This window comes from Lacicoccus alkaliphilus DSM 16010 (genome assembly GCF_900142805.1).
In the GTDB taxonomy this organism is placed as follows: Bacteria; Bacillota; Bacilli; order Staphylococcales; family Salinicoccaceae; genus Lacicoccus; species Lacicoccus alkaliphilus.
Genome location: NZ_FRCF01000002.1, coordinates 459,890 through 573,325, shown reverse-complemented (window position 1 = coordinate 573,325; position 113,436 = coordinate 459,890). Strand labels below are relative to the sequence as shown.

At 46.9% G+C, this 113,436-nt stretch carries 129 protein-coding genes, 1 other RNA gene, 1 riboswitch and 1 other annotated feature (2 of these 132 only partly in view); of the genes, 107 read left to right on the top strand and 23 right to left on the bottom strand.

Annotation, left to right across the window (positions count from 1 at the left end; all coding sequences use genetic code 11):
* A protein-coding gene (locus BUA12_RS03130) for a protein adenylyltransferase SelO (RefSeq protein ID WP_072708195.1) crosses the window boundary here: on the top strand, positions 1-519 show its final stretch. Its footprint begins 924 nt before the window's first position; the window shows 519 of its 1,443 coding nt (coding positions 925-1,443); the start codon falls outside the window, past its left edge; the stop codon is at positions 517-519.
* Positions 520-554: 35 nt separating this feature from the next.
* Here BUA12_RS03130 and BUA12_RS03125 read toward each other — a convergent pair whose 3' ends face one another.
* Positions 555-1,430 carry a ketopantoate reductase C-terminal domain-containing protein gene (locus BUA12_RS03125; protein ID WP_072708194.1) on the bottom strand — a complete coding sequence of 292 codons (876 nt, stop codon included), beginning with the start codon at positions 1,428-1,430 and terminating at the stop codon, positions 555-557.
* 75 nt (positions 1,431-1,505) lie between these two features.
* Here BUA12_RS03125 and panB point away from each other — a divergent pair, with 75 nt between their 5' ends.
* The 3 genes from panB to BUA12_RS03110 all read left to right on the top strand — a co-directional run bounded on the left by panB (position 1,506) and on the right by BUA12_RS03110 (position 4,224).
* Positions 1,506-2,324, top strand: a complete 819-nt coding sequence (panB, locus tag BUA12_RS03120; RefSeq protein ID WP_072708192.1) for a 3-methyl-2-oxobutanoate hydroxymethyltransferase — start codon at positions 1,506-1,508, stop codon at positions 2,322-2,324.
* Positions 2,308-3,150 carry a pantoate--beta-alanine ligase gene (panC, locus tag BUA12_RS03115; protein ID WP_072708190.1) on the top strand — a complete coding sequence of 281 codons (843 nt, stop codon included), beginning with the start codon at positions 2,308-2,310 and terminating at the stop codon, positions 3,148-3,150. Before panB ends, panC begins: the two co-directional genes overlap by 17 nt.
* Positions 3,151-3,228: 78 nt before the next feature.
* On the top strand, positions 3,229-4,224 hold the full coding sequence (locus BUA12_RS03110; protein ID WP_072708189.1) for a CAP domain-containing protein: 996 nt from the start codon (positions 3,229-3,231) through the stop codon (positions 4,222-4,224).
* A 41-nt stretch (positions 4,225-4,265) separates the two neighbouring features.
* Here BUA12_RS03110 and lexA read toward each other — a convergent pair whose 3' ends face one another.
* The gene (lexA, locus tag BUA12_RS03105) at positions 4,266-4,880 is read right to left on the bottom strand and encodes a transcriptional repressor LexA (RefSeq protein WP_072708187.1); all 615 of its coding nucleotides are present in this window, start codon (positions 4,878-4,880) and stop codon (positions 4,266-4,268) included.
* A gap of 142 nt (positions 4,881-5,022) precedes the next feature.
* Between lexA and BUA12_RS03100 the strand changes: the two genes are divergently transcribed.
* The 9 genes from BUA12_RS03100 to BUA12_RS03060 all read left to right on the top strand — a co-directional run bounded on the left by BUA12_RS03100 (position 5,023) and on the right by BUA12_RS03060 (position 14,841).
* Entirely contained in the window at positions 5,023-5,277 is a 255-nt protein-coding gene (locus BUA12_RS03100; RefSeq protein WP_072708185.1) for a hypothetical protein, read from the top strand.
* Between the two features lie 69 nt (positions 5,278-5,346).
* The gene (locus tag BUA12_RS03095; RefSeq protein WP_072708183.1) at positions 5,347-5,583 is read left to right on the top strand and encodes a DUF896 domain-containing protein; all 237 of its coding nucleotides are present in this window, start codon (positions 5,347-5,349) and stop codon (positions 5,581-5,583) included.
* 15 nt (positions 5,584-5,598) lie between these two features.
* Complete coding sequence (gene tkt, locus BUA12_RS03090) at positions 5,599-7,584, top strand: transketolase (RefSeq protein ID WP_072708181.1); 1,986 nt, start codon at positions 5,599-5,601, stop codon at positions 7,582-7,584.
* A 73-nt stretch (positions 7,585-7,657) separates the two neighbouring features.
* The gene (locus tag BUA12_RS03085; protein ID WP_072708179.1) at positions 7,658-7,903 is read left to right on the top strand and encodes a YneF family protein; all 246 of its coding nucleotides are present in this window, start codon (positions 7,658-7,660) and stop codon (positions 7,901-7,903) included.
* 174 nt (positions 7,904-8,077) lie between these two features.
* Positions 8,078-9,769: a glutathione ABC transporter substrate-binding protein gene (locus BUA12_RS03080; protein ID WP_072708177.1), complete on the top strand. Its 1,692-nt coding sequence runs from the start codon at positions 8,078-8,080 to the stop codon at positions 9,767-9,769.
* Positions 9,770-9,999: 230 nt separating this feature from the next.
* The gene (locus BUA12_RS03075; RefSeq protein WP_072708175.1) at positions 10,000-11,790 is read left to right on the top strand and encodes an ABC transporter transmembrane domain-containing protein; all 1,791 of its coding nucleotides are present in this window, start codon (positions 10,000-10,002) and stop codon (positions 11,788-11,790) included.
* Positions 11,774-13,549 carry an ABC transporter ATP-binding protein gene (locus tag BUA12_RS03070; protein WP_072708173.1) on the top strand — a complete coding sequence of 592 codons (1,776 nt, stop codon included), beginning with the start codon at positions 11,774-11,776 and terminating at the stop codon, positions 13,547-13,549. The genes BUA12_RS03075 and BUA12_RS03070 overlap by 17 nt, the downstream gene beginning before the upstream one ends.
* Before the next feature lie 86 nt (positions 13,550-13,635).
* Positions 13,636-14,340, top strand: a complete 705-nt coding sequence (locus tag BUA12_RS03065; RefSeq protein WP_072708171.1) for a cytochrome c biogenesis protein CcdA — start codon at positions 13,636-13,638, stop codon at positions 14,338-14,340.
* A 33-nt stretch (positions 14,341-14,373) separates the two neighbouring features.
* The gene (locus BUA12_RS03060; RefSeq protein ID WP_072708891.1) at positions 14,374-14,841 is read left to right on the top strand and encodes a CcdC family protein; all 468 of its coding nucleotides are present in this window, start codon (positions 14,374-14,376) and stop codon (positions 14,839-14,841) included.
* On the opposite strand, the gene BUA12_RS03055 is transcribed toward BUA12_RS03060, so the two are convergent.
* A complete protein-coding gene (locus BUA12_RS03055) occupies positions 14,834-15,331 on the bottom strand; it encodes a DUF2621 family protein (protein ID WP_072708169.1) in 498 nt (165 codons plus the stop codon). The genes BUA12_RS03060 and BUA12_RS03055 overlap by 8 nt on opposite strands.
* Before the next feature lie 90 nt (positions 15,332-15,421).
* Between BUA12_RS03055 and BUA12_RS03050 the strand changes: the two genes are divergently transcribed.
* The 9 genes from BUA12_RS03050 to rbsK all read left to right on the top strand — a co-directional run bounded on the left by BUA12_RS03050 (position 15,422) and on the right by rbsK (position 24,226).
* A complete protein-coding gene (locus tag BUA12_RS03050) occupies positions 15,422-15,622 on the top strand; it encodes a DUF1659 domain-containing protein (RefSeq protein WP_072708166.1) in 201 nt (66 codons plus the stop codon).
* A gap of 24 nt (positions 15,623-15,646) precedes the next feature.
* A complete protein-coding gene (locus BUA12_RS03045) occupies positions 15,647-15,859 on the top strand; it encodes a DUF2922 domain-containing protein (protein WP_072708164.1) in 213 nt (70 codons plus the stop codon).
* Positions 15,856-15,990, top strand: a complete 135-nt coding sequence (locus tag BUA12_RS13235; protein WP_143146086.1) for a YvrJ family protein — start codon at positions 15,856-15,858, stop codon at positions 15,988-15,990. Before BUA12_RS03045 ends, BUA12_RS13235 begins: the two co-directional genes overlap by 4 nt.
* A 48-nt stretch (positions 15,991-16,038) precedes the next feature.
* Complete coding sequence (locus BUA12_RS03035; protein ID WP_072708160.1) at positions 16,039-17,148, top strand: metallophosphoesterase family protein; 1,110 nt, start codon at positions 16,039-16,041, stop codon at positions 17,146-17,148.
* On the top strand, positions 17,135-20,119 hold the full coding sequence (locus tag BUA12_RS03030; protein ID WP_072708158.1) for an AAA family ATPase: 2,985 nt from the start codon (positions 17,135-17,137) through the stop codon (positions 20,117-20,119). Before BUA12_RS03035 ends, BUA12_RS03030 begins: the two co-directional genes overlap by 14 nt.
* 34 nt (positions 20,120-20,153) lie before the next feature.
* Positions 20,154-21,572, top strand: coding sequence for an MDR family MFS transporter (locus BUA12_RS03025; RefSeq protein ID WP_072708156.1), 1,419 nt, complete (start codon positions 20,154-20,156; stop codon positions 21,570-21,572).
* 96 nt (positions 21,573-21,668) lie between these two features.
* Positions 21,669-22,283 (top strand): SCO family protein, encoded by a 615-nt coding sequence (locus BUA12_RS03020; protein ID WP_072708154.1) that lies wholly within the window; start codon positions 21,669-21,671, stop codon positions 22,281-22,283.
* Between the two features lie 142 nt (positions 22,284-22,425).
* On the top strand, positions 22,426-23,364 hold the full coding sequence (locus BUA12_RS03015) for a nucleoside hydrolase (protein ID WP_072708152.1): 939 nt from the start codon (positions 22,426-22,428) through the stop codon (positions 23,362-23,364).
* Positions 23,357-24,226 (top strand): ribokinase, encoded by an 870-nt coding sequence (rbsK, locus tag BUA12_RS03010; protein WP_072708150.1) that lies wholly within the window; start codon positions 23,357-23,359, stop codon positions 24,224-24,226. The genes BUA12_RS03015 and rbsK overlap by 8 nt, the downstream gene beginning before the upstream one ends.
* 149 nt (positions 24,227-24,375) lie before the next feature.
* Here rbsK and BUA12_RS03005 read toward each other — a convergent pair whose 3' ends face one another.
* Complete coding sequence (locus BUA12_RS03005; RefSeq protein ID WP_415735774.1) at positions 24,376-25,617, bottom strand: YeeE/YedE family protein; 1,242 nt, start codon at positions 25,615-25,617, stop codon at positions 24,376-24,378.
* Between the two features lie 148 nt (positions 25,618-25,765).
* Positions 25,766-26,956 carry an MFS transporter gene (locus tag BUA12_RS03000; protein WP_072708147.1) on the bottom strand — a complete coding sequence of 397 codons (1,191 nt, stop codon included), beginning with the start codon at positions 26,954-26,956 and terminating at the stop codon, positions 25,766-25,768.
* Positions 26,957-27,214: 258 nt separating this feature from the next.
* Here BUA12_RS03000 and BUA12_RS02995 point away from each other — a divergent pair, with 258 nt between their 5' ends.
* From BUA12_RS02995 to BUA12_RS02985, 3 genes are all read left to right on the top strand, one after another.
* A complete protein-coding gene (locus BUA12_RS02995; protein WP_084669868.1) occupies positions 27,215-28,114 on the top strand; it encodes a YitT family protein in 900 nt (299 codons plus the stop codon).
* A gap of 106 nt (positions 28,115-28,220) precedes the next feature.
* A complete protein-coding gene (locus BUA12_RS02990) occupies positions 28,221-28,409 on the top strand; it encodes a hypothetical protein (RefSeq protein ID WP_072708144.1) in 189 nt (62 codons plus the stop codon).
* Positions 28,410-28,433: 24 nt separating this feature from the next.
* Positions 28,434-28,868, top strand: a complete 435-nt coding sequence (locus tag BUA12_RS02985) for an Hsp20/alpha crystallin family protein (RefSeq protein ID WP_072708142.1) — start codon at positions 28,434-28,436, stop codon at positions 28,866-28,868.
* Between the two features lie 65 nt (positions 28,869-28,933).
* Here BUA12_RS02985 and BUA12_RS02980 read toward each other — a convergent pair whose 3' ends face one another.
* On the bottom strand, positions 28,934-29,857 hold the full coding sequence (locus BUA12_RS02980) for a DUF5996 family protein (protein WP_072708140.1): 924 nt from the start codon (positions 29,855-29,857) through the stop codon (positions 28,934-28,936).
* 240 nt (positions 29,858-30,097) lie between these two features.
* Here BUA12_RS02980 and BUA12_RS02975 point away from each other — a divergent pair, with 240 nt between their 5' ends.
* From BUA12_RS02975 to BUA12_RS02940, 8 genes are all read left to right on the top strand, one after another.
* Positions 30,098-30,814 carry a prepilin peptidase gene (locus tag BUA12_RS02975; protein WP_072708138.1) on the top strand — a complete coding sequence of 239 codons (717 nt, stop codon included), beginning with the start codon at positions 30,098-30,100 and terminating at the stop codon, positions 30,812-30,814.
* On the top strand, positions 30,811-31,494 hold the full coding sequence (radC, locus tag BUA12_RS02970; protein WP_072708136.1) for a RadC family protein: 684 nt from the start codon (positions 30,811-30,813) through the stop codon (positions 31,492-31,494). The genes BUA12_RS02975 and radC overlap by 4 nt, the downstream gene beginning before the upstream one ends.
* Positions 31,495-31,505: 11 nt before the next feature.
* Complete coding sequence (locus tag BUA12_RS02965; protein ID WP_072708134.1) at positions 31,506-31,868, top strand: hypothetical protein; 363 nt, start codon at positions 31,506-31,508, stop codon at positions 31,866-31,868.
* A gap of 184 nt (positions 31,869-32,052) precedes the next feature.
* The gene (locus tag BUA12_RS02960) at positions 32,053-32,547 is read left to right on the top strand and encodes a CarD family transcriptional regulator (RefSeq protein ID WP_072708132.1); all 495 of its coding nucleotides are present in this window, start codon (positions 32,053-32,055) and stop codon (positions 32,545-32,547) included.
* 422 nt (positions 32,548-32,969) lie between these two features.
* Positions 32,970-34,259: an amidohydrolase gene (locus BUA12_RS02955; protein WP_072708130.1), complete on the top strand. Its 1,290-nt coding sequence runs from the start codon at positions 32,970-32,972 to the stop codon at positions 34,257-34,259.
* Entirely contained in the window at positions 34,259-35,455 is a 1,197-nt protein-coding gene (locus BUA12_RS02950) for an RtcB family protein (protein ID WP_072708128.1), read from the top strand. The genes BUA12_RS02955 and BUA12_RS02950 overlap by 1 nt, the downstream gene beginning before the upstream one ends.
* Before the next feature lie 141 nt (positions 35,456-35,596).
* Positions 35,597-35,833, top strand: a complete 237-nt coding sequence (locus BUA12_RS02945; RefSeq protein WP_084669866.1) for an AbrB/MazE/SpoVT family DNA-binding domain-containing protein — start codon at positions 35,597-35,599, stop codon at positions 35,831-35,833.
* Entirely contained in the window at positions 35,830-36,222 is a 393-nt protein-coding gene (locus tag BUA12_RS02940; protein WP_072708126.1) for a type II toxin-antitoxin system death-on-curing family toxin, read from the top strand. The genes BUA12_RS02945 and BUA12_RS02940 overlap by 4 nt, the downstream gene beginning before the upstream one ends.
* 75 nt (positions 36,223-36,297) lie before the next feature.
* On the opposite strand, the gene BUA12_RS02935 is transcribed toward BUA12_RS02940, so the two are convergent.
* Entirely contained in the window at positions 36,298-36,798 is a 501-nt protein-coding gene (locus tag BUA12_RS02935; protein WP_072708124.1) for a kinase, read from the bottom strand.
* A gap of 95 nt (positions 36,799-36,893) precedes the next feature.
* Here BUA12_RS02935 and BUA12_RS13230 point away from each other — a divergent pair, with 95 nt between their 5' ends.
* Positions 36,894-37,028, top strand: coding sequence for a hypothetical protein (locus BUA12_RS13230; RefSeq protein WP_281248118.1), 135 nt, complete (start codon positions 36,894-36,896; stop codon positions 37,026-37,028).
* A gap of 91 nt (positions 37,029-37,119) precedes the next feature.
* On the opposite strand, the gene BUA12_RS13170 is transcribed toward BUA12_RS13230, so the two are convergent.
* Positions 37,120-37,368: an alpha/beta fold hydrolase gene (locus BUA12_RS13170; protein WP_245772731.1), complete on the bottom strand. Its 249-nt coding sequence runs from the start codon at positions 37,366-37,368 to the stop codon at positions 37,120-37,122.
* A 269-nt stretch (positions 37,369-37,637) separates the two neighbouring features.
* On the opposite strand from BUA12_RS13170, the gene BUA12_RS02925 reads away from it, so the two are divergent.
* On the top strand, positions 37,638-38,132 hold the full coding sequence (locus BUA12_RS02925) for a GNAT family N-acetyltransferase (RefSeq protein ID WP_072708120.1): 495 nt from the start codon (positions 37,638-37,640) through the stop codon (positions 38,130-38,132).
* A gap of 32 nt (positions 38,133-38,164) precedes the next feature.
* Positions 38,165-38,674, top strand: a complete 510-nt coding sequence (locus BUA12_RS02920) for a GNAT family N-acetyltransferase (protein WP_072708118.1) — start codon at positions 38,165-38,167, stop codon at positions 38,672-38,674.
* 349 nt (positions 38,675-39,023) lie between these two features.
* On the opposite strand, the gene BUA12_RS02915 is transcribed toward BUA12_RS02920, so the two are convergent.
* The gene (locus tag BUA12_RS02915; protein WP_072708117.1) at positions 39,024-39,329 is read right to left on the bottom strand and encodes a type II toxin-antitoxin system RelE/ParE family toxin; all 306 of its coding nucleotides are present in this window, start codon (positions 39,327-39,329) and stop codon (positions 39,024-39,026) included.
* A complete protein-coding gene (locus tag BUA12_RS02910; protein ID WP_072708116.1) occupies positions 39,316-39,585 on the bottom strand; it encodes a type II toxin-antitoxin system Phd/YefM family antitoxin in 270 nt (89 codons plus the stop codon). The genes BUA12_RS02915 and BUA12_RS02910 overlap by 14 nt, the downstream gene beginning before the upstream one ends.
* A 350-nt stretch (positions 39,586-39,935) precedes the next feature.
* On the opposite strand from BUA12_RS02910, the gene BUA12_RS02905 reads away from it, so the two are divergent.
* From BUA12_RS02905 to BUA12_RS02890, 4 genes are all read left to right on the top strand, one after another.
* Entirely contained in the window at positions 39,936-40,196 is a 261-nt protein-coding gene (locus BUA12_RS02905) for a general stress protein (protein WP_072708114.1), read from the top strand.
* A gap of 9 nt (positions 40,197-40,205) precedes the next feature.
* Positions 40,206-40,412: a hypothetical protein gene (locus BUA12_RS02900; RefSeq protein ID WP_072708112.1), complete on the top strand. Its 207-nt coding sequence runs from the start codon at positions 40,206-40,208 to the stop codon at positions 40,410-40,412.
* Between the two features lie 158 nt (positions 40,413-40,570).
* Positions 40,571-41,002: a VOC family protein gene (locus BUA12_RS02895; protein ID WP_072708110.1), complete on the top strand. Its 432-nt coding sequence runs from the start codon at positions 40,571-40,573 to the stop codon at positions 41,000-41,002.
* Positions 41,003-41,079: 77 nt separating this feature from the next.
* Positions 41,080-41,748, top strand: coding sequence for an O-methyltransferase (locus tag BUA12_RS02890; RefSeq protein WP_072708108.1), 669 nt, complete (start codon positions 41,080-41,082; stop codon positions 41,746-41,748).
* 48 nt (positions 41,749-41,796) lie between these two features.
* Here BUA12_RS02890 and BUA12_RS12850 read toward each other — a convergent pair whose 3' ends face one another.
* A complete protein-coding gene (locus BUA12_RS12850; protein ID WP_084669858.1) occupies positions 41,797-42,015 on the bottom strand; it encodes a hypothetical protein in 219 nt (72 codons plus the stop codon).
* A gap of 60 nt (positions 42,016-42,075) precedes the next feature.
* The gene (locus tag BUA12_RS02885; protein WP_084669856.1) at positions 42,076-42,873 is read right to left on the bottom strand and encodes a YkvI family membrane protein; all 798 of its coding nucleotides are present in this window, start codon (positions 42,871-42,873) and stop codon (positions 42,076-42,078) included.
* 241 nt (positions 42,874-43,114) lie between these two features.
* Between BUA12_RS02885 and BUA12_RS02880 the strand changes: the two genes are divergently transcribed.
* From BUA12_RS02880 to BUA12_RS02845, 8 genes are all read left to right on the top strand, one after another.
* Positions 43,115-43,624 carry a YfiT family bacillithiol transferase gene (locus BUA12_RS02880; protein ID WP_072708106.1) on the top strand — a complete coding sequence of 170 codons (510 nt, stop codon included), beginning with the start codon at positions 43,115-43,117 and terminating at the stop codon, positions 43,622-43,624.
* Between the two features lie 76 nt (positions 43,625-43,700).
* Positions 43,701-44,009, top strand: a complete 309-nt coding sequence (locus tag BUA12_RS02875) for a hypothetical protein (RefSeq protein WP_072708104.1) — start codon at positions 43,701-43,703, stop codon at positions 44,007-44,009.
* Positions 43,997-44,464, top strand: coding sequence for a hypothetical protein (locus BUA12_RS02870; protein WP_072708101.1), 468 nt, complete (start codon positions 43,997-43,999; stop codon positions 44,462-44,464). Before BUA12_RS02875 ends, BUA12_RS02870 begins: the two co-directional genes overlap by 13 nt.
* Before the next feature lie 303 nt (positions 44,465-44,767).
* Positions 44,768-45,229: a hypothetical protein gene (locus BUA12_RS02865; RefSeq protein WP_084669854.1), complete on the top strand. Its 462-nt coding sequence runs from the start codon at positions 44,768-44,770 to the stop codon at positions 45,227-45,229.
* Between the two features lie 82 nt (positions 45,230-45,311).
* Positions 45,312-45,414: riboswitch (SAM riboswitch) on the top strand.
* A 60-nt stretch (positions 45,415-45,474) separates the two neighbouring features.
* Complete coding sequence (locus BUA12_RS02860; protein ID WP_072708099.1) at positions 45,475-46,488, top strand: methionine ABC transporter ATP-binding protein; 1,014 nt, start codon at positions 45,475-45,477, stop codon at positions 46,486-46,488.
* On the top strand, positions 46,481-47,140 hold the full coding sequence (locus tag BUA12_RS02855; protein ID WP_072708097.1) for a methionine ABC transporter permease: 660 nt from the start codon (positions 46,481-46,483) through the stop codon (positions 47,138-47,140). Before BUA12_RS02860 ends, BUA12_RS02855 begins: the two co-directional genes overlap by 8 nt.
* A complete protein-coding gene (locus BUA12_RS02850) occupies positions 47,141-47,947 on the top strand; it encodes a MetQ/NlpA family ABC transporter substrate-binding protein (protein ID WP_072708095.1) in 807 nt (268 codons plus the stop codon).
* 5 nt (positions 47,948-47,952) lie between these two features.
* Positions 47,953-49,113: an aminotransferase class I/II-fold pyridoxal phosphate-dependent enzyme gene (locus BUA12_RS02845; protein WP_072708093.1), complete on the top strand. Its 1,161-nt coding sequence runs from the start codon at positions 47,953-47,955 to the stop codon at positions 49,111-49,113.
* A 53-nt stretch (positions 49,114-49,166) separates the two neighbouring features.
* Here the strand turns inward: BUA12_RS02845 and BUA12_RS02840 are convergent, their stop codons facing one another.
* Positions 49,167-49,385, bottom strand: coding sequence for a hypothetical protein (locus BUA12_RS02840; RefSeq protein WP_072708091.1), 219 nt, complete (start codon positions 49,383-49,385; stop codon positions 49,167-49,169).
* 37 nt (positions 49,386-49,422) lie between these two features.
* Complete coding sequence (locus BUA12_RS02835; protein WP_072708089.1) at positions 49,423-49,845, bottom strand: universal stress protein; 423 nt, start codon at positions 49,843-49,845, stop codon at positions 49,423-49,425.
* Between the two features lie 412 nt (positions 49,846-50,257).
* On the opposite strand from BUA12_RS02835, the gene mreC reads away from it, so the two are divergent.
* The 21 genes from mreC (at position 50,258) to BUA12_RS02730 (ending at position 71,505) form a co-directional block, all read left to right on the top strand.
* Positions 50,258-51,106: a rod shape-determining protein MreC gene (mreC, locus tag BUA12_RS02830; protein WP_072708087.1), complete on the top strand. Its 849-nt coding sequence runs from the start codon at positions 50,258-50,260 to the stop codon at positions 51,104-51,106.
* 1 nt (position 51,107) lies between these two features.
* Complete coding sequence (gene mreD, locus BUA12_RS02825; protein ID WP_072708085.1) at positions 51,108-51,626, top strand: rod shape-determining protein MreD; 519 nt, start codon at positions 51,108-51,110, stop codon at positions 51,624-51,626.
* 42 nt (positions 51,627-51,668) lie between these two features.
* Positions 51,669-51,740: a sequence feature (ribosomal protein L21 leader region), on the top strand.
* A 13-nt stretch (positions 51,741-51,753) separates the two neighbouring features.
* A complete protein-coding gene (rplU, locus tag BUA12_RS02820) occupies positions 51,754-52,062 on the top strand; it encodes a 50S ribosomal protein L21 (protein WP_072708083.1) in 309 nt (102 codons plus the stop codon).
* Positions 52,062-52,382: a ribosomal-processing cysteine protease Prp gene (locus BUA12_RS02815; protein WP_072708081.1), complete on the top strand. Its 321-nt coding sequence runs from the start codon at positions 52,062-52,064 to the stop codon at positions 52,380-52,382. Before rplU ends, BUA12_RS02815 begins: the two co-directional genes overlap by 1 nt.
* Before the next feature lie 10 nt (positions 52,383-52,392).
* Entirely contained in the window at positions 52,393-52,677 is a 285-nt protein-coding gene (rpmA, locus tag BUA12_RS02810; protein WP_072708079.1) for a 50S ribosomal protein L27, read from the top strand.
* A gap of 111 nt (positions 52,678-52,788) precedes the next feature.
* Positions 52,789-54,069, top strand: a complete 1,281-nt coding sequence (gene obgE / locus BUA12_RS02805; protein ID WP_072708077.1) for a GTPase ObgE — start codon at positions 52,789-52,791, stop codon at positions 54,067-54,069.
* An 8-nt stretch (positions 54,070-54,077) separates the two neighbouring features.
* The gene (gene ruvA / locus BUA12_RS02800; protein WP_072708075.1) at positions 54,078-54,653 is read left to right on the top strand and encodes a Holliday junction branch migration protein RuvA; all 576 of its coding nucleotides are present in this window, start codon (positions 54,078-54,080) and stop codon (positions 54,651-54,653) included.
* A 10-nt stretch (positions 54,654-54,663) separates the two neighbouring features.
* A complete protein-coding gene (ruvB, locus tag BUA12_RS02795; RefSeq protein ID WP_072708073.1) occupies positions 54,664-55,692 on the top strand; it encodes a Holliday junction branch migration DNA helicase RuvB in 1,029 nt (342 codons plus the stop codon).
* A gap of 2 nt (positions 55,693-55,694) precedes the next feature.
* On the top strand, positions 55,695-56,744 hold the full coding sequence (gene queA, locus BUA12_RS02790) for a tRNA preQ1(34) S-adenosylmethionine ribosyltransferase-isomerase QueA (RefSeq protein ID WP_072708883.1): 1,050 nt from the start codon (positions 55,695-55,697) through the stop codon (positions 56,742-56,744).
* A complete protein-coding gene (tgt, locus tag BUA12_RS02785; protein WP_072708070.1) occupies positions 56,725-57,873 on the top strand; it encodes a tRNA guanosine(34) transglycosylase Tgt in 1,149 nt (382 codons plus the stop codon). Before queA ends, tgt begins: the two co-directional genes overlap by 20 nt.
* 18 nt (positions 57,874-57,891) lie before the next feature.
* Positions 57,892-58,152, top strand: coding sequence for a preprotein translocase subunit YajC (gene yajC, locus BUA12_RS02780; protein WP_072708068.1), 261 nt, complete (start codon positions 57,892-57,894; stop codon positions 58,150-58,152).
* A gap of 97 nt (positions 58,153-58,249) precedes the next feature.
* The gene (secD, locus tag BUA12_RS02775) at positions 58,250-60,529 is read left to right on the top strand and encodes a protein translocase subunit SecD (protein ID WP_072708066.1); all 2,280 of its coding nucleotides are present in this window, start codon (positions 58,250-58,252) and stop codon (positions 60,527-60,529) included.
* Positions 60,530-60,585: 56 nt separating this feature from the next.
* On the top strand, positions 60,586-62,859 hold the full coding sequence (recJ, locus tag BUA12_RS02770; RefSeq protein WP_072708064.1) for a single-stranded-DNA-specific exonuclease RecJ: 2,274 nt from the start codon (positions 60,586-60,588) through the stop codon (positions 62,857-62,859).
* Complete coding sequence (locus tag BUA12_RS02765) at positions 62,849-63,367, top strand: adenine phosphoribosyltransferase (RefSeq protein WP_072708062.1); 519 nt, start codon at positions 62,849-62,851, stop codon at positions 63,365-63,367. The genes recJ and BUA12_RS02765 overlap by 11 nt, the downstream gene beginning before the upstream one ends.
* 97 nt (positions 63,368-63,464) lie before the next feature.
* The gene (locus BUA12_RS02760) at positions 63,465-65,630 is read left to right on the top strand and encodes a RelA/SpoT family protein (RefSeq protein ID WP_072708060.1); all 2,166 of its coding nucleotides are present in this window, start codon (positions 63,465-63,467) and stop codon (positions 65,628-65,630) included.
* 9 nt (positions 65,631-65,639) lie between these two features.
* Entirely contained in the window at positions 65,640-66,092 is a 453-nt protein-coding gene (dtd, locus tag BUA12_RS02755; protein ID WP_072708058.1) for a D-aminoacyl-tRNA deacylase, read from the top strand.
* Positions 66,092-66,847 carry an N-acetylmuramoyl-L-alanine amidase family protein gene (locus tag BUA12_RS02750; protein ID WP_072708056.1) on the top strand — a complete coding sequence of 252 codons (756 nt, stop codon included), beginning with the start codon at positions 66,092-66,094 and terminating at the stop codon, positions 66,845-66,847. Before dtd ends, BUA12_RS02750 begins: the two co-directional genes overlap by 1 nt.
* A 297-nt stretch (positions 66,848-67,144) precedes the next feature.
* On the top strand, positions 67,145-68,404 hold the full coding sequence (hisS, locus tag BUA12_RS02745; protein WP_072708055.1) for a histidine--tRNA ligase: 1,260 nt from the start codon (positions 67,145-67,147) through the stop codon (positions 68,402-68,404).
* 2 nt (positions 68,405-68,406) lie between these two features.
* Complete coding sequence (aspS, locus tag BUA12_RS02740; protein ID WP_072708054.1) at positions 68,407-70,167, top strand: aspartate--tRNA ligase; 1,761 nt, start codon at positions 68,407-68,409, stop codon at positions 70,165-70,167.
* A gap of 182 nt (positions 70,168-70,349) precedes the next feature.
* Entirely contained in the window at positions 70,350-70,622 is a 273-nt protein-coding gene (locus BUA12_RS02735; RefSeq protein WP_072708053.1) for a YciI family protein, read from the top strand.
* 10 nt (positions 70,623-70,632) lie between these two features.
* Positions 70,633-71,505, top strand: coding sequence for an NAD(P)-binding domain-containing protein (locus tag BUA12_RS02730; protein ID WP_072708052.1), 873 nt, complete (start codon positions 70,633-70,635; stop codon positions 71,503-71,505).
* Between the two features lie 22 nt (positions 71,506-71,527).
* Here BUA12_RS02730 and BUA12_RS02725 read toward each other — a convergent pair whose 3' ends face one another.
* The 3 genes from BUA12_RS02725 to BUA12_RS12925 are packed head-to-tail and all read right to left on the bottom strand — an operon-like array spanning position 71,528 to position 73,877.
* On the bottom strand, positions 71,528-73,207 hold the full coding sequence (locus BUA12_RS02725) for a cbb3-type cytochrome c oxidase subunit I (protein WP_072708051.1): 1,680 nt from the start codon (positions 73,205-73,207) through the stop codon (positions 71,528-71,530).
* Positions 73,200-73,703 carry a cupredoxin domain-containing protein gene (locus BUA12_RS02720; RefSeq protein WP_072708050.1) on the bottom strand — a complete coding sequence of 168 codons (504 nt, stop codon included), beginning with the start codon at positions 73,701-73,703 and terminating at the stop codon, positions 73,200-73,202. The genes BUA12_RS02725 and BUA12_RS02720 overlap by 8 nt, the downstream gene beginning before the upstream one ends.
* A gap of 9 nt (positions 73,704-73,712) precedes the next feature.
* Positions 73,713-73,877, bottom strand: coding sequence for a cytochrome c oxidase subunit 2A (locus BUA12_RS12925; RefSeq protein WP_245772730.1), 165 nt, complete (start codon positions 73,875-73,877; stop codon positions 73,713-73,715).
* A gap of 126 nt (positions 73,878-74,003) precedes the next feature.
* On the opposite strand from BUA12_RS12925, the gene BUA12_RS02715 reads away from it, so the two are divergent.
* The gene (locus BUA12_RS02715) at positions 74,004-74,696 is read left to right on the top strand and encodes a Crp/Fnr family transcriptional regulator (protein ID WP_072708049.1); all 693 of its coding nucleotides are present in this window, start codon (positions 74,004-74,006) and stop codon (positions 74,694-74,696) included.
* Positions 74,697-74,754: 58 nt separating this feature from the next.
* A non-coding RNA gene (gene ssrS / locus BUA12_RS02710) (6S RNA) lies at positions 74,755-74,945 on the top strand.
* A 39-nt stretch (positions 74,946-74,984) separates the two neighbouring features.
* Here the strand turns inward: ssrS and BUA12_RS02705 are convergent.
* Positions 74,985-76,265: a replication-associated recombination protein A gene (locus BUA12_RS02705; RefSeq protein WP_072708048.1), complete on the bottom strand. Its 1,281-nt coding sequence runs from the start codon at positions 76,263-76,265 to the stop codon at positions 74,985-74,987.
* Positions 76,266-76,350: 85 nt separating this feature from the next.
* Here BUA12_RS02705 and BUA12_RS02700 point away from each other — a divergent pair, with 85 nt between their 5' ends.
* Together BUA12_RS02700 and BUA12_RS02695 are read left to right on the top strand one after the other, a co-directional pair.
* Positions 76,351-76,767, top strand: coding sequence for an RrF2 family transcriptional regulator (locus BUA12_RS02700; RefSeq protein ID WP_072708047.1), 417 nt, complete (start codon positions 76,351-76,353; stop codon positions 76,765-76,767).
* 22 nt (positions 76,768-76,789) lie between these two features.
* A complete protein-coding gene (locus tag BUA12_RS02695; RefSeq protein ID WP_084669852.1) occupies positions 76,790-78,472 on the top strand; it encodes an ABC1 kinase family protein in 1,683 nt (560 codons plus the stop codon).
* A gap of 37 nt (positions 78,473-78,509) precedes the next feature.
* Here BUA12_RS02695 and BUA12_RS02690 read toward each other — a convergent pair whose 3' ends face one another.
* Positions 78,510-79,868: an aspartate kinase gene (locus tag BUA12_RS02690; RefSeq protein WP_072708046.1), complete on the bottom strand. Its 1,359-nt coding sequence runs from the start codon at positions 79,866-79,868 to the stop codon at positions 78,510-78,512.
* 148 nt (positions 79,869-80,016) lie between these two features.
* Between BUA12_RS02690 and BUA12_RS02685 the strand changes: the two genes are divergently transcribed.
* From BUA12_RS02685 to BUA12_RS02670, 4 genes are all read left to right on the top strand, one after another.
* Positions 80,017-81,219 carry a homoserine dehydrogenase gene (locus BUA12_RS02685; RefSeq protein WP_072708045.1) on the top strand — a complete coding sequence of 401 codons (1,203 nt, stop codon included), beginning with the start codon at positions 80,017-80,019 and terminating at the stop codon, positions 81,217-81,219.
* 1 nt (position 81,220) lies between these two features.
* Positions 81,221-82,297, top strand: a complete 1,077-nt coding sequence (thrC, locus tag BUA12_RS02680) for a threonine synthase (RefSeq protein ID WP_072708042.1) — start codon at positions 81,221-81,223, stop codon at positions 82,295-82,297.
* Positions 82,284-83,153 carry a homoserine kinase gene (thrB, locus tag BUA12_RS02675; RefSeq protein ID WP_072708040.1) on the top strand — a complete coding sequence of 290 codons (870 nt, stop codon included), beginning with the start codon at positions 82,284-82,286 and terminating at the stop codon, positions 83,151-83,153. The genes thrC and thrB overlap by 14 nt, the downstream gene beginning before the upstream one ends.
* Positions 83,154-83,258: 105 nt before the next feature.
* On the top strand, positions 83,259-84,026 hold the full coding sequence (locus BUA12_RS02670; RefSeq protein ID WP_072708038.1) for a 2OG-Fe dioxygenase family protein: 768 nt from the start codon (positions 83,259-83,261) through the stop codon (positions 84,024-84,026).
* Positions 84,027-84,243: 217 nt separating this feature from the next.
* Here the strand turns inward: BUA12_RS02670 and BUA12_RS02665 are convergent, their stop codons facing one another.
* Entirely contained in the window at positions 84,244-85,245 is a 1,002-nt protein-coding gene (locus BUA12_RS02665) for an LLM class flavin-dependent oxidoreductase (protein ID WP_072708036.1), read from the bottom strand.
* Between the two features lie 149 nt (positions 85,246-85,394).
* On the opposite strand from BUA12_RS02665, the gene BUA12_RS02660 reads away from it, so the two are divergent.
* The 23 genes from BUA12_RS02660 to BUA12_RS02550 all read left to right on the top strand — a co-directional run bounded on the left by BUA12_RS02660 (position 85,395) and on the right by BUA12_RS02550 (position 104,742).
* On the top strand, positions 85,395-86,519 hold the full coding sequence (locus BUA12_RS02660; RefSeq protein ID WP_072708033.1) for a cysteine desulfurase family protein: 1,125 nt from the start codon (positions 85,395-85,397) through the stop codon (positions 86,517-86,519).
* Positions 86,520-86,550: 31 nt separating this feature from the next.
* Entirely contained in the window at positions 86,551-87,657 is a 1,107-nt protein-coding gene (gene mnmA / locus BUA12_RS02655) for a tRNA 2-thiouridine(34) synthase MnmA (RefSeq protein ID WP_072708030.1), read from the top strand.
* Positions 87,654-88,295, top strand: a complete 642-nt coding sequence (locus tag BUA12_RS02650) for a tetratricopeptide repeat protein (RefSeq protein WP_072708027.1) — start codon at positions 87,654-87,656, stop codon at positions 88,293-88,295. Before mnmA ends, BUA12_RS02650 begins: the two co-directional genes overlap by 4 nt.
* 25 nt (positions 88,296-88,320) lie before the next feature.
* Positions 88,321-90,708: an SF1B family DNA helicase RecD2 gene (recD2, locus tag BUA12_RS02645; RefSeq protein ID WP_072708025.1), complete on the top strand. Its 2,388-nt coding sequence runs from the start codon at positions 88,321-88,323 to the stop codon at positions 90,706-90,708.
* A gap of 244 nt (positions 90,709-90,952) precedes the next feature.
* Positions 90,953-93,592, top strand: a complete 2,640-nt coding sequence (gene alaS, locus BUA12_RS02640; protein WP_072708023.1) for an alanine--tRNA ligase — start codon at positions 90,953-90,955, stop codon at positions 93,590-93,592.
* 45 nt (positions 93,593-93,637) lie between these two features.
* Positions 93,638-93,901, top strand: coding sequence for an IreB family regulatory phosphoprotein (locus BUA12_RS02635; RefSeq protein WP_072708021.1), 264 nt, complete (start codon positions 93,638-93,640; stop codon positions 93,899-93,901).
* Entirely contained in the window at positions 93,876-94,328 is a 453-nt protein-coding gene (ruvX, locus tag BUA12_RS02630; protein ID WP_415735702.1) for a Holliday junction resolvase RuvX, read from the top strand. Before BUA12_RS02635 ends, ruvX begins: the two co-directional genes overlap by 26 nt.
* Positions 94,325-94,633: a DUF1292 domain-containing protein gene (locus BUA12_RS02625; RefSeq protein ID WP_072708016.1), complete on the top strand. Its 309-nt coding sequence runs from the start codon at positions 94,325-94,327 to the stop codon at positions 94,631-94,633. The genes ruvX and BUA12_RS02625 overlap by 4 nt, the downstream gene beginning before the upstream one ends.
* 66 nt (positions 94,634-94,699) lie before the next feature.
* Positions 94,700-95,827 carry an endolytic transglycosylase MltG gene (mltG, locus tag BUA12_RS02620; RefSeq protein WP_072708014.1) on the top strand — a complete coding sequence of 376 codons (1,128 nt, stop codon included), beginning with the start codon at positions 94,700-94,702 and terminating at the stop codon, positions 95,825-95,827.
* A 102-nt stretch (positions 95,828-95,929) separates the two neighbouring features.
* A complete protein-coding gene (locus tag BUA12_RS02615; RefSeq protein ID WP_072708012.1) occupies positions 95,930-96,556 on the top strand; it encodes an O-methyltransferase in 627 nt (208 codons plus the stop codon).
* 3 nt (positions 96,557-96,559) lie between these two features.
* The gene (udk, locus tag BUA12_RS02610) at positions 96,560-97,183 is read left to right on the top strand and encodes a uridine kinase (protein ID WP_072708010.1); all 624 of its coding nucleotides are present in this window, start codon (positions 96,560-96,562) and stop codon (positions 97,181-97,183) included.
* A gap of 34 nt (positions 97,184-97,217) precedes the next feature.
* The gene (gene greA, locus BUA12_RS02605; protein WP_072708008.1) at positions 97,218-97,694 is read left to right on the top strand and encodes a transcription elongation factor GreA; all 477 of its coding nucleotides are present in this window, start codon (positions 97,218-97,220) and stop codon (positions 97,692-97,694) included.
* On the top strand, positions 97,687-98,400 hold the full coding sequence (locus BUA12_RS02600) for a 5'-methylthioadenosine/adenosylhomocysteine nucleosidase (RefSeq protein ID WP_072708006.1): 714 nt from the start codon (positions 97,687-97,689) through the stop codon (positions 98,398-98,400). Before greA ends, BUA12_RS02600 begins: the two co-directional genes overlap by 8 nt.
* A gap of 196 nt (positions 98,401-98,596) precedes the next feature.
* Positions 98,597-99,115 (top strand): YqeG family HAD IIIA-type phosphatase, encoded by a 519-nt coding sequence (locus BUA12_RS02595; RefSeq protein WP_245772729.1) that lies wholly within the window; start codon positions 98,597-98,599, stop codon positions 99,113-99,115.
* 3 nt (positions 99,116-99,118) lie between these two features.
* Positions 99,119-100,231: a ribosome biogenesis GTPase YqeH gene (gene yqeH / locus BUA12_RS02590; protein ID WP_072708002.1), complete on the top strand. Its 1,113-nt coding sequence runs from the start codon at positions 99,119-99,121 to the stop codon at positions 100,229-100,231.
* Positions 100,228-101,037 carry a shikimate dehydrogenase gene (aroE, locus tag BUA12_RS02585; RefSeq protein ID WP_072708000.1) on the top strand — a complete coding sequence of 270 codons (810 nt, stop codon included), beginning with the start codon at positions 100,228-100,230 and terminating at the stop codon, positions 101,035-101,037. Before yqeH ends, aroE begins: the two co-directional genes overlap by 4 nt.
* On the top strand, positions 101,034-101,330 hold the full coding sequence (gene yhbY / locus BUA12_RS02580; RefSeq protein ID WP_072707998.1) for a ribosome assembly RNA-binding protein YhbY: 297 nt from the start codon (positions 101,034-101,036) through the stop codon (positions 101,328-101,330). The genes aroE and yhbY overlap by 4 nt, the downstream gene beginning before the upstream one ends.
* Positions 101,327-101,902, top strand: a complete 576-nt coding sequence (gene nadD / locus BUA12_RS02575; protein ID WP_072707996.1) for a nicotinate (nicotinamide) nucleotide adenylyltransferase — start codon at positions 101,327-101,329, stop codon at positions 101,900-101,902. The genes yhbY and nadD overlap by 4 nt, the downstream gene beginning before the upstream one ends.
* Complete coding sequence (gene yqeK, locus BUA12_RS02570) at positions 101,880-102,449, top strand: bis(5'-nucleosyl)-tetraphosphatase (symmetrical) YqeK (RefSeq protein WP_072707994.1); 570 nt, start codon at positions 101,880-101,882, stop codon at positions 102,447-102,449. Before nadD ends, yqeK begins: the two co-directional genes overlap by 23 nt.
* A gap of 4 nt (positions 102,450-102,453) precedes the next feature.
* Complete coding sequence (gene rsfS, locus BUA12_RS02565; RefSeq protein WP_072707992.1) at positions 102,454-102,795, top strand: ribosome silencing factor; 342 nt, start codon at positions 102,454-102,456, stop codon at positions 102,793-102,795.
* Entirely contained in the window at positions 102,779-103,516 is a 738-nt protein-coding gene (locus BUA12_RS02560; RefSeq protein ID WP_245772728.1) for a class I SAM-dependent DNA methyltransferase, read from the top strand. The genes rsfS and BUA12_RS02560 overlap by 17 nt, the downstream gene beginning before the upstream one ends.
* 111 nt (positions 103,517-103,627) lie before the next feature.
* The gene (locus BUA12_RS02555; protein WP_084669848.1) at positions 103,628-104,266 is read left to right on the top strand and encodes a helix-hairpin-helix domain-containing protein; all 639 of its coding nucleotides are present in this window, start codon (positions 103,628-103,630) and stop codon (positions 104,264-104,266) included.
* A gap of 11 nt (positions 104,267-104,277) precedes the next feature.
* A complete protein-coding gene (locus BUA12_RS02550; RefSeq protein ID WP_072707988.1) occupies positions 104,278-104,742 on the top strand; it encodes a ComE operon protein 2 in 465 nt (154 codons plus the stop codon).
* Here BUA12_RS02550 and BUA12_RS13000 read toward each other — a convergent pair.
* A complete protein-coding gene (locus tag BUA12_RS13000) occupies positions 104,735-104,905 on the bottom strand; it encodes a hypothetical protein (RefSeq protein WP_178138214.1) in 171 nt (56 codons plus the stop codon). The genes BUA12_RS02550 and BUA12_RS13000 overlap by 8 nt on opposite strands.
* A gap of 145 nt (positions 104,906-105,050) precedes the next feature.
* Here BUA12_RS13000 and BUA12_RS02545 point away from each other — a divergent pair, with 145 nt between their 5' ends.
* Positions 105,051-106,994 (top strand): DNA internalization-related competence protein ComEC/Rec2, encoded by a 1,944-nt coding sequence (locus tag BUA12_RS02545; protein ID WP_178138213.1) that lies wholly within the window; start codon positions 105,051-105,053, stop codon positions 106,992-106,994.
* 11 nt (positions 106,995-107,005) lie between these two features.
* On the opposite strand, the gene BUA12_RS02540 is transcribed toward BUA12_RS02545, so the two are convergent.
* On the bottom strand, positions 107,006-107,146 hold the full coding sequence (locus BUA12_RS02540) for a YqzM family protein (RefSeq protein ID WP_072707984.1): 141 nt from the start codon (positions 107,144-107,146) through the stop codon (positions 107,006-107,008).
* A gap of 93 nt (positions 107,147-107,239) precedes the next feature.
* Between BUA12_RS02540 and holA the strand changes: the two genes are divergently transcribed.
* The gene (gene holA / locus BUA12_RS02535; RefSeq protein WP_084669846.1) at positions 107,240-108,202 is read left to right on the top strand and encodes a DNA polymerase III subunit delta; all 963 of its coding nucleotides are present in this window, start codon (positions 107,240-107,242) and stop codon (positions 108,200-108,202) included.
* Positions 108,203-108,233: 31 nt separating this feature from the next.
* Here the strand turns inward: holA and rpsT are convergent, their stop codons facing one another.
* Positions 108,234-108,479, bottom strand: coding sequence for a 30S ribosomal protein S20 (gene rpsT, locus BUA12_RS02530; protein ID WP_072707982.1), 246 nt, complete (start codon positions 108,477-108,479; stop codon positions 108,234-108,236).
* A gap of 159 nt (positions 108,480-108,638) precedes the next feature.
* Here rpsT and lepA point away from each other — a divergent pair, with 159 nt between their 5' ends.
* From lepA to dnaK, 5 genes are all read left to right on the top strand, one after another.
* Positions 108,639-110,462: a translation elongation factor 4 gene (lepA, locus tag BUA12_RS02525; protein ID WP_072707980.1), complete on the top strand. Its 1,824-nt coding sequence runs from the start codon at positions 108,639-108,641 to the stop codon at positions 110,460-110,462.
* A 39-nt stretch (positions 110,463-110,501) separates the two neighbouring features.
* The gene (gene hemW / locus BUA12_RS02520) at positions 110,502-111,626 is read left to right on the top strand and encodes a radical SAM family heme chaperone HemW (protein ID WP_072708875.1); all 1,125 of its coding nucleotides are present in this window, start codon (positions 110,502-110,504) and stop codon (positions 111,624-111,626) included.
* An 88-nt stretch (positions 111,627-111,714) separates the two neighbouring features.
* Complete coding sequence (gene hrcA / locus BUA12_RS02515; RefSeq protein ID WP_072707978.1) at positions 111,715-112,701, top strand: heat-inducible transcriptional repressor HrcA; 987 nt, start codon at positions 111,715-111,717, stop codon at positions 112,699-112,701.
* A 1-nt stretch (position 112,702) separates the two neighbouring features.
* Complete coding sequence (gene grpE / locus BUA12_RS02510) at positions 112,703-113,377, top strand: nucleotide exchange factor GrpE (RefSeq protein WP_245772727.1); 675 nt, start codon at positions 112,703-112,705, stop codon at positions 113,375-113,377.
* A 55-nt stretch (positions 113,378-113,432) separates the two neighbouring features.
* Positions 113,433-113,436, top strand: the start of a protein-coding gene (gene dnaK / locus BUA12_RS02505) for a molecular chaperone DnaK (protein ID WP_072707976.1). The gene runs 1,835 nt beyond the window's last position; the window shows 4 of its 1,839 coding nt (coding positions 1-4); its start codon is at positions 113,433-113,435; its stop codon lies beyond the right edge, outside the window.

The window sequence follows — 113,436 nt, the reverse complement described above, 5'->3', positions numbered from 1 at the left end:
CAGGAGAAGGCGATAGAAATCGCTCAGGAGAAGCTGGATAACTACAAGGATCTGTACCAGGCGTACTGGCTGGCGGACATGGTCAATAAAATAGGCATACCGGCGCCGGAAGAGAGCGATGTGGCGCTGGTCCTCGATCTGCTTGAAATATTGGAAGAAGAGGCGCTGGATTATACTTCCACATTCAGGGCGCTGTCACTCGGCAATATTGAAAGCATCAAAGTGGAAGATGAGGAAAAGCTTCGTGGGTGGCTTGTCAGATGGGAATCGGCGCTTCAGGAAAAAGACCAGACGATCGAAGATGCCCGCGTGCTGATGGTCAACACCAATCCCGCCGTGATCCCGCGCAACCATCTGGTGGAAGAGGCCTTATTCTACGCTGAGAAGACCGATGATCTTTCCAAAACCAAAAAACTGATAGAAGTGCTGCAGACACCATTCGATGATTCACACGATGAATACTATAAGCGACCGCCCGGTGAAGAAGAGATGATCCGGAACACTTTTTGCGGCACATAATATTGAAGACCGCATCTGCCTGGCAGATGCGGTCTTTAACTCTTTTCCCTGCCGATGGCATAGCCCTTCAACAAAGTATATATCACATCAAGCACGGGTGTATCGAGTTTTCCCTTATTATCATAGAAGTATTTCTGTATGAACGCATACTCCGTCACCGTTTCATTCATAACGTCATAATACATGCTTGTACCCATATGGTCCGGGTAGCTTTTGAACAGTTTGACCGATTCGTCGATGAAATCATCACTGATGACATGGGATCTGCGGTTGATGACAGCCTGCCCTTCCTTCAGCAGCCTGCGGGTGAGGGCCACCACGTCCGCATCCTGGAAGATCCGGGCGGTATTCTGGGAGAGGGCAGTCATGGTGTTGACACCGAGGTTGATGAGCAGCTTTTCATATCTCAGCTTTTCAAAATCATTCACTTTTAAGATTTCAAGGCGGATGTCTTCCTCTGCTTCAATCAGCTTTATAAGAGAATCAATGTATCGGTATTTTTCATTCTGGATGATCAATCTACTGTCCCTGAAATGCTCTATATGATCCTCTTTTTTCTGGCCGCTGATATAAACCACACTCGGCACGCCGTTTTCAAACCAGTGATCGTACCCCATGCCGTTCTGACACAGGACGACTTCTGTACCGTCATGTGACATTTCCGGAATGATTTCCCTCAAATATTTCAAGGCGGTGGCTTTTGCGGCAATGAAGATGATGTCATATACTTTGTTCCGTGCTTCATCTACCGGGTCTACAGGATATTCATATGTAGTGTATTCATCATTTTCATAAACTGTGAAGCTGGCGCTTCCCGTCCTGGAGTATAAATCGACATGAAGCGTCGTCACCTTCAATTCCCTTGCGATGATGCTGCCGACGGCGCCGATCCCTATGCAGGCAATTTTCATCACGGATACCTCCTATTAAAATAGTATAATGTGGTAAGATAATTATAACTTAAAGATCTCTCAGGAGGAAAATTAATGAAGTCGACAATGGATTTTATTGAGATGAAGAAAAATGATGAAAAAATCACGATGCTGACTGCATATGATTATCCGGGTGCACTTCAGGCTGAAGCTGCCGGTGTGGATATGATCCTGGTCGGGGACTCGCTCGGGATGACGGTGCTTGGCTACAATTCCACGGTTGAAGTGACGCTCGATGATATGATCCATCATACCAAAGCGGTGAGACGCGGTGCACCGGATACATATATCGTGGTGGATATGCCATTCGGGACTTACCATGTGAGCCATGAGGAGGCAGTTGGAAATGCCATCAGGCTGTATCAGGAGAGCGGGGCAAATGCAGTGAAGATCGAAGGTGCACACCTGCAGTACTTTGTGCATCGACTCGTCGATGCCGGCATCCCTGTGGTGGGGCATCTCGGCCTTACCCCCCAGTCGGTCGGCATCACCGGCTTCAAAATGCAGGCCTCTTCAAAAGAAGAGGCGGAAGAACTCATCGGGACACTTGAAGTGTTCCAATCACTTGGTGTGGTGATGACGGTGCTTGAAGCGATACCGGCCGATCTTGCAGAAAAAGCTGCCGGTGCGGTGGAAATGCCGCTGATCGGGATTGGTGCGGGTGTCGGCACGGACGGCCAGGTGCTTGTTTACCATGATGTGCTCAAATACGGCACAGGCAGACCGCCGAGATTTGTTAAACAGTATGGGGATTTTGACGGCATTGGCATCAAAGCCATAAAAGCATATGTTTCCGAAGTGAAAAGCAAATCATTTCCGGATGAACATACAACTTATAAAAAGAAGGTGTATGAGGATGAAGACGACAGGTAATATCAGTGAGATCAGGAAGTTCTTAAAGAGTGAGGATACCGGCAGTATTGCTCTCGTACCCACGATGGGTGCACTGCACAGTGGACATATGAAACTGGTGGAGGAAGCAGGGAAGCATGGTGATACCGTAGTGGTGAGCATCTTCGTCAATCCATTGCAGTTCGGACCGGATGAGGACTTCGACAATTATCCACGCGACCTTGAGCGTGACCTTGAAATATGCAGGGAAGCGGGTGTGGATTATGTTTTCCACCCCGCGACGGAAGAAATGTATCCGCGTGAACCTGAACTCGACATCTCACTGAAGAGCATGGCCGATGTGCTGGACGGCTTGAAGCGCCCTGGCCACTTCGAAGGGGTCGTTACAGTCGTCAATAAGCTTTTCAATGTCATCAGACCGGATTATGCGGCATTCGGTGAAAAAGACAGGCAGCAGCTGATGATCATCCAGCGGATGGTGGAGGACTTCAATCATGATGTGGAAATACTGCCTGTTAAAACTGAAAGGCATGCCAGCGGTCTTGCCAAAAGCAGCCGGAATACGAACTTGAGTGATCAGGAAGTATCCGAAGCCCCCCAAGTATACAAAGGCTTGAAATTGGGTCAAGAAATCATACATGATGGTGAAAAAGATGCAGGGGCCGTCATCCGGGGAATTAAAAATTACATTGATGCTCATACTTCGGGGAAGGTCGACGATCTTCAAATATTCAGTTATCCCGATCTGGATCCTGTCGATCGTATTGAAACGGATATCATTATATTCATAGCCCTCCAGTACGAAAGGGCAAGGTTGATAGATAATCTGCTCGTCGAAATTTCCTGAAGCAGTGCAGGTATAAGGTATGTTCCAAAGATAAGTTGATTTTCTCGATAAATTCTTAGCAGTGAGACGGGTGATGTCGTGTTTAAAAAACTGATATATCTGATGGTGATGACAATGTTCGTGTTCTTTATGCATCCGGCGGCCGCATCCTATGATATGAGGGAAGGGCTGCACCGGGATTATGCCACCGAATGGCTGAACATGTACATCCTGCCTAATTATGATACTTCTAAAATAGAGCAGGTCAACAGTACACAGTCATATTCTGTCGAATATGACATCGGCGACCCCTTCACTGCGGAAGCGGAAGATATTGCGGTGACGCTCGGCAGTGAATTTCAAGGTGATTTCAATATCATCAATAATGGGATATTTCATATGGTGCTGGTGAATGACGGGATGATCACCGGTCTATACACCAATAATGACGAAGTCACCGTCAATTCCATCAATATGGAGGGCATGGACCGGGCCAGCATCCATGATGTATATGGAACTCCCATCAGAACAGTGGATAAGGGCGCAAAACACCTGATTGTGGAGAATGATGAATACGATGTATTTAAAATAGATGATATATATGTCTACTTCTTTTACGATTTACACGAGGCGGATAAAGTGAACGGGCTGCTTGTTGCCAAGGCATCGGAAATGAAGGGCGGCAACGGCATGTATAATCACCCGTCAGTCATGGATAATGAAATGATGAACTATCATCTGATCAATGCAGCACGCCTTCGATACGGCGCCCGGCCTCTAGAATTGCATGGGGGCACCGGCGCTGCAGCAAGGAAGCACAGTGATGACATGGCGGAAAACATATATTTCTCCCATGACTCTCCAGATGGCGGTACTTTAAAAGACCGTATACTGGAAGAGGAATTCCGGTTCAGGCAGGCCGGTGAAAATATTGCGATGGGTCATACTTCTCCGATCTTTTCACACCATAGCCTGATGAATTCAAAAGAGCACCGCGTCAACACTTTGAACGACTCGTACACCCACGTGGGCATCGGGGTGGGATACAGTGCTGAAGAGATACCGTACTACACCGAAAATTATATAGAAAAGTAAAATCCGCCGGGCCCCGGCGGATTTTACTATTGGATGCTGCATCAGAATTCCCTGAAAAGACCGACGACTTTTCCAAGTACCGTGACACTGTCCAGGTAAATCGGATCCATCGTTTGATTTTCCGGCTGCAGACGGTAATAGCCTTTTTCTTTATAGAAGCGTTTGACCGTCGCCTCGTCATCTTCGGTCATCGCAACGATGATATCGCCGTTATGTGCGATGTTCTGTTTGCGGACGATGACCCGGTCGCCGTCAAAAATGCCGGCGTCCACCATACTGTCCCCCTCGACGTTGAGAAGGAAGATTTCACTGTTATGGTTGGCAGTGAAATGTTCGGGCAAAGGGAAGTACTCATCCACATTCTCAACTGCCGTAATAGGCAGCCCGGCAGTGACTTTACCCAGGACGGGAACCTGGATCACAGGAGTATGCGACTGGTTTTCCACCTGTACTATTTCAATCGCCCGCGGTTTGGTGGGGTCCCGTTTGATGTAACCTTTGTCTTCAAGCTTTGCCATATGGCCGTGTACCGTCGAGCTCGACTGCAGGCCAACGGCATTTCCGATTTCCCTGACACTCGGCGGATAACCTTTATCCTGTACTGTTCTCTTTATAAATTGAAAAATCTGTTTCTGTCTGTCGCTTAAATCTTTCATAACATTACCTCCGGCCCTTTATTTATAACAATGATACCATATATGGACAGGCGTTACAAACATTTGTTCGTAAAATGGTTGACCTAGAACGCTTGTTCTGATAATATTTGTATACAAACAAATGTTCGAGGAGGAAATGGTGATGTTCAACGAAGTGAAAGGTTTCGTCCTGTTATTCATGGCAGTGGTGATGGTGGGGACGATATACATCATGTTCAACGACGACGACAAGAACGCATATTCCGATGATTTATATACAAAAGAGGTACACAATGAAATCATGGCAGTCGAACAGCATACGAACACACCGGAGGATATCGATGGGCTCGTGGAAGAGAAGATGCTGACGGAAGAGGATTACGGGAGTGGATTGAAGACGGTCACCATGGTGGAGTAAATATTTAAGTATGAGAATGGTCTCATACTTTTTTTTGTGTTAAATTATATTAAGAAAGGGTTGAGGCTTATGCTCGAAAAACGCAAACTTGATCGCATAAATGAACTTGCGAGAAAGAAGAAGGAAGCTGTGCTGACTTCAGAAGAAGCGGCAGAGCAGAAAGAATTACGCCAGGAATATTTGAAGGCTTTCCGGCAGTCATTCAAATCCCAGGTCGAAAATACGAAAGTGATCGATCCGGAAGGAAGCGACGTCACTCCGGAAAAGTTGAAGACAATCCAGAGAGAGAAAAATATTAGAAAATAAGAGGAGATTTTAAACATGGCTTTTGATAAGACAGATCAGTTAGCGATCAACAGAATCCGTACACTTTCAATTGATGCAATTGAAAAAGCAAACTCAGGTCACCCGGGCCTGCCGATGGGTGCGGCGCCTATGGCATATACATTGTGGAGCAGGCATTTGAACTACAACCCGAATTCGATGTCATGGTTCGACCGTGACCGTTTCGTCCTGAGTGCGGGTCACGGGTCAATGCTGGTCTACAGCCTGCTTCATCTGGCCGGCGCACTGGAAATGGAAGAAATCAAGAATTTCAGGCAGTATGAATCCAAAACACCGGGGCATCCGGAGTTCAAACATACGGAAGGCGTTGAAATTACAACGGGTCCTCTCGGTCAGGGTTTTGCAATGAGCGTGGGCATGGCAATGGCGGAAAAGCACCTCGCTGCAAAATATAACACCGATGAATTCAAAGTGGTCGACCATTTCACTTATGTACTGGCAAGTGACGGTGATCTGATGGAGGGCGTCTCCCATGAGGCGGCTTCACTTGCAGGTCATTTAAATCTCGACAATCTCATCGTGCTATACGATTCCAATGATATTTCCCTGGACGGAGATCTGGATAAGAGTTTCTCTGAAGACATCAAAAAAAGATTTGAAGCTTACGGCTGGAATTACATTCTGGTCAAGGACGGCAACGATCTGGAAGAAATCGACCAGGCGATCACCGATGCCAAGGGGGCGGATCAGCCTTCGATGATCGAAGTCAAGACCGTCATCGGCTACGGTGCGCCGACAAAATCAGGTAAGAGTGATGCCCATGGTGCACCCCTCGGCCCGGATGAGCGCAAGGCAGCCTTCGAACACTACGGCCTCGATCCTGAAGAGAGCTTTGTGATCGAAGACGAAGTATACAAACGCTTCAATGAAACCCTGAATAAAAGGGGCAACGAAGCTCAGGATGAATGGATCAGACTCGTTGAAGAATACACCGGGGCCGAACCTGAAAAGGCGGCGGAATTCAAAGCGGCGATCAATGAGGAAGTGCCTGAAGATTATGGCGAAGAACTTCCGGAGTATGAAGCCGGCACCAAAAAAGCGACCCGCGGCACTTCCGGCGACATGATACAGGCACTTTCAAAATCCGTTCCTTCATTGTTCGGCGGTGCAGCCGACCTTGCAGGAAGCAATAAAACTTCCATCAGCGGTGAGGAAGACTTCAGCAAAGATAATTACGCCGGCAGGAACATATGGTTCGGCGTACGTGAATTTGCAATGGCGGCTGCATTGAACGGCATGTCTGCCCACGGCGGCATCAAACCTTACGGTGGCACGTTCTTTGTATTCAGTGACTATCTGAAACCTGCCATCCGTCTGAGCGCGCTGATGAAACTGCCTGTCACATATGTACTGACCCATGATTCCATCGCGGTCGGCGAAGACGGGCCGACGCATGAACCGGTCGAACAGCTGGCCGGGCTGCGGGCGATTCCGAATCTGAACACGATACGGCCGGCAGACGGCAATGAAACAAGAGCCGCTTGGAAAGTGGCGATCGAGTCGACCGACGCACCGACGGCGCTAGTGCTGACACGTCAGGATGTAGAAGTGACCGAGGCTGCGCAGGAGACGGTCGAAGAAGGTGTGAAGCGCGGCGGGTATATCATCTGTGATGAAGGCGATGATGCAATCGTCTTCGCTTCCGGCAGCGAGGTCCCCCTTGCCGTGAATGCTGCAAAACAGCTTAAGGAACAGGGTGTCAACATCAAAGTGGCTTCCATCCCGAACATGCAGGCCTTCATGAAACAGGATCAGGACTATAAAGACAGTGTACTGAACAAGGATATCAGTAACAGGACGGCGGTCGAAATGGCGGCGAGCTTCGGCTGGCACCAGTTCATCGGCATGGACGGCAAACTGATGACCATCGATACATTCGGTGCGAGTGCGCCAGGAAATATCGTCGTGGAGAAATACGGTTTTACAGTAGAACAGGTGATGAGAACCATTTTGGAAAAATAGTTTATTGAAAAACGGCTGTTTTTACGATAAACTATATAATGGTTTATGTACGGGAGAAAGAAGGTGAAGTCACTTGGCTACTTGGATTTGGATACTCATCGTTATTGCGGCACTTGTTGGGGGTTTGGCACTCGGATTCTTTCTTGCGAGAAAGTATATGATGGACTACCTGGAGAAAAACCCGCCGATCAATGAAGAAATGTTACGCATGATGATGATGCAAATGGGTCAAAAACCATCACAGAAGAAAATCAATCAGATGATGAGTATGATGAATAAAAATGCTGGCGCTCAAAAGAAAGAGCGTGCCAAAAAATAACGTGGGTATTTATCAGCCGCCGGTCTTAAATTAAGACCGGCGGTTTAATTTTGTACCCAAACTTGCATATTATAAATATGAAGTTATAATATTCGAACTTATCCGAAAATTATATTGCTAATGCAATTTATAATGTATATAATGACTTTACATATAAATTAGGGAGGGGAGACCATGGGAAAGTTCCAGTTGTCGTTGTTGTTTGTCTTCATGGCGGCAGTACTTGCCGCATGTGCGGATGATGGGGATGTCGAAGAGGGAGCGACCGATGATGAAGGTGGTGAGACTGCAGAAGAAACGAGTACGGAAGGCGATATCACCATCGGGATGATGGATGAAATGGTCACCCTCGATCTTCATGGCTCGAATGATTCAGCTTCATCACAGGTGAGGCGGAACATATATGAAACATTAGTATTCCAGACGGTGGATATGGAACTGGAACCCGGCCTGGCAACGGATTGGGAGCTGTCCGAAGATGGTGTTTTGAACCTGAAGTTGAGGGAAGGCACGACTTTCCATAATGGCTCCGACTTTACTGCTGAAGATGTCAAAGCGACGCTTGACCGTGTCCGTGACGAGGCGGTGGCCTCCCAGGTGGCATTCCTCTTTGAAATGATCGAAGAAGTTGAGATTGTAGGAGATCATGAAGTGAACCTGCATACAGCGTACCCTTTTGCACCGCTTCCAAGCCACCTCGCCCATACGACAGCGGGGATCATGAGCAAGGAACTGATCGATGAAGATTATCAGGCGGCACTTGATGAAGCAGGCATCGGGATGAGTGCGGATGAATATTATGAGCTGCGGGAAGAGGGCGGTTCAGAATATGCAAGGGTCGCCGACCGGATTTCAGAAGATCTCGGAAGCGTCCTCGGTTCAAATACGGATGGCACCAACCATCTGCAGTATGAATCACGTTCTGCCGGAGATTCTGTATCCCTGTCCAGATTCGAGGATTTCCAGGGCGGGGAGCGCAATTTTGAAAATGTGACATTCAGGGTGATTCCGGAAAATGGTGCCAGGATGGCAGAGCTCGAAACAGGCGGTATCGACATTGCGACTGACGTAGATTCCTCCAGCATCGACAGGGTGGCCTCGGGTGAAGGGACCGAACTGATTGAGCAGGAATCCGTCCGTATGAGCTACCTGGGTTTCAATACACAGAAGGAACCGTTCGATGATGTGAAAGTGCGTCAGGCGATTTCCTATGCAATAGACCGTGACGCCATCATATCCGGAGTCTATGACAATATGGGGATAGCGGCGGAAGGACCGCTTGCACCGGATGTCTGGGGTCATAACAGTGATCTCGACAGTGCCGAATATGACCTGGATCAAGCCCGGGAGTTGCTTTCTGAAACGGAAGTTTCAGGCGGTTTCAGTACGACGATCTGGGTGGATAACGACCCCCAGATCGTCGATACGGCGGTCTTCATCCAGGAGAGCCTCTCGAGGCTCGGCATTACGGTCACCATCGAGCAGTATGAGTGGGGGGCATACCTTGAAACACTGGCAGACGGTGAGCATGATATGTTCATCCTTGGCTGGACGACAGTCACAGCAGATGCCGACTACGGACTTTATGCCCTCTACCATCAGGATAACATGGGGGCACCCGGCAACCGCTCGTTTTATGAAAACCAGGAACTGAGCGACCTGCTTGATGCAGGGCGTGAAGAAGCAGATGAAGATAGGCGGTATGACATTTACCAGGAGGCCCAGGCTATTCTTGCAGAGGAAGTGCCGACGGCATTTCTGTTCCATACGAATTTTGCAATCGGTGTGAACTCGCAGACCGTCAGCGGAATTGAACTTGATCCGACAGCAGGAGTGAGACTCGACGGTGCATCATTTGTCGAGTGATGAAAAAAGGAACTGGGACATTAATATTTCACGAAAAAAATAATCCGTACGTCAGTTTTCCCCCTGGGAGTCTAACGTACGGATTTTGTCTATTCTGTGTGAAATACTATATCTTTTGAGGACTTATGGCCCATCCCCTTTTCAAATTCAATATAGCTGGATAACTATTTCAAAATCCGAAATATATGGTAAAATTTTAAAAGGAGAGAGTGACAGGGGAGGAAATGTGAATGAAGGTTTTTAAGGATCTTGGCTGGTTCTTCAGACAGGAGAAAAACAGTTACATATACGGCATCATCATGCTGATACTTGTCGCCTTGATGGAGCTGGTGCCGCCGCAGATCATAGGCAGGGTGATCGATGGCATCACGATGGAGACGCTGACCCCGACGGGTCTGTCGGTCTTTATCGGTGTGCTGCTTGCAGCAGCGATATTCACATACATATTCAGATATTACTGGCGCATCCTCATATTTGGTGCGAGCCACAGGCTCGGCAGAATATTGAGGGAGAGGATGTACAATAAGTTCTCATATATGAGTCCCTACTTTTACCAGCAGCGGCGGACAGGGGATTTGATGGCGCATGCAACCAATGATATCCGTGCCGTCCAGATGACCGCCGGTGCAGGGATTCTGACGATTGCGGACTCCATCATCACCGGCGGTGCAGTGCTGGTCACGATGGCAATCACCGTCAGCCCGCAGCTGACTTTGATCGCCATGATACCTCTGCCTTTCATGGTGGTGTTGACGAGTTATTACGGCAGGCTGCTCAACAGGGGCTTCCGAAAAGCGCAGGCGGCCTTCAGCCAACTGAATGATAAAAGTCAGGAAAGCATTGCAGGCATCAAAGTCACAAAAACTTTCGGCTACGAAGAAAGTGACCAGGAAGATTTCAAAGCACTGAGTGATGAAGTGGTTGATAAGAACTTGAAAGTATCGAAAGTGGACGCATTATTCGATCCGACGATCATGCTTGTCATCGGGACAAGCTATTTCCTGGCAATCGTTTTCGGGGCACAAATGGTGCTGTCCAATGAAATCACACTCGGCCAGCTGATCACCTTCACCACATATCTCGGCATGATGGTCTGGCCGCTCCTTGCCCTGGGGTGGTTCTTCAACCTGGTCCAGCGCGGCCGTGCCTCATATGAAAGAATAGAGGAGATCATGAATACAGAAAACGATATCGGACAGGAGCATCTGATTGAAGATGCACCGGCCGGCGATATAGAATTCAACATCGGAGCGTTCAACTTCCCGGGGAACGGAGAAGTCTCGCTCAGGGACATCAGTTTCGAAATCAGGAAAGGCCAGACCATTGGCATCGTGGGACGTACAGGAGCGGGAAAGAGTGCACTGATCAAATTGCTGCTGCGTGAGTTCGACACGAACAACCCGGAGGACATCACATACGGGAATGTAGCACTCAGGGACTACAACATCACGAATCTGCGTGCCCAATTCGGATATGTCCCGCAGGATCATTTTCTGTTTTCGACGACCATAAGGGAAAACATCGCATTTGCCGATCCGGAACTTGACGATGAAACAATCCACGAAGCAAGCCGGCTCGCCAATATTCATGAGGATATCACCGGCTTTCCTGAAGGATACTCAACGGTCGTCGGTGAGCGGGGTGTGTCACTGTCCGGCGGCCAGAAACAGCGCATATCCATCGCAAGGGCACTGATCAAGAACCCTGAAGTATTGATACTTGATGATTCCCTCTCAGCGGTGGATGCCCAGACCGAAGTCACCATCCTTGAAAATATTTCAAGGGTTAGGCAGGGGAAGACGAACATCATCACCGCGCACAGGATGAGTGCAGTTTCAAAAGCGGATCTGATCATCGTCATGGATGCGGGGACCGTGGTGGAACGTGGCACCCACAGGGAGCTCCTGGAACAAGGTGGATGGTACCATGACACCTACAGGCAGCAGGCGCTGAGGCAAAGCCTGACAGCAGAACTGGATGATCTTGTGAAAGGGGATGAGGACGATGAATCACATCAATGATACGGTTCACCTGACTGCCCGAGACCAGTTCAAAGTGCTCATGCGGTTGATCTCATACACCTACCCTTACAAATGGACCATCATTCTCGCTTTCATCATGCTGATCTTCTCAACGGTTGCAGGTATGATCATCCCTTATCTGGTCATGGTCTTCATAGATGAATATCTGACACCGGCGGTGTTTCCCGAAACTGAAATCACCATGCTCATCACCATCTTCATCATCGTGCAGATCGTGGGGGCGCTGACAACGTATATGAACATATACCTGTTCCAGTATCTTGCCTTCAAAGTCATCCAGCAGCTCAGAATCGATGCATTCAACAAGATCGGCCGGCTCGGCATGAGATACTTCGATAAAGTGGCGGGCGGCAGCATCGTCTCAAGACTGACCAATGATACAGAAGCGATCGTCGAGATGTTCATCGGAGTATTTGCAACATTCCTGATGGCATTCTTCATGATGGCATCGAGCTATGTAATGATGTTCGTGCTCGATGTCAGGCTTGCGTTCATCGCACTCATATTCATGCCGTTGATACTGATCATCATGCTGATCTACCGTAAATTTTCTGCAGTGTTCTTTTCTTATACAAGACAGCTGCTGGCAGATTTGAACTCGAAACTTGCAGAGTCCATTGAAGGGATGAAGATCATCCAGGTCTTCAACCAGCAGAACCGTCTGCAGGACGAATTCAACCGGATCAACGAAGAGCATTATGATTATACGATGAAAACCGTTCGCCTGGACGGCCTTTTACTGAGGCCGGCAATCAGTATGATCCAGATCCTCGCGATTGCAGTCATCCTGGGTTATTTCGGTCTGCTCAGCTTTGAATCTTCAATCACAGCAGGATTGATATTTGCATTCATCCAGTATATCGAGCGTTTCTTTGAACCGATCAACCAGGTCAGTCAGAATCTGAGTATTTTCCAGCAGGCACTTGTTTCTGCAAGCCGTGTCTTCACACTGATAGATGACGATACACTTGAACCGGGCCAGGACGCGCAGCAGGAACATAAGATCATCGACGGCCGCATCGACTTTGAAAATATCACTTTCAGTTATGACGGCAAAAACGAGGTGCTGAAAGACATCAGTTTCACGGCCATGCCCGGGGAGACCGTGGCGCTTGTCGGCCACACGGGTTCCGGCAAAAGTTCAATCATCAACCTGTTCATGAGATTTTATGAATTCAATGAGGGCAATATCCTGGTGGATGGCCATTCCATCAAGACGTTGCCGAAGTCGGAGCTGAAAAGTCATATCGGCCTGGTGCTTCAGGACCCATTCCTCTTTTATGGCACGATCGAGTCGAATATCAGTCTTTATCATCCAACGATGACATTTGAGGCTGTGAAATCAGCTGCCGAGTTTGTGGGTGCGGACAAGTTCATCGAGGCACTCCCCGGCGGTTATCATCACGAGGTTCTTGAAAAGGGGAGCACGCTCTCAAGCGGCGAGCGGCAGCTGCTTGCATTTGCAAGGACGATGGCAGTCGAACCGAAGATATTGATACTGGATGAGGCGACGGCGAACATCGATTCGGAGACGGAGGAAGAAATCCAGAAGTCGCTTCACCTCATGAGGAAAGGCCGGACGACGCTCGCAATTGCACACAGGCTGTCCACCATACAGGATGCAGACCAGATACTCGTCCTCAATAAAGGGGAAATCGTTGAACGCGGGACACATGATGCACTCATCAGTCTGAAGGGCATCTATCATAAGATGTATCTGTTGCAGAACGGACAGTGAATTTTCAAATGTCATAATTTCTTCTAAATAAAGCCCCCTGTTCAATTGTATGTCTGTTAGAATACAGTTGAATAGGGGGTATATTTGTGGGTAGTGAAGTCACTTTTTTATTGGCATTTGGAGCAGGCGTGCTCAGCTTTGTTTCGCCATGTGTACTGCCGGTCTTTCCGGCCTTCGTTTCATACATAACAGGGATGAGTTATAACGAAGTTGAAAAACAAAAATTCAATGCCCGTGCAATTTTCCATACATTATTCTTCCTGATAGGCTTCAGTCTGATATACATTGCGCTGGGCTTCGGCACCTCCTTCTTCGGCGGCGTATTCATAGAACACGGCAACCTGATCAGGCAGATCGGTGCAATCCTTATTATTGTATTCGGCCTCATCATCACCGGAGTGCTGCGGTTTGATTTTCTCATGAAAGACAGGAAAGTCAATTTCAAGAACAGGCCGGCCGGATTTTTTGGATCCATATTGATCGGTATGGCTTTTGCAGCAGGCTGGACACCATGTAACGGCCCGATCATCGGTGCGATTTTTGCGATGAGTGCCACTGAACCGAACAATGCGCTGATGCTGATGGTGGTCTATTGTCTGGGATTCGGTGTACCGTTCTTCATCCTGAGTTTCTTCGTATCGAAGACACGCTGGATGCTCAAATATTCCAATGCCATCATGAAGGGCGGCGGAATCGTCATGATCTTGATGGGTATACTTTTGTACTTTGACGGACTGACGCAGATAATAATCTGGCTCCAGCCTTTCTTTGGGGATTTTCAGGGATTTTAAGAGGGTGGTCAAATGTCTGATATAGATTTGGAAATGTTGTTGTTCACACTTGCTTCCATCATGGCGGTCTTCATGGGCATCGGAGTGATCTTTGTGCGCCAGAAGGCATCGGCACGGCCGCTCAGCCTAAAAAAAATCCTCATACCACCTGTAATGATGTCGACGGGTGCCCTGATGTATGTATTTCCCTACTTCCGGTTATCGGTTGTAGAGATATTGGAAGCACTCGTCATCGGTCTGATATTTTCTTTGCTTCTGGTGTTCACCACACGATATGAGGAAAAAGATGAAGAACTATATGTAAAACCATCCAAATGGTTCATCGGCATATTATTTGCATTGCTGATATTGAGGATAGGATTGAAATCCATACTGTCCATATCCATTACGCCTGGTGAAATCGGGGGGATGTTCTTCCTTCTGGCCTTCATCATGATTGTGGTATGGCGTTCATCCATGCTCATCAAATACAGGAATTTTAAAAAGCAGCGGGCTATTTAGCCAGCTGCTTTACTCTTTCCGTCTGTTCGAATATTGAAAACTTCTCTTTTTCATCATCTGCATATTGGAAGAGTTCCTCATACGGGGAATAGTCTATCCCCAGCTGCTCCAGTTTTTTCTTCATGAACCGGTGATCCTTTTTCGGTGTCGCTATGATGTAACCTTTCATGATCTGATCGAGTTCGATCTCTTCCACACCTTCATCCAGCGCAATCTTTGATATCCTCCCGGCGATCCTCTCTTTGGCGACCTGCCTGAACAGTTCCGGCACGGGGCTCACGAGTTCATTCAAAAGAGCTTTCGTATCGTCGTTCCAGAGCGGCAGCGCCTTTTCTATATAATAATCCTGCCAGTCGAGTTCGCTGTAACCGTCTTCCTTCGGCATCCTTCTTAAAAATTTCCTGAACATGAAAAATCCGCCTATAAAAAACAAGCCGACCATTATGAACATCCACAGGGTAATCCCCCACATGAACAACGTATCAGTCATACCCTTCACCTCACCATCATTATATTGGTAAAAATGAAATATGTCCATATACGGATTTGTGACGATATATAGGACGAGGAGGTGAAGCACATGCATAAAAGTACAAGCGCAAGGTTCTATTATCTGGCTACGGATGGAGAGGGCAGGGAGTCACTGCGTTACCGCACAGTACCGAATATAGATATCGGGGCGGACAATGACGCAATCAACCAGGTCAAGGAAGTTTTTGAAGCACTGACGCACGATGTCTACGCCATCGTCGAGAAAGAAGAAACATACGTGATCGGCTAAATCTGATGAAGGAAGGGTTTTAATATGGAGAAAAGACTGGTTGTCGTATTCAACACGGATGCCAACAGACGTTTTACGATGAATTTCCGCAATCCGGATGAAGGATTGACAGAAACGGAACTGCTTGAGGCTGCTGATAAACTCATCGCCTCCAATGCGCTCGACCCGACACAGGGGAAGCCGGTCAATGTCGAGTCCGCCAAAGTCGTCAGCACTGAAACACAAATCATCATCTGATGGACTGGATTCCTCTGGTGAGCGATGTCGGTTTCCCGGTAGTGATTACATTTTTCCTTCTGCACAGGATGGAAAGGAAACTTGATGACCTGATCATCACTATCCGACAGCTCCAAAATGTAACGCCCTGATTTTTATTGGGGCGTTTTTTTAGTATAATTGATTTTGAGGTGTTGATCATGAAAATTCTACATACCGCCGACTGGCATATCGGAAAAAAATTAAACGGCAGGGACCTGATGGAAGATCAGGAGTTTGTACTGGACCAGCTGATTGGACATATAAAAGAAATGAAACCCGATATCATCGTGATAGCAGGGGATATCTATGACAGAAGCAACCCGCCGAGGGAGGCGCTCAATCTTGTCAACCGCTACCTCCATAAGATGAATGTCGAAATGGGCATCCCGGTGCTGATGAACAGCGGCAACCATGATTCCAGGGCTTTGCTTGATTATGGCTCGGCATGGTTCAAGGCGACGGACCTATACATACATACGGCGATAGAAGAAGTCTTCACCCCGGTCACCATAGGCGGCATCGATTTTCATCTGGTACCGCATATAGATGTTTTGGAGGCAAGGCAGTATTTTGGTGAGAGCAGCCTTCGTACACATCAGGATGTTTATGAACATATTGTGGAGAGGATGGGTCCAGACCCCACCCGGAAGAATATCCTGATCGGACATCTGTTCATCCAGGAAGGCAAACAGAGTGATTCCGAGCGTGCGCTCTCCATCGGGATGTCGGAAGAGGTGAGCAGTGATGTCTTCCGGGATTTTGATCATGTGCTGCTGGGGCATCTGCATCACCCGTTTGCAATCAACCATGAAAAGATTCACTACAGCGGTTCATTGCTCAAGTATTCCTTCAATGAAGTGAATCAGCCCAAAGGTTTCAGATGGCTGGACACGGACGAAGGGACAGTGAAGTTCATACCATTGCCGCCGAAACATGACATCGTTGAATATGAAGGGGATTTTGATGATCTGATCAATGAAAGGATCGATTTCAAAGATAAGAGCGCATACTTCAAATTCATCTTGAGCAATCTGAGCCATGTCAAGGAGCCCATGTCGAAGATCAGGATGATCTACCCGAACACACTGGAATTGAAAGTGAAAACGGAAGATCACGGCTTCAATATGACGACGATTGATATGAAGGAAACGAGTGACTATGACATCTATGCATCCTTCATAGAAGAAGTCGCCAAACGGCCGCCTACAGAAATTGAAATGGGGATTTTCAAAGAGCATTTCGGAGGTGGTCAAAATGAAGCCCATTAAATTGGAGATGGAACATTTCGGCCCTTTCAAAAATGAAACGATCGACTTCAGAAGTGTGGAGGGTCAGATGTTCCTCATCAGCGGTAAGACAGGGTCCGGCAAGACGATGATCTTCGATGCGATCACATTCGGTCTGTACGGTCAGACTTCCACCAAGGACCGGGATGAGGATTCGGTCAGGAGCCAGTTTGCAACAGACGAGGACGTATCGAGGGTGAGCCTGGAATTTAAAATAGGCGGGCAAAAATATAAAGTGGAGCGGGAACTCAGCTTCAGCAAGGAAGGCAGGAAATCCAAAGTCCCTTCGAAAGCGGCACTTTATGCAGAAGATGGCACTGTGCTCGAAAGTTCCGTGACCGGCGTGACGAACAAAATCATAGAAATCATCCAGTTGACGGCTGAACAGTTCAGACAGATACTGATCCTTCCACAAGGGGAATTCAAAAGACTGCTTGTCTCGACAAGTGAAGAGAAACAGAAAATATTAAGGACGCTGTTCCGCACGGAACGCTTTGTGCATTTTGAACTGAAGCTGAGGGACCTTGAGAGGAATGTGCAGACCGAAATGCATCACCTCGAAGCAAAGATTTCAGAACAGCTGAGCACATTGCCTGACAGTGAAGAGCATCCGAGCTTCCACCACAGACTCACCTTTCTTGAAAAGAAGATTGAAGGGGCCCGTCTTGAGTCAGGCGGACTGGAAGGGAGAATCCGGGCGGCAAGGGCAAAACGCAACGCGCTGCAGGAAGAATTGAACAATAAAACCGCACATAATGAAAAAGTGGCCAAACTTCAGGAATTGACCGGGCAGCAGGAAAGGCTTGAAAACCGGTCGGGGAGCATCCGGCTGATGGAAGGGGAAATCGCCGATTATAAAAGGGTTTCTGCAATCAGTTTTGAACTGAAACGTGAGCAGGAACTCAAGACCCAGCTCATAAAATCGGAAGATAAATTTGAAGAATTGAATTCGGATCATGACAAAATTGAGGAGGAGTACGCGGCACTTCAGGAAGAATTGTCCATCCTCGGAAGTAATGAATGCAAAATCAATGAAAGTGAGCGCTTCATCACGCGTAATGAACGATTTTTGGATGATAGATTCGAGACCCTTCCAAAGCGTATTGATTGGTTGAATAAGGAGTTGGAACAGCTCAGGCAGTCATGCAGAAAATTGAATGATGAATATGCATCGCTCGGTGAGGCGCTTGAGACACTGACTGTTTCTCATGAGGATTTTGAAACGCTCACATCGGGGAAGCATGCTCTGGAACTTGAACAGCAGGCGCTCAAAAGGGCACTGGAGCAGGAAGGGAAATACATCGGCTACGACAGTGAAATCAACGCCATAAAAGAGAAATTACGCATCAATGAAAATAATCGTCATGAGTGTGAACAGTCGCTCGAGAGCGTGAAATCCACTGTTCACAGCAAATTCAAGAAAGAAGACCGGGAACATATCGAGCACCTGTTCAGTCACCTGGAAGTCGGCGGGGCGTGTCCAGTCTGTCAGAAGACGGTGGAGGAAATGCCGGACGCGCCGTATTATATGAGCGAGGCGGAGGAAGAGCATATCAGCACGCTGAATGCCCGCCTTGAGAAGTTGAAGGATGAAAATGAATCGCTCCGTCATGAAGAGAGAATGTACGTGAAACTGTTGCAGGATGCAGAACGTCTGCCTTACGACAAGCTGGCGGAAGAGCTTGAGGTCATCAAAGCCTCTGTGTCTGAAGCCGACGGGGAACTGAAAGATATAAAAAACAGACTGGAAAGAAAAGAGACGATTCAAACAGAACGGGATGAAAAGTCCAACCTGCTCCATAAAGGGAACATTGAAATCGAGAAGACCGGAAACAGGATCGGACAGCTTGAGGAGCATCTGAAAGATTTCAGTCGCGAAACCGGTTTTGATGATTACAGTGAGTTCAAATACCATATGGAGCACTCCAAAAAAGAAGCTGAAGCATACAGGCAGCATAAAGAATCTCTGGAGGCACGCCGTGATGCCCTGAATCAGGATTTGACGATGTTGTCCCAGTCCATGAGGCACCTGAAGGAGATGATGGACGGGGACAAGGAGACGATCAGTGGCTTGAGTGCGGTGGTGGATGACTTTCTTGACAAAGAGCCGTTCATCGACAGGGCTGAACTCCATCAGTTATTGAGTATGCACGATATGGAAGCCAAAGAGCAGGAAGTACATGACTTCCACCGTGAAAAATCATCCATTGAGACCCAGATCGATGCCATCAAAAAGGAATTATCGCACGGGGAGTCCTTTGACCTCAAAGAAGATCGGGCAATGGTCGGGCAGGCTGATGACGAACTGGAGCGGCTGCAGACGGAGCTTGCCGTGCTGCATAATGATATCCGCCAGTTCCAGCGCGTTTTTGAGACTGTCTCAACATACATCGGGGATTATGAGACGAAGAAAGAGCGGTATCAGGCGGTCCATGAGCTGTTTCAGAAAGTGACGGGCAACAACCACAGTAAGATTTCACTGGAACGTTATGTGCTGACTTATTTCCTTGAGAAAATATTGAACATCGCAAACAGCCGTCTTCTGGAGATGACGAATCACAGATATGCCCTGATCCGCAGCCGGGCTGCGTCCAGGCGCAAAACCGGACTGGATATTGAAGTGTTCGATTATTACAATAACTCCGCGAGGCATATATCTTCATTGTCGGGCGGCGAAACCTTCCAGGCGTCCCTGTCCCTTGCGCTTGCACTCAGCGAAGCGGTACAGCAGGAAGCGGGCGGCATCCACCTCGACACCATGTTTATCGATGAAGGTTTTGGTACACTGGATAAAGAAACGCTGGAAATAGCGATCTCGACCTTGATCGATCTTCAGTCCGGGGGGAAGACGATAGGTATCATTTCCCATGTGACTGAATTGAAAGAGCAATTGCACCATATCCTGGAAGTCAAATCCGAAGATGAAATGAGTACAGCCACATTCAACATATAGTGCTTTATTTCTGATTTAAGAAAGAAGTGTCAACATGGAGAATAAACTGTCGAAGTTTTTCAATGAGAGGAACTTCGTTGTCGCAAATTTACTTTTTGGTGCCTTTATCGCCATATTGAACCAGACATTGCTGGTCACGGCTGTACCATCCATCATGGAAGATCTGGAGATCCCCTTCAGCACCGCCCAGTGGCTGACGACCGGTTTCTTTCTGGTGAACGGGATTATGATACCAGTGACTGCATTTTTAATCAATAAATTCACAACGAGAAAATTATATTTATTCGGCATGACCTTATTCACCATCGGCACTGTCATCGCTGCCGTTGCCCCTTCCTTCGGCATACTGCTTACAGGGCGCATTGTCCAGGCGGCAGCGGCGGGCATCATGATGCCGCTGACCCAGGTGGTGCTGCTCAAAATGTTTGCACCGGAAAAGCGCGGCCGTGCGATGGGGCTGTTCGGCCTGATCATCGGCTTTGCGCCGGCCATCGGCCCTTCATTATCAGGCTATATCGTTGAAATCTGGCCGTGGCGTACAGTCTTTTTCATCATCGCACCTTTTGCTGCAGTGAATATTTTGTTTGCGTACAGATTCATGAGGAACGTCACAGAAACCACAGATCCGCCGGTGGATTACATATCCATCATCTTCTCCACACTCGGTTTCGGCGGTATGCTGTACGGATTCTCGGTTGCAGGGATAAGCGGGTGGATGGAACCCGGGACCATTTTACCGATTCTCATCGGCGCGGCAATCGTCGTCATATTTGTGCGCCGACAGCTGCGGCTGGATATCCCGCTCCTCGAGCTCAGGGTCTTCAAGAACAAATATTTTCTGCTCAGCACTTTAATCGGTGTGATCGTCTTCACCTCGATGGTGAGTGCAAACAACATCCTGCCGGTGTTGATGCAGGATATGCTTGGATATACAGCGTTCGAGTCAGGTCTTGCGCTGCTCCCCGGTGCTTTGATGATGGGATCCTTCGGCCTGGCTGCCGGGTTTTTATTTGACAAGTACGGCATCAGGCTGCTGACTTTCACTTCAATGGGGATCATTTTAATCACCTCGGTCATGCTGGCGTTGCTGGATGAAAACACATCCTGGACCTACATCACAATCGTCTATGCGTTCCGGCTGGTCGGGGCCGGTTTATCCATGATGCCGCTCACCACGTTTGCCATGAATGCATTGGAGGAACATTTGCTGCCCCATGGCACCTCCATCAATAACACGATGAGGCAGATCGGCAGTTCACTGTTCACCGCTCTCCTCATCACAGTGATGACGGGGTTTGCCTTCAATTTTTCCGCAGGCGGAGCACCCACGACTGCAGAAGAGATCATGGGAGTCAACGTCTCCTTCATCGTGGCCGCAGTGCTTGCCTTCATCGGTCTTGTCATGGCTTTCTTCCTGAAGGAACAGCCCGGTGCAAAAATGACAGAAACGTGATAAATACCTCAATGACATATTAAATTCACAATGATGAGGCCAATCAACGTTTTTAATTTGTTATATTAGAAGTAATTGAAATATGGAGGGAATGGATTGAAGAACTTTATTTTGTTTGCACTGATCTCTTCATTGTTGCTTGGTGCCTGCAGTGATTCGGATGTTGAAACGATGGCCAGTTTTGGCAATGAAATACAGGACTACTCAGTGACGAATCAAAATGATGAAACGTTTGAAAGAGAGGATATGGAAGGGCAAGTATGGCTGCTTGACTTCATATTTACAAACTGTGCAACAGTGTGTCCTCCAATGACAGCTAATATGACCCACGTCACCCAAGAGCTTGAAGAACGAGGCATTGAAGATTACGGGGTCCTCAGCTTCACGGTCGATCCGGATAATGACACCCCTGAAGCTCTGGCTGATTACTTAAGTTATTATGACGTGCCTGAAGAGACGGAGTGGCACTTGATGACAGGGTATGATTATGACTTCATCCGCAGTTTTGCAGAACAGAACTTCAAGACGATCGTGGCGCCGCCGCCGTCAGGCAGCAATCAGGTCACGCACGGGACCAGCTTTTATCTGATTGATGCAGATGGTAAGATCAGAAAATCCTATCCGGGGCTCGATACAGGGGATACGAGCTTTCCCGTCAATGAAATTGTGGATGATGTCTCAACATTGACTGCAGAGAAGGATTCCGATTGATATCAAAGAGCAGGGTTCTGCTCTTTTACCGGCAGCAATCAAACTGTGACAGCTGGGAATCAAAGTTAAAAGTCCTCTAAAAAAGAGGACTTTTTTTGTTGGATTATGCTACGATTAACTAAAATCCGAAAGGCTGATTTTAATGAGAAATGTAATATTGGACTGCGATCCGGGTCATGATGATGCGATATCAATCATCATTGGAGCATCAAAAAGAAGTGAACTGAACATACTCGGCATCACGACCGTGGCCGGCAATGTCGAAGTGGATAAGAATACAAGGAATGCACTGCAGGTCTGTGAAATGCTCAACCTCGATGTACCGGTGGTGGAAGGTGCTGTGAGGCCGCTGGTCAGGGAAAGTGAAGTTGCACCTGAAATCCATGGGGACACGGGGCTCGACGGTCCTGTGCTCAGCCCGCCCGAGAAAAAGAAGTCACCGGGGCACGCGGTGGACTTCATCATCGGGGAAGTCAGGAAGAGCGATGAGAAAGTGACGCTTGTCCCGACGGGACCGCTCACCAACATAGCACTTGCCCTGATCAAGGACCCGTCAATTAAAGACAATATTGATGAAATCGTCCTGATGGGCGGCGGGACATTCGGCAACTGGACACCGGCAGCCGAGTTCAACATTTATGTGGATGCAGAGGCTGCGAAAGTCGTTTATGAGAGCGGTGTACCTGTCACGATGTTCGGTCTTGACGTCACTCACCAGGTTATTGCGGATGAAGCGGTCATCAGCAGGGTGGCTGAAATTGATAACGATATCGCCGGCTTCGTCAAAGAACTGCTCATATTCTTTGCAGAGACCTACAAAAACCATTTCGGCTTTCCAGGCGGACCGATACATGACGCATGCACGACGATGTATCTGCTCGACCCCGAAATGTTCACTTTTGAAGATGTCAATGTAACGATTGAAACGAAAGGTGAAGCGACATATGGCATGACTGTGGTCGACCTGCTCAAAACGACAGGTAAGGCTGAAAACGTCAAATTCGCAACCGGAGTTGATGAGGAAACTTTCTGGAAAATCTTCCTGGATGTGCTGGCATCTTATGGTGAGGCGGATGCGTAAACCGAAAATCACGATCGTCGGCAGCATCAATATGGATCTTGTGACCATCACGGATGAAGTGGCTAAGCAGGGTGAGACTGTACACGGCGAAGATTTCCGGACGTTGTTCGGGGGCAAAGGTGCCAACCAGGCCGTCGCAGCAGCAAGGCTCGGTGCAGATGTTTCCATGATCGGTAAAGTCGGTGATGATGCATTCGGCAGCAGAATGATTGAAAACTTTGAAGCGAACGGTGTGGACACCAAGGGTGTCGGCATGGAAGAAGACACCCCTTCGGGAATCGCGAACATCATCGTTTCCGATAAAGACAACCGCATCATCATCGTTGCCGGTGCCAATGGCAAAGTAGACAGAACACATGTCGAACATTTTTCAGAAATCATAAAAGAGAGCGACATCGTGCTCGTCCAGTTTGAAATACCGATGGAAACATTGAGATATACGATTAATATATGTAAAAAGGAAGATGTACCGGTCATCATCAACCCCGCTCCAGTGACAGCACTTGAGGGTGAGTATTTTAAAGCGGCGGCATATATTACGCCGAACGAACATGAACGTGCCAGTCTGTTCAAAATGCGTGAGGACGGACTTCCGGAGTATTACGATAAACTGATCACCACACAGGGAGCGCAGGGGGCCTCTTATTTTAAGGATGGCAGGGAAATCGTGATGCCGCCGAAAAGCGTCGACGTCGTCGATACGACCGGCGCGGGCGATACCTTCAATGCTGCATTCGCAGTCGGCATCGCCGAAGGCAAGGATATTGAAGATGCGATTGCTTTCGCCAATACCGCCGCAGGACTGGCTGTCGGCAAAATCGGCGCACAGAGCGGAATGCCCTACAGAGCGGAAATCGGATGATATATTAATTTAAAAACCCGTAAATCCTATTTGGATTCACGGGTTTCTTCTATCAGATGTTGTGAGTATTCATGATGTTCACCTGTTCTACTCTACAATTTCCCCATTAAGTACAGCGATTAAACATTTTATCTGGTGTTTATATGAAATCAGCATACGGAATCATTCGATTTAGGGACTGACAATCCGAATAAAGGTCTGAGGTAAAGCGCCAGGAACGTGCCGCCGATTGCGACGATGCCCCAAATATAGCCGTGAAGGCTGAATGAAGCGATGCCGCCGAAGTATGCACCGATGTTGCATCCGAATGCAAGGCGTGCGCCGTAGCCCATCATCAGACCGCCGATGACGGAAGCCATGAAGTTGCCTTTGGTGATTTTAGTGAACTTGAACAGTCCTCCGGCCGCAGATGCGATGAATGCACCGAGTATGACGCCGAAATTCAATATTGTCGTGGAGTCTGCAAATATGGATGAGTTCAGTGCCGTTGCGGCTTCACCCTGCCAGTAGCCCCAGCTTGCCACATCGAAGCCGATGAACTGCGCGGCTTTTGAGCCCCATAGCGCAAAGGCTGAAGTGATGCCCCACGGTTCCCCGCGCGTCATCAGCGTCAATGCGTTGAGCACGGCAAGCGCGATTGCAGCCACCCAAAGAGGCCATGACCCCCTGAAGATCCGTTTCCAGCCGCTGGCACTCGGGAGAGGTGCAATCTTTGGAGCGTGCCTCTTCCTTTCGACCACTTTACTGATTATAGCGACGGCGGCAAATATGATCAGTGACGCAACCAACGCGCCCCCGTAACCCAGTCCTGTGGATGTCGCGAGAGAGAACTCTCCCATGGAGGGCATCTCCTCGGTCCAGAACGGCAGATGTGCTGCACCGATCGTCGTTCCGATGATGAAGAATATCAAAGTGATGAACATCACCGAACGGCCGCCGCCGATTGCGTAAAGTGTACCCGACGCACATCCGCCGCCAAGCTGCATGCCGATGCCGAAGATGAATGCCCCGACGATCAGACTGACCCCGACGGGTGCGACATATCCTGCAACCTCGGCGCCGAAGAACGATAGCCCGAGCGCGAGAATGGGTGCAAATAATACTGTTGCGGCACCGAGCATCAGCATATGTGCCCTGATGGCTTCACCGTTACCGACGGACATCAGGCGCCTGAATGCGGAAGTGAACCCGAAGCGCGCGTGGAATAAAGTATAGCCGAGCAGCAGGCCGATCAACAGCAGTACTGGCTGTACGATGACCTGGGTCACCGCCAAATATATGAGTAAGATGAGACTGGTTAAAACGCCGCCGCCGATCAGCAGTTTTTGGGGGTCATGAAGTGCATCCGTGTGACGGCGGACCGGATCCACAGGCTTACTGACGGTATTTATATTAGTTGTCAAATGAATTCTCCTTTTACCTAGTTATTAAGTATGAATTAACAATTATAAAAGGAGCACAGTCATTTGTCAAAGGAAATAAAAGGCAGTGCTTTGATAGGTGCTGCCTGAATCCCGTCTCATTAAAATTCTGCTGATGTCAATTCTGCATCCGCTTTGCACGTACATATAGGAATATGTATATGATCATGGCCATGAGTACCGAGCCGGCAGAAGCTGCGTAAATCGATGCATATCCGAAGATATAGGCCATCTGACCGAACAATATGGCACCTAGGCCGATCCCGAGGTCAAAGAATGAGAAGAAAGTGGCGTTTGCCATACCGCGCCTGTTGGCAGGTGCATTTTCAACAGACCATGCCTGGAGTGCAGGCTGTACACTGCCGAAACCGAGACCGTAGAGTGATGCTGCTATCAGCAGGACTGCCGTATTCGGCAGCCAGGCGAGCATAAGCATCGCAATGAAAATCATTAAAGCGCCCGGCATGAAGACATATAAGTGACCTCTCTTGTCATATATCCTGCCGGCGAAACTCCTGGATATCATCAGGAAGGCTGCGTAAAGAAGAAAGTACAGTTCTATCCCCGCTATGCCTCTCTCTATCGCAAAGATGGGAAGGAAAGTTGCGATCCCGCCGAAAGTAGCCGTAATGAAAAATAATAGAATGGCCGGCTGGATGGCAGTTCTTTCGAAGATGTCAAACCTCACAGGTGATGCTGCGGCTTCGGACTTCTCCACTTTCTTATAACGGATTCTTGATGCAAAAAGCAAAGCGATCAGGCCGAACCCGGCACAGATCATGAACAGCTGCGCAAATGAGATGACGCCGACAAGTGTCAGACCGAGTGTCGGACCGAGTGCCAACGCCAGGTTGCCCGAGAGGCCGAAGTAACCAAGACCCTCACCGCGCCGCTTCGGCGGGATGATGTCTGTCGCGATCGTGCCTCCGGCTGTGGTCGAAAATCCCCAGCCCATGCCCTGTAAAACCCTTAAAAGGAACAATAACAATATGCTGGATATGAAGCTGAAGCTCGCAATCGAGATGACGAATACAGCGAGCCCAACCATGTAGACGAAGCCACGGCCCTTTGATTCCAATGCGTGCCCTGCATAGGGTCTCAGCAACAATGCCGAAAAAGTGAATACACCGACGATCACTCCGACGAGCCGGTCATTGCCGCCAAGCTCCTTCAGGAATAAAGGAAGCGTCGGGAGAGTCATCTGGAAGCCCAGGAATACGAAAAAATTGGCCAGACAGACGAAGACGAAGTCGCGGGTCCATATCCTGTCTTCCATAACGGCAGCCTGTCTGTTTGGCTGAGCATTCATGAAGAAGTCCCCATTTCTTTTGAAGTTTAGTTCCATTATACAGATTAAAACGGTAAGGGACTAGAGGTATGTCGGATTTCGAAATTTTTTATCATGAAATATTATTTTATAAGGATACTTTAATTAAATTGTGGCGGAAAAACGTCTTTTCAGTAGTTTAACAATTAGGAAAATTGATAAAAGCATTGTATTGATCAGGCGTTATCGATTATCATAAGTCGGCGGTATTCAATACGGCCATATGAGGAGGTTCATTCAATGAAACGTAATAAAAGTAAAAGAAAAAGAAATTTAAAAAATATGAAATTCTTCAATACACCAAAAATCACTCTCGAGACAGTTTTGAATATATTATCAGTCATAGCAGGTTCATTCATATTTGCAGTGGGTATCAACGTGTTCATGATTGCAGGAAATCTGGGGGAAGGCGGTGTCACGGGCCTTTCAATCATCTTCCTGTATGCATTCGATATACCACTGGCCATTTCGACTTTGGTCCTGAATGGGATACTCCTGGTGATAGGCTTCAGATTCCTCTCTAAAAGGGCCATGTATTATACGATATTTGCGGTCATCCTGATGTCGATGTTCCTCGGCCTGACCGGATCGTGGTCCATCGAAAATGATGAAATCATGCTCAATGTACTATTCGGCGGCCTGTTGATCGGACTCGGCAACGGTCTTGTCATCAGGATCGGCGCGACCACCGCAGGTTCTGCAATCATCGGCAGGATCGCCAATAAGTATCTGGATATGAAGATTGCTAATGCCATATTGGCAGTGGACCTGTTCGTCATCCTGCTCAGTCTGACGGTGCTTTCAGTCCAGCAGGTGCTGCTCACAGTGGTGGCCATGTATACGGCTGTCAAAGTGATGGACTTCGTCATTGAAGGTCTCAACCCTAAAAAGGCCATCACCATCGTGTCTACAAAACCGGAAGCACTCGGTACATTGATCAACAGTGAAATCGGCCGCGGCGTCACTATGGTGAAAGGGAAGGGGTTTTACTCCAGGCAGGAGACCGATATACTGTATGTCGTCATCAGCAGATCCAGACTGGTCAGGCTGAAACGCCTGATTCAAAAGTATGATGAAAATGCGTTTGTGGTCGTAAATGACGTGAACAGCGTGCTTGGAAATTCATTCGTTAAGGAATAAAAAAATTGATCCCCCAGGAAATTTCAAAGCATAATCATTGACTATTTTTGACCAATTTGATATATAATAATTGTAAAGAGATTAAGAGTGTTTGGGAGGAGTTGGTATGGCATTGGAAAAAGTGTATATCAATGAAAAAAGCAGACCTCTGAAGCATTTAGATCAGTATCAGGAAGGTTACGGAAATGAGTACTTTGCAACAGGCGCTTTTATTAAAACCGAAGGGTTTCGCAGTTGGAAAGAATATCTAGACTCAATCGATTTAGCAAGACAAATCAGCAGAAGAATCAGTTAATATTCTACTAAGGAGTGGTCTGTTATGGCATATGATATGAAACCATTCAACAGAGATTACTTTGATATGAGTCCAAGTGAGATGTTCAGGGATTTTGGCAGACAGTTCTTCAGCAACTTCCCGGAAACGAAAAGTGTCAGAACCGATATCAATGAAATGGAAGACCGTTATGAAATGACTGCGGAGCTGCCGGGCTTTACGAAAGATGCAATTGATGTAACCTATGAGAATGGTCTGCTGACCATCAAAGCGGAAAACGATATGATGAATGAAGCGAAAGATGACGATGGCAGAGTCATCCAGAAGGAAAGGGCCTTCAGCAACGTCAAGCGGGTGTATTCGATCGGCAACGTCGATGAGGACAGCATCGAGGCTTCCTTCAAAGACGGCGTTTTATCGCTGACATTGCCAAAGCTTGAGAAGAATAAGAAGAAGTCCATCGAGGTAAGAGAAGGATAAGAATATGAAAAGAGACCCTTGAGGTCTCTTTTTTAATTTTACTTATGAATTTTTCTGCGAGACATCTATAGTGTATCCGAACGGTTACTCCGGAGATTCCCCTCCATCTTCAGCTCCTTATTAATGTAATCCATATCCCGAGAACCCAGATATCCTGCTGACTGTTTGAGCGAAGCATGGAAAAACCGGATGATTTCCTCTGAATCTGCTGACTCGACCTCTGTTTTAATTTCCATTACATATTCAGCCATCTCACTGCTGAAGTGAGATCCTCCGGGGAAGTCGTCCGTAACTTTCAAATCCTCTCCGCTGACGAAGGGATAGGGCAGTACGAAGAAGGTCGGATGATTGAAATGGTCGTCGCCCAGCCAGAAGCCGAACTCCACCATGTGCTCATCAAAAGCTGCACGTTCGATCACCTTCGAATTATCCGGGAACGGCTCATGCGCGTTGAAAACCAGAATGCATGACACATCAAAGGTACCCCAGAACAATCCCGGATAGACTTTTCTGTTTCTGAGCGGGGCGATGAATTTCAACTCGGTATCACGTGCGAAGTGGAACCACTTCAATATTTTCAACGCTGTCTCACTGTTGTAATGATGATGGTCGGTGTCCGCTTCAAAAGGCGTTTTTGTCTCCATCTCCTGGGGCGTGGTATTGATGCTGATGGCTAGACCGAGGTCCTGTGTCACGGTGATGATTTCATAGTAATAGTCCCGGATGGATTTACCGGCAGTCATCTGCACATTATTCTCATTATCCGTCGTCCTGATTGTAATGATATTATTGGCAAGGTTCGCCTCAATTTCAAAGTATATATTATTGCATTTTATTGTACCGGTCGAAAACCCTCGTGTTGTGATGTCCAGAGTGACATGTGCCCATTGCGGCTCCTGCGGTGCACAGTTCAGCTTAATTTTACCGAGAATCTGTGATATCAGCTGGATTGTCAGAACTTCCTTCTTATTGTTTTTATAAAAACTCATCAACATCACCTCTTGGTTATAATTATATACAATTTCCCCCTTTATACTAATTATTTGGATTTCGAGATAATCGAAAACTACAAAAATTAAAAAACTGCATGCAGAAATGCAAAAACTGTTGATTTCGCAAGCAGAAAGCCTGAATCTGTATAAAATATACTTCAGAAATCGAATTGTTGCGATTTTACAACAATTCAGGGTGGAAGTATGATGAATGCAGCTGAGATAAGGAGGGGTTGAATGGTTGTATTAATCGTACTTGGCGGCGTTTGCGCTTCTTTTGTATATGCGCTGACTTCCGCAAAAAATGTGTCATTCCTTTATCGAAGAAGCATTTGTGACAGTTGCAGAAGACCACTGAAGTGGTATGAACTGATCCCAATATTAAGCTTTATATTCCTGAAGGGTAGATGTCCTGTATGCAGGGAAAAAATTCCTGTCTCCAATTTCATAGTGGAGATGCTCACGATCATCGTATTTTTAGCACCAATATTTTTTCAGTTAAGCTTAAATGATTTGACGCTCTATTATTTGATCGTCCTTTTTTTGGTCCCTCTTTCCATCTTTGACTTCGAGACATTCACCATTCCCAATCACATAAATCTTATATTTCTATTTACAGGATTATTTTTAACCAACCTTCAATACCTTGACCCGCTTGGAGATTTTGCGGCCATACTGGTCCTGCATTTATTTTATTTTTTGTTCTATGGCAGTGTGGGCTATGGGGATATAAAACTGTTCAGTGTACTGACTTTGATTACACCGTTGAATTTCTTTCTTTATATCGTCATGTTCACATATTTGATCGGCGGTCTTTTTGTTGTACTGATCAATCTGTATAAAAGCAGCAGGGTCGATAAAGTGCCATTGGTCCCTTTTATAACAAACGGGGTCATGATCGTCTTTTTTCTGTATGAAGATATTCATCTAATATATACTGGAGGATTTTTATGACATTGATGATCAAAGAAATGCATTCTTCTGATAAACCGAGGGAAAGACTATTGACTTACGGTGCTGATAAATTGAATAACCAGGAACTGCTCGCGATTTTAATCAATTCAGGCAGCAGGGAAGAATCCAGCCTGTCTCTTGCAAATAACATCATTAAAGATTTCAAGACGATCAGGGATTTAAGAGATATCACCTATCAGGAATTGACGGGCATCAAAGGTATAGGCCAGGCCAAAGCGGTCACCATACTCGCCATGATTGAATTGGCTGTCCGCATGCATACCCACTCTCTTGAAGAGGATGTTTATATCAAAAGCCCTGAGGATGTATCCATGCTTTTAATGGAGAAGCTGAGATATTACCAGCAGGAACATTTTGTTGTGCTTTATTTATCAACTAAAAATATGGTCATCCATCAGGATACATTATTTAAAGGTTCATTGAACACTTCCATTGTACATCCGAGGGAAATCTTCAAAGAAGCGGTCAAAAGAAGTGCTGCTGCAATCATCTGTGTCCACAACCACCCGAGCGGGGATCCCACACCATCCCATGAAGATATTGAAGTCACGAAACGTCTCAAGGAATGCGGGGAGTTGATCGGCATAGATTTTTTGGATCATATCATAATCGGGTCGGGCCGATATTTGAGTTTAAAAGAAATGAACTATATAAATTGAGGGGTAAGAATATGGGACTGGATATGTACTTATATTTGGAAGACAAAGAGACATCAGAAATCACAGAATACAGCTATTATAGAAAGTTCAATGCGCTGCAGGGTTACTTTGTTGAAAAATACAATATTCCCAACTGCGGCCGGGTGGAGCTGGACGTGAAAACCATTGAAGGCATCTATCAGTTACTGAATGATATAAGGTACAACCGGGAGAAAGCAAGTGTGTTGATGCCGACTTTTCCGGGTCCATTTTTCGGTTCCTATGAGTACGACAGGATTTATCATAATTATGTGGATCAAGCTGCTTCCGATTTTTATCATGCCAGGTTCATAGATTTTAATAAATACAGGTTTTTCTATACTTCAAACTGGTAGAGGACAAAATGAGAAAGTGGGTTGAAGGCAGCCGGGATGTCGCTTTTGCAGGACTTCCTTCTTGTGTTAAAAAAATCGAATAAAATATTTGACATCATTAATTAGACCATGTTATCATAAAGAATTTTACTATATTTGATAAAAGTGTTATACTTAGATATGAGAAGATATTGGAGGAGATACTTTGTATCAAGTAGGCGATAACATTTTTTATCCAATGCATGGTGCCGGCCAGATAGACGCGATTGAGGAGAAAGAGGTTGGTGGTGAGAAGCAGCAGTATTATATCATCCATATGATTGATGATAATATGAAAGTGATGATACCGCAGAAAAAGGCCTCCAAGTCGAATATCCGTCCTGTTACGGATATGGATACAATTAAAGAAATTCTGACGATGATGGACACGGAAGAAGCTGACGTTGAATTGTCCTGGAAACAGAGGTTCAAAGCCAACGAAGACAGGATAAAAACGGGCAGTCTTAAATCTTGTGTCGAAGTGATTTATGATTTATTGCGTATGCAGAAGGAAGAGAAGCTGAATTCCAGTGAGAAGAGGCTGTTGAAGCAGGCTCAGAAATTCCTGATGAGCGAATTAAGGTTAGTGGAAGGCATGGATAAAGAAAATAAGGATAAATTCATATCCAGATTATCTGACGATCATGCAGCCATTTCCTAAGTTCATCCTGTTATAGCTTGTATACGGAAAATTGGTGAACAATATTACAATCTCATTACAAATTGGAGAAATAGGTTTTATCCCTTGAAATGAGAATCAGATTAAAATATAATGAAGATAACATAACAAGGCCGTCAACGAAGTATTCCTATATAGATATTCGTTTCATCGACGCCTTCCGATAGAGTGGCACTGCTTGCCCTCTAGATATCATATATTATATTATTTATCTGTGAAAGAGACTGGATGCCCAGTCTCTTTTTTTTCTTGAAATTCTCCGGAGTGCCCAAATCTATCAATAAACTTTTGGAACGTCATGCCCAGGGTATTGATCAACCTCAATATCCAGGGCTTTTTAGTGTATAGTATAATGTAATAAAATCATCAGTTGAAAAGGGCGTATGACGAGAAGGGGGATCTTCATGTTTGAGACCGAAGGGGAAAGCTTGAAATGTGCTGGGAATGTTGAATCGTATGTCCTCGGCATACAAAGGGACCTGCATGCACATCCTGAAGTGAGCGGCGAAGAAAGAAGGACGATCAGCCTCATTACAGGGGAATTGGGGAAGATGGGACTATCATATGAAGTGATACCGAACGGGGGGATCCTTTCAATAATAGAAGGGGCTCAGCCGGGCCGCTCCCTGGTGCTGAGGGCGGATATCGATGCTTTGCCGATGCAGGAGGATGAGCATAACCTAAAAATGAAGAAGACCGTCATTTCAAAATATGATGAAGCCGCACATCTTTGCGGGCATGACGGTCATACGGCGATGCTGCTTGGAGCCGCAAAAAACCTTGTGGAAAATAAAGACAAAATCCATGGCAGGGTGATACTCGCCTTCGAACAGGGCGAAGAAGACGGCCGGGGAATCGTCGGTATATTAGGAAGGATTCTGCAAATCGGAGCGGATGGCGTGTGGGGCATCCATTTAAAGGCGGATATACCATCGGGGAAAATATCGGTTGACCCAGGGCCCAGAATGGCAGGCGCGTTCATGTTCGATGTCAAAATCAATGGCAACGGCGGCCATGGTGCGAGGCCGGACCTCGCTGATACACCGATTGATGTATTTACGGATTTTTATAATCAACTGAAATCCATGCGCATGAATACTTTGGATCCGTTCAAAGCCATCACTTTTTCTATGGGGAGCGTGAATGCCGGCTCGAATCATAATATCATCCCGGACAGCCTCAACTTCAAAGGCACATTCAGATATCTGCATTATGAGCAGGGGTTGGCTGCCGAAAGGGCGTTCAAGGAGAAACTGAAGAGTATCGCCGAACTCCACAACTGTACATATGAATACATTGCAGAGCCTTTCGCGATGGATCTAGCGGTCTATAATCAGGAGGAATGTGCGGCAATTGCTGCAGAAGCTGTAAAAAAATCGCTCGGGCAAAACGTGATCTACAATTACGCTGCGTGGATGGCGTCGGAACCTTTTGCGTTCTATCAGAAATACCTGCCTGGAGTCTTCGCTTTCGTCGGCATCGGAAATGAAGAGAAAGGTACAGGTGCGGATCACCACCATTCAAAGTTCGAACTGGACGAGGATGTATTGAAGCTCGGGGTGGCTGTGACACTCCAATATACAGTTGATTTCCTGAAATCTGATAAAGATATCACGTTTGAAGCTGAAGAGATGGATGTGAAAACACTTGCTGAAAAAGCAGGGATCAAAGTGTATGAGCAGGAGGGGTCATAGTGGAGATTGAAGGTAGGAACGGTACCGCAAAAGCATTCATAGATACGATTGAAGACCAGACCAAACAGCAGATTGCCAAGATGCTGGACAGTGATATTACAGAAAACACCAAAGTGCGGATCATGCCGGACGTGCACTTCGGTAAAGGTTCGACGATCGGTACGACGATCCGGCTGCGCGAGTCACAGGCAGAGTGGAAAGTCTCCCCGAATGTCGTGGGTGTGGATATCGGTTGCGGCATGATGTCGTATAAGCTCGCGGATTTCAATGTCCCGTTGGATCAGTTCGACAAAATTGTAGGGAACAAGGTGCCGAGCGGCAAGGGCGTGCATGCAGCGCCCAATTCCGATTCTGACGAATGGACGAAAAACCTTACGATCCCTTTATCGGATAAAGAGAAGGAGTACATCAGCCGGTCACTCGGCACGCTCGGCGGCGGGAACCATTTCATTGAGCTTGCTGTTGATGAAAACGGCGGCCACTGGCTCACCGTCCATTCAGGTTCAAGGAAGCTCGGTCATATGATTGCGACATATCATCAAAAAATCGCCAACTTCACGCGGGACAACCCGGAAAATGAAGAGCTGCTCCACTCCTTAAAGGAGACGGGGCATTATGAGGAAATCCATAAACACTTGAATCCCGGCAAGAAGAAACGGAAGAGGGTGGATGATCTTGCATATCTCGAAGGTGACCTCCTCGCCGACTATATCAATGATATGGCGATCGCCCAGCAGTTTGCGCATGCGAACCGTAAATCCATGCTGGATGCGATGATCGAGGCCGCGGGACTCGAGCCTGTAGATGCATTCGATTCCATCCATAATTTCATAGATATCGAGAATGGCATCATCCGAAAAGGGGCGACGAGCGCCCGGGAAGGCGAGCGTCTCATCATCCCGCTCAACATGAGGGATGGCTCGCTGATCTGCGCGGGTAAAGGCAACCCGGACTGGAACTTCTCCGCACCCCACGGGGCGGGCAGGGTGATGAGCCGCACACAGGCTAGTAAAACCATCGACGTCAAAGCCTTCATGGATTCCATGAAGGGAGTCTATTCCTCATCGGTCGGCCAGAAGACCGTGGATGAATCACCTTTTGTATATAAGGCGGCAGAGGATATCATTTCCCGTATCGGGGATACGGTCGAAATCCAGCACTGGATCAAGCCTATATATAATTTTAAAGCAAAGTAGGCGTTTCGAACGGAAGAGGTCACCTTTATCATAATCACTACTGTATATGAAGATGTATGTCGGTTTGAATAATATTAAAAATGAGTAATTTAGTATATACTTATATATACATGGATATACTTTTATAAGGGAGGGTTTACTTTGAAAATTTTAGATACCAGAAAAGTCCGTAAAGTAGGAAACAGCAGCGTAGTCACTTTACCAGTTCATTTACTGGATAAACTTAACATTGAAAATGACGAGGATATAGTATTCGTAGAACACGATGATAAAGTTTATATACAATCTGCAGTATCTAAAGAAGAGAAATTTAATTCTAAGATGGATCAGATTACAAAAGAATATGATGATGTATTCAAAGAATTAGTGGATAGATGAAATATTTATCTGAGCAGGAGATCATAAAAATTAACAGATACGTCATTCATAAATATAGCCCGTCTGAACCGGTGGGAGTTATACATTCGACAGCGTTAAACATGATTGTAGAAACACCGAAACAAAATGTGTTTGGAAAAGAATTATACCCTGGTGTTATAGAAAAATCTGCATTTATTTTTAAGAGTATCATTCAAAAGCATGTTTTTATAAACGGAAATAAAAGAACAGCTTTCTTAGCTTTAAATATGTTTTTAAATATGAACGGTTATAAATTGAACGTTGATAAAGTTGAGGCTGTGAGTTTTACAGTGAAAGTTGCAACTGAGTCGCTAACTGACAAAGAAATTAATACTTGGATCGGAACACATACTGAAAAAATGATCTAGTAATAGGCTCCGGCAATATTTATGAAACAATGACTATTGTGCCAACTGAAATTATTTTTTGTACAAATATAGAAGTTAATCATCCTCTATATCTTTTATTATAAAATTGATTGTTTCTGTAACACTATAATCGGACGTAATGACTTTCTCCTTATCAAGATTGAGAAAGTCTTTTTCATTCCACCATCTTCTCATTTCCTTCTCGCCAAATTCATGTGAATTGGGTTTTAAATTGTGTCTTCTTACAGTTTCTTCAAATGGAATATCAAAATAGTAGGCAAGGTATCTGTCATCAAAATCATCAATCAATTCGTTGAACATATCACCGTACCATTTCGCTGCAGTGATGCCTTCGACAATGACGAACTTACTTTTCCCGTTGCCATATTCAGCAATCCGTTTCATAAGGTCGATCGCCAAATTATCTTTGCCGTCTTTTACGAACATCATTTCCCTTCGTACGACATCCTGCGCGACGAGGAGAGTGCCTCTGCCAATTGTTTTCTGCAAAGTTTTAGCCACCGTGGTTTTGCCCGCACCAGAATTTCCACGTATGATGATCAGTTTTGATTTCATAAGGTCTCCTTTCAGATTAAACATGAACGGATTTGATTAAATTTCTTATAAGTGAAGAAGAAGTTAAGCCGAAATTTATAGTAGGGGATAGATTATTGGACTTTAAGGCCGGTCGAGAAAATGGAATTGAAGTCGTCGGCTGCCGGTTTTATTTTTCCAAAGATGAAGAACTGGCAGAAGCGGATCATATCATCACATCTTTATCGGAATTGAAAAGAATCATCACTTGAAATTAAAATTTATTATTAAGAGAGTAGTTAAAACTTCATCCTCACCTTCGAAGATGAAGTCTTTATGATTAGATTTATAATCTTTCTGAAATTATATTGTACTTCTTATAAACTTCTTAAATTTCTCCTCCTCTTCTATATCCGGACTGTGGTTGCTGTGTTCAAATGTGGTCAGGGTTCCCTTGGGCATCAAGCGCGCCGCTTCAGCACTGAATACATGAGGACACTGTACATCATGCCTGCCGCAGTATATAAAAGCTTCGACGGGTGAAGTCTTCAGCTCTTCCCTTATGTCATAGTCCTTCAGCTCTGAAGTGAAATAATCGATTTTTTCTATCAACGTTCGACCACTTTGTTTTCTTATAGACAGTGTAATATTCAGCTAAATGTTGTGACATAATATTTCCCAGTTCATTGAATTCGCTGTAAAGGTGTGTAAAAGCAAGCGGTGCTCCAAAACCTCTCTTGAATATTTCAAAATTCCCCCGGGCAGTCTCTATCATCTGTGGATTGAACATATTATCCCCTTTTCAACTAGTATTCTAAAAATTCAATAATATTTGCTATAATTGTAGCATAAACTAATTTTCATTATTAAGGGTGACTTGTATGAAAATAAGAGCATTGATTGAAGATGATGCAGAGGAATTCTTGAAACTATATAAAAGGCTGGATGAGTCGGGCTATATGCTCTATGATCCCGGCGAACGGCAGACGAGCGTGGAGGACCAGAAAAAAAGCATAGCCGGGTTAAAGAAGGATGATGGGGTTTATTTTCAAGTCGCTGAAGTGGATGGCAATCTCGCCGGATTCATGGCGGCATTCAGGGGAAAGCTCAACCGGAATAAGCATTCGGCCTACCTTGTGCTTGGAGTGGATGCGGCATGCAGGGGCAGGGGGATCGCCTCATCATTATTCGATCATGTATTTGAATGGGCTGAAGACCAGGGCATCACGAGACTTGAGCTCACGGTCATTAAAGATAACGTGCCGGCGTTCAACCTCTATAAAAAGATGGGATTCACCGTTGAAGGTGAGAAGGTGCATTCCCTGATGATCGACGGCAGGCCGGTGAATGAGTATTATATGTATAAATTGATTTAAAAATGGATATTCAAGTTTACGGGGGAATGGAAATGAAGATCAGACAAGCGGTAGTGAAAGATGCACCGGGCATCGCAAAAGTCCATGTGGACAGCTGGAGGACGACTTATAAGGAAATCATACCCGGCAGTTATTTGAACGATTTATCATATGACGAAAGGACCGATCTATGGAACAGGATCCTTATGGAAGAAAGGGACAATGTCATCGTTGCGGAGGATGAAGCGGGCCGGATCATAGGCTTTGCCTCATGGAACGGCAGGGACGACTCATGTGACCTGACGGCGATCTACCTGCTGGAGGAATTCCAGGGCAGGGGGATTGGCAAGAAGATGTTTGAAAAACTGTTCAGTCACTTTAAAGCGAAGGGCTACGACAAAATTACTGTCGAAGTGCTCGAGGACAATAAAACCCGTTACTTTTACGAACATTACGGTGCTGAACTGACCGATACCGTGGAGATCAGCATCGGCGGGGAGATGTTCAATGAGCTGATCTATGAATGGGATGATGTGGAGGAAGTGATTGGAAAGTTACGATAGCAGGATGCTTAAATATATATTAATAACAAATGGATCATTGCTTCTACGAGTGTGAACATTGAAAAGGTTGGGGCTATTAACTATCTCACGATGAATGATGACATTTACATATCAATCATTCTGTTTGTCGGTCACATGGTACTTTTGGATCAGCCTGAAATTTCTAACACAATAAATGGGAGATTTTTAATTTTGAACGGGCAGGGAGAAAGAAATGGAAATCAGACAACTCAATAAAAAGGAAAATCATCCGATGAATTTATTGTTATTGGATATCGAAAAAGGACGAATAAAAGAGCCCTTTAAGGACTCTGATAATGATTATAGACTAAAGGTTTACCCAGCTTTATTATCTTAATATCTGGAGATAGTCCCTTGCTTCATGAAGAACCCTAAAAATATAGACCGTGTTGTCTATAATCCGATAAAATACGATATAGGGGTCTGAAACGATCATTCTAAGATCTAAATGAACCAAACTTTCTTCTACAACTTTTAATCCAGCATAGGAAGAAGTCTCTAAATGCCTCAAAGCATCCGTAATACGATTTAATACTCTCTCTGCAGCTTTCGCATCATCTATCAAGATGTAATTTAATATATTATCCAAATCACTTTCAGCTACAGGAAGTAATGCTACTTTATAGCTCCCCATCTATTCTCTCCTTGATCCTTTTATTTACAGAATCAAGCGATGAAGTCTTTTCCCCGTATAATCTCTGTTCTTCAGCTACTAATAACTTTTCTTTTAAATCAATGAGCGCTTCTCTTTTTTCAAACGCCTCAATACTCTTTAGTACAAGATCACCTTCACCATTTTTGGTGATATATACAGGTTTCTGCTTTTCATGAGCCAATTTTGAAATGGAATTATAATCATTTCTTAACGTAGTTGAGGATTTTATAAGCATTGACAAAACCTCCATTCATTTATTCTACCTTTGTAATATCATAATTCAGTAATTATAAATGATTTTTTGTGGGAAGGGGCATGGTTATGAATTTTGTTCATTCATCCTGAAAAGCATTGAAGAAAATATAAGAAGACAAGATTTCGCCTGACTGTCGCCAAATTCAACACAAGAGCCATCCATCTTTACGAAAAGCTCGAATTTGAAAAGATGGAGGAATTCCGTGCTTATTCCAGGGGGTACCGAACGATGGTCAGGCATACCGATTCAATATGATGAAGTAATTCCATCATTATATCCAGGCGGCCCGGGGTAATAGTGAAGTAAGGAAATGAACCGGAGGGATCATGATGAACAGTATGGAAACGTTTGCCACCGAGCAGCAAGTCATTAAAAGGATAGAAGAGTTGAAATCGGACGGTGTGGATGAAAATCAGATTACGCTCGTTGCGGCTCATGGCCTTGAAGCGGGAGGGGCGTTCGAAGCATATTCAGGAGTGGAGGCGAAAAGCTCAGAAGGCAGTGCGTGGGACAAAATCGTGTCGTTCTTCACCAATGACCAACCTGAAGAGAAGTTGGCCGGCAGACTGAATCTGACTTCTTCAGAATAGCAGGAATTCATGAAAACATTGGACCCCGGTAAGATTCTGCTTAATGTGGACAAACAGGTGACGGTGTCCGGGCAGGATACGGGCTTCATAGGCGATCCGGATGCAGGAGCGGCCGGCACCGATGGCCTCAGAGGGACAGGCGTGGCCGGCAGAACGGACCTAGGCACAGCAGGGCTGGCAGGCGCCCTCAATCCCGATGGCGATGAGGCTGAGTAAACCGTCAGTGATGAAGGAGCCACCTCCGACGAAGAATTACGCAGGCTGCGTGAAGAGGAAAACATCGATGTAAATTCAGGTGACAGGAAGTGAATGGGTTGATATTCGGACGGAAGGTATCTTACTTGAAAACATGTTAACCGAAAAGGGGGATGAACATGGACAGGATCAATTTGATCACTCTCGGCGTCAAAGATCTTACAGAATCAGTCGAATTCTACAGGAACCTTGGATTTGAACCATCTATCATGGGACATGAGGACGAAATTGAAATCGTGTTTTTCAGGATGAACGGCTCGAAGCTAGCGCTCTATCCAATGGAAAAATTGGCAGCGGAAACAGGACATGAAGCAGGATTCGCAAAGGGTGAATTCAACGGCATTACACTGGCCTTCAATGCCAAATCGGAGAAGGAGGTCGATCGGATTTTGAAAGATGTCACCATGTATGGCGGTGAAGTCGTACGTAAAGCAGCACCAACCGAATGGGGCGGCTACGGCGGTTATTTTACAGATTTGGACGGGTATTATTGGGAAGTCGCATATGGAGCAGACTGGGAATTTGATGAAAACGATATGCTGATCATTTAAATCCTCCACTTTTAAGCTGAATTTCAGTTTTATCATTTCTTAAATTGGGAAATTGGTTGAAAACGGAGGTATGATGCATGGATTTGAAAGAAACATGGAAAGATGTGGACGCGTATTTCAACGATGAACTCAAAGTTTCAGACGAGGTCACAAATTCTATATTGAAGAAGAATGAAGAAGCAGGGCTGCCGCCGATAGAGGTTGCTGCAACACATGGTAAGATGCTTTTCCTTTTGGCGAAGATGAGCGGAGCGGGCTCGATTCTGGAAATCGGCACCCACGGTGGTTACAGCACAGTCTGGCTTGCCCGTGCCCTGCCGAAGGACGGACTGATGGCTACGCTTGAAGTGAGTGATCAACATGCGGATATTGCGGAAGATAATATCCGGAACGCCGGCTTTGAAGATCAGGTGACGGTGATCAGAGGCCCGGCCCTGGAAAGTCTGCCGAAATTGCTGGAGAGGGGCTATCCCCGATTCGATTTCATTTTCATCGATGCGAATAAGGACGGTTATCCGGAATATCTGGAAGAAGCGCTGAATGTTTCGACAACCGGGACTGTCATTGTTGCAGACAATGTCGTCAGGCAAGGCAGGGTGATCGACCCTGACTCTGGAGAAAAGAGTGTCCCGCATATCAGGAAATTCATCGACATGCTGTCAGAAAATGATGAGATTGAAACGACTGTGATACAGACGGTGGGCCGAAAAGGCTATGACGGCTTCCTGCTGGGAAGAGTGAAGTGAATAAAAAACAGGACCTGGGAGTTAATCTCAGGTCCTGTTTCCTAGATATTACATCAATTTTCTCTTCGTATATTTGTTTGCAAGCCATCTGAACGTCAGGGCAGCGGCTATCGCAAGACCGATATAGCCCAGTATCGGATAGACGAAGTTCACCAGTTCGACGAAGCCGACATTAGATACCAGGAAAGCGGCAGCAAGCGAGACGGCGAGCATGATTTTATACCTGCCTGAGAAAGGTTCGGTGAAGCGCGTCAGGAAGGGGTACATCAAACCGACCACCGAGTTGTAGATCAGAAGTATGATGATGATCGAGTAGACTGTACCGATTCACGGTGCAATCTGATCCGCCATCGTCATCGCAGGCAGCGGGACGGTATTTGCTTCCGGCATGATGCTGAGCACACCGACATTGACGAGCAGCATCAGCAGCATGATGATGAGGCCGCCATAAATGGCGCCCCGGCGTGCAATGACGTGGCGTGAGGCCTCAGATCCCATGATGGATAAGAAACTGAAGGCTGTCGCAAGTGCTAGGCCTGCATAAGTAATTGCGTCGAACCACCAGAAGTTCGAAGGTGTCCTTGTCAGATCGGCGAAGTCATCCACTTCCGAATACGGTACCACAGGGTTCAGTATGTTATATCCGGTTATGATGATGACGGCTATGATCAACAGGGGTGTGATGCCGCCGATGATGCTGATGATCTTATTAAAATCGAGCAGCAGTGTCAAACCGGCAAAAGCGATGATGATGATCACGCCCAATTGTGGATGTATACCGAATGACTGGTTGAATGTCGCGCCGCTGCCTGCAATCATTACAACTGCTATCCCATACAGGAAGAATATGAGTGCATAGTCGACCACCAATCCGACTTTCGGACCGAACAGCACCCTGAGCGGGGTTTCGTGGGACTCCGCATTCAACCTGAAGCCGAGTTTGGCCGCCTGTCTTCCCGCAAACATCAGGATGAGCGCAGCGACGATGATGCCTAAAATACTGACCAGACCGTGGCTCGCGAAAAACTGCAGCACTTCCTGGCCGGTTGAAAAGCCGGCACCGACGATGATCCCCGCATAGGCGAAGCCGATCCTCCAAGATGAAAAATTTTTCCCTTGTGACATAAATTCATCTCCTCACTAATGTACATAATTAATATTAACTACCGGCTGCGTTATAAACACACTGTAATAATTCTTATTACACTATAATTGTTAAATTAAATCTAATGAATTTGATTATAATTTAATGATTCAACATCTTGGTATCAGTGTTGAAGCAGATGTTGGTATTGAAACATTTGAAGGTACCTTGTAAGGTTATGTTATATTTGAAGTGACAACACTAAAGAAGAGGGGTATTCAAATGGATGTAAGATTTCCGATCGGCAACCTCGATGTGCCGGAAGAAGTGACTCTTGAAAATGTGCAGGAATGGCTCGGCCAAATTGAAACTTATACGGATCGCCTGAGGGAGGCTGTCAGCGGACTGAGTGAAGAGGAACTGAATAAGACCTACCGCGAAGGCAGCTGGAATGTACGGCAGCTCGTCCACCACATCACAGATTCGCAGCTCAACATGTACCAGCGTCTGAAGCTTGCCTTGACGGATGACGGGCCGACGGTACCGGATTTCGATCAGGAGGAATGGGCGAAACAGCCGGATAATGAACTGCCGGTGGAGGTGTCGATCAAAATTCTGGAAGGCCTGAACGAACGTATCGTGGCACAGGCCAAAAATCTGACTGAAGAACGATTGGACCGCTACTTCATCCTTGAAACAAACGGCAAAATCACCGTTGCGACAAAAATTGCGAAACTGGCTTGGCATGAAGAACATCATTTGGAGCATATCAAGATCGCTCTTGCGAAATAGTAAATGATTTCCGGGACCGCTCTCTCTGGGGGCGGTCCCTTTATGTGACCAAAACTAAATATGGGGGATTACACCAATGATTCATAAGATGTATATGAGGATGGTTTGGGCAGCATTGGCAGGTACATTGATCTCTATTGTGCCTTTCTTCATCTATTACATATTTTCAAGAGATTTGGAAAGCTTCTTCGTTTTCATCATTATACTTGTGAGCGGTCTGATTACGACGGGGGTCGGTCTTTATTTTGCGAAAATCACTAAAGCACACGACCCGGGTCTAAATGAGCTGGACTATCGCACAATCGACGATATCATCATCAAACAGGATATATGGTACTTCAAGCGGCTGATGAAAAAGGGAAGTACATCAGCATGGCGACAATGAACATTCAAACAATCAAACACTTTTTCCTCTCTTTCCTCTCACATTTCAGCATCACTGTGCCGATCGTCTATCATCTCAGGGACCACCGGGGAGATCTCATCAGCATCTTCAATAGAAGGGGCGTCAGAAGTGCAATTGTGGATATTTTCGACAGTCAGAGGAAACCGATTGGACGTGTCGAATTTGATGAACTGAAGGTCATCATCACATTCAAAGGGACGGTGTTTACTGAGGATGATTCCTACCCCGTGACAACGGAATTCCTCTTTGAAGATGCAGATGTGAAAGGGCTGCTTCACTTGTCTTCGTTCAACAATGCGATTACATACCATAATAGTTTCAGGAGCATGCACAATGAAGTCGCGAAACTGGATGAGCCCATCAGCACCGATACAGGGAAAGTCGCGCTCAGCCTGATGACGATACTTTACTATGTGAGATGGAACAGTAATTGAACGATTTCAATGATGCGGTACAGCCGGTCATCGACCTGATTTTATGATATAATAAACAACAAATTATCCGGATTGCAGAAGCAGTCTCCACTTCCCTCACACAACTTTGAAAGCATCGAAGGAGATGCAGTTTGACGGGAAAAGGATGGTGCGGGAAATGGTTGTTGCTCAAGCAAGGTAGATCTATCTGTATATCAGAGTATCAGCTGAACGTTTTAGGATCACCATCATGTCCACAGTTACAGTTTGAGTGCATATGGTCTTTAGCGTGTATGTAAAAAACAAACGAAAAGAGGAACAGGGATGGCTGAGAATAATTTTGAACAGCAAGTGCTGCAGATGCTTGGGAATATGAATCAAAGGTTTGACGGGATTGATCAGAGACTTGAGGGAATTGACCAGAGACTTGACGGTTTTGAGAAAAAGTTTGAAGAAATTGACCGTCGATTTGATGAGATCGATGAAAAGTTCATTGTGATCGACCGCCGCTTCGACGAGATCGATGAAAAATTCATTGTGATCGACCGCCGCTTTGATGAGGTTAATGGAAAGTTTGTGACCATGGATCGCCGTTTTACTGCAGTGGAAGTGCAGTTGTCCGATCTGAACCGTAAGGTGGACGGCATCCAGGCGCAGGTGGTGGCCAATTCGGAAGCGCTGACCGACTTGAAGGAAGCCGGACGGACGCATCATTATTTAAGGGATAAGCTTGCAGAGCATGATGAAGAGATCTACCACCTAAAGAAAGAGGTTTTCGTGGAATGACTCCCGTCCATGAGGTGCCAGTCATTTAAGGCCCTCTTGCAATAGGGCCGCCTTTAATATATGATGGACTTCAATTGTATAGCAATTATCCAGAGCAGACGGAGGGATTTGGCCCGCTGATGTCTCGGCAGCGGGCCATCAGGCACTGTGCCAATTCCAACAAGCAGATGCTTGAACGATAATCCATCCGGCCATCTGCAGCACGCAGATGGCTTTTTATTTTGATGAAAATGAGGAGGGCTTCCATGTCCATAGTATTTAAAGATGTTTCCAAAACTTATATACATAAGGGTAAGGAGATCAATGCACTGCGGCCGACTTCACTCACCATCCATGAAGGTGAAATTTTCGGCCTGATCGGCTTCAGCGGCGCCGGGAAGAGTACACTGCTGCGGTTGATCAATATGCTGGAATCACCGTCTTCAGGCATGATTCACGTCGGTGATGATGAAATGACGGGCTTGAGCAATAAAGACCTCAGGGTCAAGCGCCAGAAGATCGGTATGATCTTCCAGCAGTTCAACCTCATCGAATCGAAGACAGTCGCCGAGAATATCGAATTCGTCCTGAAGGCGGCCGAGTATCCCAAAGGCCAGCGGGACGGCCGGATCGATCAGTTGCTGGATCTTGTCGGGCTGTCGGATAAGAAGACTGTGTATCCGAAAAACCTGAGCGGCGGCCAGAAGCAGCGTGTCGGCATCGCCCGCGCACTTGCCAATGATCCCGACGTGCTCCTCAGTGATGAGGCGACGAGTGCACTCGACCCCGATACGACGAAGACGATACTGAACCTTTTGAAGCGTATAAATAAAGAACTCGGCATCACCATCGTCGTCATCACGCATGAGATGGCAGTCATCAAGGAACTTGCAGAGCGTGTCGGTGTCATGTCGGACGGAGCGGTCATCGAACTCGGTGATGTCTATCAGATCTTCAGTGAGCCGAAGCATGAAGTGACCAAAGGATTCGTCCAGGATATTTATGATTTTGAAGTGCCGGCTCATATCGTGGAGACTTCGGAGAACCGGATCATCACCTTGAAATTCCTGCGTGAAAGTGCAGAAGAAAACCATCTGAACAAACTCTACAGGAACTATGACCTCTCCATCAGCATCCTGAACGGGCGTGTGGAGTACATCAACGGCATCCCGCTCGGCATACTGATGCTGCAGGTGTCGGGTGAATCTGATGAAATCAGGCGGCTTATAGAAAGTATCGACAAGACGCCGGGAGTGGAAAGGGCTGAAATATATGACTGATCTATCAAGCTTATGGCCGCTGCTTTACAGGGCCTTTTTAGAAACGACGCTGATGGTGTCGATATCGATTTTCTTTGCGGTGCTCGTCGGGCTGCCGCTCGGTGTCCTATTGTTCATCACACAGCACCATCTGTTGTTTAAGATAAAACCTTTGAACCAGATTCTCGGGGCACTGGTGAACGTCATACGCTCGTTTCCGTTCATCATACTGATCGTCGCCATCATGCCTTTTGCGACATGGCTCGTCAATGCATCGCACGGTCCTGTGTTTGCCAGTGTCGCACTGTCGATCGCTGCCGTGCCGCTGTTTGCCCGGCTCGTCGAGTCGAGTTTCAACAGCATCCACAGCGGGGTGATCGAAGCGAGCATCGCAGGCGGTGCTTCTGTGTTCATGATCGTGACGGATGTGCTGATCCCGGAGGCGAAGAAGGGGATCATCCAGGCGATTACGCTCACGATCATCACCATCATCGCATTCAGTGCGACGGCGGGCGTCGTCGGGGGCGGCGGTATCGGTGACCTTGCGATCCGCTACGGATATTACAGATACGATACGCTCACGATGGTGGTCACAGTCATTTTACTGATCATCATCGTGCAGCTCATACAATGGATCGGTGACTTCCTCAGTCGCCGCGAGGAGGGGAAATAGATGCGCGGAATCTTATTGTTTCTGGCAGGCACATTGGGTGTCATCATCATGTCAAGTGTCTTATTATATGAAGATGAAGGCGAGGTCATCACAATCGGTGCGTCCACCGGTCCTTTCAGTGATATGGTGAACTTCGCGCTGAAGCCGCCGCTTGAAGAGATGGGCTATTCGGTGGAAATCATTGAATACACGGATTATGTACAGCCGAACAACGCCCTCCACAACGGCGACCTCGATGCGAACCTGTACCAGAACATCCTGTTCATGGAAGACTTCAATGAAGAGAACGGTACCGACCTTGAAGCACTTGTGCAGGTGCCGACGGCGCCGATGGGACTTTATTCGGGTGAATATGACAGCATTGAAGCGATTGAAAACGGCAGTGAAGTGGCGCTGCCGCTGGATCCGGTCAACGCTTCCAGAGGGTTCCTCACCCTCCAGGATGCCGGGCTGATCACGATCAGTGAGGATGCCAACACATTCGCGATCGAAGAGGCCGATATCACCGCAAACAATAAAAACCTCGAATTCGTCTTCCAGGATGCAGGACAGCTGCCAAGGAGCGTGGATCAGATCGGACTGTCGCTTGTACCTGGGAATTTTGCCCTGGCCAGCGGTATGGATCTGAATGATGCTCTTGGCCTGGAAGTCATGAACGAATATGTCAGGAATCAGGTGGTCATGAACGCATCGGACACGGACAGTGCCCTCGCGGATGACCTCGTTGAAGCTGTACAGTCCGACTATTTTGAGAGCGTCATCGATGAGGATTTTGAAGGGTTCGATAAACCTGAAGAGGAGGAATGACTTGAATGAATGAGTTATTGAAGTCGGTGCCTGAAAGCTACTTTGCAAGTGTCAGCACATTGGATGAAAACCTGGAGATTGGTGAAAAGCCGCTCATCAATATGGCGGTCGGAATTCCGGACGGACCGGCGCCGGAGACCGTCATGGGGACGGTGAAATCAGCGGCCGATGACCCGCTCAATCATAAATATCCCGGCTTTCGCGGACGGCCGTCATTCAAAAAAGCGATCATTGATTTTTATAGGAGGCATTATGATGTTGAACTGAAGGATGAAAACATTGCGATCCTTTACGGTACGAAAAGCATGCTCGTCCAGTTTCCGATGATCTTCATCGAGCCCGGCGAGGGTGTCTATCTGCCGGACCCGGGTTATGCGGATTATGGGGCGGGTGTGGACCTTGCCAGGGGCATCAGGTATGATCTGCCACTGCTGGCGGAAAACAACTTCCTGCCTGACTATGAGTCACTCGATCCGGATGAGCTCGATAATGCCCGGCTGATCTATCTGAACTACCCTTCCAATCCGCTCGGTACGGTGGCGACGAAGGAATTTTTTGAAGAGACCGTCAGCCGATTCAAAAACACAGGCACTAAAATCGTACATGACTTTGCATATGCTGCCTTCGGCTATGGAGGTGGGCATCCAAGCATCCTTCAAAGCGATCGGGAATTCTCAACGGCGGTCGAAGTGTATTCATTTTCGAAAAGCTACAATATGTCCGGGTTCCGCTCCGGGTTTGCGGTGGGCAATAAAGAGATGATCGAAGCGATCAACATTTATCAGGATCATACTCAGACAGGCATGTGGGGTGTGCTGCAGGAAGCCTCCATCACGGCGCTGAATGAAGAAGATGACTTTTTGATCCGCCAGAATGAGATTTTCAAAGCGAGGAAAGATAAGGTGATCGGGGCACTCTCGGAAGCGGGGATCCCCATACGGCCGATCGAAGGTGGCATATTCGGTTGGATCCGTGTGCCTGAAGGGTTCGACGGTGAGGGCTTCGTGAAATACCTGCTTAAGGAAGCATCCATCCTGGCAACTCCGGGGATCCCGTTCGGTACCCGGGGCAAGGCGTTCATCCGTATATCACTGGCTGTGGATGATGCAGACTTGGATGAGTGCATAGAAAGGCTCAAAAACATATCACATTTGTGGGATGAATAAATATTTTGGATTGGAAAAGCCCGCAAACCTCATGGTTTGCGGGCTTTTCCTGTTCAGACGAGCGGAATTTTCCTCTTTGCCATATAAGTGACGATCAGAGCCATCACCGGGATCAGAGGCATGAAGGTGAATCCGCTGATGAAGTAGACGATCGGAATGAAGATGGATGTCAGCCCGAGAAAGAAAAAGAGCTGCGACTGTTTTTGCAATGCGTAGAAAAACAGGAAGATGCCCTCGATCATCAGAATGATCAGTATGATATTGACCAGCATTACGAATCCGTCCTTCCCGGATGAGTTGCGGTATGAGTCATTTGACTATAAGAACCGGTGTATTGACGCGTTTGGCAATCTTGTGGGTGACGTGTCCCAGCACATGTTTGATGTCACGGCGGGAACGTTTGTTGCTCATGACCACCACATCATAGTGATTTTCATTGATCTGCTTTAAAAGCGTCTGGGTGATCAAACCGGATGCGAATTCAAACTGGTAATTCAAACCGAGCTCATCCAATTGATCGGTGAATGGTTTCAATTGTTCCTTTTTGTCCCCGGCGAGCGTCTCGAAGTGTTTCCCTGCATACCTGACACTGTTAGCAAGTTCACCTTCAGGAATGACATGGAAAATGGTGATCATATGATCCGGGTCGTCCCCGGCCAGCTTTTTCAGCTGCCCGGGCACGTTGCTGAAAGAATTTCCGAAATCGTATGGCAGCAGTATATTTTTGTACATGGTTCCACACCTCTCATATCTTGTTACTTTTAAGGTACTGGTTTTTCATTGAATTGGCAATCGCCAGGCCGGGTTTTGGTAAATTTCCGCGACTGAAACCCGGAAATATGCCGTATGCATGGAAAGTGTGATATGTAAATTAAATCTTGCCGATAACCCTTGATTCATAAGTGGGATATGGTTACCATATAGTTACACGAAGACGACATAACAAGGTCACTTGTTCGAACGAACAACACCTTTTGATAGAACGCTCTGTTCTAGATATCATATATTATATTATTATCTTTCATAAAAGGGGCCGGGAAACCGGCCCCTGTTTTTATGTGCTTATTCGACGATATATGTATTTCTTATGGCTCATGGTTTATGGTATTCTCTTATATACATAGTCTACTGGAGGAGTGGCTCGGTGAATAAACTTTTAAACAGGAATAAGATGTTGATCATCCTATTCGGCATCATAATATTGATAGTGTTCATAGGGTTTTCGATGACGGACAGGTCGTCGACCACCAAAGCGGAACAGTTCACGGGTGATACCGTTGCTGCCTCACAGTCCATAATCGGGGCGCCTGTGCACTTCGTGTCCAACATTTTCACAAATATTACAGAATTGTTCGGTGCAGCGGCGGAAAATGAAGCACTCCGGACACAGCTGGAAATGGTGCCGCAGATGCATGCCGATATAGGACGCCTTGAAGCTGAGAACGAGAGGCTGAGGGATGCGCTTGAAGTCAGTGCAAAAAGGAATTACGACACGATCAATTCACGGGTGATATCCCGTTCCCAGGATCAGTGGCTGAACAATTTCACCATTGATAAGGGGGAAAATGACGGCATTGAAGAGGGGATGGCCGTCATGACGCCTGAAGGGCTCATCGGGATGGTCAGGCGTGTGAACGGGAACTCGAGCTTCGTTGAAATGATCACGACCAGCGTTTCCCAGAACAACCTGTCGGTCGAGATTCATAACGGTGATGCCACCATATACGGTGCGATTGATCATTATAATAGTGAAAGAGGCCTGCTTGTCGTCGACAATATACAAAACACCGCAACCATCGAGCCCGGCGATGCCGTGTTCACCAGCGGTCTTGTCGGTGATTTCCCGGAAGGCCTGATTGTGGGTGAAGTGGTGCGGGTTGAAAATGATGAGTACGGATTGAGTCAGAACGCATTCATCCAGCTGGCAAGCGACCCATCCGAAGTGGATGTCGTGTTCGTGCTGGAACGCGATCCGGATTCGCTGGGTGAATGATATGAGGATGATAGTGATATTCCTCATGGCGCTCGTGCTGATGTACGGTGATTTTCTATTTGCGGACTTCAGCCCGTTCGATGCGGGCCGGTTGACCATATATACGGTGCCCAAGATGCTTCTGATGTTCATCCTCTTGATGTCGGTCTACATCAACCGATCGATCAGCAGCTTCTTCGCCATCGTTTTCGGTATTTTGATCGATATTTACAGCGGCCTCGTCTATGGTGTACATACATTTGGTATGGTGGCGTTCGTCTTTTTCATGCATACCGCCTTCCGTGTATTTTATAAGGATTTCGTAGCGATGGCTTTCGTGGTGCTCACCCTGACATTTTTGTACGATGCGTACATCTATACAATCTACAGGATACTCGGGCTCGTCACCCTGCCGATATTCGACTATATCGCACTCAGGGGCCTGCCGAGCCTGATTTTGAATGCGCTGCTTTTCATCATCGTCTTCATCATCACTCTGCAGACTTCGAAAGTCCGTAAAAACCTCCTGCCGAAACATTGACATTGAAGTTGTCGGTTGGTATAATCTAGAAGTTGATAAATTTGTAAACATCAACCGCACAATCATGGGTTCAAGTGTTGAGGCCACCCATGGATGGCGTGTCTTAAACAAATCAGGAGGTGTAAGTATGTTTGCAATCATTGAAACCGGCGGTAAGCAGGTTAAAGTAGAAGAAGGTCAGACGATCTTTGTTGAAAAACTGGAAGCAGAAGAAGGTGCAACCTTCACTTTTGACAAAGTGCTTCTAGTCGGAGGAGACAGCGTCAAAGTCGGTGCTCCTACAGTAGAAGGCGCGACTGTTTCGGCAAAAGTTGAAAAACACGGCCGCGGCAAGAAAATCACAGTTGTCAAATTCAAACGCAGAAAGAACTACAAGCGTAAACAGGGACATCGTCAGCCTTATACAAAACTGACTATTGAAAAGATCGAAGCCTGATGATCAGAGTCGATATTCATAAAGATCAGGCTGGCCGGATCGAATCTTTCGAGATGAGCGGTCATGCGGGCTTTGGTGAATATGGAAAAGACATTGTCTGTGCAGGTGCTTCGGCAGTCGTATTCGGCAATGTGAATGCAGTCCTGTCCATGACGGAATCCGATCCGGGCATCGAATTGGATGATGACGGCGGATACTTACATTTCGATGTGGACGATCCGGACGATGAAAAACTGCAGACGATCCTTGAAGCGATGATCATTTCATTGAAGACCATTGAAGAAGAATACAGCGAACACATAAGAATCGAATATTTGTGAGGTGAATGACATGCTAAAATTAAACTTACAGTTCTTTGCATCGAAAAAAGGGGTAGGTTCGACAAGAAACGGCCGTGACTCCGAATCAAAGCGTCTTGGTGCTAAAAGACAGGACGGTCAATACGTTACAGGTGGATCCATTCTATTCCGTCAGCGCGGAACTAAAATCCATCCGGGTGAAAATGTGGGTCGTGGCGGCGACGATACATTATTCGCTAAAATTGACGGCGTAGTTAAATATGAGCGTCTTGGACGTAACAAAAAACGTGTTTCCGTATATCAGGAAGCTAAATAATTTTTTGTAACCAAAAGCATCAGCGGCTGCTGATGCTTTTTATTTTGATTACAGGAAAAAGGCAAAGTATTTTTAATAATGATATAATATTAAAGTGATTGAGGTGAGAATATGTTCATAGATCAGGTAAAGATTTCTTTAAAGTCCGGAGACGGCGGTAACGGTCTCGTGGCGTACAGGAGAGAGAAGTATGTGCCACTCGGCGGACCGGCCGGCGGTGACGGCGGTGACGGGGCAAGCATTATATTCGAAGTGGATGAAGGTTTGAGGACGCTGCTTGATTTCCGTTACCAGCGCCACTTCAAGGCGAAACGCGGTGAAAACGGCATGAACTCCAATATGCACGGTAAAAACAGCGAGCCGCTCATACTGAAAGTGCCGCCCGGCACGGTGATTAAAAAAGTCGAAGATGGCGAGACACTTGCAGACTTGACGACACATGGCCAGCAGGCTGTCGTCGCCAAAGGCGGACGGGGCGGACGCGGCAACTCAAGGTTCGCATCCAGCCGGAATCCGGCACCGGATTTTGCGGAAAATGGTGAACCGGGCGAGGAGTTCGAAGTTACGCTTGAACTGAAGCTGATGGCGGATGTGGGCCTTGTCGGGTTCCCGAGTGTCGGCAAATCAACGATACTGAACAGTGTGTCGAGGGCAAAACCAAAAATCGGCGCCTACCACTTCACGACGATTTCCCCGAACCTCGGGGTGGTGCAGTCCGGAGACGGCCGTTCATTCGTCATGGCGGATCTGCCAGGCCTCATCGAAGGTGCTGCTGAAGGGTCCGGTCTGGGCCATCAGTTCCTTCGGCACATCGAGCGGACACGGGTGATCGTCCATGTGGTCGACATCAGTGAGATGGAAGGCCGCGATGCTGTGGAAGATTATCATGCCATCCGACGGGAACTCGGTGAATATAACCCGGTGCTGCTTGAGCGCCCGGAAATCATTGTGCTGAATAAGATGGATCTGCTGGAAGATGAGGAGATCATCGATCTCTTCACCCAGGAAGTCGGGGAAGATAAAGAAATTCTGCCGATATCTGCAGCGACGCATGAAAATCTTCAGCCTCTGCTTTATAAGATAGCGGATACGCTTGATGCTGCAGAAGAAGTTGAAGTGGAAATCGATGATACTGATGAGCGTGTCGTCTACAGACATGAGAAAGATCCTGATGCATTCAAAGTCAGCCGTGACGACGACGGTGCTTATGTCGTCAGCGGACCGAGCATCGAGCGGATGTTCATGATGACCGACTTCAACCGGGATGCAGCAGCCAGAAGGTTTGCCCGCCAGATGCGTTCGATGGGCATCGATGATGCCCTGCGTGAAAAAGGGATCCAGGCAGGGGATACTGTCAGGATACTCGGCGGAGAATTTGAATTTGTGGAATAGGTGAGGAAATGTATCAGTATATAGAAGGTACGGTGGCATACGTCTCCCCGCACAATATCACGGTTGACGTTTCGGGCGTGGGATATCTGATCCACGTACCGAATCCGTTCAGGTTCGAAAGTGAACAGGGGACGAAACTGTGTATATTCACGGAATTGATCGTAAGGGATGACAGCCATACATTATATGGTTTCAAGGAGCGGGAGGAAAAGCAGCTCTTCCAGCATCTGCTTAAAGTAAAGGGCATCGGCCCTAAAAGTGCGCTTGCGATTCTTGCATCGAGTGCACCGGATGAAGTCATCACTGCAATCGAACGGGAAGACCAGGCGTTCATGAGCAAGTTTCCCGGGATTGGGAAGAAGACGGCAAGTCAGATCATACTGGATCTGAAAGGCAAACTGGAAGCCGGGGACGGGACTGCCGCACCGGCCCGAAATAATCATGTCAAAGAAGCAGTGCTTGCTTTGGAGGCACTTGGCTACAGCAGGAAAGAACTTGCAAAAGTGGAGAAGAAACTGCAGGAGGAAAACTTCGGTTCAGTGGATGCCGCAGTGAAAGCAGGCTTGAAATTATTAGTTCAATAGAGGTGTTATTATGAATGAACATGATGACAGGATTTTAGATGAACATCAGAATCTGGAAGATATGGATATGGAGATGTCATTGCGTCCGGAATATTTAAAGCAGTATATCGGTCAGAATGCCATGAAGAAGAATCTGGAAGTCTTCATAGAAGCTGCAAAAATCAGGGGTGAGGCGCTTGACCACGTCATTTTACACGGCCCGCCGGGACTCGGTAAGACGACGCTTTCAAACATCATCGCCCGCGAGATGGATGTCAATATACGCACGACTTCCGGTCCGGCCATCGAGCGGGCCGGAGATCTTGCTGCCATCTTATCGAGTCTTGAGCCGGGGGATGTCCTGTTCATCGATGAAATCCATCGCCTGCCGCGTGCTGTGGAGGAGATTCTTTATTCGGCCATGGAAGACTTCTTCATCGACGTCGTGATAGGCAAAGGGGAAGAGGCGAGAAGTATCCGCATCGACCTGCCGCCTTTCACACTTGTCGGGGCCACCACGAGGTTCGGCAGTCTGAGCGCTCCGCTGCGCGACCGTTTCGGTGTTCAGCTGAGACTCGAATACTATGATATCGACAGCCTGATCACCATCGTCCACAGGACGGCGGAGATTTTCAACATCGATATCGATGAGGACAGTGCCGTCGAACTCGCAAGACGTTCGAGGGGGACGCCGAGGATTGCGAACCGTCTGCTCCGTCGTGTGAGGGACTTCTCCCTCGTCAAGGATGAGACATCAGTATCCCTTGAGACGACCAATCATGCCCTGAAAGTGCTTGAAGTCGATCCAATGGGTCTTGATCCGGTGGACCACCGTATCATGAACACCATCATCGATACATATAACGGGGGGCCGGTCGGACTTGAAACGGTTGCAGTGTCCATAGGCGAGGAAGTGATCACACTGCTTGACGTCTATGAACCGTTTCTGATCCAGCAGGGGTTCCTCGAGCGGACACCGAGGGGCCGCAGGGCGACAGCCAAAAGTTATGAATACTTTAAACAGGGTATACAGCCGAAAGTTTTTGGAAATGAGGAATGATTTTGAAGCTTGAAGAATTTGATTTCGAACTGCCGGAAGCGCTGATTGCGCAGACACCGCTCAAAGACCGCGCAGCAAGCCGGCTGCTCGCATTGAACAAAAATGACGGGACCATTGAAGATCATACATTCAGTGAGGTCGTCCGGTACTTCAACGAAGGAGATGTTCTGGTGCTTAACGACACCAAAGTGCTGCCTGCGCGCCTGTATGGCGTCAAACAGGATACAGGTGCCAAAATCGAGATGCTCCTCCTCACCCCGCTGGAAGACGGTTATGAAGTGTTGATACGACCGGCGAAAAAGGTGAAGGCAGGGACGAAGGTCGTTTTCGGCAACGGCGAGCTGATCGCCGAATGCACCGCGACTTTCGACGAGGGCATCCGTCATGTGAAACTCCATCATGAAGGGATACTGGAAAATGTTCTTGATGTACTGGGTGAGATGCCCTTACCGCCGTATATAAAAGAACGGTTGGAAGACAAGGACAGGTATCAGACGGTGTTTGCCAGGGAGTCCGGTTCTGCAGCTGCACCTACGGCGGGGCTGCACTTCACGGAAGAGCTGCTTGCAGAAATCGAGGCCTCCGGCGTCAAAATCGTCTACATCACCCTGCACGTCGGCCTGGGGACCTTCAGGCCGGTCAGTGCCGAGACGATTGAAGATCACAAGATGCATTCTGAGTATTATTTGATTTCCCGTGAGACCGCTGATATATTGAATGAGGCGAAAAGTGCCGGCAACAGGATCATCAGCGTGGGCACGACCAGCACGAGGACGCTCGAGACGGTCATGAGGGACCACGGCGCTTTCAAAGAAGCCAGTGGGTTTACGGATATATTCATATATCCCGGATTCAGCTACAAGGCTGTGGATACGCTCATCACCAATTTCCATCTGCCGAAATCCTCCCTTGTCATGCTGGTCAGTGCATTCAGTTCAAGGGGTATGATACTGGATGCGTACGCGCATGCGGTTGATGAAAAATACCGGTTTTTCAGTTTTGGAGATGCAATGATCATTCATGGAGGTGAAAATGATGGCGATACGCTATGAACATATTAAAACATGTAAACAGACAGGGGCGAGGCTAGGAAAGCTCCATACACCCCACGGGGTGATTGATACGCCGATCTTCATGCCGGTGGGTACTCTGGCGACTGTGAAATCCATGACTCCGGAAGAACTTGCAGATATAGGGAGTCAGATCATCCTGTCGAACACTTATCATTTGTGGTTGAGACCGGGAAGTGATCTCATCAGGGAAGCGGGCGGACTTCATAAGTTCATGAACTGGGATAAACCGATCCTGACCGATTCCGGCGGATTTCAGGTGTTCAGTTTAAGTGACTCACGAAAAATTGAAGAGGAAGGCGTGCATTTCAGAAGCCACCTCGACGGCTCCAAACTGTTCTTGAGCCCCGAAGGCGCCATGGATATACAGCACGATCTCGGTTCCGATATCATGATGTCATTCGATGAATGTCCGCCGATACCCGCTGAGCATAAATATGTGAAAGATTCCATAGAACGGACGACGAGATGGGCCGAGAGGGGTCTTGAGCACCACATCAAAAAGGGCCGTGATAAACATCAGGCACTTTTCGGCATCGTCCAGGGCGGTGAATATGAAGACCTGCGTGCCCAGAGTGCAAAAGACCTGGTGAGCATGGATTTTCCGGGTTATTCAATCGGCGGGCTGTCCGTCGGTGAGCCGAAACCTGTGATGTACAGGATGCTAGAACAAACGATTCCGCTCCTGCCTGAGAACAAACCACGCTACCTGATGGGCATAGGCTCCCCCGACTCATTGATCGAAGGTGTCATGCGCGGAGTGGATATGTTCGACTGTGTGCTGCCGACGAGAATCGCAAGGAATGGGACGACCATGACTTCCAGCGGCAGGGTCGTCGTGAAAAATAAAAAATTCGAGCGTGATTTCACGCCGCTCGATCCGAATTGTGACTGTTATACATGTAAAAATTACAGTAAAGCGTATTTACGCCATCTGTTTAAAGCAGATGAAATACTCGGCCTCAGACTTACCACTTATCATAACCTGTATTTTCTGTTAAAATTGATGGAAGATGTTCGAAGTGCGATTTTAAATGATAATTTATTGGATTTTAAAGAAGCGTTTTTCGACTCATATGGATTGAATGTTGAAAATCCTAAAAACTTTTAAAGGAGTGTTTGAGAAAGAATGGAATTCATAATGCCATTATTACCTTTTATTGCAATCATTTTGGTCATGTACTTCCTGATGATCCGACCTGCCCAAAAGAAGCAGCGCGAAGTCCAGGAAATGCAGGAATCGCTGCAAAAGGGCGATGACATCATCACCATCGGCGGCGTCCACGGCCGTGTCGAGTCATTCGACCAGAAACATATGTACATACTGACTGATGATCAGGGTACAGTGCTTAAATTCGAAAGAGTTGCATTAAAAGAAGTCGTTAAATAATACAAAGTCGGCACTCGTTGTCGGCTTTCATATTTTAATTTGACATCATTAACGTTATAATGAGTACGTTAACTTGTGAAAAATAGAGGTGTCATACTTGAGGAATAAATTAAGTTACATAATCATAGCTTTGATCGTGAGCATCGGACTGGTGACGGTCGTCTCACTCACTGCAGAGGATGTCGGGGAGGATGTCAGCCTCGGACTTGACCTGCAGGGCGGTTTCGAAGTGCTTTACGAAGTGGAGCCGTTGAATGAAGGGGACGAAATCGACGAGACGGCAGTCACAAGCACTGCCAGCACTCTGGATTCACGTGTCAACGTCCTCGGTGTCTCAGAACCCAATATTCAGATAGAAGAAGGGAACAGGATCAGAGTCCAGCTTGCCGGTGTGGAAGACCAGACCGAGGCAAGGGAATTGCTCAGCACCCAGGCGGAACTCACCATCCGCGATGTGGATGATGAACTCCTCTTATCCGGCGCGGACCTGGTGGAAGGCGGGGCAAGCCAGAACTTCGATGAGTTCAACAATGCAATCGTCTCCCTTGAACTGAGGGATGCGGAAAACTTCCGGGATATCACGGAAGAGATTTCCGAACGTCCGCCCGGCGAGAATATGATGGTCATCTGGATGGATTTCGTGGAAGGTGAAGATTCTTTCGAAGAGGAAATCCAGAAAGAAGACCCCAAGTTCATATCGGCACCGACAGTCAGTGAACCCATCTACTCCACCGAAGTCATGATTTCCGGCGGTTTTGAAGGACAGGAAGGTGTGGAAAGGGCCCAAAACATCGCAGCCCTTCTAAACTCCGGCGCACTGCCGGTGCAGTTGACAGAAGTATACTCAACTTCTGTCGGTGCGCAGTTCGGCGAACAGGCGCTCCAGGAAACGATTTTTGCGGGCCTGATCGGCATCATGCTCGTTTTCATATACATGATCGGTTTCTACAGGCTGCCGGGTCTGATTGCAACAGTCACGCTGATCGTCTATATATATCTGACGGTGTTCGGTTTTAATATGATCAATGGTGTTCTGACACTGCCCGGCATCGCGGCCCTCATACTCGGGGTCGGCATGGCGGTGGATGCGAACATCATCCTTTATGAACGCCTGAAAGATGAGGTGCGTATCGGCCGCAAAATTAAAACAGCTTATAAAAAAGCGGCGCAGAATTCAATCTGGACGATTCTGGATGCGAACATCACGACGCTGATTGCCGGTCTTGTCCTGTTCGCATTCGGTACAAGCAGTGTAAAAGGCTTCGCTACAATGCTCATCCTTTCCATAATCATGAGTTTCGTCACCGCAGTATTCCTGACCAGGGTGCTGATGAGGCTTGTGATCCATTCAGGTTACCTGAACGATAAATTATGGTTGTTCGGCGTCCGCGAGAAAGACAGGTACAAGCTGAGTGAAGGCAAGGATATAGAAGACCTGTCGACCCCTTGGGACCGTTTCGATTTTGTTAGGCATATGAAGAAATTCTTCCTCCTCAGCGGCATTTTGCTGCTGCTTGGCCTTGGTGCGCTTGCGGCATTCAACCTGAACCTCGGTGTTGATTTCACCAGCGGTACACGCGCGGACATCGAAACCACGGAGGATGCAGGTGTGGATGAAGTCGAGGACACTCTCGTCGAACTCGGCATCCCGCCGGACAGCATCACGACGTCCGGGGATGATATAGTGGTGGCGAGGTATACCAGCGATTTATCGCAGGACGAACTGACGGCCATGCAGGACACCTTCGAAGAAATGTACGGGGTCGTACCGATGACCAGCACAGTGAGTCCGGTCATCGGCCAGGAACTGGTGCAGAATGCAATCATGGCATTGCTGATTGCTTCGATAGGCATCATACTCTATGCCTCCATACGTTTCGAATGGCGGATGGCACTGCCGGCGGTCGTCGCATTGATGCATGACGTATTCATCATGGTGGCCATGTTCTCGATCCTGAGGATAGAAGTGGACATCACATTCGTCGCAGCAGTCCTGACCATCGTCGGTTACTCCATCAATGACACGATCGTGACACTGGACAGGGTGCGGGAGAACCTCCGCAAGGTCAAAGTCATCCGGGACGAAGCGACGATTGATATGATCATCAACCGATCGCTCAGGCAGACGGCCACCAGGTCCATCAATACCGTATTGACGGTGGCACTGGTCGTAATGCTCCTCGTGGTGCTCGGCAGCAACTCGATATTCGGCTTCAGCCTCGGGCTCCTGATCGGCCTGGTGAGTGGCGTGTACTCTTCATTCTTCATCGCCATCCAGTTGTGGGGTGTGCTGAAGAAACAGCAGCTCAGGAAAAACGACGGTGAACTGGTCGTTTATGAAGAAGAGAAACCGGACGATGAAAAGATTTTAGTTTAATATTATTGGAAAATGCCTGGATGTTCCGGGCATTTTTTTAAAGGGATGAAGATTGTATGTTTAAATCCAAATATGAATGGAAAGTCCGTAAGACTGGAGATGCGCTCGCTGAATCACTCATAAAAAAGTATGGCCTGAACAATCTTGAACAGCACATATTGGAAAAGAGAGGCTATACGACAGAGGCACAGCTTAAAAGCCTCTACGACGTCCAGCTGTATGATGAGAATGGCATCTTCGAGATCGGGGAAGCGGTCAGGAGGATTGAAGCGGCCGTGAATGACGGGGAAAACATTCTAATTTACGGCGACTTCGATGCTGACGGCATAACGAGCACCGCCATCCTGTATTCAGCATTGAAAAAGGCCGGTGCTGCCGTCACCTACATCATTCCAAACAGGATGGATCATGGATACGGCCCGAACATCGATCTCTTCAAAGAGCGTGTCACCGGCCGTCATGACCTTGTCATCACAGTGGATAACGGTGTCGCTGCAGTGGAAGAGATCGATTATCTGAAAGGTGAAAACATTGATGTGATCGTTGTGGACCACCATGAATTCGCAGAGACCATGCCTGAGGCGGTCGTCGTACACGCCGGCCATCCTGAAGGGAATTACCCCTTCAGGCATCTTGCGGGGGTGGGCGTCACATACAAACTGATCGCGGCCCTCGGTCTTGCAGAGGACGATATGCTTCCGCTTGTAGCGATCGGGACCGTCGCAGATATGGTCAGTATCACCGGGGAAAATAAAAAGCTGGTGATCGAGGGACTGAGGCGGCTCAACTCCGACCCTTCCACAGGAGTGAAAACCCTGCTCTCCGTCTCAGGACATACGGGTGTCGTGGATGAGGAGACCATCGGTTTCGGCATCGCTCCAAGATTGAACAGTTCAGGCAGGATTGCAGATGCAGAAATCGCAGTGGAGCTGCTGCTTACCGAAGACAGGACAAGAGCTTTTGAACTGGCTTCGGAACTTGAGTCTCTGAACGACGAAAGAAAAGAAATCGTCAAGGAGACATTCACGGATGCGAACCGAATGTACAAAGAGGATGAGGACATCATCATCGTGTACAGTGAACATTACCATCCCGGCGTCATCGGCATCGTCGCTTCTAAACTGACGGAAGCCTACGGCAAGCCGGCCATCGTCTTCACGCTCGACGGGAAGGTCTACAGAGGTTCAGCCCGGTCCGTCGAAGGGTTGAACCTGCTTGGGACGGTCAGGGAAAAAGACGCATACATCAATAAAATCGGCGGCCATTCTCAGGCCTTCGGCATAGAAGTGGATATGGAACATATCCGGGAGTTCCGGCAATCCGTCGAACAACATTTCAAAGAGAAGGATTTATCTTTAAAACCTGTAAAATATATCGATATGATGATGGAAAAGGATGAGTTCAAACTTGCTGAATTTGAACGGTTCGAAAAGCTGAAGCCGTTCGGCCAGGGTTTTGCGCGGCCGACCTTCATGATCAACCAGGGCCGCATACGGAGTCTGCGCCAGGTGGGTAAAGATAAGAATCACATCAAAATATCATTTCAGGATATTTCAATCGATACCATCGGTTTCAATTTCGGGCACCTCTTTCATGAAGTGGCTGTGGGGGATAAGATCAGTCTTGTCGGCACGGTCAACATCAACGAGTTCAACCAGAAGCGCTCACTGCAGATGATCATACAGGATGCGGAAATTTCAAATGTGCAGATCATCGACATGCGGAGCAGGGTGAGCCAGAACTTTGATATGATATCATCCGAAGACCATTTTTTAATCAGCAGCGACAAGGAGAAGAAGGGCGGGAATTATTTCCATTACGGAGAACAGCTCCCGTTTGCAATCGATACGCTGGTATTGCGTGATCTGCCGGAATCTCTGGAATCGCTCGCCGTATCCATCAAGAACATACACGTATCCAAAATCATCATGATCTTCAACACAAGGGACGAGTTTTATTTTACCGGCGCGCCTGATTTCACCCTGGTAAATGGTATATATCAGCTGATCAGGGAAAAAGAGGACCGGTCCGTCAACCTGATCAGGGATGCAGGGGCCTGGGCCGGCCACTTCAACATCAGTATGAAAATATTAAAAATGGTCACAGATATACTGGAAGAACTGCAGAAAATCAAAGTGGAAAATGGTATAATCAATAAGAAAGACACCAATACCGACATCACTGTAAGTGACGTCGAAAATTCGAAAGTTAGATCTGAAATCGATCATAGAATTCAATCTGAGGCAAAATTGAAAATGTCCTCGACCCAGGAATTGAAGAACTATATTAAATTATTGATTGCAGATGATGGAGGAAATGATGAATCTTAAAGAATATGTATCAGAAGTACAGGATTGGCCAAAAAAAGGTGTAAGTTTCAAAGATATCACGACGATCATGGATGATGGCGAGGCTTATGGCTATGCAACAGACCAGATCGTCGAGTTTGCAAAAGAGAAAGAAGTCGATATCGTCGTCGGGCCGGAAGCACGGGGCTTCATCATAGGATGTCCTGTTGCCTACAGCATGGGCATCGGTTTCGCTCCAGTGAGAAAAGCGGGAAAACTGCCGCGTGAAGTCATAGAGTATGAATATGACCTCGAGTACGGCTCCAACACCTTGACGATGCACAAAGATGCAATCAAGCCGGGACAAAGGGTACTGATCACCGACGATTTGCTTGCGACCGGCGGGACGATCGTTGCCACAATCAAACTTGTGGAAGCGCTCGGCGGAATCGTTGCCGGAATCGCGTTCCTGATCGAGCTTGATTATCTTGGCGGCAGAAACCTTCTTGAAGGTTACGAAACGGTTTCATTAATCTCATATGATGCTTAAAAAGTCTGGGAAATCAGGCTTTTTTTATAGCAGGATTTATTTGTTCCATAAATTATAGTATGATGGTTCTATCTATTTAAAATAAGGCGGTGAGGTCATGAGCAGGGAATATCCATATACTAAAGATGATGTCATGAAAATGTGTGAAGCTTATCTCTCCGATGAAGATATGAAGATGATCGGAAAAGCTTATGACCTGGCTTTTGAAGCACATGATGGGCAATTCAGGAAAAGTGGGTTACCCTATATTCTCCATCCTGTGCAGGTTGCGGGGATATTGGCCGAACTGAAGCTCGACGGCCCGACAATCATAGCCGGGTTTTTGCATGATGTCGTCGAGGATACAATTTACACTTATGATGATCTTGTGGAGATGTTCAATGAGGAAGTTGCAATCATCGTGGACGGTGTGACCAAACTTGAGAAAGTGAAATACCGCTCCCAGCAGGAGCAGCTGGCCGAAAATCACCGCAAATTGTTTATTGCGATCGCCAAGGATATCCGGGTCATCCTGGTGAAACTGGCGGACCGGCTGCATAACATGCGGACATTGAAGGCCATGCCGGAGGAAAAGCAGTACAGGACCTCCCTTGAAACACTTGAAATCTACGCGCCGCTTGCCCACCGCCTTGGTATTTCAAGCATCAAGTGGGAACTTGAGGATACGGCGCTCAGATATATCGAGCCGAAACAATACTTCAAAATCGTCAGCATGATGAAAAAGAAACGCAGCGAGCGTGAGGATGTCATCAATGATGCCATAGACAAGATAGAGTCCGAAATGGGGAAGACGAACATCGAAGGCAGTCTCTCAGGCAGGCCGAAGCATATTTTCAGCATATATAAAAAGATGAAAAAACAAAGCAAGCAGTTCGACCAGATTTTCGACCTGCTTGCTGTCAGGGTGCTGGTCGACAGCATCAAAGACTGTTACGCGGTACTTGGGGTGATCCATACAATCTGGAAACCGCTGCCCGGGCGGTTCAAAGATTATATCGCCATGCCGAAACCGAACATGTACCAGTCGCTGCATACGACGGTGGTCGGTCCGCAGGGCGATCCGCTTGAAATCCAGATCAGGACTTATGAGATGCATGAAATCGCAGAACACGGGGTTGCTGCACACTGGGCATATAAAGAAGGGAAAGAGGTCAAGGATACAGGCATCGATTGGTTCAAGGAACTCGTTGATCAGGAAACGTCCTCACCGGATGCCGAGGAATTCATGGAAGCATTGAAGACCGATCTGCTCAGTGATAAGGTTTACGTCTTCACCCCGAACGGAGATGTGGTGGAATTGCCAAAAGGTGCGGTACCCATAGATTTTGCATATCAGGTGCACTCTGAAGTCGGCAACCGGATGATCGGGGCCAAAGTGAACGGTAAAATCGTCACCATCGATCATCCTCTGGAGACGGGTGACATCGTCGAAATCAGGACGAGCAAGCAGTCGTACGGTCCAAGCATGGACTGGTTGAAATTGGTGAAGTCGTCCAGTGCCAAAAATAAGATCAGGTCCTTCTTTAAGAAGCAGGACCGGGCAAGTAATATTGAAAAAGGCAGGGTCAGTGTGGAAACGGAAATTAAGAAACGTGACCACAAACCAGACGATATATTGAAAGATAAATTCATCGAACCGGTGCTCGACAGATACAATCTGAATAACGAAGAGGATTTGTTTGCAATGATCGGGTTCGGCGGTGTGACCGCCCAGCAGGTGACCAACCGCCTCATGGAAAAATTCAAGACCGCTGAAGGCACCACGGCCAATGAGGTGGAGCAAATCGACCGCTCGCACCACTATAAGGAAATATCGACTGAATCGGGTGTTTATGTGGAAGGCATGGACAACCTGCTCATCAACCTTTCGAAATGCTGCAATCCCATACCCGGTGATGACATCACCGGATACATCACCAAAGGCCACGGGGTCAAAGTCCATGTATCCAGCTGCCCGAACATCGTCAATGAGACTGAACGGGTCATCGATGTCGAATGGGTCAAAAACAAGAACAAAGACCGGAAGTACCAGGCGGATCTGGAAATCAGAGGATATGACCGCACCGGCATGGTGAATGAGATATTGAATGTCATTGCAAGCACAAAATTCCCGATCACCCATGTCAATGCGAAAAGCGATGCAGATAAAAATGCGAGGGTGAATGTGGCGGTGATGGTGCAGAATACGACCGATCTGTACCGTATTGTTGATAAGATTAAACAATTGAAGGATATCTACAGTGTCGAAAGAGTATTTAAATGAGGTGGAAAGATGAAGGTAGTACTGCAAAAAGTGAAAGATGCGCGTGTAGTCAAACATGACTTGTATAATGAAATTAATGACGGTTATGTACTGCTTGTCGGAGTCAGTGAAGAGTCGACTTCTGCCGATGCTGTGAAACTGGCTGAGAAGATAGCGAAGTCCAGGAACTTTGAAGACGGGGAAGGTAAGATCAACCTTTCAATCGATGATGTCAAAGGTGAAATCCTGAGCATTTCCCAGTTCACATTATATGCAGATGTCAAAAAAGGCAACCGGCCGAGCTTCACCAAAGCTGCGGCAGGCGACCGGGCAATTAAATTGTATAAAGAATTCAATGCGGCGCTGGAAAGTTACGGCCTTACGGTGAAAGAAGGCTTTTTTGGAGAGCATATGAACGTGTACATCAACAACGACGGGCCGATCACCATCATCTATGAGTCGCGGGAGGGCAAGATCCTCTGATGAATGGTTTAAATAAAGGGACGGGCGGATTTTTGCGTGCTTTCACCGGCTTCCTGAAGCACAGGAAACCTGTATATATCATTCCGCTGTTTTTCATTGTATCAGCGATGGTGATCATATCTGCCGTATATTTTTTGTTTCAGGCAATGACTGCATTTGCAGGAAGCGGTGAAGATGGTGAGTGGACCCGTATCACCATGGACTTCGACCAGGAGTCGGATATCGCCTTCAACGGCGAGACGATCGTCATCGATCCCGGCCACGGCGGAAGGGACCCCGGTGCACCGAGTGTCTCCGGCAAGACGGAAGCCGAAATCGTCTACAGCATTGCAGTAAAAACCGCTGAAACACTGGAAGCAGCAGGTGCCAACGTGGTCTTCACAAGGGGTGAAGACGAGTATGCCTCGCTGGATGACAGGGAAGCTGAAGGCGATTTGTTTATCAGCTTACATAGTGACGCGATGGAAGACCCTTCCATCACTGGCTTCACCACCTTTTATACTTATGATCATCAGAGGGATTTTGCGGAGACGATGAATGCTGCGCTGGATGAATATTCAAGTTTCCGAAATCGTGGCACTCAGCAGTCCAACTTCCAGGTGATCTGGCAGCTCGATTATCCGGCCACACTGATCGAACTGGGGTATCTGAGCAATGAAATCGATGACAGGCTGTTATCGGATGAAGAATATCAGGCATTGATGGCCCGGGCGATCGTCGAAGGTATTCACGATTACCTGAACGGATCAGCTTGACTTTAAACGGTATAATGACTATTATAAATATTAATATGAATGAACAACCGTTTTATCTGAAGAGGGTATATCATAGCGGGCTCCAGAGATGTTTACACATGCTGAAAGTAGACACCTGCAAAATATATCTGCTGACACTTCGGAGAGGGTTCTGTCGGTACAGACGGTGGCAATCGTTATCATGCTAAAGGATCGGTCCGGTGTGGATTGATCAAATTAGGGTGGCAACACGGCAACTTCGTCCCTTATACCTTCATGGTATAAGGGGCTTTTTTATTTTTTTGAGGAGTGGATGAGATGATTCAAATACCAAGAGGTACACAGGATATCCTGCCGCAGGACAGTTATAAGTGGCAGATCATAGAAGAGAGACTGAAGAATATTGCTGCAAATTATAATTATCACGAATTGAGGACCCCGGTGTTCGAAGCGACTGAGTTATTTGTGAGGGGGGTCGGCGGATCAACGGATATTGTGAATAAGGAAATGTATACATTTGAAGACAAGGGCGGCCGCAGCCTGACTTTAAGGCCCGAAGGAACGGCGCCGGTCGTGAGGAGCTATATCGAAAACAAGATGCAGCATGATGTCAACCAGCCGGTGAAAGTGTTCTACAAGGAACCGATGTTCAGGTATGAACGCAAACAAAAGGGGCGTTACCGCCAGTTCGTCCAGTTTGGCATCGAAGCGATCGGTGTCGAGGACCCGATGATCGATGTGGAAGTCCTGAGCATGCTCATGCACATCTACCAGTCTTTTGGGTTGAAAAACTTGAAATTGTATATCAATTCAATCGGTGACCATGAGAGCCGGAGGGAATATAATGACGCGCTTGTCAGGCACTTCAAACCAAGAATTGATGAATTCTGCAGCGACTGCCAATCCAGGATCGACACGAACCCGATGAGGATACTCGACTGTAAAAAAGACAGGGACCATGAACTCATTAAAACTGCACCGGTCATCCATGATTTTTTGAATGATGAATCAAAAGCGTACTTCCGGACAGTGAAGGAAAAGCTGACAGATATCGGCCTCGATTATGAAGTCGACTATAATCTGGTCAGAGGGCTTGATTATTATACGCATACCGCCTTTGAGCTGATGAGTGATGCTGAAGGGTTCGGTGCCATCACCACGCTGTGCGGGGGTGGAAGGTATAACGGCCTGCTTGAACTGCTCGATGGTCCGCATGAGACCGGCATCGGCTTTGCGCTCAGCATAGAAAGACTTTTGATGGCACTGGATGCGGAAGGCATCGAGCTTGAACAGCCGGAAGGCATCAAGCTGTACATCTGCACGATGGATGACAATTCATTCGATAAGGCCGGCACTCTGCTGCATCAGCTCAGGACGGAGGGCATCAGCGCGGACATGGATTATAAGCGCAGGAAACTGAAAGCCCAGATGAAGGACGCCGACAGGAAACGTGCTGAACATGTCATCGTCCTCGGTGAAGACGAGATCAATTCCGGCGAGGTGGAGCTTAAAAACATGCAGGACGGGGAGTCCAGTACGATAAACATAGATGAACTGAAAAACTACTTGGAGGATTAAAAATGACTAGAGCATTCATTTCAGAAACGATTGGCAAAGAGGCGGGGGCAGCCGTCCAATTATCCGGATGGGTCCAGAGAAGGCGGGACCTCGGCGGATTGATCTTCATTGATCTCAGGGACCGGAGCGGTGTCATCCAGATTGTCTTCAATCCGGAAATTTCGGAAAAAGCGTTAAATACGGCGGAGGATGTACGTAGTGAATACGTCATCAATATAAACGGTACGATATCAAAAAGGGATGCATCGCAGGTCAACCCGAACATCGATACCGGCAATATCGAAATCATCGTCGATGAAATTGAGGTGGTTTCCAAGGCGAAGACACCGCCGTTCCACATTCAGGACGAGACAGTGACCGAAGATGTCAAACTGAGATACAGATACCTGGATCTTCGCCGCCCGAAACTTCAGGACATACTTAAGCTGCGTCACCGTCTGAAACAGAGTGTCAGCCGTTTTCTCGATGAAGAAGGTTTCATAGATGTGGAGACGCCAGTGCTGTCAAAATCGACTCCGGAGGGTGCAAGGGACTATCTGGTGCCATCCCGCGTGCATGAAGGCGAATTTTACGCGCTGCCACAGTCTCCTCAGATTTATAAGCAGCTGCTGATGCTGTCCGGCATGGAGAAGTATTATCAGATCGTCAAATGCTTCAGGGATGAAGACCTGAGGGCCGACAGGCAGCCGGAGTTCACACAAATCGACATCGAGCAGTCATTCGTCGATCAGGAGGACATCATCACACTGAATGAAAGAATGATTACGCAGATCATGAAGGATGTCAAAGGCATCGATATCGAAACACCCTTTCAGAGGATCACTTATGATGATGCCATGGCGAAATACGGTGTGGACAAACCGGATACAAGATTTGATCTGCATCTGCAGGATATCACGCAGTTCAGCAGGACGACGGAATTCAAAGTATTCAAATCCACAGCAGAATCGGGCGGCATGGTGAATGCACTCGTCATTCCGGATAAGGCGGATGCCTATTCAAGGAAAGACATAGACAAGCTTGAAAGCTTTGTGAAGACATATGGAGCCAAAGGACTCGCCTGGATGAAATCTTCGGAAGACGGGTTCACAGGACCGATCGCAAAATTCTTTGATGAGGAAAAGCAGGCAGAGCTGAAAGCGCTGCTCGGCATCGGCATCAATGACCTTGTGTTGTTTGTGGCCGACAAGAAAAAAGTCGTCCATGCATCACTTGGGAACCTGCGTAACAAGCTCGGAAAAGATCTTGGACTGATCGATAAGGAACAGTTCAACTTCCTGTGGGTGACGGACTGGCCACTGCTTGAATACGATGAAGACAGCGGCCGCTACGCCGCCGCACACCATCCATTCACCTCGCCGAAAAAAGAGGATGAGGATAAGCTTGAGACCGCACCGGAAGAAGTGAAGGCCAATGCCTATGACATCGTTTTGAACGGATATGAGCTGGGCGGAGGATCCATCCGCATCCACGACAGGGCGCTGCAGGAGCGGATGTTCCGCACACTCGGCTTCACGGATGAAGAGCGGGACAATCAGTTCGGATTCCTGCTTGAAGCATTCACGTATGGGGCACCCCCTCACGGCGGCATCGCATACGGCTTCGACCGCTTCGTCATGCTGCTTGCAGGCACCGACAACATCAGGGATGTCATCGCCTTCCCTAAAACCGCAAGTGCAAGCGATTTGATGATGAACGCACCATCAGCCGTATCCGAAGATCAGCTGGAGGAACTGCATATCAGCGTGGAAACGGAAGAGTGATGACAATATCATGGTCTGGATGCAGTCAGTCGATGTTTCAAATGACGGATTGCAGGTTATATTAAGGTCAGGGCACTGACTCTTTGGCGGTCATAAACCGATAGTTTATGTCCGTCTTTTTTATCACATTCAATTATTCTGAAAAGTTTGATATCATTAATTAAAAATGGAGTGAAGTCTTTATGAAGTATTTTGCGGTGTTCTTACCGATGAAGGATGAAGAAAAAAGCAAGGCCTACAGAGAAGAACATTTAAAATTTTTAGAAGGACTCCGTGAGAAGGATGTCATCATAATGAACGGCCGTTTTACGGACGGTGCAGGTGGTCTCGTGATCTATAAAGGTGAACATGATGAAGAAGTGGAGAAACTCGTAAAACAGGATCCTTATGTCATCAACGGTGCAAGGGGTTACGAAATGCATGAATGGGAAATGGTGACCAACTACGAAATTTAGGAGTGATTCAATGAACATCGGATTTATCGGTCTCGGAATAATGGGGAAGCCGATGTGCATCAACCTGTTGAAAAAAGGGCACAGTGTATATATCTGCAGTTCCAATGATGATACAAACGAGGAGCTGGCCGGCTACGGGGCGAACGTCACGAAAGACCGCGAAGCGGTGGCTGCAAAGTCGGAGGTCATCATTCTGATGCTGCCTGACTCGGCAGAAGTGCAGGAAGTCATCGTCGACAGCGGCCTGTATAAGAAGTTCAATCCTGAAACGACAGTTGTCGACATGAGTTCAATCAACCCTGAGACGAGCAAGGCAGTATTCGAGGCGATCAATGCACACGGCCATCAGTATATCGACGCGCCTGTGAGCGGCGGGGAAGAGAAAGCGGTGGCAGGCACCCTGTCCATCATGGCAGGCGGTGATGAGGAGGAGTTTGAAGCGGTGCGGCCGATACTGGAAGGCATGGGCACGAGCATAGTGCACACGGGTCCGGTGGGGTCCGGCAATGCCGTGAAACTGGTCAACCAGGTGATCGTCGCCAATAATATTGCCGCACTGTCGGAAGGCGTCGCTCTTGCAGAAGAAATGGAACTTGATCTGGATACCGTGTACGACGCCATCAGTGGCGGGTTGGCCGGGAGTGCCGTGATGGAGGCCAAGTTCAGGAAAATGGCTGAAGACGAGTACCGGCCTGGATTCAAGATGAAGCTGCATATGAAAGATTTGAACAACGCATTCGCAAGTGTAGATGGAAGCTTCATCGAAAACCTGTGCATCACCGGCCGGACCAAGGAAATCATGTCTGAACTGATGGAAGAGGCCTCCATTCAGGAGGAAGATCATAGTGCATTGTACAGGTATTACAGGAAAAAGGACCGCTGACAAGGGAGTCAGCGGTCCTTTTTTACCAGAGTTTATAACCATGGGCACCCGGTATGTTTTCCGTGAACATCTGTGTGATGGGCACAGTATATGCAATCAATACGAGGAATACAGTGATGATGATCAACAGTCTCCAATTTTCAAGCCACTTTGTGACCGGCGCATTCTGATCCATCATTGGCGCGACAGGGAATTCCTCCGGAACATTTGTTTTGGGACCGGTCATCAGCTGGATGAACAGCAGCACTGCAATGATGATGGCAACGAAGAGGAAGGTCCCGCCGACCGCCTGCAGTATCTGATAAGTGATCCATTCATCTGCGATGCCCGCACCGCCATACTCGGAATAGGTGGAGCGCCGAGGCGCACCGCGCAGACCGGCAAAGTGCATTGCCGCCGACATCAGCCCCATGCCGAATGTCCACGTATATCCGAGATACAGCCCCATATTGTTCAATTGCTTTGTTATTCTGGTGCCTGTAATATGCGGCAGCAGGAACATCATGATGCCGAAGTAGGTGAGTATGACCGGCGCACCTACAGTGATGTGGAAGTGACCGACAACCCAGATCGTATTATGGACGAGCTGGTTCATCTGACCGGAAGCGTTGATGATGCCGCCGATGCCGCCCGGTATGAAGAACAGCATGCCAAGGAAAGGGAGGACGAAGCGTGCATCCTTCCAGGGAAGCTTTTTGAACCAGTCGAGCAGGCCCGTGGCGCCCATCTGACGTCCGTGCGTTTCAAACACCGCAAACAGGCTGAATGCAGTCATTAGGGAAGGTACGATGACCGCAAAGGTCAGGACGACCTGGAGCCCTTTCCAGAATGCATCGATGCCCGGTTCGGTCAGCTGATGGTGTATGCCGACGGGGATGCTGAAGAATAAAAACAAAACGAAGCTCAGTCGTGCAAGACTGTCGGAAAACCCTTCAGTGCCGAGCACTTTCGGAAGCACTGCGTACCATGCCATATAGGCGGGGAGTAGCCAGAAATATACAAGTGCATGGCCGAACATCCAAAACAGCGTTCGGCTCAATGAGACGTTGATGCGATCGGTCAGGCCGAGGGACCAAGGGATGTACTGGAAGATGACTGATGCTGCGACTCCTATCGTACATACCAGCCACATCACATTGTTTATCGAAGCCATATAACTCAACAACGGCGTTTTATGACCTCTGAATTCCCTTTTCCATCTGATATACCGCATCAGCTGTCCGGCAACAGAGCACCATGTACCGACTATGATGACCGCGAGGGCTATGTAATAGAATGCGTGTGCCTGAAGCGGTGCATAGAAAGTATATAATACCGAAGCTTCATTTGTGGCAATCATGACAGCCGCGACCAGCGTGCCGGCAGACATCAGCCAGAAGCCGATCCATCCCAGCCTTCTTTCCGTCCGGTTCAGAGCTCCCGCTGTCTTTGACAGGGCCGCAATCTGAAACCCCATAATGAAGAAGAAGGTCAGTACAAGGGCAAGTATCACACCGTGTAATGTCAGCAGCTGGTAGTACCCGATGCCGAACGGGAGTTCAAACATGCCTGATCTGACCAGCGTCTGCAACAATCCGGCGGCACCGCCGATGAACAGGGCGAATATCACCCATATCATATTTGCAAGCACCAGCCTGCCGTCTTTTGAATCTACGCGGTTATTCAACGAAAATAAATTGTCGGGGTGTATATTTCTACTCATCTTCTGCATCTCCTTCTTCAGGCACCACTTTTATGACGGAAGTCATATCGGTATGTCCGACACCACAATATTCATTGCAGATCACGAGGTATTCTCCCACGGTATTGAAGTTTGTGCCGTAAGTGGATACCAGTCCCGGTTCCACCATCATGTTGATATTTGTATTGACGACCTGAAAGCCATGCACCACATCCGTAGTGACCACCTGCATGCGCACCCTCGACCCCTGTGGAACTTCCACTTCGGCCGGTTCATAGCGGAATGCACTTGCTACATAATACAAGTCATAATCATAGCCTTCTTCTGATGATTCATACAGTCCGGGCTCACTGAATCTGTTATCGTCCCTGACATAATCCGGATGTATCGTCTCTATTCCGCTCGCTGCCGGTGTATGTCCAGCATGGACGGCAGAAACACCCAGAATGACCAGGAATAAAATCAAAGATCCTGTACCGATGCTCATCCATATCTTTTCAAATTTATGCACTTTCATTCATCCTTTCTACATTCTTCCTAAAAACAGCATGAAAGCTCCGAACCAGCTGACGAACATCAATGCCCCCAAAAACAGCACCATCGTGAAGGTGCCTCTTAAATCGAGTTTCGAATGATCTTCTTCATGGATTTCCAGACTTTCCCTCGCACGGTCTTCATTCTTTTCAGTCATGTTATCACCCCTGGATAATAATGATTCTTATTTATGATGATAGATAATGACTTCAAATAAAAAAGTGATAAAAGTCACATATTGTGATATTATTTTATTCAGAAGGCGGGGGGGGGGGGTCACATTATGGATGAGGAGATATTCAAACCCGTGTCGGTCGTGCGCTTGATCAAAGAGAAGGGTAAGCGGATCATTTTTAATAAGGGTGAATATGTATTTCACCCGGGGGACGCTGCGGAATATGTGTATTGTGTAGATGAGGGGGAGATCTTCATCAGCAGGATGCAGGAAGATGGCAAAGAAATGATAACGAATCATCTGACGGGGGATGGAATATTCGGTGCCCTGGGGATTTTCACGCCGGCCCGGGAGCACACCACTTATGCCAAAGTGAGATGTGCCAGTGTGATATATAAATTTGATAAAAGACAATTTGATCAATTCATCATGGCGAATGATGAATTGAAGATGGAATGGATGCACTGGCTTGATATAGAAAGGGACAGGAATGCTTCTAAATTGCGGGATTTATTCCTGTATGGCAAGCAGGGGGCGATGGATTCCATTTTGATACGCCTGTGCAATTCTTTTGGTGTGCCGGTGAGAGATGGTGTTTTAATCGACACCCAGCTGACCAACCAGGAACTTGCAGGGCTTTGCGGTACTTCGAGGGAAGTGGTCAACAGGATGCTTGCCGGGCTGAAGAATGACGGTATCGTCAAAGTCGAGCGCAAATATATTACAGTCCTCGACATACAGGCACTGCGCCGGAACATCAATTGTGAGCGCTGTACGCTCGATGTCTGCCAGGTTTTTTAAATTTACATACCTTTTTGCTTCTCAAAGTTTTTGGCCTGTGCTATAATGTCTGTAATAGAAATATCTGAGAAGTTCGTGATGTGTTGAATTATATTTTGACCTAACACCAATTTAAAAGGGAGTCTAATAGGTTTTCCTTCGAAAAACATGCCTGCACGCCAGGACGTTTGGAGTTGGAAACAGGACACCCACCTGCAAATAGCAGGCCAAAATAATCAGCTAAGACACACGGCTTGGCTTGGATATTTCAATATTAAGTACCGGGCGCTTGCGCGCCCGGTGCTTTTTTTATTTGCTTTTGCGAAGTATCGTCTTCAGCTTCGAATAAATCTCCTCGAGCTGCCCTTCGTACTTCGTATCTTTGGAAGGTATGAAGTATTGCCTGTTCTTCAAAGTCTCGGGCAGATACTGCTGGGCCACGACATGATTCGGGAAGTTGTGCGGATATTGGTAGCCGACACTGTTCCCGAGCTTATCCGCACTGTCGTAATGCCCGTCCTTCAAGTGCTTGGGCACTGTGCCTGCCTTCCCTTTCCTGATGTCTGCGAGTGCGCTGTCCAGGCTCTTATAGGCACTGTTTGATTTGGGGGAAAGTGCAAGTTCCACCACGGCGTTGGCAAGCGGTATCCTCGCTTCGGGGAAGCCCAGTCGCTCGGCCGAGACGATCGCATTGAGGGTCCTCGTGGCGAGCTGTGGATTGGCAAGACCGATGTCTTCATAAGCAATCACGAGCATCCGCCTTGCGATCGTCACGAGATCTCCCGCTTCAATCAGCCTTGCAAGGTAATGCAGACTCGCATCCACATCACTCCCTCTGATTGATTTTTGGAATGCACTCATCACATCATAGTGGGCATCCCCGTCCTTATCATGAAGAAAGGCCGATTTCTGCATGCAGGCTTTCGCATCGTCAAGTGTGATATGGACCGTGTCCCCGTCGGTCTTTGTGCTGAGCGCAGCAAGTTCGAGTGCATTCAATGCACTCCTGACATCCCCCTGTGCGGATAAAGTGAAATGTTCCATGGCCGCTTCATCGATATCGATGTTTATATTTCCGAGTCCGCGTTCCTTATCTTCCATGGCCCGTGAAAGTGCAAGTCTGAGATCTTCCTGATCCAGCAGCTCGAGTTCGAATATCTGTGTTCTGGACCGGATGGCCGGGTTGATGGCATGGTATGGATTGGAAGTGGTGGCACCGATGAGGATGATGGTCCCTTTTTCCAGGTGTGGCAGCAGGAAATCTTGTTTGGCCTTATCCAGGCGGTGTATTTCATCCAGCAAAAGGATGACGGTTCCGCTCATCTTTCCTTCTTCGACTATCTGCTGCATATCTTTTTTTGTATTTGAAACAGCATTCAATGTTCGGAACATATATTTTGTGGAGCCGGCGATGGCGCTTGCGATACTGGTTTTTCCGATGCCCGGGGGGCCGTATAAAATCATCGAAGTGAGGCGTTTTGCATCGACCATCCGCCTGATGATCCCGCCTTCACCCACCAGATGCTCCTGTGAAATCACTTCGTCGATCGTCCTTGGACGCATGCGGTAACTCAATGGTTGTGTACTCATATTTTCACCCAACTGTTTTATTATGATATATTTAATATACTATAACATTAACAAGATTATTAAAAAGTATATGCAGAGGTGTATTATGAAAATATCCACACGTGGAAGATATGGTTTATATTTTATGCTGGCACTTGCCCGGGATTACGGTGAACAGAGAAGGAGTGTCAAATCAGTCGCTACGGAACGCGGCATCAGCGATCTCTATCTGGAACAGATTGTTGCCAGCTTAAAAAAAGAGGATCTGGTGAAAAGTACCAGGGGCGCGTACGGCGGCTATGAACTGAACCATCCGCCTGAAGAAATCACGGTCGGCCAGATATTCAAAAGCGTCGAAGAGAACATCGTTGCAGTTGAAAGTGATGAAAAGGACGGCAACAATGAGAGGTTCCTCTGGGGGAGGATCAGGGATGCCATCAGTGATGTGCTGGATCATACCACATTGAAGGATATGGTCGAGTATGACGGTGAGGGTCTTGATGATTATATGTTCCATATATAAATAATTATTTTGGAGTTTTTATATGATTATAAAAAAACGTATTGAATACATTAACCGTTACAGGGAAATCGCCATGAACTTCTCTTATGCCGGCTTCGGGTTCCTGGTTGAGGAACTCGGTCTCGATGAATTGCTGAGCCTGCCGAAAAGGATCATTTTAAGGCAGCAGAAAAGTGCCGAGGAAAAATCCAGGGGTGAACGTATACGGCTGTTCATCGAAGAGATGGGCCCGACTTTCATCAAACTCGGCCAGATTGCCAGTACCAGGCCGGACCTGATTCCTAAGGATATCATAGAGGAACTGGAGAAACTTCAAAGCGATGTCCCGCCGTTCAGCTTCGAGGATGTGACGAGGGTCATCGAGGACTCGCTGGGTGTGAAAGTGGATGATGTCTTTTTGAATATGGACGAAAAGCCGCTGGGTTCCGCTTCGACAGGTCAGGTGCACAAGGCACAGACTGTGGAAGGGCAGGTCGTGGCAGTCAAAGTCCAGCGTCCCCACATTGAAAAGACGATGCGTAATGATCTTGAAATACTGCACCATCTTGCCACCCTGGCAGAACAGCGCATGGAATGGGCGAAGCGTTATCATGTCAGAGATATGGTCGAAGAGTTCTCGGAAGCGATTCTGGATGAACTGGATTATACAATAGAAGCCAATAATGCGGATAAGATACAAAAACAGTTTGAAAATGACAGCGGAATCAAAATCCCGGAAATGGTCAGGGAACTTTCGACGAAAAATGTGCTGGTCATGGAATTCATAGACGGTATACCGATCAACCGCCATGCAGAACTGGAGGAGAAAGGATTCTCGAGGGAGGTTCTGGCGGAAAAATTGTCGAATGCGATATTTCACCAGATCATAGTGGAGGGATTTTTCCATGGCGACCCGCATCCCGGCAATGTCAGTGTGCTTGAAGATGGTTCAATCGCTCTCATGGACTTCGGCATGGTCGGCAGGTTGTCATCCGAAATGAAATATAACTTCGGCTCGCTCCTGATCAGCATGATGAGGAAAGATGCCTCGGGGGTAGTACGGGCCATAACCAAAATGGGCATCGTCCCGGCCGGCGTCGATATGGGTGTCCTTAATCGGGATGCTGAGAAAATAAGGGATAAATACTATGATCAGCCGCTTGGTGAGGTGAATATCGGTGAAGGCGTCCAGGACATCTTTCAAATTGCCAACAAGCATCGCATCGGATTGCCTCAGGACTTCACCATACTTGGAAAATCAATCATCACCCTGGAGAGTGTCGTCAGCAGCCTGGATCCCGAATTCAGTATAATGGATGTGGCCGAGCCGTTCGGCAGACTGCTTGTCAAAGAAAAGTATGACCCGAGGAATTTGGCGACACGTGCCTACAGCAATTTACAGGAGGCCAGTGACACGGCTGTGGACGTCACTGACAATCTCAGGATATTCTCTGAGTCGCTGCGTGATAAAAAGATTCCGGTGCAGCTGTCCCTGAGACGGTTTGAAGAATTGTTCCGGCGAATGGACCGGATCGGCAACAGGCTTTCATTCAGTATCGTCCTCCTCTCATTCAGCATCATCATGGTAGGTCTGATCGTCGGTGCGGCGATTGCCGGACAGACCACGGTGATATGGCAGATACCGGCGATTGAAATCGGTTTTGTACTTGCAGTATTTCTGTTTTTCGGTCTGTTGTATTCCATTTTCAAATCCGGAAGGTTTTGACACCCGATATAAAAAAAGAGGCCCGAAGGCCTCTTTTTTAGTCTATATTTCTGAAATATTCATTGTAGACGGCACTCAGGGCTTTTTTATAGTCGCTCATTTTAACTGCGAACACCATGCTTGATTCTGAAGCACCCTGGTTCATCATCCTGATGTTGATCCCATTTTCCGTGAGTGCCTTCGTCGCTTTATTTGCAAGGCCGACGGTGTACTCCATGCCTTCCCCGACGATGACGAGCAATGCGAGGTTTTCTTCCGTTTCCACTTTTTCAGGTTCCAGCTGGTCATTGATATCCTCGGTGACCTGTTCGGTCTTGCTGCCGTCCAGATTCTTGCTGCGGGCAATGATCGAGATGTTATCGATACCGGAAGGCATATGTTCGACCGACACTCGATGGTTTTCGAATATCTGCAGCAGTTTCCTCATATAACCGACCTGACGGTTCATCAGGTAGTCTTTGACCGATATTGCGGTGAACCCTACATCGCAGCTGATGCCGATGACAGGAATATCTTTCAAAAGTGCCCGCTTGGATACGATCTTCGTGCCTTCGATGTGTGGTTCATTGGTGTTTTTGATCATCACCGGAATTTCGACCTGATACAGAGGTTCCAGCGCTTCATCATGGAAAATGCCGAAACCGGAGTATGAGAGTTCCCGCATTTCGCGGTAAGTCAGTTCTTCGATTGCATGCGGATTCTCGATGAAGCCCGGATGGGCCGAGTAGATGTGGCTCTGATCCGTATAGTTCTCATAGATCTCGGCATCGAGACCGCGTGCCACGATGGCACCGGAAATATCGGAACCGCCTCTCGGGAATGTGACGATGTTGCCGTTTTTGGAGAGGCCGAAAAATCCCGGAATGACGATGACTTCCTCAGAGTCTTTGAGTCTGGCGATATTATCATAAGATTCATCCAGCAACTGGGCATTGCTTGCCTCATCCGTCACGTAAATGCCGGCATCCTCCGGCGAGTAGTATTTAGCAGCTGTGCCTTCGAGTGTGAGGTACTCAGCGAGCATCTGGGCATTGAAATCCTCACCGCACGATTTCAATGCATCAAGCAGCCTGTCATTATCTGTGATGTTCTGCAGGTAGGACAGGATCGTCTCCCTGAATTTCTCAAGCATCTCAAGACCGATGCCGAGGCCTGTTATGATTTCCTCATATCTGCTGAGGATGGCATCCAGTGCTTCATTATACGGCAGACCCGTAATTTTATTCGCATGCAATGCAATGAGCAGGTCCGTCACTTTGATATCATCTTCAAAACGGCGTCCCGGTGCACTGACGACAACTGCACCGATGTCCGGATCATTCTTGATGATTTTTGATACTTTTTTCAATTGATTGGATGATGACAATGAACTGCCACCGAATTTTGCAACTTTCACTTGGCTGACATCCTTTTATAGAAATTTAGACTTAATAATACATGAAATTTGAAGAAATGTGTAGATTAAAATAATATTATCTTGAATTTTTAAACTTTTCAATCTAATATGGTTATCTATAAGTATTTAATTTGGAGGCTTCTATGTTATGAAAATTGCTGTCTTAGGAATGGGCACGGTAGGAACAGGTGTCGTTAAAGTATTGAATACCAACAAAGAGAAGATACAGTCATTGATCGGAGGAGACGTCACAATCACACATGTGTTTGCCAAAAACGTGGATAAGGCACGTGATGTGGATCTCTCCGACATTGAGATCACTGATGATATCAATGACATCTACAATGCGGATATCGATGCAGCCGTCGAAGTGATGGGGGGCATCGACCACACATATGAAATCATACTTCAACTGCTGAACAAAGGCGTCCATGTGGTGACCGCCAATAAAGATCTGCTTGCTGAAAGGATCGACGATCTGACGGCAGCTGCGAATGAAAACAACGTCCATTTGAATTATGAGGCGGCTGTCGCGGGCGGTGTGCCGATCATCAGGACGATTGAAAATTCATTGAATGCCAATCAGATTTCCGAAGTGATGGGAATATTGAACGGCACCACCAACTATATTCTGACCAAGATGACAGTCGACGGGTGGTCATATGACGATGCACTGGAAGATGCAAAGGAAAAGGGCTATGCGGAAGCTGATCCGACGAATGACGTCGAAGGCATAGATGCCCTCAGGAAGATCGTCCTGCTGTCAAGGTTGTCATTCAATAAGAAAGTGGATATCAAGGATGTGCCGAGCACAGGCATCTCGAATGTCGATGCAACGGATATCCAGCTTGCAAAGGACCTCGGCTACATCATGAAGCTGGTCGGTATCGGCAAGTATGACGACAGCATCAGTGCAAGTGTTGAGCCGATATTCTTCAAGGCCGACCACCAGCTCGCCTCCGTCAACTATGAGAAGAATGCCGTCTACGTCAACGGTAATGCAGTCGGCGAGACGATGTATTACGGTCCCGGTGCGGGCAGCCTCGAGACGGCAAGTGCAGTCGTTTCCGATCTGATTCATGTGCTGACGCACCCGGCCCGCGGCAACTTCCAGCCGGATGAGGAAGCGGTGATCGAAAACAAAGCCGTGGAATACCAATACTATCTGCGTTTTGATGACACAGAAGAAGAAGTTAAAAAAGCGCTTGTTGGCAAGGACATCGGGCATAAGCTGAGTACAGCCAGTGGGGCAGTGGTTGCTGTGACTGAAAAACTGAATGAAAACCAGTTGGAAGATGTACTGGAAGGGCTCAATGCAAAAGCCCAATACCCTGTAATTGGAGATGAGTGAGATGACCTACTGGAGAGGTTTATTGGAAGAATATAAAGAATACCTGCCGGTGACCGATGCGACCCCAGAATTATCACTGCAGGAAGGCAACACACCGCTCATTCCATTGAAGTCTTTCAGCGAGGAATACGGGATCAACGTGTTCGGTAAATTCGAAGGGCTGAACCCGACCGGGTCATTTAAAGACCGTGGGATGGTGCTCGCCGTGGCCAAAGCCAAAGAAGAGGGTGCGCATACGGTCATCTGCGCCTCCACCGGCAATACTTCGGCTTCAGCGGCCGCCTATGCTTCAAGACTCGGATTGAACACGATTGTGGTCATTCCGGAAGGGAAGGTTGCACTGGGTAAAATTGCACAGGCCATCGTCTACGGTGCAAAAATCGTATCGATCCAGGGGAACTTTGATGATGCCCTGAAAATCGTCCGGAAAGTGGCGGAAAACAATGAAGGCGTCACACTGGTCAACTCGGTGAACCCTTACAGGATTGAATGCCAGAAGACATCTGCATTTGAAATTGTGGATGCTCTGGATGATGCACCGGATTACCTCTTCATCCCTGTCGGCAATGCCGGAAATATATCCGCCTATTGGAAAGGGTTCAAGGAGTATCACGAAAAGAAAGGCTCAAAGCTGCCGAAGATGTTCGGATATGAGGCTGAAGGCGCAGCGGCCATCACTAAAGACGAAGTGATCGAAAACCCGGAAACTGTCGGTACGGCAATCAGGATCGGCAATCCGACCAGCTGGCATCTCGCCACAGCCGCACGTGACGAGTCTGGCGGCCTCATAGATTCGGTCACCGATGACGAAATACTCGAAGCCTACTCAAGGCTTGCGCGGCAGGAAGGCGTGTTTGCAGAACCGGGCTCCAATGCGAGCATCGCCGGCCTGAGCAAGGCGGTATCTGAAGGCAGGATCGAAAAAGGCAGTACAGTGGTGGCAATCCTTACAGGCAACGGCCTGAAAGACCCGCAGACTGCTGTGGATGAGGCTGCGGTCCAGCCGAAGATACTGCCGAATGACGAAGCGGTGATTACAGAATACATCGAAAGTCTGAACACGGATGAAGGAAATTAATCTGAAGATCCCGGCCACAAGCGCCAACCTCGGCCTGGGATTTGATTCCATCGGTGTCGCCGTCACAAAATTTTTGAAGATCAAAGCGTATCCAAGTGCAGAATTCAAAATAGAGTTTTTGAATCCCGAACTGAAAATCCTCCCGGCCGGTGAAGACAACCTTGTCATTTCAACTGCGAAAAGCATCGCCTTGAAGTATAATAAGGAAATGCCGCCGGTCACGGTGGAGATGGACAGTGAAATACCGCTTGCGCACGGGCTCGGCAGTTCCTCTTCCGCAATTGTGGCAGGCATCGAACTGGCCGCCCATTTCTGCGAGTTGAATTTATCCGACCATGACAAAATAATGCTCGGCTGCGATATCGAAGGCCACCCGGATAACATCGGACCGTGCATCACAGGCGGGGTGTTCGTTGGTTATTACAATCACGGCGAACTGTATTATCATGTGCTGGATGACGTCGATTTTTCTCTGGTCGTCTCTGTGCCGAACTACATGATCAATACGAATGAGGCGAGAAGGGCCCTGCCTGATTCTTATGACAGGCAGACTGCGGTGAATCAGAATGCCATCAACAATGTCATGCTGTTCTCTTTATTCAACAAAGAGTATGTCGATATGGGCAAACTGATGATGAAGGACCAGTTCCATGAAATCTACCGCAAGCCCCTCATCAAGGAATTCGATGACATCAAGGAAAGCGCCCTGAAGAATGACGCCTATGCGACCGTCATCAGCGGGGCGGGGCCGAGCGTGATGACCCTGTGTCACCCGAACGATCTTCAGGGCATCCTTGAGGATCTGGAAAAAATAGATAATGTCGAGCATGAAGAATTGGAAATCTATAAAAAATGACAGGCGCATTGCGCCTGTCATTTTTTATGACTGGCCATTCTGAAGGCAACCCTCATTTTATGTTAGAATGGATTATTGACAAAACAATGTAAAGGAACGATGATCATGAGTCAGTTGAAGAGTAAAGGCTATGCAATCTATGATTACATGGATGCATTGGAGTACGAAGGCATCAAAACGGACTATAAAGTGCTTCTGGATTATTTCGAAGATTTGCCGGTGGACGACTATGCACCTGAGCTGAACCGTTACAGGAGATATTCCCGTGCACTGGTGCTGCCGACTTCGAAAAGCCTTGAATGGTTGCCGAACGTGGAGAGGGACGGGAATGAGTATGCGGCTTACTTCCAAGGGAAGTTCAACCCTGAACACCCGGGTTCCTACCGCGAATTCCACGCAATCGACCCGCATATCCTTGAGAATGAACTGCTTAATAAAATAATCATGGCAGACTATGAAGAAACTTTCTGGGGGGAAGAAGATCAGATCATGCCGATCCATGTCGGTGTGCACTTTGTAAAACTGGAAGTGGAGAAGGAAGGGGACCGTGCGGTGTCTTCCCCGGACTGCCTGCATCAGGACGGGGAGCCGTTCACCTTCGCCCACCTGATCGAGAGGAGAAACGTGAAAGGCGGGCTGAATGCCATCGGTGTCCCTTCAGTCGGCGGTAAGCAGCCGGAAGAAGTGGCCGACGAAGACCTGCATGAAGTCTTCAAGCTGAACAGACCGCTTGAATCTTACGGTGTGGAAGATTCCAGTGTGAGCCATTATGTCGGTCCGGTGATGAAAGGCGGGGCGGAAGGCAGAGCCGTCCGCTCGGTGATCCTGATCGATTATCAGCTGACAGTGGTCGCTGATGTGGGGGACGAATAAAAAAACTGGGGCTGGGACATAGTCCTTAAAAAAAGCATTAATTGAATGAAAGAGATGAAAAATCCGTACGTTTGACTCCCAGGGGAACAGCATCGCGCAAGACTACAGGCTTGCGAGATGCCCCGGGAAAGCAAATGTACGGATTTTTTTTTCATATAAAATTCTGTCCCAGTGCCAGTTTTTCATGTTTCCGGATCATGGGCTGATAATGATCAACCTACTCACCGTTATACTCATCGACCAGTTCTTCAAACAGGTCATACGATTTCTTAAGGGCATCCATATCATAGATATATGAAACAGCCATGATTTCATCGACATCGAACTGGTTCTGGAACAACCGCAGCTCTTCCATCGCTTTTTTCTTATCTCCCGAAAAGGCAACAGGAAACTGTGTTTTCACTGCCTGCTCCTCTCTCGGCGCCCAGTGCTCTTCCATATTTTCAACAGGCTTCGGCAGCTGCCCGCGGGTGTTCCTGATCAGGTTCAGGATGTTGAGGTAGTGGGTTGTCTTGATGAATTCCGCTTCCTCGTTCGTATCCGCCATGATCACATTCAAGCTTGCCATCTTATAAGGTGCTTCGAGCTGATTGGACGGTCTGAAATTATCGTCGTATATTTTAAATGCGTTCTCCATCTTTGCAGGGGCAAAATGTGCGGCGAATGCATAGGGCAGACCGAGTTCAGCGGCGATATGAGCCGAGTCCGTCGATGAGCCAAGCACATATAATGGAATCTCGGTGCCCTGTCCCGGATAGGCGGTGACATGTGTCGGTACGGTCGACAGATACCTTTTCAACTCTTCAATTTCGCTTTTGAATGAAAACACCCCGTCATGGTTGCTGCGCCTGATGGCATTGGCAGTCGCCATGTCCGTGCCGGGCGCCCGCCCGAGACCGATATCCAGACGGTCGCCATATATGGCGTGCATGGTGCCGAACTCTTCCGCCACGATCAACGGTGAATGGTTGGGCAGCATGACGCCTCCGCTCCCGACCCGTATGTTCTTCGTGTTTTCGAGAATGTGCTTGATGAGGATCCGTGTTGCAGATGATGCGATCGAGGTCATGTTATGATGCTCGGATATCCAGTATCTCTGATATTTGGACGCATCAATATGTTTTGCAAGGCCGACCATGTCTTCGATGGCCTGTGTGGCATCGGTCCCTGCCCTCACCGGTACAAGGTTCAATGCTGATATATTCAATCTTTTAGGCATTCTTTCATCTCCTGTTTCATATTATCTGTATAAAAGTGTACAAATTTATATGGATTATAGCTAACAATTGGTTTCAAACATTATAAATTTACATTGAAACATGTTAAAATATATTAGTTATTAATTTAAATTGGTTGAGGGTGAATGAAATGTCAGTATATGTCGACTATGCATCGACGACACCATTCGATAGAGAAATCTTAAATGAAGTCATGGACAGCGCAGATGTCTTCGGCAACCCGTCAAGCATCCACCGTCCGGGGAAAGATGCGAAAGCGGCCCTGCAGAAGCACCGCACGCACATCTCGCAGAAGATCAATGCGAAGCCTAAGGAGATCATCATCACAAGCGGTGCGACCGAAGCGAACAATCTGGCGATCAGAGGCACGGCAGACCGGCATGAAAGACCGCATATGATAACGACTGACATTGAGCATGCTTCTGTAAGGACGACCTATCAAAATTTAAGCGAGGCATTCGAAGTCACTTTTCTCAAAGCTTCCGAGAATGGGCTGATAGACGCCGACGACTTGAAAAACAGCCTGAGAAGTAATACAGTATTGGTTTCCATCATGCTCGTCAATAACGAAACGGGCAGTATCCAGCCGGTCTTTGAAATCGCCGAAATCCTTAAAGACCATCAGGCACTGCTCCATGTCGATGCAGTCCAGGCTTTCGGCCATATGGAAGTCGATGTGCAGAAACTGGGTGCAGATATGTTGACTTTGAGCGGTCATAAAATATACGGACCGAAAGGCATCGGCCTGCTTTATCTGAGGGAAGGAATCAAGTTGTCAGCCCAGCTCACCGGCGGCTCCCATGAATTGTCAAGACGGGCAGGTACGGAGAACGTCATGTGGGTGCATGCTCTGGCACTTGCCATGGAGAAAGCGGCTGATGAAAGGGCTCAAAGAAGCTTAAAAGAGATGCAGCTGAAGGAGCGTTTCCTGAATGAACTGACTGCAAAGAAAATCCCATTCGAAGTGAATGGCGACCTGAACCAACAGGCCAGTCACATCACGAATATATATTTCCCGTGGAGCGAAGCTGAATTCCTGCTCACAGCACTCGATATGGCGGGCATATTCGTTTCAGCAGGGTCGGCCTGCAATGCAGGCACGGTGCAGCCTTCCCATGTCATCCAGTCCATGTATGAGGATGAAGAAAGGGCGCTCTGTTCCGTCCGCTTCAGCTTTTCCTATTTGATGGAAGAGGATGAGGTCACTGAAATTGTTAGTCAATTGGATGCGATTTATAAGAGATTGTCAAAATGAAATGATTTGAATTGAGAAAGGAATGTTTTAAATGGATCCATCACAAACAACAGTCGTCGTTGGTATGAGCGGAGGTGTCGATTCTTCAGTCACTGCACAGCTGCTGAAAGAACAGGGGTATAACGTAATCGGTATATTCATGAAGAACTGGGACGACACGGATGAGTTCGGTGTATGTACGGCGACGGAAGATTATGAAGATGTGAGGCTGGTGGCCGAACAGATCGGCATCCCGTACTATTCGGTCAACTTTGAAAAGGAATATTATGACAGAGTGTTCAAATATTTTCTTGAGGAATACGAAAAAGGGCGCACACCCAATCCCGACGTGATGTGCAATAAAGAAATCAAATTCAAGGCGTTCCTCGATCATGCCATGAAGCTCGGCGCGGACTATGTGGCGACGGGACATTATGCAAGAGTGAGCCATGAAGACGGCTCAGTCACCATGATGAGGGGTGTCGACAACAATAAGGACCAGACATACTTCCTGAACCAGCTGTCGCAGGAACAGCTTTCAAAAGTCATGTTCCCGCTCGGCCATCTCGAGAAGTCCGAAGTGAGGGCCCTTGCGAATGACTACGATCTGGCGACAAAAGACAAAAAAGATTCAACGGGCATATGCTTCATCGGAGAGCGCGACTTCAAGGAATTTCTGAGCGGCTACCTTCCTGCAAATCCGGGCCGTATGATCAACCTCGATACAGGAGAGGATATGGGCTCACATGACGGTTTGATGTACTACACCATCGGTCAGCGTCAGGGACTCGGCATCGGCGGCGAAGGCGGACCGTATTTCGTTGCAGGTAAAAACCTCGCGACGAATGAACTGTATGTCGTTTCGCAATATGAAAATGAATCATTGTATTCGACCAAGCTCACCGCTTCAGACGTGAATTTCATCAACGATGTCGAAGACGGACGCCACTGCACCGCAAAGTTCAGATACAGACAGCAGGATGTGCCCGTGACGGTCCTCAGGATCGATGACGACACCATTGAAGTCGTTTTCGACGCGCCTGCCAGAGCGGTGACACCGGGCCAGGCCGTTGTCCTTTATGATGGGGATGTCTGTCTCGGCGGCGCGACGATCGATACGGTGTATAACGAAGAAAAAGTATTGGAGTACCTGGGATGAGCCTGCCTTACGAAGATGCATTGAAAAAAGGGAATACGGAAGAAGCGCTCCAGTCGATCTTCACGAGCATAGAAGAAGCGCCTGATGAAGAAGTGCATTATATCAACGGCGGCAATCTGCTGCACCGTCTCGGCCGTGACGAGGAAGCGGAGAAATTCCTGCAGAAGGCCATTGACCTGAATCCGCATAGCACCAGTGCCTTCTACAGCCTGGCGAACATATATTTCAACCATGAGCGGTATGAGGAGGCAATCAGGCTGTACCTGCTTGCCTACAGCAGGAATCCAAAAGATGCGGATCTGAATTTCATGCTCGCCATGAGCTATGTGCATACGAACGAGCCTGGAAACGCAATGCAGTTTTTTGAAGTGGCGCATCAGGAAAGGCCCGATGATATCGAGACGAATTTCCAGTACGGGCTGCTGTGCTGCCAGCTGAACCTTTTCGATCCGGCCGAGAGGCTTTTGAAGCAGGTCGTGGAAAGCACGCCGCATGCGGATGCGGAATACAACCTCGGCCTGCTCAAGCTCGTGCGGGATGAAGATGCAGCTGCTGCTAAGGTGCACTTTGAGAATGCAATAGAAGTGCAGGCGGATCACCATCTTTCACATCATGCATTGAAGAAGGTTTCAGATTAGTATATTTTAAACGGCGGTGATTATTATGGAACAGTCGTCCATTTATGATGAGAATTATATCATCGGTGAAGTTGAGCGTGTCATTTTTCAAAGCGAAAAAACACGCTTTTTTGTATTGAAAGTCACCATTGATGAAACCAACACAAATTTCGTTTTCGATGCGATCGTCACCGGCTATTTCCATGATATAACCGAAGGTGAGACATACAGGTTCACCGGAGGCATCACGAATCATGCGAGGTTCGGCGAGCAGTTCAATGCAACCCATTTCAAACGCGAACTGCCGAAGACGGACGAAGGCGTGATACAGTATCTGGCCAGTGATACGTTCAAGGGCATCGGCCTGAAGACGGCTGAAAAGATAGTGGCTAAACTCGGCTATAACGCCCTCGAGATCATATCGGACGATAAAGACGCGCTGAAAGCCGTCGGCGGTCTGTCCAGGTCAAAGATCGACATGATCCACCATACGATCCTTGAGAATAAAAAAACCGAGGAGATCATCATCCGTCTCAACGAACTCGGTTTCGGCGCAAGGATGAGTGCGAAAATATTAAAACATTACGGGGACCATACATTAAAGATCCTGGAGAAGTCACCATACAGGATGGTGGCGGACATTGATGGAATCGGCTTCAATACAGCTGATAAGATTGCGCTTGCCCAGGGCATACAGCCTGATGATATCGGCAGGCTGAAAGCCGGTCTCCTGTATATCGTCGAAGACATCACACTGTCCACCGGGCATACTTACATCGGCCATGAAATCTTAAATGTGGAATTGAAGAAACTACTTGAATATAACGGGCAGGACCAGTTTGAAGATGAAGATATCGAAGGCGTGCTCACCGAACTCAAACAAGATGAAAAGATCGTCGTGTTTGAAGGCAAAATCTATCTGCCCACGATTTTTTATGCCGAGCATAAATCGGCGGACGAAATTTACCGTATCGTGAAATATATGGATTCTGAAGACTTCGATGAAGAGCAAGTCGATGAAGAACTGGAAGAAATTGAGCGGGATGAGCAGATCACTTACAATGATGAACAAACCTCAGCTATCCACAGTGCCGTGAATGAAAAGATTTCAATCATCACAGGCGGGCCGGGTACCGGGAAAACGACGATCGTCAAAGGGATCATCGGGTGTTATCATTCGCTTAAAGGATATGAAGAATTTGAAGAATATGATGAAGGTGAGTATCCCATCAAGCTTGTCGCCCCGACGGGACGTGCGGCAAAACGGTTGAGCGAATCCACAGGGATTGAAGCATCAACGATCCACCGTCTGATCGGCTGGGGGCAGGATACGGAGAAAGATGATTTTCTGGATATAGAGCTGAATGCCAAAATGATCATCATCGATGAAATGTCCATGGTGGATACATGGCTTTTCTATCAGCTGCTCAGGAATGTGCCGAGCGAGACCAAGCTCGTGTTCGTCGGGGACAGGGACCAGCTCCCGTCCGTCGGTCCGGGCAAGGTTTTCAACGACCTGATTGAATCGGATGTCATCAAAGTGACCGAACTGACTAAAATCTACAGACAGGGTGAAGGCTCATCCATCATCAAGCTCGCCCACGACATCAAAGAGGAAAAGCCGATCGATATCAGAATGAAGTTCAGGGACCGGGTCTTCATCACTGCGAACATCAGCCAGATTTCAGGACTCGTGGACAACATCGTGAGCCGCGCAGTGGAGAAGGGCTACGACATGCGTGACATCCAGGTGCTTGCACCGATCTACAGGGGCAATGCCGGCATCAATAAACTCAATCAGGTGCTTCAGGAGATATTGAACCCCCTTGATGAGGATAAAGAGGAAATCAAATTCGGTGATATCCAGTTCCGTACGGGGGACAAAGTGCTCCAGCTGATCAACCGCCGTGAAGATAACATCTTCAACGGCGACTCCGGCATCATAGATGAGGTCATACTTAAAGATGGGGACGCGAAAGCGGAGAAGGATATGCTGATCGTCGATTATGACGGCCGGCACATCGCATATGAGCGCAAAGACTTGAGTGAGCTTGCCCATGCTTATTGTACAAGCATCCACAAGGCCCAGGGCAGTGAATACCCGATCGTCATCATGCCGCTGGTTAAAAGCTACAGGCATATGCTGATCAAGAACATCATTTATACAGGCATCACGAGGGCCAAGGAGTCACTGATACTGTGCGGGGATGAAAAGGCCTTTTACGATGCGCTGAGCAATGAGGGCATCACCCGTCATACAACGCTGATCGAAGCGCTGCATGACAAGTTCGGCATCACACAGGAAGCCGTCGGACACGCCCCGGATGCGGACCATGTCGATCGGGAAGTCCGGCCGGTCCGTCTGACGGAGGAGAACCTCTTCAAGATTCCCGCAATGATCAATATGGATAAGACGCCTTACGATTTCAGTTGACAGACCGGATTTTAAATTTTATAATCATTAACGATCAGACTCGGAGTGATCGAGTGTATATGCAGTGATGCACAGAGACATTGTGGCCGGTGAAAACAATGACACGCATATTCACGTGCTGCACTTCGGCGAATAACAATATTTAGAGTGATGGCTTTGCCATAACCTGGGTGGTACCGCGGAATTTTTCGTCCCTATATTCATTATAGGGGCGTTTTTTATTTTAATTTGAGGAGTGAGTGAAATGAAACAAATGACGGGAAACGAAATCAGGGATTTATTCATTGAATTCTTTAAAGAAAAAGATCATATGGTGGAGCCGAGTGCACCGCTCGTACCCATCGATGACGATTCCTTATTGTGGATCAATTCCGGCGTCGCGACACTGAAGAAGTACTTTGACGGGCGCATCATACCCGATAATCCGCGTATAGTGAACGCACAGAAGTCCATCCGGACGAATGATATTGAGAATGTCGGATTCACGGCAAGGCACCATACGTTCTTTGAAATGCTCGGGAATTTCTCGATCGGGGATTACTTCAAGAAGGAGTCCATCACACTTGCCTGGGAGTTTCTGACGAGTGAGAACTGGATGGGATTCGATGAATCACTGCTGTATATCACCATTCATCCCGAAGACACGGACGCATTCAATATCTGGCGGGAGGATATCGGGTTGAGCGAAGACCGCATCATCAGAATCGAAGGCAACTTCTGGGATATTGGTGAAGGTCCGTGCGGTCCGAACAGCGAGATATTTTATGATCGCGGACCGGATTATGAATATGATGCACCCGATGAAGAAATGTATCCCGGCGGTGAGAACGAAAGATATCTTGAAATCTGGAATCTTGTATTCAGTGAATTCAACCATAACAGCGACGGCACTTATACGCCACTGCCTAAGAAAAATATAGATACGGGGATGGGTCTTGAGAGGATAGCGAGCATCGTACAGAACGTGCCGACGAATTTCGACACGGATCTCTTCATGCCGCTGCTTCAAAAGATTGAGGAAGTCTCCGGGAAAAATTATGGTGAAAATGATCAGCAGGACGCAGCATTCAAAGTCATCAGCGACCATGTCAGGACGGTCAGCTTTGCGGTTGCGGACGGCGCACTGCCTTCAAATGAAGGGCGGGGTTATGTGCTGCGCCGTCTTCTGCGCCGCGCTGTAAGGTTTTCAAAAGAACTCGGCGTCAAAGATGCATTCATGTTCTCGCTTGTGGACACCGTCGCGGATATCATGAAAGGTTTTTATCCGAACGTCGAAGAGAAAAGTGATTTCATAAAAGAGGTCGTGAGGAAAGAGGAAGAGCGTTTCCTCTCCACTCTGGATGAAGGCATACGGATTTATGAATCGATTAAGGCATCAGTCAAGGATACCACCGGTGTCATTACAGGTGAGGAGGCATTTAAGCTGTATGACACATATGGATTCCCTTATGAACTCACTAAAGAGTATGCAGAGAATGACGGGCTTAGAGTGGATGATGAAGGATTCAGGGAAGAGATGAAAAAGCAGAGGGAACGCGCGAGAAGTGCACGTAAGGCAGGCGAATCGATGCAGGTCCAGTCTGAAACCCTCTCAAACTTCACTGAACCAAGCACCTTCACAGGATATGAATCGATGCATGAAGAGGCGGAACTTTTACTGATCGTCAAGGATGACCAGGCGCTGGATTCGTATGATGGTGAGGAGACTGTGGAACTCATCTTTGACAAAACGCCGTTTTATGCTGTGAGCGGCGGACAGACGGCGGATACGGGCGTGATTAAAAATGGAACATCAGAGCTCCGGGTCGAGGCGGTTTACAAAGGCCCGAACAATCAGAATGTCCATATCGCGAGACTGGTGAACGGGGCTGTGGAAGCGGGGGCTTCGTACAGCTTGAGCGTGGATGAAGACAAGCGTAGATTCATCGTCAAGAATCACTCGGCAACACACCTGATGCATCAGGCTTTGAAGGACACAATCGGAGAACATGCGAATCAGGCAGGTTCACTTGTTGAAGCGGAAAGGCTCCGTTTCGACTTCTCACACCTGAATCCGTTGACGGAAGAAGAAATAAGAACGATAGAAGATGCAGTCAATGAAAAAATTTATGAAGGTCTGGACGTTCAAATTTCTGAAATGCCGATTGAAGACGCCAAAGAGAAAGGTGCTATGGCTTTATTCGGTGAAAAATATGGTGATGTCGTACGCGTCGTCGATATGGAGGAATACTCCGTTGAACTCTGCGGCGGCATCCACGTAGTGAATACTGCGGATATCGGCCTCTTTAAAATCATTGCAGAGACAGGCATCGGGGCCGGCATCCGCAGAATCGAAGCGGTGACGAGCAAGTATGCCCTCGAATATTATAAACAAAAGGAACGTCAGCTGCAGGAAGTGGCATCTGCCCTGAAAGTGAAAGAAGATAATATTGCCAGGAAGATATCTCAGCTTTATGACGAAAGAACTGAACTGAAGCAGGAAATTAAAGATTTGAAATCCGCATCGGCAAAAGATAAATTGACGGATCTTAAAGACGTCAAGCATGAAGTAGGCGACGTCGAATTGATTGCGACCGAAGTCAGTGCAAAAAATGCCAAAGAATTGAGGGCGGTCATGGACGATGTAAAATCGGCCAACCAGGATGCCGTCATTGCTCTGGGAAGCGTCTCCGACGGCAAAGTTGCACTGGTCGTCACGGTGCCGAAGGACCTGACTGACAGGTTCAAAGCGGGCGATATCATGAAAGGCATGGCTGAACGCGTCGGCGGAAAAGGCGGCGGACGTCCGGATATGGCCCAGGGCGGCGGTACAGAGCCCCACAATTTAACAATTGCATTACAATTTGTTAACGACTACATTACTACTGCCCTGAAGCGCGTATAAATGGTATAATGGTGATAAATCATTTAGGGAGTTAGGAGTGCTTTTGTGGGACAATTTGATGAGACTGTAAAATTCAATGTAGACGAATCCCGGGCAAAACATGTTAAAGAAATATTGACTAACGTTTATAAAACTTTGGAGGAAAGGGACTACAATCCGGTCAACCAGCTGGTCGGCTATCTTCAAAGCGGGGACCCTGCATATATTCCACGTCAGAATGAAGCCAGGAATCAGATCCGTCACGTGGACCGCGACGAAATCATAGAAGTGCTTGTCAGAACTTATGTCGACAGTGAAATTAATGGGTAAAGTGATGGGTCTCGATGTCGGCACAAAGACGATTGGTGTTGCAATCAGTGATGCCTTTGGCTGGACGGCACAGGGTCTGACCACTTTGAAAGTCGATTTTGACAATGGGAAATACGGTCTCGAAGAGATAGCTGAAATTGCCGAGGCACATGATATTTCCTCGGTGGTCATCGGCCTCCCCAAAAACATGAACAATTCCATCGGGGAAAGCGGCGAGCGGTCATTATATTTTAGTGAAATACTTGCGAATCATCTCCCAAGTGTTAAAATAATCATGTGGGATGAACGCTTGAGTACTGTTGGAGCCGAAAGGACTTTACTTGAAGCTGATGTATCACGCAAAAAACGCAAAGCCGTGATCGATAAGATGGCCGCAGTTTTCATATTGCAGGGCTATCTTGATAAACCGACAAAAGGAGAGCTATGAATATGTCTCATGAATTGGACTTTAACAATGAAGAAGAATTGCTGACTTTGTTCGATGAAGAAGGCAATGAGGTACTGTACCGTAAAATGCTGGAATTCCATCATCCTGAATTCAACAAGGATTATATTATTTTAGCGGAAGAAGGCAACTTCGAGGATGAAGAAGGGGATATCGAGTTGATTCCCATGATCAATGTGCCTGACGAAGATGGGGACGGTGGTAAATTTTTACCAGTCGAAACAGATGAGGAATGGGACATGATTGAAGAAGTTGTAAATACTCAGATGGATGAGCCGGAAGAGTAATAAACGAATGATTCAAAATAGCTTCCAATTAAATTGGAAGCTATTTTTAAAGATAAGGAGTCTATTATGAGTAGATATGAGGATATCAGGTTTTCAAAGAATGTATCTTCTTATCTGTCATTGATCATCATCGGGCTGCTGGCAATCGGTGTGATAGTGGTGGCGATCTTCGCCTACCTTTTCCTCACATCGATTGGAGAGCCTATGGATGCCAATTCCGAAGAGACTGAAGAAATCGTCATAGAATCAGGTTCTTCAGCAGGTATGATCGGTGAGCAGCTGGAAGAAGAGGGCATTATCGACAGTGCCACTATGTTTGAAATTTACTTGAGGTTGAACAGCATCACCAATTACCAGGCAGGAGAATATGAGCTTTCTCCGGCGATGGATTATGAGCAGATTGCAAGGACTCTTGAAACAGGGGCGATTTATCAGGAAGTGCTCCACAGGATTACGATTCCTGAAGGCTATTCAGTGGAACAGATTGCAGAACAGCTCAGTCAAAACCTGCCTGTCTCTGAAGAGCGGTTCCTGGAGCTGATGGAGGATACTGAATTCATTCAGTCATTGATAGAGGGCTATCCGGATATGCTCACAGAGGAAATTTTGGATGAAGATGTGAAATATCCGCTGGAAGGCTATTTATTCCCTGCAACATATGATATCACGGAAGAAGAGCCTGATATTGAGGGCATCATCAGGCAGATGCTTGACGCGACCCAGATCAACAGTTTTCAAGTCTACAATTCCGTAGACGAGGTGAGGGTCAACTATGAAGGCGAATCGGTAGCGTTGTCATTCCATGAGTTTCTGACATTCGCCTCATTGATAGAAATGGAAGCCACTTCCCTGGCAGACCGCTCGATGATCGCGAGCGTCTTCCTGAACCGCATGGCCGAAGTTCCCGCCATGCCGCTGCAGACGGACCCGACGGTGCTTTATGCACTGGGCGAGCACCAGGAGCGTACATTGTTTGAAGATCTGGAAGTCGAAGATCCATATAACACTTACCTGCATACGGGACTGCCGCCGGGGCCCATCGCTTCTCCGGGCATGGAGTCCATTCAAAGTACGATGAATCCGAGCAGTACGGATTACTTCTACTTCCTTGCCGACAGTGAAGGCAACAATCATTTTGCAGAAACATTTGAAGAGCATATCGAAAACAGGGAAGAATATATCAACAATCAGTAAGATTTTCTTTTCAATAATCGGGTAATGTGGTACCATATTCATTAATGATTACACAACTGATAACTTTTGTTATCAGTTGTATTTTTTGTATGTGGTGATTATATGGATTTAGCTCAATACGTAAAGACTTTGAATACAGGTCATGAAAGTTATCCGGATATACTGTCGTATGCTGTTGAAAAAAATGTTCCTGTCATAGACAGCGATGCTTTGGCAGCGCTTAAACATCTGATAAGGATTAAAGCGGCGAAGACATACCTGGAAATCGGCACAGCGATCGGCTACAGCGGCCTGCATATGTTATCCGTTTATGACGATTCCCGTTTGATCACCATAGAAAAAGATGAAGCATCTTATGAAACGGCTGTTGAAAATTTTTCAAAGTACAAAGTCGGATCGAGGGTGGATGCCCATCTGGATGACGCAAAAACCATAGACTTGAATTTGGATGAAGCGTCGGTCGACATGTTATTTATAGATGCGTCAAAAGGCAACAACCAGCTTTTCTTTGACAAGTTCAGCCCTTTTGTAAAGGAAGACGGTTTGATTGTAGTGGACAACATACTTCTGAGAGGTCTGGTCATCGACGACGGAATAACCGGCAGGAACAAAAGGAAACTGAAGGAAAAAGTGGATGCCTTTAATCAGAATATGAGCAAAAGCAATTATCCCACATCCTTTTTACCAGTAGGTGATGGGTTATTAGTTATTTCAAAAAGTCAGGTGTAGAAGATGGAAAAACCAACGATTATCGGTATTGCAGGCGGCACCGGTTCAGGCAAGACTTCGGTGACTAGGAAAATCATCGCCTCCCTCGAGGAGCACGACATCACTCTAATAGAACAGGATTACTATTATAAAGATCAGAGCAACAAGACGATGGAAGAACGGTTGAAAACGAATTATGACCACCCGCTCGCCTTTGATAATGATCTGCTGATTGAACATGTCAAATCATTGATTAATATGGAGAGTGTGGAAATACCCACCTATGATTATGTCAATCATACACGCAGTGACAGGACGATCAGGGTCGAGCCGAAGAATGTGATCATCATTGAAGGTATTTTTGCATTGGAAAATGAGCAGTTGAGGGATTTGATGGACGTTAAAATCTATGTCGACACAGATTCCGATATCAGGATACTGAGGCGGATGTCGAGGGACATCAAAGAACGCGGACGTTCCATGGAATCAGTGATCCACCAATATTTGACGGTTGTGAGGCCGATGCATCTCCAGTTCATCGAACCGACAAAACGTTTCAGTGACATCATCATCCCCGAAGGCGGGGAGAACATTGTCGCAATCGATATCATAACTACGAAAATCAGAAGCTTGATTGAAAATTTATAAAAATAAAAGTGAAAGTTTTACGGAGGGTGAAAAAATGAACAATAACAAAGAATATCCAATGACGGAAAGCGGATACGAACAATTACAGGAAGAACTGGAATACCTCATCACCACCAAGCGTCCGGAAGTGGTCGAAAAGATAAAAGTGGCAAGGAGCTTCGGGGATTTATCGGAGAACTCCGAGTATGATGCGGCCAAAGATGAGCAGGGCTTCGTCGAGCAGGAGATCACAAAAATAGAAGAAATGATCCGCCATGCGAAGATCATCGAAGATACCGGGGACAATCATACGGTGCAGCTCGGGAAAACAGTCACATTCACTGAGCTGCCTGACGGGGATGAAGAACAGTATCAAATCGTGGGGAGTGCCGAAGCGGATCCGTTCGAGGGTAAAATCTCCAATGAATCCCCGATGGCCCAATCCCTGCTTGGTGCTAAGCTGAAAGATGAAATCAATGTACCTCTGCCGAACGGCTCGTCCATGAAAGTGAAGATCGTTTCCATTGACTGATGAAAAGAGCGGGGAAGTCATAGGTATCATCGGTGCCATGAAAGACGAAGTCGACATCTTAAAAGGGTGGATGGACGTCGATGAAACGACGACCATCGCACATACGGACTTCTATTCAGGCACTCTGCAGTCCCGAAATGTCATCCTGGTTGAAAGCGGCATCGGTAAAGTCAACTCAACATTGATTACTGCAATGCTCATTGAAAGATTCGATGCGGATATGGTGATCAATACCGGTGTTGCCGGTGCGTTAGCCAAAGATCTGAATGTGACCGACATGGTCGTGTCCAGTGAAGTCCGTCACCATGATGTGGATGCAACGGAGTTTGGTTATTTGCCGGGACAGGTGCCCGGGATGCCTGAGGCCTACAAAGCCGATGGAAACCTTGCTTCTGCAGCGCTTGGTGTCTTGAAGGGCAATGAAACGATTGCTGCCGTGAGCGGATTGATCGTAAGCGGGGATTCCTTCATCGCCGGTGAGGAGCAGAAGGAAGCAATCATCAGGAAATTCAGTGCAGGACTCGCTGTGGATATGGAATCGGCAAGCATTGCCCAGACATGCCACCAATTCAACGTCCCCTTCCTCATCCTCCGTGCGATTTCGGATAAGGCCGGTCAGAGCGCCGATATGACTTATGAGGAATTTCTTGGGAAAGCTTGTATAAATTCGTCTGAAGCTGTAATATTATTATTAAAAGAACTGTAATGTGGAGGGACCATAATGACTTTATTAATGATTTTATCAATTATAGCGACAGTTGTAATTGGATACTTCATTTACCGCGACACAGAAACTGAAGATAATGATATTATTGAGTAAATGAAAAGCACCTTAAAATTTAGGGTGCTTTTATTAATGTGATAAAATAGAAGAAATGAGTTTAGAGGGGACAGCTTTTAAATTGATTAAAAAATATTTTATGCCAACTTCCTACGTGGAAGACTTTACGAAAATCACCCCGGCAAGGTTGAATCAGCTTGATGTCAAGTCGGTGATCATCGATCTGGATAACACCCTTGTAGGCTATGATGAAATGAACGCGAATGACCGCGTACTGGAGTGGGTCCGCCTGATGAAAGAAAATGGCATCAAAGTGACCATCGTTTCCAATGGAAAGAAGAAGAGGGTCAGGCAATTTGCAAAGCCTCATGATATTGATTATATTTTCAATGCAAGAAAACCATTATCAAAAAACTATAAGAAAGCCATAAGTTCAACAGGTGTATCCAAAAATGAAACCGTTATGGTGGGGGATCAGTTATTGACCGATATATTTGGTGCAAACCTCATCGGCATCAAGAGCATACTGGTGGTGCCTGTAAAAAACAGGGATGGTTATGCAACCCTGCTGAACAGAAGAATCGAGAGGTTCATCATGAGATATTTCAGGAAAAAAGGGCTGTTGGTTAAGGAGGACTAATCATTGAGTGATTTAAAATGTATCGGCTGCGGTGCCGCACTGCAGTCCGGGGATGAAACGAAAAAAGGCTATATACCCGAAAGCGGCATGAAAAGGGAAGATGCCATTTGCCGGAGATGTTACCGTCTGAAACACTATAATGAAATAATGGATGTGGATATCGATTCCGGAGAGTTCATGACCATGTTGAACTCCTTATACGAGGTGGACGGGCTGATCATCAAAGTGATTGATGCTTTCGATATCAACGCAAGTCTCATACCTTCATTCAATCGTATCGTCGGAGATAAGAAAGTCATTGCCGTGCTAAATAAAACCGACCTTCTGCCAAAATCTGTGAATGTCAACAGGCTGATTCACAGGGCTAAGTTGATGCTGAAGGAAAACGGCATCACCGCGGTGGATATGGTCGCCGTCAGCGCATTAAAAAATCATGGGCTGGATCGTTTGATAGACATGATCACCAGCCATGCCGGAGGAAAAGATGTCTATGTGGTCGGGACCACCAATGTCGGAAAATCGACGCTCATCAACCAGTTGATTAAAATGACCACCGGTGATGGCGAAGTCATCACTACAAGCAGATTTCCGGGGACGACACTTGACCTCATAGACATTCCGTTGGATGAAAATGCATTCATATATGATACGCCGGGTGTCATCGTACCGAGCCAGATGGCACATTATATATCAAAAGATGATTTGAAGCACATTACACCTTCAAAAGAGATCAAACCGGTCACTTTCCAGCTTGAAAGCGGACAAACATTGTTTTTGTCCGGTCTTGCACGTGTGGATTTTGAAGCAGGGGACAGAAGCAGCTTTACCGTATATGCGTCCAACCAGCTGACACTCCACAGAACGAAGACGAGCAATGCAGAAAATTTCTATGAGAAGCATTATTCCGGGCTGTTGGCACCGCCGGAAATCGAATCACCGGTATTGATGGAGAACGGCAAAACCTTCTCGTTCGATGTTACAGAAGACAGTGATATTGAGATCAGCGGATATGCTTTCATCAGCGTCTCCGGAGGTGCCCGGGTTTCTGTACATGTTCCAAAAGGTGTGGAAGTGAACCTGAGACAAACGATTTTCAAAGGTGGTTCATCATCATGAACTTCGCTGTAATCGGTTCTCCAATCGGGCATACACTGTCTCCAATGATCCATGATGCCAACTTCAGGGCACTCGGCCTTGAAGATACTTATCAGGCATTACATGTGATGCCGGATGATCTTCAGTATATCCGGGATATCATAAAACAATATGAACTGGATGGCTTCAATGTGACGATTCCGCACAAGGAAACAATCATGCAGCATCTGGACGATATAGACCCAAGGGCGCTGGAAGTCGAGGCGGTCAATACAGTGATGGTCAAAGGTGACCGGCTGATCGGATTCAATACAGATGTGACTGGGTATAAGCAGGCTTATACAGAGCGTTTCGGCAGCTCACCATGCAGGGTCCTCATCCTTGGCGGCGGCGGTGCGAGCAAGGCGGTATTCCGTGCGCACCGTGAAATCGGGGATGAGATCACCATCTATGCTCGACGGAAAGCGAGTTTTGACACTTTCCGTGATCAGGGCTTCAGCAAATTATCCGGTTTTGACGATATCGGCCATTTTGATGTCATCATAAACACTACACCGGTGGGCCTGAAGAACGAAAACCTTTTTGACATGATGAATTTCCCTAAGAGTGCAATCACGGAAAATACGATAGGCATTGATTTGATTTATAATCCTCATGTGACACCATTCCTGGAGGCTTTCCATGAAGAAAAAAGGATGAACGGTCTTGCGATGCTGGTCAACCAGGGGCTGCATGCATTCGAAATATGGCATGAGCATGCATACAAAGGTAATTACGAAGCTGTATATAAAGAATTGGACAAAAAATTCGGAGGTGACATAAAATGACGGAATTATCATCTAAAAATATCAAGCAGCTTAAGAAAGAATCTCACGACCTGAACCCGATATTCCAGGTAGGGAAGAATGGGGTGACCGACAATTTCATCGAGCAGATCAATGATGTACTCGAAAAAAGGGAACTGATCAAAATTTCGGTTTTGCAGAACTGTCTTGAAGATAAAGATGACATTGCACAAGAGGTGAGCGAAGCGACCGGCAGTAATGTTGTGAGCATCATCGGCAATACGATCATCCTTTACCGTGAATCCACCACGAACAAGCAAATAGAATTGTCATGAAGACAGGGATATTCGGGGGCACTTTCGACCCCATCCACATCGGCCATATCATTTCCGTATTGGAAGTGAAATTGAAGTTTGGACTCGACAGGGTCATCTTCATACCCGCCAGGCAGTCACCGCATAAGACTTTAAAGCCCTCGGATGATGATGACCGGGTGGAGATGTTGAGAAAGGCGACGGCCGGTTACGAGGGGATCGGGTTGGATACTGTGGAACTGCAAAGGGAAGGCAGGAGCTTCACATACGATACGGCAGTCTACCTCAAGGAGAAGTACCCTGAGGATGAACTCTATTTCCTGATGGGTACGGATCAGTATGAAAGCTTTGAAAGTTGGTACAGACACGAAGACCTGCTTGAAATGATGAAGTTTATTGTCATGATGAGGCACAGTGACGATGTTGACATAGCGAACCCCTTCATCCGGGCGGATCAGCTGGTCGTGGAGATCTCCTCCACACTCGTCCGGGCACGCATCGGCCAGGGCTTGCCTTACAGGCATTTTCTGGATGCATCGGTTTATGAATATATTAAGGAGAATGCATTATATGAAACACAAAGCAGCACTTAAATTGGTCAAAGATAAACTGCCTGAGAAAAGGTATGAACATTCTGTGCGCGTCGCCGAGACGGCTGTGAAGATGGCCGGGATATTTGAAGCGGACAAAGATAAATGCTACCTTGCGGGCATACTGCATGATTACTCCAAATATGATGACCTTGGCACCATGTATCAGTATGTCACGAAATATAATCTGGATCCGGCCTTGCTGGCCTTCAATTCAGAGCTTCTGCACGGACCGGTCGCCGCGACGATCATGAGGTTTGAATACGGCATCGAAGATGAAAGCATCTATTTCGCGATATCCAGCCATACTTCCGGACGGCCCCAGATGCTTTTGATAGAGAAAATCATTTATGTAGCAGATTATATCGAACCGGACAGAAAACAGCCGGGCGTAGACAAGATCAGAGACCTTGTCTTCGAGGAAAAGAACCTGGATCTCGCCATATACGAAATCACGAGAATGACACTTAAGAGTCTACTGAAAAAAAATCGGCCGATTTATAATAGGACAATCGAATGTTATAACTATTATAATATGGTCAAGGAGTGAAAGAATGAAAAGTGAAGCATTACTGGAGATGATGGTTGACGCATGTGATAATAAGCGTGCAGAAGATATAATGACTTTCGACGTCAAAGATACGAGCTCAGTGACCGATTTTTACGTCATATGCCAAGGTAATTCAGACCGGCAGGTGCAGGCGATTGCAGATGAGATAAAGGAACAGGCGAAAGAACAGGATATAGAAGCGCTTGTTGAAGGCTATCGTGAAGCCAAGTGGATATTATGTGATCTCAACGACGTGATCATCCACGTCTTCCACAGACCAGAAAGGGAATATTACAACCTGGAACGGTTATTCAAAAATGGTGAGCATGTTGACACCAGAATTTAACCATCAGGACGGGGCCATCGGTCATTTTTATAATGAACTGACATATGATATTCCTTACAATCTCTGGCTCGACATCATCGATCATTTCAAGGGTGGACGCGGATCCGTGCTGGATATGGGGTGCGGCACCGGACGACTGACAAGAGAGCTTGATTTCCATACAAAGTATGGAATGGATATATCCGAATCGATGCTGGAAATCGCGGAGCAGGGTAATGAAACGATCCATTATTTCCAGGCCGACATGAAAGATTTCGAACTTGATGTGACGTTCGACATGGTGGTTGCGACAGTCGATGTATTAAATTATCTGGAAGATGAAGAGGCATTCGTCTCCACTATGAAGAATGTGCGGAATCATCTGGATGACGACGGGGTCTTCATATTTGATATCCACAGCAAATATAAGATGGAAAATGACTTCAATGATATGCTCTATACGGACGACACCGAGCATATCACCTACATCTGGCACGCCAATAAAGGCGAAGCCCCATTGTCTGCGGTCCATGAAATGACCTACTTCGTAAAAAGTGATGATGATCTTTACCACAGGATGGATGAAGTTTACAGACAGAGGACATATGAACATAAGGATGTCATCAAGATGATTGAAAAAGCGGGTTTGTACCTTGACACTGCATTCAGTGATTTTGATATAAACAATCCTGTGACGTCGGTTTGCGACAGGGTGTTTTATGTCGTCAAAAAAGCTTTGTAACTGTTAGTTGCAAAGCTTTTTTGAGTTTTTTAATTTACTTGATGAAAAAATAAATCAAAAACTGCATTTTCCTCCTAATATAGTAAAAGGGTTTTTTAAGGAGATGGGGAAATGTTCAGGGAACATTATGAAAAATATAAAGAACATCTGCCGTTGGTCAGTTTAGGAGCCGCAGCATTACTAATCGTCCTTTTTGTTGGCAGTCTGATATTTGACGGGAATGAAAAAGTCAGCATCAATGAAACCCCGATTTCTGAAACTGCGTATGCAGAGGAAGATGAGGAACCGGAAAAGGCAGTAGATACCGCTCCGATTTACGTCATCGTAGAAGTGAAAGGCGCTGTGAAAAACCCCGGTGTATTTGAAGTGCCTCAGGATGCAAGAGTGACGAATGTATTGAGTCTCGCAGAAGTTTCATCATCAGCCGATCTTCTGACAGTGAATCAGTCTGAAAAAGTGAAAGATGAGATGGTGATCTATGTACCTGAGCAGGGGGAGATCGAAAAAGCCGTCATTCCCGGCACTCCCGTAAGCCCTCAGGATGAAGCGGGAACGGCTTTGGTCAATATAAACACTGCCACTGCAGCCGAGCTCACAACTTTGAATGGTATCGGTGAAAAGAAGGCTCAGCTCATTTTGGAATACCGGGAACAGAATGGCTTGTTCATGGCCAAAGAAGACTTGATGACTATCACAGGCATCGGAGAAAAAACTTTTGACAGTCTGGAACCATATATTACAATAGAATAAAGGCGGGATGAATGATGAGAATAGATTGGCATGAATACTTTTTGGCACAAAGCCATTTACTCAGGCTCAGATCGACTTGTGAACGGCTGAAGGTCGGAGCTTTAATCGTCAAGGACAACAGGGTCATAGCCGGCGGCTACAACGGATCCGTATCCGGTGAAGACCATTGCATCGATGTCGGATGCTACATAGAAGGCGGGCATTGCATACGTACGATACATGCCGAAATCAATGCACTGCTGCAATGCTCGAAATTTGGAGCCTCGACAGAGGGGGCGAGTGTCTATGTCACCCACTTCCCCTGTGTGCACTGTACAAAATCGATGATACAGGCGGGAGTCAAAAACATCTATTATGCGGAAGACTATAAAAATCATCCGTACGCAATTGAATTGCTCGATAAGACAGGCGTCAATTATCAACAGATTGACCTGGACCTCCAAAAGGTCGCCGGTTATTTTGAAAACTTCAAATGATCGCCTTCTTCGTGTTCCTGTCGTTGATCACCGGATGCATAGTCCTGAAAAGCCCGATGCTGGGCTTATTTTTTTTGGCGGTTTTTTGCATTTTGTGCTTCAGAAAACTGAAGAACCGCTCACATGTATTATGGTTTTTACTGATTGCAGCCATTCCGCCCATATTTTTGAATCCTTCTGAATTGGGAGGGAGCGTTGCAACAATTGATGAATTCATAATCGTTGATTATAAGCATTACCGGGATGAAACACATTATATCGTGTCTTCCGGAAGTGGGACTTTTGAGCTGTTCACGGAAGAATCTGATATGGAGGAGGTAGGCCTCCGCTGCACCGGGCCGTTTGATGTCGCCGAAATCAAACGGCAGAGGAACTTTTTAAAACAGGACGAAGCGTCCCGATACGCCGTCAACAATATCTTAGGAAGAATATATTTGGAAGAGCTTGAGGAGGAGAGGTGTGAAGGGGGAGATAAAGATTTTCAAATGTGGCTTGCACATTTCAGGAATACTTACATGCAAAAAGTACTGGAGTATACGGAATATGATTATAAATACGACCTCCTCACCCTGACGGTGGGGAATAAGAGCTATATTGAAAGTGAGTTTTTTGAGGCGTTGCAAAGACTCGGGATATATCACCTGTTCGTCATCTCAGGTACACATGTCGCATTCATCACTGCGGTCCTCTACTTTATCTTAAGGAAGATGCGGCTGACCTCAGGCAGCGTGAAGTTGCTGCTGATCGCCTCACTGCTGATATTCTATATGATGAATATCTACAGCCCGAGTGTTTTCAGGGCAGTATTCATGGCCATCATGCTGATTCTCGCCTCTTTTTTCAGAAAGAAACCCTATTTGACCGTCATTTCTTTGAGCGCCCTGCTTCAAATGTCACTCAACCCCTATATAGTGTTCCATGCCGGCTTCCAGCTTTCTTACATCACTACATATTTTATTTTGCTGAGCCGGACGTTCATCCATGGTAATAGTCCGCTTACTCAGCTCATTCAGATTACACTGATTTCTGAAGTGGCCACATTTCTGATCATACTGATACAGTTCAACGAAATCAGCATCAGCGGAATCATAATGAATTTGATATTTGTACCTTTTTTTTCACTGGTCATTTTTCCGATGGTGATCATTTTTCAACTCCTTCTGCTTCTGCCCTATATACCCGCTGTCGATCACTTGTACCACTTTGTTTTTTCCTGGTCGAAGGAAGTGATTTATTTTCTTGCTGATATGATCAAACACCGTTACTCCATAAAAAATTTGAATGCACCGATCTATATAGTGGTCGCTGTACTCAGCTATATGATGGCTGCAGACATTTGCAGGTTGAACTTTTTCAAAGTATTTCTGAAGGGTGCAGTGTTCATCACACTGATATTTACAGCCAATATCACAGACAGGGATGATTTCACTTTCACCATGATAGATGTGGGGCAGGGCGATGCATTCCTGATAGAAGATCATCAGAGTGACATCACCGTGCTGATTGATACGGGCGGACAATTCACGTTCGGGGGGAGGGAGTCCCTGCTTGCGGAACGGACTGTGCTGCCTTATTTGAAGGAACGGGGAATCGATGATATAGATTTACTGGTACTGAGCCATATGGATATCGATCATGTCGGGGAAGTGGAGGACATACTTGAGGCTAAAAACGTCAGGAACCTTCTTGTCAATTCAAAGGATCCGAAATTTGTAGAGTGGTCCCAAAGTCACATTGAGGGAAAATACAACGGGAATATATTGGCATCAAAAGATATAAAGACTCTGGAAGCAGGGCACATACTCATGGAAAACCTGACCCTGGATGATGGTTTGGAGGGTGCCGACTCGAATGACAGTTCAATAGTACTGAAAGTGTCACTTGGTGATTATGATTTTTTGATGACCGGGGATGTTACAGAGGCTGTGGAACGGAAGCTTCTGGAATCCGGGGAGGATCTCACAGCGGATGTTTTGAAGCTCGCACATCACGGCTCGGCCACTTCAAGCAGTAACGGGTTTATCGAGGAAGTGAGCCCCGCGCATGTGCTGGTTTCGGCAGGGGCCGATAATCGGTACGGGCATCCACATGAGGAAGTGATCGACCGGGTTTCGCATACTAATATTCTCAGTACAGCTGAAGCCGGCATGGTACAATTGAACATCAGGGATGAGACGATGTGCATCATCAGCCGTCTGGATCCTTTCCTGAATCAGTGCACAAAAAAAGAGCTGATTACTCAGCTCCCTTGACGAAAGTCTTCCTACCACAGCCTGCCGACCACTTCAAAAACCTGGGCGATGACATAGATGACCGTAAGCCCCAGAAATCCGACCACAAAGGCCAGGCCGGAGTCCACAACGTCATTATTTTTGGATTGTACATTCTTTTCGAATTTATTCATTGAGAAACCCCCCTAAACTATTCATCATCTATTATAGGATAATTATCAAATAAAAGCTATAATAGATTCATGATTTAATACGGAGTGAAGATAATGAACCTCATACATGTGATTTACGGTACGAACACCATACGTATAGAAGAACAAGCCACACAGCTGGCTGAAGATTATCTGGGTGAAACGGATGAATTCAGCCTGGTCTCCCTTAATTACAGGGAAACCAGTGTGGAGGCCATCATTGAAGAAGCACAGACGCTGCCTTTCCTGTCGGACAGGAAGGCAATCATCATCAATGATGCGTTTTTGCTGACCGGGTCTAAGGTGAAAAGTGATGTCGAACATAATATAGACCTGTTTTTGGATTATATACAGAATAAGAACGATGATACTCTGATGATCTTCAAAGTGTTTAATGAGCAACTGGACAAAAGGAAAAAGCTCACAAAACTTATGATGAAAGAAGGCGCGGTCACTGAAATCCGGGAAATGACGGAGACCGAAATAAAGGATTTCATAAAAAAACTTTTAAGGGATGAAGGGATGGACATCGGGGACCGGGCACTCGGGATGTTCCTTGAAAGAACCGGGGTAAATTACAGCAATGTCAAAAGTGAGCTTGCGAAAGTCATGCTGTACGCGGAGGAGAAGATAACGGAAGAAGATGTAGCGGACGTCGTCAGCACCAGCATGGAGCAGAATATATTCCAGTTGACCGAATTTGTGCTGAACGGCCGTAAAGAAGAGGCTGTGAAGCTGGTGAGGCAGCTCATTTTACAGAAAAATGAGCCGATACAGCTGCTCCACCTGATCATCAGCCAGTTCAGGCTCCTGTACCAGGTCAAGCTGCTTGCAGCAGAAGGGTTCGCACAGGATTATATGGCAAAACAGCTGAAGGTTCATCCTTACAGAGTGAAACTCGCTTTACGCGAAGCTAAAAAGCACAGGCAGGGTAATCTGGAGGAGAAAATGGTCATGTGCCGCAACATGGATTATAAATTCAAATCCAGTTACCTGGACCGGGACACACTGTTTGAGCTTTTCATAATGGAAATCTGACAAAGAAAAAACCTTCTTGTGAAAGAAGGTTTTACTTAGTCATTAACTTTGATTTCATACGTGATGCTTTATTAGAATGAAGTAAGTTTTTCTTGTTAGCTTTGTCCACCTGCTTGACAGCATATGATACAAGCTCGTCAGTATTCTCTGCATTTTCGGTTTTGGCAGTTTCCGCGCGTTTCACTGCAGTCCGCATGGCATTCTTTTGAGCAATGTTTAAATCTTCAGCTTTCTGACTTGATTTAACTCTTTTGATTGCTGATTTAATATTAGGCATAACGTCACCTCCACAATTTAGTTGTACAACTTTAATTGCAACAAGAAGTATTTTACCAAATAACCGTGCAAGATGCAATAAGCAAGCCGAAATGAATTGAAGAAAATACAGATCACTGATATAATATTGACATTCGATTGAACAGAAAGTTGGGTATTAATGACAGATAAAGAACGCATTGCAAGGCAGAAGAAAATCAGAAACTTTTCAATCATTGCCCATATAGATCACGGTAAGTCGACTTTGGCTGACCGTATATTGGAAAACACCAAATCCGTAGCCGACCGGGATATGAAACATCAGCTGCTGGATTCAATGGACTTGGAACGGGAACGCGGAATCACAATCAAATTGAACGCGGTACAATTGAAGTACACGGCAAAAGATGGTGAAGATTACATATTTCATCTGATCGACACCCCGGGACACGTCGATTTCACATATGAAGTCTCGCGCTCCCTGGCAGCATGCGAAGGGGCGGTCCTCGTGGTGGATGCCGCGCAGGGCATCGAAGCCCAGACGCTCGCAAATGTTTATCTTGCCCTGGATAACGAATTGGAAATGCTGCCTGTGATCAATAAAATTGATCTGCCTGCAGCGGAGCCGGACCGTGTTGCCCAGGAAATAGAAGATGTGATCGGTCTTGAAAAAGAGCTTGCAATCCATGCCTCGGCCAAATCGAATATCGGGATCGAAGAAATTTTGGAGGCGATCGTCGAAATGGTACCGCCGCCGGAGGGGGATGTGGGCGCCCCTTTGAAAGCACTGATATTCGACTCCATCTATGATCCGTATAAAGGCGTGATCTCTTCAATCAGGGTCAAGGAAGGAGTCGTAAAGCCCGGTGATAAGATAAAGATGATGGCGACCGGCAAAACATTCGAGGTCGCGGAAGTCGGCATCAACACTCCTGCCCCGATGCCGGTTGCAGAACTTTCGGTCGGTGATGTGGGCTACCTCGTCGCTTCCATCAAAAATGTCGGAGACTCACGTGTGGGGGATACCATCACGCATGCCGACAACCCGGCGACTGAAGCCCTTGAAGGATATAAGAAGATGAATCCAATGGTCTTCTGCGGCATGTATCCGATAGACTCGAACCAATACAATGATTTGAGGGAGGCTTTTGAAAAGCTCGAGCTGAATGACTCCTCCCTCCAGTACGAACCTGAAACTTCCCAGGCCCTCGGCTTCGGATTCAGGACAGGTTTTTTGGGTCTTCTTCATATGGAGATCATTCAGGAAAGGATTGAACGCGAATTCGGCATCGATCTCATCGCAACCGCACCTTCAGTGATTTATGAAGTCGCCATGACGGACGGCTCCGTGATGAAGGTGGACAATCCTGCCCAGATGCCCGATCCCCAAAAAATCGACACGATCGAAGAACCTTATGTCAAGGCACAGATCATGGTTCCGAATGACTATGTCGGGGCAGTGATGGAGCTCTGTCAGAGGAAACGCGGGAACTTCATCACTATGGATTATCTGGATGATATCCGTGTCAACATCATTTATGAAATTCCACTTTCGGAAATCGTTTTCGATTTCTTCGACATGCTCAAGTCCAATACGAAAGGTTATGCATCCTTCGACTATGACATCATCGGCTACAAGGAGAGCAACCTGGTCAAGATGGACATTTTATTGAACAATGAAAAAGTGGATGCGCTCAGTGTGATCGTTCACCGGGACTTTGCGTATGAACGCGGCAAGCATATCGTGGAGAAGCTGAAGACCCTCATACCGAGACAGCAGTTCGAAGTACCCATCCAGGCGGCAATCGGCCAGAAGATCATATCGAGGACCAATATCAAATCCATGGGTAAAAATGTACTCAGCAAATGTTACGGCGGGGACATCAGCCGTAAACGCAAGTTGCTCGAGAAACAAAAAGAAGGTAAAAAGAAAATGAAATCCGTCGGTTCTGTGGAAATTCCGCAGGAGGCATTCCTGTCAGTATTGAAGATGGATGATGATTAAAGAAGCCACATATTGTGGCTTTTAATTTTGTTAGGACGTGTGAAAATGAAAAGCTTGTATATTCATATTCCATTCTGCAACCGTATATGCACTTATTGCGACTTTACGAAGGTGCTGATTAAAAATCAGCCGGTCGACGATTATATAGAAGCATTGATCAAGGAAATGAAGACGCTTGAGCATAGGGACTTTGAAACAATTTATGTGGGAGGAGGCACGCCTACCGCGCTGAGCGTAAAGCAGCTCGAACATCTGCTGTCATTCATTTCTGAAAATTTCACAGTCTCCGGGGAGTATACATTCGAGGCGAACCCGGATGAGGTGACGACGGCGAAACTCGATCTTCTCAAGTACTACGGCGTCAACAGGGTGAGCCTCGGCGTACAGACTTTTAACGATGATATATTGAAAGTGCTGAACAGGAGCCATGACTTCAATGATATTTTCAGAAGCATCGATCATCTGGAAAAAATCGGCCTCAACAATTATTCCATGGATCTCATGTATAATCTGCCGGGTGAGACGTTTGATGATATCGACACCAGCCTCAAGTATGTGGAGGAATTGAAGCCCAGGCATATTTCCTGGTATTCGCTGATAATAGAGCCGCATACAGTCTTCTATAATGAAATAAGAAAAGGCAGAATGAAAATTGATGACGACAACAAAGAAGCTGAAAAGTATATCCGGGTGATGGACGGCCTGCAGAATCTCGGTTACCCTCAATACGAAATTTCCAATTTTTCCGTAAAAGAATATGAGTCTGCCCACAACAAAACATATTGGCATAATGATAATTATTACGGTGTGGGGGCGGGTGCCCACGGATACATCAATAATGAACGTTACTATAATGTAAAGCCTGTGCCGCACTACATCAAAGCGATTAATGAGAATGATTCAGCTGTCAAAGAAACTTTACGCCTGTCCGAAACTGAAATGATTGAAGAAGAGATGTTCCTCGGCCTCAGAATGACCGAAGGTGTTTCCAAAGAGAGGTTCAGGATGAAATATGGAGTATGCCTGGATGAGTATTATAAAGAGGAATTGACCTCTTTGAAAGAGAAGCGATGGATCTGGGACGACGGTCTCAATATCGCTTTGACCGATTCCGGCAGGATGGTCGGTAATGAGGTGTTCATGAGATTTTTAAAGTCCTCATAAAATGAGTACAATTGATTGACATACTTTGACCAATTTGATAAGTTATATTTAGCACTCGATGTTATAGAGTGCTAAAGAGGTGAAGTCAATGCTTACTAAAAGGCAAGAGCTCATCTTATTTTTGATTGTGGATGAATTTCTGGCCGCCATGGTTCCCGTTAGTTCGAAACAGATTATTCAAAAATATCGACTTGATATTTCCAGTGCTACGGTTAGAAACGAAATGGTCAAGCTTGAAGCATCGGGCTTTTTGACAAAACCACACACATCTGCAGGCAGAATGCCTTCCAGAGAAGCACTCAAATTTTATATTGGAAAATTAAGCGAAAAACTGGATCATGAATCCTATACAGAACCGGTCCCTCTGAATGTGAACAATCATCATAATCCTGAAGATCTGTCGAGGGGCACTGCTGCAAAAATCAGTGCGCTGACCAATCATTTGACTGGAGTCTCCTTTACTGGTAAAGATGAAACAGTCAAGGGTGTTTATTTCACTCCGCTGAATGAAGGGATCCTGCTTGTCATCATAGTCCTGGAGTCCGGTGATATCAAGGAGATCCCCGTCAGGATGGATTACAGCGTATCACTTGAGACTTTGAAGATACTCACCAACTACTTCAATCAGACAGTCGTCGATACACCGTTACAGGAACTGTCTGATCTGCTCAGAACTTCATTGAAGGACACTGCGCTTGAATATACAATCAACAGCGTGGCTGACAGCATCAGGGCGGACCTTGATCAACCGAGGAAATTCAGCGGCTATTCCGGCTTCAATCACCTGATACAGCAGATCAGCGAAAATACAGACACCCTGCGGGCATTGTATGATGATCTGGAGGCCGATCAGCTGGACAAAATCATTGATATCACTGAAAATGATGGAGTTGATATATATTTGGGGGACGAATTGCCTGAAGACTATCATTCGATCTCAATCATCACAACAAACTTCAAGTTAGCCGGTTTTGATGGGAATCTTATGATCATCGGACCTGAAATGATGGGCTATAAGAAAGTCATAAGATTATTGCATGCGATTAATAATCAGAGCACAAAAGGAAGTGAATAATTTGTTCGATAACGAAAAAAATCAAAAAGTCAAAGATGATTTGACAGAAGAAAACGTCTTGAAGCAAAATGTCGAGGAAGATTCGACAGATGAAAAAGAACAAAGAATCAACGAAGACCCCACTCAAGAAGAAAGCGCTTCTGAAGAGGTGGAGGAAACTGCTGAAAGTGAATCGTTCGAGGAAAGCAGCGCTGTTTCCGAGGAAACAGCGGACGAAATCGATGAAACTCAGCAGGAGTTGGAAAAATTGAAAGAAGAAGCAAAAAAATACGAAGATAAGTATTTTAAACTCTACGCCGAATTTGAAAACTTCAAACGCCGCAATAAGCAGGAAATCGACCTGAACAATAAATATAAAGACCAGAAGTTCGCGGAGAATCTGCTTCCGGTACTGGACAACCTGGAAAGAGCGATGGAAATCGAAGGGGACAATGAATCCTTCGCATCACTGAAAAAGGGTGTTGAAATGGTGTACAATGATTTCCTCAATATTTTCTCCAAACATGACATCACTGTCATTGAAGCGAAAGGCAAGGAATTCGACCCTAACTTCCATCAGGCAGTCATGACTGAATCATCATCAGAAGACTCGGGTATCGTCATTGAAGAATTTCAAAAAGGATATCAGTTAAAAGATCGTGTCATTCGGGCTTCTATGGTTAAAGTCAGCGAATAACCGGTTCTCTCAATCAGTTTTAGATCAATAATTTAATATATGGAGGCTATTTTTTATGA

Excerpts from the sequence above, each read along its gene's own strand:
- hrcA (WP_072707978.1), top strand. The coding sequence starts at position 111,715 with ATGCTTACTAAAAGGCAAGAGCTCATCTTATTTTTGATTGTGGATGAA.
- BUA12_RS02855 (WP_072708097.1), top strand. The coding sequence starts at position 46,481 with ATGACTGATCTATCAAGCTTATGGCCGCTGCTTTACAGGGCCTTTTTA.
- nadD (WP_072707996.1), top strand. The coding sequence starts at position 101,327 with ATGAAGACAGGGATATTCGGGGGCACTTTCGACCCCATCCACATCGGC.
- lepA (WP_072707980.1), top strand. The coding sequence starts at position 108,639 with ATGACAGATAAAGAACGCATTGCAAGGCAGAAGAAAATCAGAAACTTT.
- BUA12_RS03125 (WP_072708194.1), bottom strand. The coding sequence starts at position 1,430 with ATGAAAATTGCCTGCATAGGGATCGGCGCCGTCGGCAGCATCATCGCA.
- BUA12_RS02715 (WP_072708049.1), top strand. The coding sequence starts at position 74,004 with ATGGATGAGGAGATATTCAAACCCGTGTCGGTCGTGCGCTTGATCAAA.
- BUA12_RS02920 (WP_072708118.1), top strand. The coding sequence starts at position 38,165 with ATGAAGATCAGACAAGCGGTAGTGAAAGATGCACCGGGCATCGCAAAA.
- BUA12_RS03030 (WP_072708158.1), top strand. The coding sequence starts at position 17,135 with ATGAAGCCCATTAAATTGGAGATGGAACATTTCGGCCCTTTCAAAAAT.
- BUA12_RS13000 (WP_178138214.1), bottom strand. The coding sequence starts at position 104,905 with ATGGGCGGAATGGCTGCAATCAGTAAAAACCATAATACATGTGAGCGG.
- thrC (WP_072708042.1), top strand. The coding sequence starts at position 81,221 with ATGACCTACTGGAGAGGTTTATTGGAAGAATATAAAGAATACCTGCCG.
- BUA12_RS02700 (WP_072708047.1), top strand. The coding sequence starts at position 76,351 with ATGAAAATATCCACACGTGGAAGATATGGTTTATATTTTATGCTGGCA.
- lexA (WP_072708187.1), bottom strand. The coding sequence starts at position 4,880 with ATGAAAGATTTAAGCGACAGACAGAAACAGATTTTTCAATTTATAAAG.
- BUA12_RS02625 (WP_072708016.1), top strand. The coding sequence starts at position 94,325 with ATGAATATGTCTCATGAATTGGACTTTAACAATGAAGAAGAATTGCTG.
- mnmA (WP_072708030.1), top strand. The coding sequence starts at position 86,551 with ATGGATCCATCACAAACAACAGTCGTCGTTGGTATGAGCGGAGGTGTC.
- BUA12_RS03035 (WP_072708160.1), top strand. The coding sequence starts at position 16,039 with ATGAAAATTCTACATACCGCCGACTGGCATATCGGAAAAAAATTAAAC.
- BUA12_RS02650 (WP_072708027.1), top strand. The coding sequence starts at position 87,654 with ATGAGCCTGCCTTACGAAGATGCATTGAAAAAAGGGAATACGGAAGAA.
- BUA12_RS02550 (WP_072707988.1), top strand. The coding sequence starts at position 104,278 with ATGATGAGAATAGATTGGCATGAATACTTTTTGGCACAAAGCCATTTA.
- tkt (WP_072708181.1), top strand. The coding sequence starts at position 5,599 with ATGGCTTTTGATAAGACAGATCAGTTAGCGATCAACAGAATCCGTACA.
- BUA12_RS02695 (WP_084669852.1), top strand. The coding sequence starts at position 76,790 with ATGATTATAAAAAAACGTATTGAATACATTAACCGTTACAGGGAAATC.
- yqeK (WP_072707994.1), top strand. The coding sequence starts at position 101,880 with ATGAAACACAAAGCAGCACTTAAATTGGTCAAAGATAAACTGCCTGAG.
- BUA12_RS02670 (WP_072708038.1), top strand. The coding sequence starts at position 83,259 with ATGAGTCAGTTGAAGAGTAAAGGCTATGCAATCTATGATTACATGGAT.
- BUA12_RS02730 (WP_072708052.1), top strand. The coding sequence starts at position 70,633 with ATGAACATCGGATTTATCGGTCTCGGAATAATGGGGAAGCCGATGTGC.
- thrB (WP_072708040.1), top strand. The coding sequence starts at position 82,284 with ATGAAGGAAATTAATCTGAAGATCCCGGCCACAAGCGCCAACCTCGGC.
- BUA12_RS02985 (WP_072708142.1), top strand. The coding sequence starts at position 28,434 with ATGGCATATGATATGAAACCATTCAACAGAGATTACTTTGATATGAGT.
- BUA12_RS02885 (WP_084669856.1), bottom strand. The coding sequence starts at position 42,873 with ATGTCACAAGGGAAAAATTTTTCATCTTGGAGGATCGGCTTCGCCTAT.
- BUA12_RS02875 (WP_072708104.1), top strand. The coding sequence starts at position 43,701 with ATGATTCATAAGATGTATATGAGGATGGTTTGGGCAGCATTGGCAGGT.
- BUA12_RS02815 (WP_072708081.1), top strand. The coding sequence starts at position 52,062 with ATGATCAGAGTCGATATTCATAAAGATCAGGCTGGCCGGATCGAATCT.
- BUA12_RS02840 (WP_072708091.1), bottom strand. The coding sequence starts at position 49,385 with ATGCTGGTCAATATCATACTGATCATTCTGATGATCGAGGGCATCTTC.
- aspS (WP_072708054.1), top strand. The coding sequence starts at position 68,407 with ATGACTAGAGCATTCATTTCAGAAACGATTGGCAAAGAGGCGGGGGCA.
- BUA12_RS02910 (WP_072708116.1), bottom strand. The coding sequence starts at position 39,585 with ATGCTTATAAAATCCTCAACTACGTTAAGAAATGATTATAATTCCATT.
- yhbY (WP_072707998.1), top strand. The coding sequence starts at position 101,034 with ATGACGGAATTATCATCTAAAAATATCAAGCAGCTTAAGAAAGAATCT.
- BUA12_RS12925 (WP_245772730.1), bottom strand. The coding sequence starts at position 73,877 with ATGACTGAAAAGAATGAAGACCGTGCGAGGGAAAGTCTGGAAATCCAT.
- holA (WP_084669846.1), top strand. The coding sequence starts at position 107,240 with ATGAACCTCATACATGTGATTTACGGTACGAACACCATACGTATAGAA.
- BUA12_RS02965 (WP_072708134.1), top strand. The coding sequence starts at position 31,506 with ATGGGACTGGATATGTACTTATATTTGGAAGACAAAGAGACATCAGAA.
- BUA12_RS02975 (WP_072708138.1), top strand. The coding sequence starts at position 30,098 with ATGGTTGTATTAATCGTACTTGGCGGCGTTTGCGCTTCTTTTGTATAT.
- BUA12_RS03070 (WP_072708173.1), top strand. The coding sequence starts at position 11,774 with ATGAATCACATCAATGATACGGTTCACCTGACTGCCCGAGACCAGTTC.
- BUA12_RS02890 (WP_072708108.1), top strand. The coding sequence starts at position 41,080 with ATGGATTTGAAAGAAACATGGAAAGATGTGGACGCGTATTTCAACGAT.
- BUA12_RS02880 (WP_072708106.1), top strand. The coding sequence starts at position 43,115 with ATGGATGTAAGATTTCCGATCGGCAACCTCGATGTGCCGGAAGAAGTG.
- panB (WP_072708192.1), top strand. The coding sequence starts at position 1,506 with ATGAAGTCGACAATGGATTTTATTGAGATGAAGAAAAATGATGAAAAA.
- tgt (WP_072708070.1), top strand. The coding sequence starts at position 56,725 with ATGATGGCGATACGCTATGAACATATTAAAACATGTAAACAGACAGGG.
- ruvX (WP_415735702.1), top strand. The coding sequence starts at position 93,876 with ATGTCGACAGTGAAATTAATGGGTAAAGTGATGGGTCTCGATGTCGGC.
- udk (WP_072708010.1), top strand. The coding sequence starts at position 96,560 with ATGGAAAAACCAACGATTATCGGTATTGCAGGCGGCACCGGTTCAGGC.
- mreD (WP_072708085.1), top strand. The coding sequence starts at position 51,108 with ATGAGGATGATAGTGATATTCCTCATGGCGCTCGTGCTGATGTACGGT.
- BUA12_RS02865 (WP_084669854.1), top strand. The coding sequence starts at position 44,768 with ATGGCTGAGAATAATTTTGAACAGCAAGTGCTGCAGATGCTTGGGAAT.
- yajC (WP_072708068.1), top strand. The coding sequence starts at position 57,892 with ATGGAATTCATAATGCCATTATTACCTTTTATTGCAATCATTTTGGTC.
- BUA12_RS02615 (WP_072708012.1), top strand. The coding sequence starts at position 95,930 with ATGGATTTAGCTCAATACGTAAAGACTTTGAATACAGGTCATGAAAGT.
- BUA12_RS03100 (WP_072708185.1), top strand. The coding sequence starts at position 5,023 with ATGTTCAACGAAGTGAAAGGTTTCGTCCTGTTATTCATGGCAGTGGTG.
- hisS (WP_072708055.1), top strand. The coding sequence starts at position 67,145 with ATGATTCAAATACCAAGAGGTACACAGGATATCCTGCCGCAGGACAGT.
- radC (WP_072708136.1), top strand. The coding sequence starts at position 30,811 with ATGACATTGATGATCAAAGAAATGCATTCTTCTGATAAACCGAGGGAA.
- BUA12_RS03000 (WP_072708147.1), bottom strand. The coding sequence starts at position 26,956 with ATGAATGCTCAGCCAAACAGACAGGCTGCCGTTATGGAAGACAGGATA.
- rbsK (WP_072708150.1), top strand. The coding sequence starts at position 23,357 with ATGCGTAAACCGAAAATCACGATCGTCGGCAGCATCAATATGGATCTT.
- ruvB (WP_072708073.1), top strand. The coding sequence starts at position 54,664 with ATGAATGAACATGATGACAGGATTTTAGATGAACATCAGAATCTGGAA.
- BUA12_RS02765 (WP_072708062.1), top strand. The coding sequence starts at position 62,849 with ATGAATCTTAAAGAATATGTATCAGAAGTACAGGATTGGCCAAAAAAA.
- BUA12_RS02860 (WP_072708099.1), top strand. The coding sequence starts at position 45,475 with ATGTCCATAGTATTTAAAGATGTTTCCAAAACTTATATACATAAGGGT.
- rpmA (WP_072708079.1), top strand. The coding sequence starts at position 52,393 with ATGCTAAAATTAAACTTACAGTTCTTTGCATCGAAAAAAGGGGTAGGT.
- BUA12_RS02725 (WP_072708051.1), bottom strand. The coding sequence starts at position 73,207 with ATGAGTAGAAATATACACCCCGACAATTTATTTTCGTTGAATAACCGC.
- BUA12_RS03080 (WP_072708177.1), top strand. The coding sequence starts at position 8,078 with ATGGGAAAGTTCCAGTTGTCGTTGTTGTTTGTCTTCATGGCGGCAGTA.
- BUA12_RS03060 (WP_072708891.1), top strand. The coding sequence starts at position 14,374 with ATGTTGTTGTTCACACTTGCTTCCATCATGGCGGTCTTCATGGGCATC.
- BUA12_RS02980 (WP_072708140.1), bottom strand. The coding sequence starts at position 29,857 with ATGAGTTTTTATAAAAACAATAAGAAGGAAGTTCTGACAATCCAGCTG.
- greA (WP_072708008.1), top strand. The coding sequence starts at position 97,218 with ATGAACAATAACAAAGAATATCCAATGACGGAAAGCGGATACGAACAA.
- BUA12_RS03045 (WP_072708164.1), top strand. The coding sequence starts at position 15,647 with ATGGAGAAAAGACTGGTTGTCGTATTCAACACGGATGCCAACAGACGT.
- BUA12_RS02990 (WP_072708144.1), top strand. The coding sequence starts at position 28,221 with ATGGCATTGGAAAAAGTGTATATCAATGAAAAAAGCAGACCTCTGAAG.
- BUA12_RS02660 (WP_072708033.1), top strand. The coding sequence starts at position 85,395 with ATGTCAGTATATGTCGACTATGCATCGACGACACCATTCGATAGAGAA.
- BUA12_RS02905 (WP_072708114.1), top strand. The coding sequence starts at position 39,936 with ATGAACAGTATGGAAACGTTTGCCACCGAGCAGCAAGTCATTAAAAGG.
- BUA12_RS02845 (WP_072708093.1), top strand. The coding sequence starts at position 47,953 with ATGAATGAGTTATTGAAGTCGGTGCCTGAAAGCTACTTTGCAAGTGTC.
- rplU (WP_072708083.1), top strand. The coding sequence starts at position 51,754 with ATGTTTGCAATCATTGAAACCGGCGGTAAGCAGGTTAAAGTAGAAGAA.
- BUA12_RS02540 (WP_072707984.1), bottom strand. The coding sequence starts at position 107,146 with ATGAATAAATTCGAAAAGAATGTACAATCCAAAAATAATGACGTTGTG.
- BUA12_RS02925 (WP_072708120.1), top strand. The coding sequence starts at position 37,638 with ATGAAAATAAGAGCATTGATTGAAGATGATGCAGAGGAATTCTTGAAA.
- BUA12_RS02685 (WP_072708045.1), top strand. The coding sequence starts at position 80,017 with ATGAAAATTGCTGTCTTAGGAATGGGCACGGTAGGAACAGGTGTCGTT.
- mltG (WP_072708014.1), top strand. The coding sequence starts at position 94,700 with ATGAGTAGATATGAGGATATCAGGTTTTCAAAGAATGTATCTTCTTAT.
- BUA12_RS02760 (WP_072708060.1), top strand. The coding sequence starts at position 63,465 with ATGAGCAGGGAATATCCATATACTAAAGATGATGTCATGAAAATGTGT.
- BUA12_RS02995 (WP_084669868.1), top strand. The coding sequence starts at position 27,215 with ATGAAACGTAATAAAAGTAAAAGAAAAAGAAATTTAAAAAATATGAAA.
- BUA12_RS02895 (WP_072708110.1), top strand. The coding sequence starts at position 40,571 with ATGGACAGGATCAATTTGATCACTCTCGGCGTCAAAGATCTTACAGAA.
- BUA12_RS03095 (WP_072708183.1), top strand. The coding sequence starts at position 5,347 with ATGCTCGAAAAACGCAAACTTGATCGCATAAATGAACTTGCGAGAAAG.
- BUA12_RS03025 (WP_072708156.1), top strand. The coding sequence starts at position 20,154 with ATGGAGAATAAACTGTCGAAGTTTTTCAATGAGAGGAACTTCGTTGTC.
- BUA12_RS02750 (WP_072708056.1), top strand. The coding sequence starts at position 66,092 with ATGAATGGTTTAAATAAAGGGACGGGCGGATTTTTGCGTGCTTTCACC.
- aroE (WP_072708000.1), top strand. The coding sequence starts at position 100,228 with ATGAACTTCGCTGTAATCGGTTCTCCAATCGGGCATACACTGTCTCCA.
- BUA12_RS02555 (WP_084669848.1), top strand. The coding sequence starts at position 103,628 with ATGTTCAGGGAACATTATGAAAAATATAAAGAACATCTGCCGTTGGTC.
- recD2 (WP_072708025.1), top strand. The coding sequence starts at position 88,321 with ATGGAACAGTCGTCCATTTATGATGAGAATTATATCATCGGTGAAGTT.
- alaS (WP_072708023.1), top strand. The coding sequence starts at position 90,953 with ATGAAACAAATGACGGGAAACGAAATCAGGGATTTATTCATTGAATTC.
- BUA12_RS03075 (WP_072708175.1), top strand. The coding sequence starts at position 10,000 with ATGAAGGTTTTTAAGGATCTTGGCTGGTTCTTCAGACAGGAGAAAAAC.
- BUA12_RS02850 (WP_072708095.1), top strand. The coding sequence starts at position 47,141 with ATGCGCGGAATCTTATTGTTTCTGGCAGGCACATTGGGTGTCATCATC.
- BUA12_RS03055 (WP_072708169.1), bottom strand. The coding sequence starts at position 15,331 with ATGACTGATACGTTGTTCATGTGGGGGATTACCCTGTGGATGTTCATA.
- BUA12_RS03015 (WP_072708152.1), top strand. The coding sequence starts at position 22,426 with ATGAGAAATGTAATATTGGACTGCGATCCGGGTCATGATGATGCGATA.
- BUA12_RS02940 (WP_072708126.1), top strand. The coding sequence starts at position 35,830 with ATGAAATATTTATCTGAGCAGGAGATCATAAAAATTAACAGATACGTC.
- BUA12_RS03050 (WP_072708166.1), top strand. The coding sequence starts at position 15,422 with ATGCATAAAAGTACAAGCGCAAGGTTCTATTATCTGGCTACGGATGGA.
- obgE (WP_072708077.1), top strand. The coding sequence starts at position 52,789 with ATGTTCATAGATCAGGTAAAGATTTCTTTAAAGTCCGGAGACGGCGGT.
- BUA12_RS02720 (WP_072708050.1), bottom strand. The coding sequence starts at position 73,703 with ATGAAAGTGCATAAATTTGAAAAGATATGGATGAGCATCGGTACAGGA.
- ruvA (WP_072708075.1), top strand. The coding sequence starts at position 54,078 with ATGTATCAGTATATAGAAGGTACGGTGGCATACGTCTCCCCGCACAAT.
- recJ (WP_072708064.1), top strand. The coding sequence starts at position 60,586 with ATGTTTAAATCCAAATATGAATGGAAAGTCCGTAAGACTGGAGATGCG.
- BUA12_RS02545 (WP_178138213.1), top strand. The coding sequence starts at position 105,051 with ATGGAGGAGGTAGGCCTCCGCTGCACCGGGCCGTTTGATGTCGCCGAA.
- rsfS (WP_072707992.1), top strand. The coding sequence starts at position 102,454 with ATGAAAAGTGAAGCATTACTGGAGATGATGGTTGACGCATGTGATAAT.
- BUA12_RS12850 (WP_084669858.1), bottom strand. The coding sequence starts at position 42,015 with ATGTACCCCTTCCTGACGCGCTTCACCGAACCTTTCTCAGGCAGGTAT.
- BUA12_RS02665 (WP_072708036.1), bottom strand. The coding sequence starts at position 85,245 with ATGCCTAAAAGATTGAATATATCAGCATTGAACCTTGTACCGGTGAGG.
- rpsT (WP_072707982.1), bottom strand. The coding sequence starts at position 108,479 with ATGCCTAATATTAAATCAGCAATCAAAAGAGTTAAATCAAGTCAGAAA.
- dtd (WP_072708058.1), top strand. The coding sequence starts at position 65,640 with ATGAAGGTAGTACTGCAAAAAGTGAAAGATGCGCGTGTAGTCAAACAT.
- BUA12_RS02915 (WP_072708117.1), bottom strand. The coding sequence starts at position 39,329 with ATGGGGAGCTATAAAGTAGCATTACTTCCTGTAGCTGAAAGTGATTTG.
- BUA12_RS02935 (WP_072708124.1), bottom strand. The coding sequence starts at position 36,798 with ATGAAATCAAAACTGATCATCATACGTGGAAATTCTGGTGCGGGCAAA.
- BUA12_RS02735 (WP_072708053.1), top strand. The coding sequence starts at position 70,350 with ATGAAGTATTTTGCGGTGTTCTTACCGATGAAGGATGAAGAAAAAAGC.
- BUA12_RS02900 (WP_072708112.1), top strand. The coding sequence starts at position 40,206 with ATGAAAACATTGGACCCCGGTAAGATTCTGCTTAATGTGGACAAACAG.
- BUA12_RS02955 (WP_072708130.1), top strand. The coding sequence starts at position 32,970 with ATGTTTGAGACCGAAGGGGAAAGCTTGAAATGTGCTGGGAATGTTGAA.
- BUA12_RS02705 (WP_072708048.1), bottom strand. The coding sequence starts at position 76,265 with ATGAGTACACAACCATTGAGTTACCGCATGCGTCCAAGGACGATCGAC.
- panC (WP_072708190.1), top strand. The coding sequence starts at position 2,308 with ATGAAGACGACAGGTAATATCAGTGAGATCAGGAAGTTCTTAAAGAGT.
- BUA12_RS02870 (WP_072708101.1), top strand. The coding sequence starts at position 43,997 with ATGGCGACAATGAACATTCAAACAATCAAACACTTTTTCCTCTCTTTC.
- BUA12_RS02835 (WP_072708089.1), bottom strand. The coding sequence starts at position 49,845 with ATGTACAAAAATATACTGCTGCCATACGATTTCGGAAATTCTTTCAGC.